We start from the raw sequence: 106,158 nt of genomic DNA on the forward strand, positions 1-106,158 counted from the left end.
GAAGAGGGCGGCGAGGGCCTGGCCGCCACCGATGCACATGGTGACGATGCCGAGTTCGAGGTCGCGGCGCACCATGTCCTTCGCGATCCGCAGACTCAGGATCGCCCCGGTCGCCCCGACCGGGTGACCCAACGCGATCGCCCCACCGTACGGGTTGGTCTTCTCCGGGCTCAGCTTCGCGTCCCGGATCACCGCGACCGCCTGCGACGCGAACGCCTCGTTCAACTCGATCACATCGATATCACCGGGGGTGGTSCCGGTCTGCTCGAACAAATTCTGCAACGCCAGCACGGGGGCGTAYCCCATCAGCGCGGGRTCCATCGCCGCCGTCGCGACCGCCTCCAGCGTCACCAGCCCGGTCAGGCCCYTCTCCCGGGCGGCGGACTCGGTGGCCAGCACCAGCGCCGCGGCGCCGTCGTTGATCCCCGACGCGTTGCCGGCGGTCACCGAMCCGCCCTCCTCGAACGCCGGCCGCAGCTTCGCCARGGTYTCGAGGGTGGTGTCGGGCTTGGGATGCTCGTCGACSTCGACCGTCTTGGGACGCCGGCCCCCGATCTGCACCGGGGTGATCTCCTCCGCGAACGCCGCCCGCGCGGCGTCGGTGGCGGCGCGGCGCTGGGATTCGACGGCGAACTCGTCCTGCTGCTCCCGGCTGACGTCGTACTTGCGGGCCACGGCCTCGGCGGTGCGGCCCATATGCACCCCACCGAACGGGTCGGTCAGAATCGCGACCGTGCCGTCCACCAGTGCGCGGTCACCGAGCTTGTACCCGGAGCGCGCCGAGAAGTCGTAGAACGGCATCCGCGACATGCTCTCGTCGCCGCCGGCGAGGGCGAAGTTCACCCCACCCCACCGCATCTGCTGCGCCGCCGACCACACCGCCTGCAGACCGGACCCGCACAGCCGGTTGACGGTGTACGCCGGCGTCTTCTCGGGAAGTCCGGCGGCCAGGGCGACGCGGCGGGCGTTGTAGGCGTCCGGCCCGACCTGACCGATGCAGCCCATCACCACCTCGTCGATGTCCGCACCCGGCACCCCGGCACGCTCCAGGGCTGCCTTGACGGCGGTGGCACCCAGTTCGTGGGCGGGCACGTCCTTGAACGCGCCCCCGAAGCTGCCGATCGGGGTCCTCGCGCCGTCGACTACGACGATCGGTTCGGGAGAATTCATGACGTGCCCTTCCGTCTCTCTGCCAGTACGGGGAGATAGTAGGACTTCAAAGTACCTGGCGGTTCACGCAGGGCCTCCCGCACGTCACCGGGTCAGCGTCCGCGAATCAGATCGGCGCACTTCTCGGCCATCGTCATGACCGTGATGTTGGGGTTGACGTACGGCAGTTTCGGCATGGCGGACGCATCCACCACCCGCAGATTGCGCACCCCCTTCACCCGCAACTCCGGGTCGAGGACGGCCGCCGGGTCGGTGGCCGCACCCATCCGGGCGGTCCCGGCGGGGTGATACACCGTGTTGTGGGTGCGGTGCGCGTAGTCGATCAGTTCGTCGTCGGTCTCCGCCTCCGGCCCGGGAGCCAGTTCCCTCCTGATCCAGCCCCGGAGCGGTTCCTGCTCGGCGATGCGGCGCGCCAGCCGGAACCCGGCGAGCATCACGGCCTCGTCGTGACCGTCGGGGTCGGTGAAATACCGGGGGTCCACTCGCGGACGATCCCGGAAGTCGCGGGAGCGGAGCCGCACCGTTCCGCGGGAGAGTCCCTGCGTGACGTTCGGGGTGAGGCAGAAACCGTTGTCCGTGGTGGGGTAGCCCCATCGAAGGGTGTTCATGTCGAACGGCACGCTGCCGTAGTGCATCATCAGGTCCGGATGATTGAGCCCCTCCTCGGTGGTGGCGAACAGTCCGATCTCCCACCACTGCGTCGACTCGGTGACCATCGGCCGGGACGCCTCCCAGAACACGAGGCCCTCGACGTGATCGTCGAGGTTCTGCCCCACGCCGGGGGCGTCGACCCGGACGTGCACGCCCATCTCACGCAGGTGCACCGTGGGGCCGATACCCGAGAGCATCAGCAGTTTCGGGGTGTCGATGGCCCCGGCGGTGACGATCACCTCGCGGCGCGCCGAGACGGTGTCGTATCCGGAGAGGTCGGGACGCTGGTAGCGCACCCCGGTCGCCGCCATCTCATCGTCGATGACGATCTCGGCGACCCAGCAGTCGGTGCGCACGTCGAGGTTGGGCCGGGATCCGAGAATCGGGTGCAGGTAGGCGTGCGACGTCGACATGCGGGTGCCGTCCTCGGACGCGTTGATCTGGAACCACCCCGCGCCGTCGAGGACGCTCGTGCCGCGGTTGAACTGCACGGTCGGCAGCCCGACCTTCGCCGCAGCCTCGAGCAGGGCGACGCCGCAGGGGTCCTTCGGGGGGACGTCACGCAACCGCACGGGACCGCTGCGGCCGTGCTGGTCGCCGGGGGCGTCGTTGTTCTCCACCCGCGCGACGAGCGGTAACACGTCCTTTGCGCCCCAGCCCGTCGCACCGGCTTCCGCCCAGTCGTCGAGCGTCTCGGCGGGTGGCCAGAACGCGATACACGAATTGTGCGACGAGCAGCCGCCGAGCACCTTGGCCCTGGCGTGCCGCATGAAGCTGTTGCCCCGCTCCTGCGGCTCGACCGGGTAGTCCCAGTCGTATCCGGAGTCCAGCAGGTGCATCCACTGCGACAACTCGAGGATGTTGCGGTCACCGACGTCGGACGGCCCCGCCTCCACGAGGCACACGGTCACCGACGGGTCCTCGCTGAGCCGGGCGGCGAGCACGCATCCCGCGGTTCCTCCGCCGGCGATCACGTAGTCGAACACGGTGTCCGTCATGGCAGTTCACTCTCCGCCTCGTCCTTCGTCGTCGCCGCGTGCGAGGCGAGGCAGCCGATGTGGTTGCGGCCCTTCACCGCGTACCAGAGGAGGCCGAGCCCGAGGATGATGCCGATGTAGACGAACGCACCCCACGTGTTGTACCAGGGGGTTCCGTAGACCTCGGGGCGTGGCCACGCCAGGTTGAGCGCCATTCCCACGCCCCACAGCACGGCGAAGATGTTCACCGGAAGCCCCCAGCGGCCCATCGTGAAGTAGCCGCTCTCGGCGAGTTCCTTCGGCGGCCACTGCCCCTGCAGTCGTTTCTTCAGCAGCGGACCGGTGACCATGAGGTACGCCAGGTAGATCATGATGATCGCGATCGACGTCAGCACCGTGAAGATCTGCGGCTGACCGATGTTGATGACGAGGATGAACGCCGCGAGCAGACCGATCACGATGGCCGGGACCACCGGCGTCTGATGCTTCGGGTTGACGTGGGCCAGGCGCTCCCCGAAGGGCAGGGCGTTGTCGCGGGCCATCGCGAACGTGAGCCGGATGGCCGCGGCGTGCACGGCGAGCGAACACACGGTTACCGCGACGACGATGCAGACCAGGAAGATCTTGCCGAGCGGTCCCCACATCACCTGCTCGACGATGTACTGCAGACCACCCTCGCTGCTGCCGATCAGCGGATCGTCGAGGTCGGGGGCCGCCATGACGGCGAACACCAGGATCGCCCCGCCGATCACGAAGGACGCGAGGATCGCCCGCAGGATCGCCTTGGGTGCCGTCCGCCGCGGGTCGACGGTTTCCTCGCCGAGCGAACTCGCGGTGTCGAAGCCGTACATCACGTACCCGGACGCGAGGGATGCCACGAGGAAGACGGTCAGATACCCGCCGGCCTCCCCGGCGCCGTACCCGTGGGTGGAGAAGAACACCTCCGGGCCGCGGATGATGTTGGCGGCGAGGATGACGGCAATGAGGACCGCGGCGATCAATTCGACGAACACGCCGGTGCTGTTGATGAGGGCCATCAGCTTGACGCCGAATGCGTTGACCGCCGTGGTGAACGCGATCATGATGGTGCCGAGAATGACGGCGTTGGTCGCGAAGTCGTACTCACCGCTGCCGTCGCCGACGATCTGGAAACCGCTCCACAACCGCGGCAGGTTGAGTTGCAGCGCAAGCACGACCGCGGAGAGGGTCACGATCGACGCGGTGAGCATCAGCCAGCCCGACGACCAGCCCACGATCCTGCTGCCGAGCAGCTTGGCCCAGTTGTAGACCGAGCCGGCGACGGGATACTTGGCCGCGAGTTCCATGAAGCACAGGGCGACGGCCATCTGCCCGACGAACACCATCGGCCACGACCACAGATACGCCGGCCCCGCCGTGCCGAACCCGAAATAGAACAACTGGAACGTGCCGGTGAGAATCGAGATGTAGCTGACTCCCGCCGCGAAACTGGCGAACTTGCCCAGACTGCGGTCCAATTCTTGTTTGTACCCGAGTTCGCCGAGTCCACTGTCCCCCGGCTCATCTCCGTCACCCACTGCTCCGTGCCGAGTAGCCATCGTTCTCTCGCCTCTCCGTGCGCCGGACTAGCCGTTGTCGAACCACCCCGCCGCCGTGGGCGAGGTGTTGTGCCAGATGTGTTTGGTCTCCTGGTATTCCGCCAGACCGGCGGGGCCGAGCTCGCGCCCGTTCCCCGACATCTTGAAGCCGCCCCACTCGGCGGCCGCGGTGTAGTAGCCGAAGTCGTTGAGCCACACCGTTCCGTGGCGCAGGCCCCGCACCATGCGCTCGCCCCGGGCGCTGTCGGCGGTCCGGACGCCCGCGGCGAGGCCGTACTCGGTGTCGTTGCCCAGTCGCAGCGCCTCCTCTTCGGTGGTGAAACGCTCGACGGTGAGGATCGGCCCGAACGTCTCCTCCTGCACGAGGCTCATGGTGCGGTCGCAGTGGTCGAAGATGGTGGGCAGGTAGAAACTCCCGTTCGCCAACGCGGGATCCGACGGCCGGGCTCCCCCGGTCACCAGCCGGGCGCCCTCGGAGCGTCCGAGTTCCACGTACTTTTCGACCTTCTCCCGGTGGGCCTCGGATACCAGCGGACCCGTTCGGCTCGCCGGGTCGAGACCGTTGCCCATCCGGATCTTCTCCGCCCGGGCGGCGAGCGCGGCCACGAACCGGTCGGCGATGGATTCCTCGATGATCAGGCGGGTTCCCGCCGAGCACACCTGACCGGAGTGCAGGAACACTCCTGTGAGCACCTGGTCGACGGAGTCGTCTCCGTCGGCGTCGGCGAAGACGATGTGCGGATTCTTGCCACCGAGTTCCACGGCCACCTTGGTGACGTTCTTCGCCGCGGTCTCGAGGATGACGCGTCCGGTGGCCAGCCCGCCGGTGAAAGAGATGAAGTCGACGTCGGGGGTTCCCGTGAGGGCGGCGCCCAGGACGGCGCCGCTGCCCTGCACGAGGTTCACCACCCCGGCCGGAACACCGGCTTCGGCGATCAGCGCGGTGAACGCGATGGTGCTGAGCGGGGTCACCTCGCTCGGTTTGAGGACCATCGTGCACCCGGCCGCCAGTGCGGGCGCCACCTTCCACGAGATCTGCAGGAGAGGGTAGTTCCACGGTGCGATGAGCACGCACACACCGATCGGCTCGCGCACCACCCGGCTGATCACGTCGGGACGGCCGACGTCCACCAGACGGTCCGCCTCGACCGCGGCGAGTTGCGCGTAGTACCGGAACACCGACACCACGTCGTCGATGTCGATCCTGCTCTCCTCCAATGTCTTTCCGGTATCGAGCGTCTCGATGCGCGCCAAGGTCTCCTTGTCGCGTTCGAGCAGATCGGCGATCCGCGCGACGATGGCGGTGCGCTCGGCGACCGGCGTGTGCGGCCAGGTGCCCTCGTCGAACGCGGCGCGGGCCGCGGCGACAGCGCGGGCGGCGTCGTCCGGGGAGGCTTCGTCGACGGTGGCGACCACCGACCCGTCGGCCGGATTGATGCAGTCCCGGGTCTCGCCGGAGCTGGAGCGGATCCACCGCCCGTCGACGAACAGGCCCGTGTTCAGAAGGTCATCGATCGACTGGTCCCGCATCACTCAACTCCGTGTCTCGCCGGAACGAACGCACCCCCTCCACGGTATGCCGTCGGAGTCGCGGTGGGCGGGGTTCGCCCGACACATGTCCGATTCGCCTGGGAATCCGCGACCGGGAAGGGTGTGTCCGGTAGCCGGACGCGCGTGCGCCTAGCGGCTGCGATAGCGTCGTCAGGCGAACTCTTCGCACATTCCCGGACAGGACACACCTAGAAACGGAGCACCCGTGGTCGCGATCGGCAACTCGGATCTGGACATCTTTCCCCTGGCCCTCGGTGGCAACACCTTCGGCTGGACCAGTGACGAACCGACATCGTTCGACATCCTCGACGCGTTCGCCGCGGGCGGCGGCAACTTCGTCGACACGGCGGACTCGTACTCGGCGTTCGCCGACGGCAACTCCGGCGGCGAGTCCGAGACCGTCCTCGGCAATTGGATGGCGTCCCGCCGCAACCGGGACCACATCGTGATCGCCACCAAGGTCAGCCAGCACCCGGAGTTCAAGGGACTGGCCCCCGCCAACGTGCGGGCAGCGGCGGAGGCGTCCCTGAAGCGGCTGCACACCGACTACATCGACGTGTACTACGCACACTTCGACGACGCCGACACGCCCCTCGTGGACACCCTCGGCGCATTCGACAAACTGGTCCGCGACGGACTCGTCCGGCATGTCGCCATCTCCAACTACTCACCCGAGCGCATCCGCGAGTGGCTGTCGCTGACTGCCGAGCACGGTTTCGCCGCGCCGATCGCGCTGCAGCCGCATTACAACCTGGTGCACCGCCACGACTACGAGCCCGAGGTGGCCGCGATCGCCACCGAGAACGGCCTCGGCGTCTTCCCGTACTACTCGCTCGCGGCGGGTTTCCTCGCGGGCAAGTACCGCACCCAGGCCGACCTGGACGGTCAGCCTCGCCAGCGGATGGCCACCCGCTACTTCTCCGAGTCCGGCCTCGCCGTCGTCGACGCCCTGGCCGAGATCGCCGAAACGCACTCCGCCGAGATCTCCACCATCGCGCTCGCGTGGCTCCTCACCCGGCCCGGCATCACCGCACCGATCGCGAGCGCGAGCCGCCTCGAACAGCTTCCCGCCCTGCTCGACGCCCCGACCGTGACGCTGACCGCGTCCGAGATCAGCCGGCTCACGACCCTCTCGGACGCGATCGGGGCCTGACCTCAGCCCAGCAGCTTGCTCCGGAGCCGGTCGACCGTCGCCGAACTCAGACCCAGCCCGTCGGTGAGGTACCGGTCGACCGTGCCGTACTGCTCCGCGAGCCGGCCGAGCCCGGCCTCGAGGTAGCTGCGGTCCACACCCAGCAGCGGCCGGTAGATCTTCGCCACCGCCTCGCCGCGGCTGGCGGCGATCTGGTCGTACGTGACCTTCATCGACGCCGCGGTGTATTCGTTGGTGAGCAGATAGTCGTCGAAGATCGTGTCCTGCGAAACGCCGGCGATGGAGAGCAGCAGCGCGGACGCCCAGCCGGTGCGATCCTTGCCCGCGGTGCAGTGGAAGATCTGCGGTCCGTCGGTGTCGGCCAGTGACGTCAGGAGTTGCGCGAACCCGGCCCGGGTCGCCGCGTCGTCGACGAAGCTGCGGTTCATCTGCTGCATGAACGCGACGGCGTCGGCGGGCGACTTCAACTGCGCGACAGCGGCACCCAGGTCACCCGACAGGATCGGGATACCCTGATACCGCGGCCCGGCCGGGAGCCGGTCGGGTTTCGCCGCCACCTCTTCGACGGTCCGCACGTCGTACACCGCGGTCAGCCCGAGCCCGGTGAGGACGGCGAGATCCTGATCGCTCGGAACCAGCGCGTTCGAACGGTAGAACAGCCCCCGCGTGACGTGTCCCCCGCGGGGGGTCGCATACCCCCGGCCCGATCCCCCGACGTCGCGGAAGTTGTCGACCGACGCCAGTCGCGGCGTCTCGACGACCGGGCCCGCGCTCCCGAAATCGGACGAACCGAAATCCGGGAGGCTGATTCCGGGCAGCGAGAACGGGTCCGCCGACGCGAGCGCCGGCGCGCCGAGGCCCGCGAACAGGACGCTGCCGGTGATCAGCACCGCGGCGGTGGAAGTGACACGTCGAGACATGGGAAGCCTTTCGATGGTCTGTCGGGGAGATCCGCTCATCCGGCATGTCCGGAACGTCAGCGGGTAATCCACATCACAGTGGTCCGGCGTTTCCCGTGGCTACGAGTTGTTCCGATCACCGGGAGAACCCGTTTCCCGCGGAGGCCGACCACAGCAGACTCGGGCCGTCGGCAGCCGAGGTGCCCGACGAACGTGACTTTTCGACGACGAGGATGTGAGCTGAGATGACCGAGACCGCACAGCAACTGGCGGGGAAGGTTGTGATCGTGACCGGGGCGGCGCGGGGGCTCGGCGCAGCCTTCGCCCAGCGCATCGTCGACGAGGGCGGCAGCGTCGTCGTCGGTGACGTCCTCGACGACGACGGCCGCGCGACGGTCGACAAGCTGGGTGACCGGGCGCGGTACTGCCACCTCGACGTCACCGACCCGCAGCAGTGGCAGGCCGCGGTCGACGTGGCGACGAGCGACTTCGGACGCGTCGACGGCCTCGTCAACAATGCGGGCATCTCCACCGGCCAGTACATCGAGCACGAACCGCTCGAACACTTCCGGACGGTCCTCGACATCAACCTGACCGGCGTGTTCAACGGCCTGCAGGCCGTCATCGGCCCGATGCGCGCCGCCGGCGGCGGATCGATCGTCAACATCTCCTCGGCCGCCGGGCTGATGGGACTCGCCCTGACCGCCGGCTACGGCGCATCCAAGTGGGGCGTGCGCGGGCTCACGAAGATCGCCGCCGTGGAACTGGGCACCGACCGGATCCGCGTCAACTCCGTCCACCCCGGCATGACGTACACCCCGATGACCGCGGGACTCGGAATCCAGCAGGGCGAGGGCAACTACCCGAACACCCCCATGGCAAGGGTCGGGGTACCCGAGGAGATCGCCGGCGCCGTCGGATTCCTGCTGTCCGACGCGGCCACGTACGTCACCGGGGCCGAACTGGCCGTCGACGGCGGCTGGACCGCCGGACCGACCGTGAAATATGTCATGGGCCAATGACATCGAATTCGGAACCACACGAGGAGCACAGACGATGAATCGATTCGACAACCGGCGGATCCTGGTGACCGGCGCTGCGTCGGGTATCGGCCAGGCCACCGCCCTCCGCCTGCTCGAGGAAGGCGGCACCGTCGTGGCAGCCGACGTCTCCGAGGACGGCCTCGCGCGGACTACGGAACTCGCCGAAGCGGCAGRCACGGCGGGGCGCCTCAGCGTCGCCGCCATCGACATCGGCGACGAGACGTCCGTCGTCGACGGTGTGAGCCGCAGCGTCGAGAACCTGGGCGGATTGGACGTGCTCGTGAACGCCGCGGGCATCCTCCGCGCCTCACACACCCACGAGACGCCCTTGGACCTGTGGAATCAGGTGATCGGGATCAACCTCACCGGCACCTTCCTCATGGTTCGCGAATGCTTGCCCGCGCTGCTGCGCAACGAGCGCAGCGTGGTCGTGAACTTCAGTTCCACGTCCGCCGCGTTCGCGCATCCCTACATGGCCGCGTACGCCGCGAGCAAGGGCGGCATCCAGTCGTTCACCCACGCGCTGGCCCTCGAATACGGCAAGCAGGGCCTGCGCGCAGTCGGTGTCGCCCCCGGCAGCATCAAGACCGGAATCACCGATGCCACCTCCGGATACGTGCCGTCCGACGCCGATTGGGGCCTGTTCTCCAAGCTGTCACCGATCCTCCCCACCACCCTGGAATCGGGTGGCGCGGCCATGGGCGGACCCGAGCAGGTCGCCGGAGTCGTCGCCATGCTCGCCTCCGACGACGGCGCGTTCGTCACCGGAACCGAGATCCGCATCGACGGCGGCACCCACGCCTGAGCGGTGAACCCTTGCGCCGGCGACGGCGGCACGTAGGTTGGACGCATGAGCCTCCCCACTCCTGCCGCCGATCGCACCGCGCTCGTCACCGGAGCCTCGTCCGGGATCGGCACGGCCCTCAGCCGTGAACTCAGCCGACGCGGCCATCAGGTGGTGCTCGTCGCCCGCCGGGCCGAGAAGTTGGAGGAACTGGCCACCGAACTGCGGGCCGCGGGAGGCCGGGCGCACGTGCTGGGCGCCGACCTCTCCGACCGCTCGGCCCGGGCGACCCTGCTCGACCGGGTCGGCGAACTCGGACTGACCCTGGACATCCTCGTGAACAACGCCGGCCTGTCCACGCTCGGCCCGGTGGCCGCGTCCGATCCGGACGCCGAGATGAACATGATCGAGGTCGACGTGACGGCCGTCGCCGACCTGTGCAGCCGCGCCCTGCCGGGCATGGTGCACCGGCGCCGGGGAGCGATTCTCAACGTCGCGTCCACCGGGGCGTTCCAGCCGCTGCCCGGCCAGGCGGGGTACGGCGCCTGCAAGGCGTTCGTCCTCTCCTACACCGAAAGTCTGACCGGGGAATTGAAAGGCACCGGGGTCACCGCGACCGCACTCTGCCCCGGACCCGTGGACACCGGATTCGGCGAGACGGCAGGTTTCGCGAAGGAGGACGCGGAGGCCGCGCTGCCCAGCTTCATGTGGGAGAGCCCCGAATCCGTGGCCAAGACCGGTATCGACGGACTCGACAAGGGACAGATGGTCGCCATCCCCGGTTTCGCGAACCGGGCGGCGTCCGTCTTCGCGCGCCTCGCGCCGAACAAGTTCCTCGTTCCCGTCCTCGCCAGCCGTCATCCCGGTTTGCGGCCGTAGGCGCCGCCCGTCGGTTTACTGTGGGCTGGTGGAGATGACTACCGCTACGCGCCGATTCGCCCAGATCACCGCGACCGTGGCTGTCGCCACCGCCGCCGTTCTCGGGTGCGCCGGTGTGGCCGCCGCCGACGAATGGCCGCCGATACCCACCGAGCCCAGTCCACTCGCGCCGTTCGACAACCAGAACTTCCTCACCCCGACCGATCTCGACTACTGGAATCCGTTCGTCAGCGCGAACCGCCTCACGTCGCCGTTCGGGACCGCCAACCGCATCGTCTGCACCGGATTCCACGGCGTGCTGCTCGATTGCTGGCAAGCCGACCAGAACGGGCAACCCCACAAACTCGTCAAACTGTCCCTGGACTTCCCCGGGTCGCTCGGCGCCTCGCTCCCCGGCGGAGGTCCCGGGCACTTCGTCTACCCGGGTTTCATTCCGGGCAGCTGAGACCGACTACAACGGGTCGCCCTCGACCCGTCCGGCCGGAAGCGTCCGGCCACAGATCGTGAGAGCGAGATCCTCTCCCGCTCCGCGCAATTCGGCACCCGACCCGTACGACCAGCCGAGGTCCGTGGCCCGCAGTCGGCGACCCTCGATGTCGACACCGAAATTCGAGTGCCCACCGCCCGCCGTGAGGTCGTTGAGGACGATGCGGATCGTCGCCTCGGGTACGCGTCGCGGCACCCCCAGCGGCACCGTGACGTCGAGGCCGTGGATCACCACATGGTTGAGCGCGCCGTGATAGCCGCCGCCCGGCGGAGTCCACGCGCGCATGGTGTCCGAACGCAGGTCGGCGACAAGATCAGACGTTGCCAATTCGGCGTCACTACGGGCGATCTCGTTGGACAGCCGGGTGAAATCGAACTCGCACTCGCGCAGGCGCGTCATGAACTGCTCCTCGGAGTAGCGCGCCGCCATCGTGACATGTGCGACCACTTCGCGAATCCGCCAGCCCTCGCACAGCGAAGGCGTGTCCCATTCCGCATCCGAGATCCCGTCGAGGACGTCGGCCAGGGCCGAGAACTCGTTCGCGACCGCACGCTGTAGGACGGCATCATCGGTCATCGCAGTCAGCTCCCATCAGATGTGTTCTCCAGGATCACCGTAGACCGAAACCGCCGAGTATTGCGCCAGTCGAACATGATTGATAAAGTCGAACGTATATTCGAATGACCTCGGGGGAGGCTGGTCGTGGGGGATGTGGTGGCACCGGATCTGGAGGAGTTGCGGGCGTTCACGGCGCGGCTTCGTGTGGTTTCTGCGAGTGGTGATCCCGGGTTGGGGATCGAGTGGATCGACGCGGTGGAGTCGTTGAAGTCGGTGGGGTGCGCGGTGCAGGCGGTGGTCACCGACGATGTCGCCACCTGCATGCGGGAGGACCGCAAGGCCCGGCGGTTGCCGCGGGCGGAGTGGGACCGCGGTATCGCCTCGCAGATTGCGTTGGCGCGCAGGGAGTCCCCGAACCGCCGCGGCCGGCATCTGGGGTTCGCTCGGGCGGTGGTGGATCGCCGGTTGTGTTCGGACCCGGACAGTCTCGACGGGGTCGGGGACCGCGGCCTGGTCGCGAAGGCGAAGGCCCTGGCGGTGGAACTCGACGCCGCCTCGGTCGTGGCCCGGTACCGCAAGGCCGTCTCGGAGCGGCGGGTCACGACGCGGCCGGCGCCGGATTCGATGGCGTATCTGAGTGTGCTGATGCCGATGGAACAGGCGGTGTGCCTACACGCCACATTGGGGCGGGATGCGGACAGCCTCATCGCGACCGGGGACAGCGGTGGCCGCACCCGCAACCAGGTGATGGCGGATCTGTTGTTCGACCGCGGCACCGGGGCATCGGTCGCCAATGGTGTGCCGGTGGCGGTGAACCTGGTGATCTCCGACGAAACACTGCTGGCGGGCGAGAACGAGGCGGCGGACCTGGCGGAGTTCGGGCCGGTGCCGGCGGGGATCGCCCGGAAACTGGTCGCCGACGCCCTTGATAGCGATACCGCGGTGACCTTACGAAACGTGTACTCGTGCCCGGTGTCGGGGTCGTTGACGGCGATGGAGTCGCAGGCGCGGACGTTCCCGAAAAGTCTTGCGAAGTTGATCGATCTCCGTGACCGGACGTGCCGCACCCCGTGGTGTGATGCGCCGATCCGCCATCACGATCACATTCTCTCGCGCCGCAAGAAGGGGGCCACCACCGCACATAATTGGGCGGGTTTGTGCGCGGCGTGCAATTACGCGAAGGAGGGCGACGGCTGGACCGCGCGCCCCGTCAGGAGGCATGGCCGAACGCATCTCTTCGACCTCGGCACTCCGACGGGGCACCATTACCGGTCCGCGGCCCCGCGATTGCCGTCCGCGGCGCGGCGGTCGGAGATCGAAGCGATCCTCATCGCACACCTCCGTGCGTCATGCGGTGGTGGAGGTTAGCCCTTCGGTCATCCTCGTCCCCCCGACCACGATGTGAGTTCGGCGATGTCTCCGTGCAGGGCCGACTGGTACGTGAGCATCAGCTCCTCCACGCCGCCGAACTGGTCTCCGACGTTGTGGGTGTTCTCCGCCGACAATTCGCGGTCGCCGGAGCGTGCGATGAGTTCGTCGATGCGGCTGTCGAGGCTCATCGCCCGGTTGACGGCCAGCACGGACCGCAGCTGCACCTCGGCCCGGGACAGCAGGTCGCCGATCCTGGCGAGTGCGGCGACGCGGTCGACCAGTTGATCCCATACCGGCTTCAGCGCGTTGCTCCTGGCCTCGATCTGTTGACGCGCGCCGTCGGAATGGGTGGCGCGCAGCGCGTCGTCGAGTTCGATCCGGATTCCGCGCAGCGCGACGGTGTCGACGGCGATCTGGGTCAGTTCCTCGGCGAGGTCGAGTTGGTACCGCTGGATCGCGAAGTGCTCCGAATGCCAGACCGGGGAGCCGTCAATCCTGTCGAAMAGCATCCCCGCCAGGTAGAGCAGGGTGTCGTACGAGTCGGCGAATCTGTCGTTCTCGAGATCGGCGCCCTTGCCGATGGCGTCGGCGACACGTCGCCCGACCGCGGCCATCGGGGTGTTCTCCGCTGCGTGGACGAGGCGTTCCGCCGCGGTGCCTCGGGCGTAGTTGCCCGCGCGTTCGAGCGCGGTTCCGGCAATCGGCGCCGGTGTGCGTTGCAGCGCCCGGAACAGCGCCTCACGCTGATCGAGATCGAGATGGACCCCCTCGCGCCGATCCCGGCGCATCGCTCGGACACCGTTCCCGTAATGGGCGGGCGACATCACCACCGCAGACCGATAGGACTGCAGTTTGCGGCCGAGTTCGGTCGCACGGTATTTGAACAGCAGCTGCGCAGGTCCGGGACGCAGGCTGTCGGTGCGGCGCCCCATCTGGTGGTATTCGTCCGTGAGCAGACGCAGCGCTCCGAAGCCGCCGATCGACGGAATGGTGCGACCCGCGCGACGCCGGTTGGTGAGCACCTGCCGGGTGGGCGGATCGAGATGTCCGACAGCGATCAGTACGGCGGCGGCGTCCGACAGCGGGGCATGCGTGCCCGCGATCGTGGACCGTTCACACCAGTCGCGGACCTGGAAGGAGATGCGGGCACGACGCTCCTCGTACTGGGCGCTTTCCGACATCGGACCTCCTGGCAGTTCGCTGATCACCACTGTCCCAGAATTTCGTCGGACGCGCCGCGACCGATCGAGACGGGCGCGGTTCTAGGCTCTCCACCATGACCTTCACGGTGCGTGCGGTACTTCTGTTCGCGGCGGTGGCAATGGTGGCAGGGGTAGCCGGTTGCGCCCGCTCCGTCGACGGCTCCCCCGAGACCGGCGCCGTCGCGGGGCCCGCGACCACATCCGCAACCACATCGGCTGTGACGACCGCCCCGAAGACCACCACCACCACCACCACGAGGTCCACAACGGGCACCACCACCGCAAGCGCACCCCCGTCGACGACCAAGACCACGACGAGCACCCCGGCCCCGGCCGACCCGCAGGCTTTCGCCGGCACCGCGGCGGGGAGTTACTACTTCACTACGCCGAGCACCAAGTTCCACTGCGCGATCCTGACGGGCGGCGACCTCCCGACCGCCGGCTGCCACGGCCCGATGCCGGCGTCGGCGCCGAAGGTCCCGGGCGCGGGTGCGTCCGGGACCGCGGTCACGCCCAACGCGATCGAGGTCACCGGCGGTCGCCCCGGTCAGTTCGCCAGTGCCGGCGACCCGCGGTTCTATCCCCTCGACGGATCGGCCGCCCCCGCACTGTCGTATGGACGTGCGTTGCAGGTGAACGACCTGACGTGTCTCGTCGACGAGGCCGCCGGGGTGACGTGCCGCAGCGACGCCGGTCACGGATTCACGCTCTCGGACAGCGCGTTCCGGGTGTGGTGAGCCGGTTCAGCCCAGTTCGTCCGAACGCCGTTCCATCAGTGTGCGCAGCAGCGTGTTCTCCTTCGAGGTGAAGCCGATCGACTCGATGTCTCCGATTCCACGCCCGATGCCCTTGCGGACGCCGTCGAGCATTCTGGTGACGGCGCGTTCGGGAACACCGAGCCTGCCCCCGCATTCGACGAAGTGCCTGCGGTTGAGTTTGTTCGCCTTGCCGTAGAAGTCGAGGGCCATCGGGTCGCGCCACCCGAGGTACGGCTGGGTGCAGAGCAGGTCGTAGGCGGGTGTGACGCTCCACAACCCCGATTCGGCGAGTTGCACCGAGAAGTTCTTGCCGTGCAGGTCGCCGTTGCCGATCGCGTACGAATAGGCCACCAGCCGAAGTAGTTCCAGGGTGGCGACCCGCGCCGAACCGCCGCCGCGCTCACACACGCCTGCGAGTGCGGTGATCACGTTCTCGGTCTTCAGCCGGTACTTGGCTGYGGGGAACATCCCCATCACCTGGCACGCATCCTCCTGCGGGGTGCGGATGACACGGCCGGACGCATCGACTCGCCGGTCGAAACGCGCGACGAGCAGGCCGGCATTGCCCTTGCCGTCGTGCACCAGTTGGTGGTCGGCGACGGGCAACCCGCACTGCGCGGCGAGTCCCATGAAGAAGTGCTCGTTCTCGACCAACTGCGGGTACCCCTGCGGGGGTGAGAGTTTGAGAATGGCCGGACCCTTCTCGGTCGCGATCGGTGTCGAGTACATCTGGGCCGACACCTTCGCCTGCACCCCGGGCAGCGAGGTGGGGTCCAGCTTCACGGCCTCGTGCCCCGACATGTGCTCGAACAGCGCCCGCAGGTCCTGTCGTTCGACCGCGTCGGGGTCGAACACGGGTGCTGTCTCGGGCGGCGGCACCCCGGCGGGCAGGACGCGCACGTCGCCGATCGTGTCGGCTCCGACCGCCATCAGGATCGTGAGGTGATCGTCCTCGGACGTCTTGGTGGCCGCGACCGCGCCCCGCAGCCGGATCCCCTCCGGGAGCAGACCCGCGAAGAACGGCGGGACGCTGCCCCCGCTGGCACGCACCTCGGCCGACGTGGTGGGGATCGTCCACGCGACCTGCGGGGCGCCGGGGTCCTGCAGGTAGGAGGGGTCGTAACGGAAGACGACGTCCCCGCCCTCCCGCACGAGAGTGCCCGCGAGGCGGTCACCCTTGTAGACGTCGGCCCGGTCGACGCCGCTGAGGTTCTCGACCATCAGACTGTCACCTCCACGCCCGCGCGAGTGACGAGCGCCAGGCGGCATCCCATGGCGTCTGCGACGGCGTCGACGAGATCCAGCTGGACTGTCCCGCGGCCCGATTCGATCGACTGCACACTCGACCTCGACACTCCGGCCAGGTCGGCGAGCTCGGCCTGCGTCAACCCGAGCTGGTGTCGCCGTGCCACGAATCCGTCGGAGATCCCGCCGGTCTCGGTTCGCTCGCGGCGGCGTGGGGTAGCCATGGCAGCCTCCTGATCATGTCAATGCTTGTCGTCGGATGCTTAACGCCAGTGTGCGCCGATTCTGCCCCGAAGTCCATGCCTATGACTGCGAACGCAGGCTTAACGCTGGAAGTCGATGAAAACAAGCACACACCTCCCCTTTACGCTTGCGATCGCAAGCACAGGCATTGTCGCGGCACCCACCCCCTACCCTGGTTACATGCGCATAGGAGCACACGTCCGCCAGGACGAAGATCCGATCGGATACGGCGAACGGCTCGGCGCCGACGTCATTCAGATGTTCCTCACGGACCCGCAGAAATGGGAGAAGCCCCCGACGCATCCGCGGACCGACGAGATCCGCGACAGCCCCATCGACGTGGTCGTGCACTCGTCGTACGTGATCAACGTGGCCAGCCTCAACAACCGGCTCCGGATGCCCTCCCGCAACGCCGTCGCGCAGCAAGCCCAGGCCGCCGCCGACATCGGTGCGTTCGGACTTGTGGTCCACGGCGGGCACGTCCGCGACGGCGAGGACGTGAACGCGGGAATCATAAACTGGCGCAAACTGTTCGAACGCCAGGCCGACAAGGGCGGATTCCCCGTCCCCATCCTCATCGAGAACACCGCCGGCGGCGACTTCGCGATGGCGCGGCACTTCGACGCCATCGACCGGCTGTGGCAGGAGGTCGGCGATTTCGGCGCCGGCTTCTGCCTCGACACCTGCCACGCGTGGGCGGGCGGCGAGGATCTGGTGGGAGTCGTCGAACGCATCAAGGCCATCACCGGCCGCATCGACCTGGTGCACCTCAACAACTCCCGTGACGAGTTCGACTCGGCACGCGACCGGCACGCCAACCTCGCCGACGGAACCATCGACCCCGAACTGCTCGCCGAGGTCGTGCGGACCGCCGGCGCACCCGTCGTCCTCGAGACGCCGGAGGAGGGGCTGTCCGAGGACCTCGCGTATCTGCGGGAGACCGTCGGTTAGTCGCCCAGCCGGCCGGTCAGCCTGCGGTACCGCTCCTCGCTGACCGGATTCAGGCCCTCCACGGTGACGTCGGTGCCGCGGCTCGCGTACTTCGTGGTGATGCCATCGAGCGCGGCCACGGTGGAGGCGTCCCAGATGGTGGCGCCCGACAGATCGATGACCACGCGGCCGGGGTCGTCCGCGTAGTCGAACGAGAACACGAGGTCGTTGGACGAGGCGAAGAACAGCTGACCGCTCACCCGGTACGTCTTCACGTCGCCGTCGAGTTCGCCGCGCACGTCCACCATGTGCGCCACCCGGCGCGCGAACAGCACCATCGCGACGAGCACACCGACACCCACGCCGATCGCGAGATTGTCCGTCGCGAGGGTGCCCGCGACGGTGCTGAGCATCACCAGCGTCTCGCTCAGCGGCATCCGCCGGAGTGTGCGGACGCTGTGCCAGTCGAAGGTCGTGGCGGCCACCAGCACCATCACGGCGACGAGCGCCGCCATCGGAATGGTTCCCACCACGTCGCCGAGACCGACCACGAGAATCAGCAGAAACGCACCCGACAGGAACGTCGACAGCCGGGTTCGCGCCCCACCGGTCTTGACGTTGATGATGGTCTGCCCGATCAGCGCGCACCCGCCCATGCCGCCGAAGAGCCCGGTCACGATGTTCGCGACGCCCTGCCCCCACGACTCACGCGTCTTGTCCGAATGCGTGTCGGTGACCGAGTCCACGAGTTTGGCGCTCATCAACGATTCGAGGAGTCCGACGACGGCCATCGCCAGCGCGAACGGCGCGATGATGCGCAGGGTGTCGACCGTGAGCGGAACGTCCGGCAGCCCGATGAGAGTCGGCAGGCCGTCGGGCAGTTCGCCCTGATCCCCGACGGTGGGCACCGCGACACCGGCGAGGACGGTGAACGCGGTGAGTCCGACGATCACGAGCAGCGGCGCGGGCACGGCCGTGGTCAGCCGGGGGATCCACACGAGCAGCGCGAGACCGGCGGCGAGGAGCGCGTACACCGCCCACGGCACGTTCGTCAGATACGGGAACTGGTGCACGAAGATGAGGATTCCCAGCGCATTGCAGAAGCCGACCATCACGCTGCGGGGCAGGAACCGCATGAGCCGCGCCACGCCGAGGACGGCGAGGACGATCTGCATCGCACCGCCGAGGAAGACCGCCGCAATGAGGTACTGCAACCCGTGCGACGCCATCAGCGGGGCGAGCACCAGCGACACCGAACCGGTAGCCGCGGAGATCATCGCGGGACGGCCGCCGGTGAACGCGATGGTCATCGCCATGATCGCGGCGGTGAACAACCCCACCCGCGGATCGACCCCCACGATGATGGAGAACGACAGGGCCTCCGGGATAAGCGCCATCGCCACGACGAGCGCGGACAACGACTCGATACGAAACACTGTCGGATGCAGCCACACCGGCCGTCGGAGAGCGAGAGAGGGCACGGTGAGACAATCCTTCTTCCTGAACGGGACTCGGAAGATCCTATCCGGGCGGCGTTCGACCAGTACGGTTAGCTGATCCGCCGACAGAGGAGGAACACCGTGCGACGCACACTTCCGGCCGCCCTGATCGCCGTCCTGACCGCGCTGTCGCTGGCGGGGTGTGGGAACTCCGATTCGGGGCCGGTCATCGACCAGGTACGCGAATCGGGCGTCCTGAAGGTCGGCACCGAGGGCACGTACACACCGTTCAGCTACCAGGGTCCCGACGGTCAGCTCACCGGGTACGACGTGGATGTCATCCGCGCGGTCGGCGACAAACTCGGCGTGTCCGTCGAGTTCACCCAGACCCCGTGGGACTCGATCTTCGCGGGCCTCGAGGCGAAACGCTACGACCTCGTCGCCAACCAGGTGACCGTCAACGACGAGCGCACCCAGAAGTACGACCTGTCGACGCCGTACACCTACTCCGAGGGTGTGATCGTCACCCGCGCCGACGACAACGCCATCACCTCGCTCGCCGACCTGAACGGCAAGACGACGGCGCAGTCCGCGACGAGCAACTGGGCGCAGGTGGCCAGGGACGCGGGCGCGAACGTCGAATCCGTCGAGGGCTTCGTGCAGGCCATCACGCTGCTCAAGGACGGCCGGGTGGACGCCACCGTCAACGACAATCTGGCCGTCGCCGAATACCAGAAGCAGACCGGCGACACCGGGGTGAAGATCGCCGCCGAGACCGGGGACACGAGCGAGCAGGCGTTCGCGGCCCGCAAGGACAGCGGCCTGATACCCGACATCGACAAGGCCCTGGACGAACTGCGCGCCGACGGAACGCTCGCACAGATCTCGCAGAAGTACTTCGGCACCGACGTGTCGGCACCGACCAACTGAGAGCCTGCCCGTGGACGACGCAACGGTCCAGCTGATCCTGGACAACCTGTGGCCGATGCTGAAGGCCACGATCACCATGACGATTCCCCTGACGATCATCAGCTTCACCATCGGTCTGGTGATCGCGTTGCTGGTGGCGCTCGCCCGGATCTCGTCGATCAGACCGCTGTCGATGCTGGCCCGCTTCTACGTCTCCATCATCCGCGGCACCCCGCTGCTGGTGCAGTTGTTCATCGTGTTCTACGCACTGCCGCAGTTCGGTGTGACGCTCGAACCGTTCCCGGCCGCGGTGATCGCGTTCAGCCTCAACGTCGGCGGCTACGCGGCCGAGGTGATCCGGGCGGCGATCCTGTCGATCCCCAAGGGACAGTGGGAAGCCGCGCAGACCATCGGCATGGGCTACACCACCACGCTGCAGCGGATCGTGCTGCCGCAGGCCACGCGGGTGGCCGTCCCGCCGCTGTCCAACACGCTGATCTCACTGGTGAAGGACACATCGCTGGCGTCGACGATCCTGGTGACCGAACTGCTGCGCGTCGCCCAGCTCGCGGCCGCGCCGACGTTCGACTTCTTCGCCCTCTACGGCATCGCGGCGCTGTACTACTGGGTGATCTGTATCTTCTTGTCGGCCGTCCAGGTCCGGCTCGAAGCCCGACTCGACAGGTATGTGGCCCGATGACCGACACCCCTCCCCTGCTTCAGGTATCCGGCGTCGAGAAGTCGTTCGGCGACCATCACGTTCTGCGCGACATCAGCTTCGACGTCGGGGCGGGCACGGTGACCGTCATCATCGGACCGTCGGGCTCCGGCAAGACGACGGTGTTGCGGACCCTCAATGCCCTGGACGTGGCGGACCGCGGGGTGATCTCCATCGGTGACGAGTCGGTGGACTTCGGCGCCGAGGTGGGCCGGTCGGCGCTGGCCAGGTTCCGCGCGCAGAGCGGCATGGTGTTCCAGGCCCACAATCTGTTTCCGCACAAGACGGCGATCCAGAACGTCACCGAGGGCCCGATCGTGGTGCAGAAGCGGCCCAAGGCCGAGGCGCGTGCGGACGCGATGCGGTTGCTGACGCAGGTCGGTCTCGCGGAGAAGGCGGACCAGTACCCGTACGAGTTGTCGGGCGGTCAGCAGCAGAGGGTCGGTATCGCCCGCGCGCTCGCCCTGAAGCCGAAACTGATGCTGTTCGACGAGCCCACGTCCGCGCTCGACCCGGAACTGGTCGGCGAGGTGTTGCGGGTGATCCGGGATCTCGCGACCGAGGGCTGGACGATGGTGATCGTGACCCACGAGATCCGGTTCGCGCAGCAGGTGGCCGACCAGGTGCTGTTCGTCGACAACGGTGTCGTACTCGAACGCGGCACCCCGAAAGACGTACTCGTCAATCCGACCAGTCCACGACTACGACAGTTCCTTCACCGGATCCTCGACCCGCTGTGAACGGTCAGCGCAGCGATTTCTCCATCAGCACGACGCTCGGCCACTCCACATCGAAGTCCCGGCGACCCACCAGGAAGAATCCCTGCTCCTCGTAGTAGTCGCGGAGCCGGGCGTTGGTTTCGACGCATTCGATCCGCACGACGGACGCGTCCTCGGAGCGGGCGTGCTCGTCGACCCACCGCAGCAACTGGGCGCCCAGTCCGGCGCTGGCGTGCCTGCGGTCGGTCATGACCCGGGCGACGTAGGCGGCCGGAATGTCGTCCTCGAGCCACACGTCCGGATCGGATCGCAGCACCCGGAGCGCCCCCACCACGATCCCCGCGAACAGCGCGACCCGCCATTCCCCGAACTCGATCTGCTCACGCACGTCGGCGAGCGAGACCTCACCGCGGGCGGGCGGATCGATTTCCCTGGCCAGGAGCCAATCCTCTGCGTCCCAGTGCATCTGAACGATGTCTTCAGCCTGCTCGAGTTCTGCCCGCTCCACGGTGACCGCCATGCACACACAGTAACCATCCCGCTGCGAGAACAAACCACCGCTGTAGCCGTGTCTATCTGCGACGATGTGACTGGAGTTACAGTTACATCCTGGGACAGTTACCTCAGGGCGGTGGTAGCGATGAACCTGTTTCGTGCGGTGGTCCTGATGACACTGTCCACCTGCGCGGCCGCGTATGTGTGCACCCACCCTCCGCGCGCGGCCGCCCAGCCCCTCGGGCCCGAATCCATTCTCCCGTCCCCCATCCTGGACGACGACTTCTTCGTGTGGCCGCCGAACGTCGCGGAGTTCGCGGCCGGCGAGATCATCCGCTCACGGGAAGTGACGCTCCGGGCGGTGCCGAACCCGCTGGTGCCGCACCGGGCCCACCAGATCATGGTGCGTTCCAACGATTCCAAGGACCGCCCCGTGCCGGTGACCGCGACGGTGCTGGTGCCGACGGCGGAGTGGACCGCGCCGGGTCCGAGACCGGTGGTCGACTACAACATGCCCATCGACTCGCTGGGCGCCCGGTGCACACCGTCCTACAAGATGGTGCACGACTGGCAGACCCTCGACCTGGACATCCCACCGGTGCTCTCGCTCTTCCTCGCGAAGAACTACGCGGTGCTCGTGCCCGACCACCAGGGACCACGGATGGCGTACAGCGCGGGGCGGATGGCGGGTCATGCCGTGCTCGACAGCATCCGCGGCATGAGGCGGCTTCCCGGCCTCGGGCTCTCGGACAGCCCGGTTCTCGCGACCGGATACAGCGGTGGTGCGATCGCCACCGGCTGGGCGGCGCAACTGCAGCCGACGTATGCACCGGACGTGCAACTCGCCGGCGCCGCCGCGGGCGGAACCCCCGCCGATTTCGGGTTGCTCCGCAGGACGATGAACGGCCAACTCAGTTCGGGTGTGTACCTGTCCGCCGTCCTCGGGCTCGCCCGCGAATACCCGGAGATGCTGATGCTGGCGAATCCGCTCGGTGTGGTGCTGGCGACGTCGCCGCTGAAGGACCAGTGCATCCTGGCCCTCGCACCGGCCGGGGTCGCCTCGCTGCCCGCCGAACTGTTCGCCGCCGTCCCCGACCCGTTCGGCAATCCCACAGCCCGAACGGTGGTCGCCGAGAACAGGATGGGCGCGCTCACCCCGACCGCGCCGGTGCTGCTGTATCACGGGTCGTCGCGAGTGTTCCTCGGCGACGAGTGGATCCCGGAGGACGGGGTGATCACACTGCAGCAGGAGTGGTGCCGCGGCGGTGCCGACGTCACCTATGCCCCGCAGTTCGGCGAGCACCTCACCGCCGCCGTGTTCGCGTTGCCCGAGGTGGTGCGCTGGATCGACGACCGGCTGGCCGGAGTGCCTGCGCCCGCGGGGTGCCGCTGACGGCTACCCGTGCCCGTGCGGCAGCAGCAGATCGGCCTGCCCGACCCCGGCGACGCGTGCCTCGTCGAGCCACGTCGCGGTCTGCTCCCGCGCCCGCGTGATCAGTTCGTCGGCGTCGCCGAAATCGGCGGGACTCGTGTCCAGCGGGCACAGCGGGGGCACCACCCGGATGTCCGCGACGCTCTCGTACCGCTCGATGTCGAGGGCGAGCCGCTGATTGATCGCGAGCGTCACCCCGAGCAACCCCATGCCCAGCGCACTTCCGGGGACCTTCGACAGGGTGCAGGCATATCCGGTGGGCAGTACCCACACGGTCGTCGCCCCCAGTTCGATCGCATGGGAGATGGGGGTGTTGTTGACGACCCCGCCGTCCATCAGCGCCCGGCCGTCGATCACCACGGGTGGGAGGATGCCGGGCAGCGACGCGCTGGCGGTGACGGCGTCGACGGCAGGCCCCGTCGACAGCCGGACGTCCTTGCCGGTGAGCACGTCGACGGCGATGACGTGCAGCGGGATCGGCGCATCCTCCATCCGTTCGAACCGCAGATGCTGCGCCAGCAACTTCCTGATGGCGCGGTTGGAGACCAGGTGGTTGCGGAGCCCGACGAAACCGGTGAACCCGGTGAGCAATCCGGCGGGAAACACCGCGCTGCGGGTGAGACCGCGCCACAGGTCGGCCAGTTCGCGCAGGTCCGCGTCGGAGGAACCGCCGGCGAGCCAGGCGCCGTTGAGCGCACCGACGGACGTGCCGACGATGAGGTCCGGCCGAATTCCCCTGCCGATCAGGGTCTGCAACATTCCGACCTCGATTGCCCCGAGGCTCGCCCCACCCGACAGAACGAAAGCTGTTGTCATGCCGCCACCGTAGCCGGTCAGCCTCGGCGGTACAGGCTCGCGATGTCGTCCGCGAAGCGCTCGGTCACCACGGGCCGCTTGATCTTCAGGGTGGCGGTCAGCTCCCCGCCGGCCTCCGTGAGGTCGCGGTCCAGCACGACGAACCGTTTGATCGACTCCGTGTGCGAGACGGTGGTGTTCGCGTCGTCCACGGCGTCCTGCAGGTCTCCGCGCAGTTCCTCGTCGTCACGCAGGTCCGCCACCRTGGCTTCGGACGGCTTGCCGTGCGCGGCCTTCCACTTGCCGAATTCCGGCGGATCCACGGTCAGCAGGGCCCCGATGAACGGGCGGCCGTCGCCCACCACCACCGCCTGCGAGACGAGGGGATGCGAGCGCAGCCGGTCCTCGAGCGGACCCGGTGACACGTTCTTGCCGCCGGCGGTGATCAGCAGATCCTTCTTGCGACCGGTGATGGTGACGTACCCGCTCTCGTCCAGGTCGCCGAGGTCGCCGGTGCGAAACCAGCCGTCGTCCAGCACTTCCCGGGTGGCGTGTTCGTTGCGCCAGTAGCCGCCGAACACGACGCCGCCGCGCAGTTCGATCTCGCCGTCCTCGGCGATGCGCACACTGTTGCCGCCCAGCGGCTGACCGACCGTCCCGATCCGCTGGGCGCCGGGGACGTTGACGCAGTGCGCGGCCGTCGATTCGGTGAGTCCGTAGCCCTCGTAGACCGGAACCCCGATGCCGCGGAAGAAATGGCCGAGCCTGGGCATGAGCGCCCCGCCACCCGAGATCGCCCACCAGCAGTCGCCGCCCAGGGCGGCACGGAGTTTCGCGTAGACGAGTATGTCGGCGACCGCGTGCTCGAGCCGGAGCCGCAGCGGCGCACCGCCGGTGTCCTGGGCCTCGCTGTACGCCACCGCCGTGGCCTCGGCGAAGTCGAAGATCCGCTTCTGCAGGCCTCCACCCGACGCCGCCTTGCGCGCCGCGCCGTCCCGCACCTTCTCGAACACGCGGGGAACACCGAGGATGGTGTTGGGCCGGAAACGTTCGAATTCACCCGTGACCGTGCCGAAGTCGGACCAGTGCGCCTGCGTCGCCCCGCCTTCGAACATCGCCAGCGACACCGCCCGCGCCAGCACGTGCGCCAGCGGAAGGAACGTCAGCACGCGGTTGCCCGGCCGGGCGACGTCGCCGATCGGCGCCGCGAGCAGCGACCGCACCTCCGACAGGAAGTTCCGGTGGGTGAGGATGCAGCCCTTGGGACGACCCGTGGTACCGGACGTGTACACGAGTGAGGCGAGATCGTTGGCGGTCAGCGCCACCACCCGCTTGAACACCTCGGAATCGTCGATCGACAACCCGTCCGTGATGAGCGTGCCCACCGCGTCCTCGTCGATGGTGAGGATGCGCTTCAGCGTGTAGGGGATGCCGTCACCCTCGAAACTCGACGCGTGGGCGGGGGTCTCCACGAGCGCGGCCACGGCCCCCGAATCCTCGATGATCCACCGGATCTGGTCGTGCGAGGAGGAATCGTAGATCGGGACGGACGCCGCGCCCGCCGCCCAGATCGCGTAGTCGAGCAGCGACCATTCGAATCTGGTCGACGACAGCAGTGCCACCCGGTCGCCGGGGCGTACCCCGTTGGCGATCAGACCCTTCGCGACCCCGGTGACGAGTGCACCGAAGTCCTTGGCCGTCACGTCGACCCACCCGCCGGACTCCGGACGCGTGTACATCACCCGATCCGGGTAGCTCTCGGCGTGCGCGAACACCCGGAGCACGGCGTTCTCGTGATCCGACACGGTGAACGTCGGGGCGCTGGTGTACTCACGCACGGGTGCCGTCTCCGATGCTGTCGTCTGTGTCGCCGCCCTGGCGGAACTTGCGGAGGTGCCGGGCGAACGCGGCGATCTCGGCGTCCGACCACGAGGCCACCCGGTCGCGGACTTCCTCCACCCGGCGGGCGTCGGCGCCGGCCAGCACCGCGACGCCGCCGTCGGTGAGGCTCAACGGGTGACCGCTGCGCAGCGGTCCCGGTTCGGCGTGCACCCAGCCCTCGTCGATGCAGCCCCGGAGTTGACGCGACACGGTGGAGCGGTGCACGCCGAACGCGTCCGAGATCTGGGTGGCCCGGCAACCCGGATTGCGGGCGACGAAGGAGAGCAGCGAATGTTGAGCGAACGTCGGGGATCCGACGGGAGGGCGGTCACCGGCGACCAGTTGACGGACGAGGCGGACGAGTTCGTCATGGACGGCCACCACGCCCGACGCGGGCGTTTCCTCCGGCTCGACCTCGTTGTGTTGCACACCGCAACTGTATCCGACCACCCTGGCGTCGACCACCCGCACCCCCGATTCCCGTTGCCCTTCGCTCGACTCACGTTCTGCCCATACTGCTACCGATGCGCCGGAAATTCATTCGGCCACAAACGTCACACGGTCACAATTGGAGAACGCTTTTCGCGCACCGCTACCGGCCGGACAACGGCCGGCGCCGGAAAAGCCGTTGCGGCCTGCGGCCCGGCCGATGCACTGTGTGCGCATGCTGATCAGACGCGAGAATGCAGGCGACGTCGACGCGGTGGCCGAGGTGCACCGGCAGGCTTTCGACGGCGACGCTCCCGTCGAAGTCGGACTCGTGACCCGGTTGCGGTCGAGCGACGACTGGATTCCGCAACTGGCCCTCGTCGCCGAAATCGACGGAACCGTCGTCGGCCACGTCTGCCTGACCCGCGCAACCGTCGACGCCACGGACGTACTCGCACTCGGCCCGATCGGCGTCCTCCCCGGTCTCCAGCGCGACGGGGTGGGTTCGGCGCTGATGCACGCCGTGCTCGGCGGCGCCGACGCCAGGGACGAACCGCTCGTCGCACTGCTCGGTCACCTCGACTACTACCCGCGGTTCGGCTTCGTCTCCGGAACGTCGGTCGGGATCGAGCCGGACCAGCCGTCGTGGTCGTCCCACTTCCAGGTACGCCGGCTCGCATGCTGGGATCCGTCCATCACCGGCACGTTCCGGTACGCCGCGCCCTTCTACGACCTGTGACGTCGAATCCGCTGGTAGTTTGAGGTGGAACATGTCACGGGGGTGAGCCGGAACCGAGGTAGGGAAACGATGGAGAACGCGGCCGACGGCGCCAGGGCAGGCGAGCCTGTGGATGCGTCCGTCACGACGACCATCGTCCGCCGGGTCCTCCGCGGCTGCGACGAGGAGTTCGCCGACTGGATTCAGACCGGGCTCGGACTCGCCCGCCTGTTCCCCGGGTTCCTCGGCGGGGGGTGGCTCAAGGAGAGCAGCACCTCCGATGTCTGCGTGATCGTCCTGAAGTTCGAAACCCAAGCCGCACTCGACAACTGGTTGACGTCGTCGCTGAGGAACGGGTGGCTCAGGACCGGCGGCAACATCGCGGTCGAGGCGCCGAACGAGCCGGCGTCGAACGTAGAGAGCCTGTTCGAGCGTCCCCGGCTCTGACGAACCGCCGTCAGGCGGACTCCCCCGGGATCGGGGCCCCCGCCGGCATCCCCTCCCCCAGATAGGTCTGATAGAACGGCCGCCAGTCCGCGGACGCATCGCGACGGTGGCCTGGCGTGTCCGCCCCGTCGAGGTGCCGGTCGAGGTCGGCGAGACAGACACTCCACCCGGCGGCGTTCCTGGCCGCCGTGTTGCGGACCTCGAGAACATTCACGAGCGTCAGTGCGCACCCCTCCGCGGTCGGCTCGACCTCGAAGTGGATCTCGTCCCCGCCCCAGGTGAACGCCAGGGTGTACGGCGCGCCGTACACCAGGACCGTCCCCGTCTCGGGGTCGCTGTGCGGGTCCGGGAAGAATTCGATGTCGCCGCCGGCGTAGGTGTCGAGCCGGACCCGAGACGGAAACCAGTGCGCGAGTTCGTCCGGCTCCGACACGGCCTCCCACAGCCTCTGCACGGCGAACGGGTACGTGCACCGGAACCGCACGGCGGGACGACCCTTGAACTCGAAATACCTTCCGTGGATCACCGGCCCACTCCTCGCTGTCGCACCTGACGACAGCTTGACACGCGAGACCGGCGTCCACACCGAAGTTGGCGGACAATTCCGCGCACCCTCCTCCCTTTCTGTCGGACAACTCCCCTACGGTGGCGGAGTGACGTCGCCTTGGTCGGAGGGACAGGTCGCATCGGTGGCGCCCGATGCCGGCTCGCTCGCTGCCGCCGCAAAGCTGTCGGCCGCGTGGACGCAGACGGGCGGCAACGGCGACGCACTGTGGGGACTGTGCCAGGGCAGCGGCAAGAGCCCCTACCGATCGGTCGTCGACCTCACCGGTCCGGCGTACCACTGCTCGTGCCCGAGCCGGAAGTTTCCGTGCAAGCACACGCTCGGGCTGCTGCTGATCTGGTCGCAGGGCCGGGTTCCGGAGCAGTCCGAACCGCCCGAGTTCGTGAACGACTGGCTGAGCCGGCGGGCCGGGCGGGCCGTGCCCGCGGCGGCCACGAGGACGGCCGGTGCGAAGGCCACCGAACGCCGAGCGGAACGAGTGGCGGCGGGCCTCGACGAACTCGACCTGTGGCTTACCGACCAGATCCGGGGCGGGCTCGGTGCGGCCGACATCTCGGCGTCCGCGTTCGACGCCATCGCGGCCCGCATGGTCGACGCACAGGCGCCGGGCGTCGCGTCCGCCCTGCGCCGCCTTCCGAGCGGCGTGGCCACCCGCGCCGACTGGCCGGACCGGTTGCTCCGCGAATACGCCAGGCTGCACCTTCTCGTCGTCGCCCATCGCCGCCTGCGCGAACTACCGGAACCGTTGCAGGCGTCGGTGCGTTCGCACGTCGGCTACCCGGTGGCCACCGACAGCGTGCGAGGCGAGCCGGGAGTCCGCGACCGGTGGATGGTCCTGGGTATGCAGACCACCGAGGAGAAGCGCCTCTTCACCCGCAAGGTGTGGTTGCTCGGCCGCGACCACGGTCGGCGCGCGATCCTCCTGGACTTCGCGCACGGCTCCGCCAACTTCTCGACGGTGATCCCGCCGCTCGGATCGCTCGTCGACGCCACCCTGCACTTCTACCCCGGCGCCGCGCCGCTGCGCGCCCAGTTCGGCGACACCCACGAGCCGCCCGAACCGTTCACGACGGTCGCACCGAGCGACATCGATACCGCACTCGACGACTTCGCCGCCGCGGTCGGAGCCGACCCGTGGATCCGCTCGTGGCCCGCCCTGCTCACCGGAGTCACCCCGGCATACGACGGCGGAAGCTGGTTCGTCGTCGACGGGCAGGGACGCGCGCTGCCGCTGTCCGGCGAGGATCCGGTCCTGTGGCGACTGCTCGGAATGTCCGGCGGCAGTCCCGTCACCGTGTTCGGGGAGTGGACCAGCGACTCCCTCGTTCCCGTGTCGGTGTTCGATCGTGGCGACGTGTACCCGCTCGTGGCCGCCGCGCCGTCGACCGCGGGGAGTCGGCGATGAGCGAACTCCTGTCCGCCGCACTGCTCGGCACGGCACGTTCCACTCCCTCGTTCGAGGGTCTGGCCACCGGCGAACTGGCGCAGTCGGTCGGTGGTGACCCGGCGGAGACCCTGCTGGGCGCCGCCGCGCTCGAGAACGCGTACCGCGACGGCGGAGTCGCCGCCTCCACCCGCGTGCTGCCCGCGCCCGCCGAGGACGATCCGCGGCTGCAGTTGCCGCCCGCGTCCGCCGCGCACCTGATGCAGTTGCTCGCCGCCAAATCGTGGACACTCACCGAGTGGTTTGCGGTGGTCGCCGAGCGGGGATACCGCGCGCCCGATCATCTCGTCGCCGACCTGATGGCGGTGGCACGCACGAACGACATCCACCGCGAGAGCATCCTGCGATTGGCAGGCCCCCGCGGCCAGTGGCTCGCCGCCCAGAACCCGGACTGGTCGATGCTGGTCCGGCGGTCCGATCGCACCGACGTGTGGACGCACGGCGCGCACCTGGAACGGCTGCTCTGGCTCACGACGATGCGGGCGGTGAACCCGGCGATCGCGCTGGCCGAACTGCGTCGCACCTGGGATTCCGAACGGGGCGAGCACCGGGCGGCGTTCATCGCGGTCCTGGGCACGGGGCTCGGCGACGCCGACTCGGACCTGCTCGAGCACGCACTCGACGACCGGCGGAAAGAGGTGCGGCAGCAGGCGGTCCAGTTGCTGCGGCAGCTGCCGAACTCCGCGTACGCCGAGCGGATGGCCGCCCGCGCCCGCGCGTGGGTGCGGGTGGAGAAGAAGCCGTTGCGCACCCGCCTCGTGGTGAACATGCCGGGTTCCCTGGACGATTCGGCCCGTCGCGACGGAATCGAGGACGTCCACTTCAAGAACAAGGGAATCCGCAGCTGGTGGTTGCGGATGGTGGTCACCGCCGCCCCCTTGCCGGTGTGGGAAGGCATGATCGGCTCGGCCTCCGGCGCGTGGGAGATCCGGATCGAAGACCAGTGGCGGGAGGTGATGATGGAGGCGTGGACCAACGCCACCGTGCTCCAGCGCAATCCGCGCTGGGCGTCCGCCCTGCTGCACCGTGAGGGACGGACGACCGAACGTCGCGTGGTGCCGATCGTCCCCGCTCGCGAACGGCTCGCCTACATTCTGTCGGGCCACGCCGACAGCTACCTGCTGGGCGTCGACGGCGCCGCACTGTTCGAGGGGCTCCCCCACCCGTGGCCGCTGGACCTCGCCGAACGGGTGATCGCCCGCCTCGAGGACGTGGCCGGGCGGCACGCCGAGACCGGCAAGGACCTCGGTCAGTTCTCCCGGCACAGCCACTATTCGACCCTCCGCAGCGCGGAGACACACTTCCCGTTCGCTGCGGCGCCGCTGCTCCGGGCGGCCGCCGAACGCACCCGTGACCCGGGCTGGCAGCAGGCGTTCGCCACTGTCGCCGCCAACATCGACCATCGCAGAACAGTCCTGAAGGAGCTCGAGTGACCGAGATCGCGGCCGGCCCGGCCGACCTGCTACGACCCCACGCCGAGCAGGCCTACGCCGACGAACTCGCCGCCCTCGCCGCGCAGGACACCCGGCCCCGGCCACCGTCGTGGAAGTTGTCGCCGTGGGCGGTCGTGACGTACCTGCTCGGCGGCGAACTCGACGACGGCACGGTCATCACCCCCAAGTACGTCGGTCCCCGGCGGCTGATCGAGGTAGCGGTCGCGACGCTCGCCACCGACCGCGCACTGCTTCTGCTCGGCGTGCCCGGAACCGCCAAGACGTGGGTGTCCGAACACCTGTCGGCTGCGGTGTCCGGCGAGTCGACCCTGCTCGTCCAGGGAACGTCGGGCACACCCGAGGAGGCCATCCGGTACGGCTGGAACTACGCGAGGCTCCTCGCCGAGGGTCCGACCGCGGGCGCACTCGTTCCGTCCCCGGTGATGACGGCCATGCAGGGTGGCCGTATCGCGCGCGTCGAGGAACTGACCCGCATTCCCGCCGACGTGCAGGACGCGCTCATCACCGTGCTGTCGGAGAAGACGCTGCCGATCCCCGAACTGGGCACCGAGGTGCAGGCCACCAAGGGTTTCAACCTGATCGCCACCGCCAACGACCGAGACCGCGGCGTCAACGACCTGTCCTCCGCGCTGCGCAGGCGTTTCAACACGGTCGTCCTGCCCCTGCCCGCCGACGAGGAGGACGAGGTCGCCATCGTCGCGCGGCGAGTCGAGCAACTCGGGTCCTCCCTGGAACTGCCGGCAGTCCCGGCGACGGACGACGAGATCCGGCGTGTGGTCACCGTGTTCCGGGAACTGCGGTCCGGCGCCACGAGCGACGGTCGCACCAAGCTGAAGTCGCCGTCCGGAACGCTGTCGACGGCGGAGGCGATCTCCGTGGTCACCAACGGACTCGCCCTCGCCGCGCACTTCGGGGACGGGGTGCTCCGTCCCTCCGACGTCGCCGCAGGCATCCTCGGGTCCGTACTGAAGGACCCGGTGGCCGACCGGGTGGTGTGGACGGAATACCTCGAGGCCGTGGTCCGCGAACGGGAGGGCTGGGCCGACTTCTACCGGGCGTGCCGCGAGGTCACCGGGTGAGCACCAGGGCGATGAGCCCGCCGGCGGGCGACGTCCGAGTCTTCGGCATCCGCCACCACGGGCCCGGTTCCGCACGATCGGTGCGTCGCGCGCTCGACGAGTTCGTCCCCGACGCCGTGCTGATCGAAGGGCCCGCCGACGCCGATCCGCTGGTCGCGCTGACCGCGTCCGGCACCATGGAACCCCCGGTGGCGCTGCTCGCGTATGCCACCGGCGAACCCCGGACGGCGGCGTTCTGGCCGTTCGCCGTGTTCTCCCCGGAGTGGCAGGCGCTGTCGTGGGCGGCCGGACACGGCGTCGACGTGCGCTTCTGCGACCTTCCGGCCGCCAACACCCTCGCCGCCGACCGCGCCGAGTCCCGTTCCGAGGATCCACTGGCGGCGCTGGCCGCGGCGGCCGGCTACGACGACACCGAACGCTGGTGGGACGCCGTCATCGAATCCGGTTCGGGGGCCGACTCGTTCGACGCGATCACCGACGCCATAACCGCGCTGCGCGGCACCGTCGAACTCGACGAACCCACCAGCAGACGCGAGGCGTACATGCGCCAGACCCTGCGGAAGGTGATCAAGGGCGGTGCCGTGCGGATCGCGGTGGTGTGCGGCGCCTGGCACGCCCCGGCACTCGCCGGACCCCTCGGACCGGCCACCGCGGACGCGCGAATCCTCAAGGGAATCCCCAAGATCAAGACCTCGCTGACGTGGGTGCCGTGGACGCATTCGCGGCTGTCCACGGCGTCCGGATACGGCGCCGGCATCACCTCCCCCGGCTGGTATCACCACCTGTTCACCGCCCCAGACCGCACGATCACCCGGTGGCTCACGAAGGTCGCGCGGGTGCTGCGGGACGAGGACCTTCCCGTGTCGAGTGCACACGTCATCGAATCCGTCCGTCTCGCAGACACGTTGGCCGCGTTGCGGGCGCGGCCGCTGGCCGGACTCTCCGAGGTCACCGAAGCCACCCGCGCCGTGATGTGCGACGGGGACGACGTCCTGCTCGACCTGATCACGCGTCGCCTCGTCGTCGGCGAGGCCCTCGGCGCCGTCCCCGACGACACCCCGACCGTTCCGCTCGACGCCGACCTGCGTGCCCGGGCGAAGACCCTGCGCCTGAAGCAGCAGGCCACCGAGAAGACCATCGACCTCGACCTCCGCCGGGACAACGACGTCGCGCGGTCCCGGCTCCTGCACCGCCTGCAGATCCTCGGTGTCGACTGGGGCACCCCGGCCGACAGCGACGTCCGYGGCACCGGCACGTTCCGTGAGACGTGGTCGCTCACCTGGCAACCCGAACTGGCGGTGTCGATCATCGAGGCGTCGCTGTGGGGCACCACCGTCGAGGCCGCGGCGACGGCGAAGGTCCGTGAGGAGGCGGCGGCCGGCGACGTCTCCCTCGCCCGGCTCACCGGGCTGCTCGAGCAGGCGCTGCTGTCGGATCTCGGCGACGCCCTGGCCGAACTGTTGCGCGCGCTGGAGACCGCGGCCACGCTCGACCACGACGTCATGCACCTGATGGACGCGCTGCCCGCGCTGACCCGCACCCTGCGGTACGGCGACGTCCGCGGCACCGACGTCTCGTCCCTCACCCGCGTCACCGACAGCCTCCTCGTCCGTATCTGCGCGGGACTGCCGTCGGCGATGTCCGGTTTGGACGACGACAGTGCCCTCGACCTGCGCCGCGCCGTCGACGACGTCCACGCGGCGGTGATGTTGCGCGACGACGACCGTGCGTCGGCGCGGTGGCTCGGCACGCTCACCGGCCTCGTCGACCGCACCGACGTGAACGGCCTCGTGATCGGGCGCATGGTCCGACTACTCCGCGACGCGGGCGCCGTCAGCGAAACCGAGGCCGCCACCCGGCTGTCGCGGGCGCTGTCCGTGGGCGCCGACCCGTCGGCCAAGGCCGGGTGGGTCGACGGCTTCCTCGGCGGCGGAGGGCTGCTGCTGGTCCACGACCGGCAACTGCTGCGACTGCTCGACGGGTGGGTGTCGGGGCTGCGCGAGCAGGATTTCGTCGACGTGCTGCCGCTGCTGCGGCGCACGTTCGGCAGCTTCGAGACCGGGGAACGCCGGGCCATCGGACAGTCCGTCGAGGGTGGCTCCACGGCCGAGACCCCCGCCGAGGTCGATGCCCGGCGCGGCACCGTCGCGATCCGCACCGTCGCCGACATCCTGGGGGTGACGTCGTGACCGAAGACGCGGAGCGGCTACGTCGGTGGCGACTCCTGCTCGGCAACGCCGCCGAGGAATCCACCGGCGGACTGGCGTCCAGGACGGACGCGGCGATGGACGGCGCACTGGCCGCGCTGTACGACACCAGCAGCGACGGGTCGAAGAGCCGCCGGCGCACTGCGGGTCTCGGCGGATCGGCACCGAAGGTCGCACGCTGGCTCGGCGACATCCGCACCTACTTCCCGAGCAGCGTCGTGCAGGTGATGCAGAAGGACGCCATCGACCGGCTCGGCCTCACCCAACTGCTCCTCGAACCCGAACTGCTCGACGCCGTCGAACCGGACGTCCACCTCGTCGGCACCCTCCTGAGCCTCAACCGGGTGATGCCCGAGACCAGCAAGGCCACCGCCCGGATGGTCGTCGAGAAGGTGGTCCGGGAGGTGGAGGACCGGATCGCGCAGAAGACCAGAACCGCCGTCACCGGTGCCCTCAACCGTTCCGCCCGAATCACCAATCCCCGGCACCGCGACATCGACTGGAATCGCACCATCCGCGCCAACCTCGCGCACTACCTGCCCGAGCACAAGACGGTGGTGCCGGAGCGGTTGCTCGGCTACGGCCGCCGATCGCAGGCCGTGCAGCGCGACGTCGTCCTCGCCATCGACCAGTCCGGCTCGATGGCGTCGAGCGTCGTGTTCGCGTCCGTGTTCGGCGCGGTGCTCGCGTCGATGCGCGCGCTGAAGACGTCGCTGGTCGTGTTCGACACGGCAGTCGTCGACCTCACCGACAAGCTGTCCGATCCCGTCGACGTGCTGTTCGGCACGCAACTCGGCGGCGGCACCGACATCAACCGGGCAATCGCCTACAGCCAGTCACTGATCGACAGGCCGGCGGAATCGTTGTTCGTGCTGATCTCCGACCTGTACGAGGGCGGGATCCGCGCGGAGATGCTCCGCCGGATGGCGGCGATGAAGAACGCGAGTGTCCAGGTGGTGGTGCTGCTCGCTCTGTCCGACGACGGCGCCCCGTCGTTCGATCACGACAACGCGGCGGCCCTCGGTGCGCTCGGCATTCCCGCGTTCGCCTGCACACCGGACACATTCCCGGAACTGCTGGCGCTCGCACTGGAACGCGGCGACATCGGCAGGTGGGCGGACGGGCTCCAGCAGGGGTGACGGCGGGGTCAGCCGGCAGCCATCCGGCGCTCGCTGTGCAGTTCGGGGTGTGCGTCGGCACGGATCCTGAGCAGGACCAGGCCGGACACCGACGCGACGATCAACGACGCGACCGTCCACGGGACGTGCAGTTCGGAGATCCCGACTCCCGCACCGACGAGTCCCACGACGAGCAGGCTCCACATGATCGCTTTGACTGGACCGGACCCCATGACAACGCTCCTTCACCGAGATACGTACATCCCCCGTGAGTTCTGATGTGCGCGCAGAACGTTAGCTGCGTCACACGGGGGTCCTCGTGCGACACGTCGAAAACGCTCTTTCCGATACCAATCCGAGACCTGCCCCCGTGAGTACTTGTTAACCGCCCGCGGTTAACAAGTAYTCACGGGTGGGCTAGATGATGCTGACGGTGCCCTGGGTCGTCGCCGCCGCGAGCACGCGCAGGTGGTCGTCGGAGCCGCCGAGGGTGTGCTCGATGGCGGTCAGCCGGCTCACGTAGTGCCCGACCGGGTACTCGGCTGTCATGCCGATGCCGCCGTGCATCTGGATCGCTTCCTGCCCGATCGTCCGGGCCGACCGGCCGATCTGCAGCTTGGCGCGGGACGCGACCACCGGGTCCACGGTTCCGTCGGCCAGCGACATCGTGGCGTAGAGACTCATGCTGCGGGCCAGTTCCAGCAGCACGTACATGTCTGCCGCACGGTGGGTGAGTGTCTGGAACTTCGCGATCGGGACGCCGAACTGCTTGCGGGTCTTCAGGTACTCGGTCGTCAGCCGCAACGCCTCCTCCATCGCGCCGACGGCCTCCGCGCACAGTGCCGCCTGCGCCCGGATGTGTGCGCCCTCGATCGCCGCAGCCGCGTCGCCGCCCGCACCGAGCGGCTCGGCCGGGGTGCCGGACAGTTCCACCTGCGCGGCCCGCAGTCCGTCGTGGGTCGCGTAGGGGGTGCGGGTCAGGCCGGCGGCGTCGCCGTCGACGAGGAACAGTCCGACCCCGCCGTCCGGGAGTGTCGCGCTGACGACCAGCATGTTCGCGCCGCCACCGTGCGGAACAGGATTCTTCGTACCTGTCAGGGTCCACGCGTCGCCATCCTTCGTCGCGGTCGTGGACACCCGGGCCGACGGCCAGCGCACGCCCGGTTCCCGATCGGCGAAGGCCAGCAGGAGGGTGCCCTCGGACACGTCCGGGAGAATCCGGCGACGCTGCTCCGTACTGCCGGCCGCAGCGATCAGACCGCCCGGCACGAGCACGGCGTCGAGGACCGGTTCGGGGGCGAGGCGGCGGCCTATCTCGGTCATCACCGATGCCACCTCGACGGGTCCGGCGCCCATTCCCCCGTCTTCCTCGTCGAAGCTCAGGCCGAGCAGCCCCACCTCGGCGAGTTGCTTCCAGACCTGCGGGCTCCACCCCTGCTCGGTATCGGTGACAGCGTTGCGCTTCTCCGCGTCGTAGCTGCGCCCCAGCAGTTCGCGGATGGTGTCGCGCAGCAGTTTCTGTTCGTCGGTCAGGTCGAAGTCCATGTCACGCCCTCACAATCCGAGGATCGAGGAGGCGATGATGCTGCGCTGCACTTCGCTCGATCCGCTGTAGATGGAAACCTTGCGGTAGTTCAGATAGGTCGGTGCCGTCCGCTGCGCCCAGAGCGGTGAGGAGATGCCGTCACCGGCGGCGAAGGGTAGGGAGTCGGGGCCCGCGACGTCGGTCAGCAGTTCGAGTGTCGCCTGCTGCAGTTCGGACCCGCGCAGCTTCAGCAGCGACGACGCCGGGTTCGGCTTGCCGTCGGCCGAACTCGCGACGACCCGCAGCTGGGTGAGCTCGAGCGCGATGATCTCGTTCTCCAGTTCCGCGATGCGGGCGGCGAACAGCGGGTCCTCGAGCAGCGTCCCCTCGCCGACCGAGATCTCCGCGGCGCGCTTCTTCGCCTGCGCGAGCCGGACCTTGGAGAATCCCAGGCGGGTGACGCCGGCGCGCTCGTTGCCGAGCAGGAACTTGGCGTAGCTCCAGCCCTGGTTCTCCTCACCCACGAGATTCTCGGCGGGCACGCGCACGTCCTCGAAGAAGACCTCGTTGACCTCGTGGCCTCCGTCGATCAGCTTGATCGGGCGCACTGTGACGCCGGGCGTCTTCAGGTCGACGAGGATGAACGAGATGCCGGCCTGCTTCTTGGGGGCATCCGGGTTGGTGCGGGCGAGGACGAAGATCCAGTCTGCGTGCTGCGCGAGGGTGGTCCACGTCTTCTGGCCGTTGATCACGTAGTCGTCGCCGTCGCGGACGGCGCGGGTCTTCAGCGACGCGAGGTCGGAACCGGCCTCGGGCTCGGAAAATCCCTGGCACCACCAGATGTCGAGGTTGGCGGTCGCGGGAAGGAACTTCTCCTTCTGCTCCTGCGAACCGAACGCCGCGATGACGGGGCCCACCATGCTGGTGTTGAACGCGAGCGGCTCGGGCACCGACGCGAGCTGCAGCTCGTCGAGCCAGATGTGCTTCTGCACCGGCGTCCAGTCGCGGCCGCCCCACTCGACCGGCCAGTGCGGCGTCGCGAGCCCGTTGGCGTTCAGAATCCGCTGAGACTCGATGAAGCCTTCTTTCCCCACTTCTTCGCCCCGCGCATACCGCTCGCGGATCTCCGCCGGAATCTGTGTGGTGAAGAACGTTCGCATCTCGTCGCGGAACGCCAGCTCCTCGTCGGTCAGGGCCAGATTCATCGGAATTCCTTCGCACTCGAGGTCGGATTCATGTTCTGGTCCCGACGGTACCCCCACCTCCCGCGGGACACCACGACATCCCCAGTTGTAGTCACAATGACCACATCAGTGATACCGTTTCGTAGTCACTACGACTACAAGGAGTTCCCGTGATCGCACTACTCGTCGACTGGCTCAATTCGGCCGCGGTGACGTCGTTCGGGACGACGACGAGCTGGGCCGAAGTGCTCGGTTTCGCGTCGGGCGCCGTGTGCGTCTGGCTCGTCGCCCGGCAGTCCACCTGGAACTGGCCGATCGGAATCGCGAACAACCTGGTCTGGATCCTGCTGTTCTACGCAGCCGGACTCTTCGCCGACTCGGCCCTCCAACTGGTCTACATCGCGCTCGCCGTGGCCGGGTGGATCCGGTGGATCCGCGGTCGCGCCGGCAACCCGTTGCCCGTCACCGGGACGTCGCCGGAGGAATGGAGGTGGCTCGCCGGGACCGGCATCGTCGGCACCGCCGCCTTGACCGTGCTCCTGCACACGGCGACGTCGTCCACGGTCCCGTTCTGGGACGCCGTCACCACAGCCCTCTCGCTGCTGGCCACCTGGGGACAGGTGAACAAGCGCTGGGAATCGTGGCTGCTGTGGATTGCGGCCGATCTGGTCTACGTCCCGCTCTACCTGCACAAGGGTCTGACGCTGACGGCCCTGCTGTACGTCGGCTTCCTCGTGCTCTGCGTCCGCGGTCTCCTCGAGTGGCGCAGGTCGTCGGGACTCCCCGCCCTCGCGACGACCGCGAGCAGGTGACCGCAATGCGCGACCACGCGCTCGTGATCGGAAAGTTCTATCCCCCGCACGCCGGGCACCACCTGCTGATCCGGGAGGCGGCGCGGGTAGCCGCCCGGGTGACGGTGGTGGTGATGGCGTCCCGGGTCGAGTCGATTCCCTTGGCGGACAGAGTGTCCTGCCTCGCCGAATCGCATGCGGGCGACCGCACGGTGACCGTGACCGGCATCGCGTGCGACGCCCCGATGGACCTGGCGTCGCGACCGGTGTGGGCCGCCCAGGTGGCGTGCATGCGCGCCGCGGTGCGCCAGGTCACCGGAATCGCCGTCGACGTGGTCGTGTCGAGCGAGAAGTACGGCGACGACCTCGCCCGCTGGTTCGACGCCGTCCACGTCCCCGTCGACCCCGAGCGGGTCCGGTTCCCGATTTCGGGAACCGCCTGTCGAGGCGACCTCGCCGGCAATTGGGAACACCTCGACGCGCCCGCGCAGGCACTGCTCACCACCCGGATCGTGGTGCTCGGCGCGGAATCCACCGGGACCACCACCGTCAGTCATGCGCTGGCGCAGCGCTTCCGCGCCCGCGGCGGGATCTGGCGGCGCACGCACTGGGTTCCCGAATACGGTCGCACGGCAACCGCCGACAAGCTGGCGAGAGCCCGCGTCGCCGACGCGTCCGCCGGCGTCGACGACCTCGTCTGGATCGGGCAGGATTTCGCCGACATCGCCCGCATCCAGAACGAGTGGGAAGAGGCGGCGGCGCGGTCGGGGTCGCCCCTGACGATCTGCGACACCGACGCAGAAGCCACCACCGTGTGGGAGCGGCGCTACCTCGGCCCCGACAGCACCCGGGCGCACGACCACCGGCCGGGCCGCCATGCCCTGTACCTCATTACCGACCACGTCGGTGTCCCCTTCGTGCAGGATGGGTTGCGTGACGGAGAGTCGATCCGGGAGGAGATGACAGAGTGGTTCGTCGATGCACTCACCGCCGCCGGGCGGTCGTGGGTGATGCTGACCGGGAGCCAGGCAGAGCGTCTCGACCTCGCGACGCAGGTCACTGAACAGGCACTCGCCCACCGATCGACGTTCGCCGCACCACTGGGAGGCTGACAGTGTACGACGCAACCGAGTACCCACCGTTCGCCGTGACCGTCGATCTCGCGATGTTCACGCTGCGCGGCCCCTCGCTGTCGGTCCTGCTGGTGCGGCGGGGAGAGGAACCGTTCCAGGGGATGCCCGCGCTGCCCGGCGGTTTCGTTCACGCCGACGAATCGGCGGACGTCGCGGCGCGACGCGAACTGGCGGAGGAGACCGGACTCGACAGCTTTCCCGGTCACCTCGAGCAGTTGGCGACGTACAGCGAGCCGGGCCGCGACCCGCGCATGCGCGTCGTGTCGGTGGTGTTCGTGGCGTTCGCGCCGAACCTGCCGGAGCCGTCCGCCGGTTCCGACGCCGCCGACGCCTACTGGATGCCGGTCGAGGACGCGTCCCGCGAGTCGCTGGCGTTCGACCACGCGCAGATCCTCGCCGACGCCCTCGAGCGGGTGCGGTCGAAACTCGAATACACCACTTTGGCAACCCATTTCGTGGAGTCTCCGTTCTCGATCCGGGACCTCCAGACGGTGTACGAGGCCGTGTGGGACGTGACGTGGGACCGCGCGAACTTCCGCCGCAAGGTCCTGGGAACGCGGGGGTTCGTCGAACCCGTCGAGGGCGTCGCCGACGCCGCATCCACGGGCGGCAGGCGCGCCCAGCTGTACCGCCCGGGCGACGCCACCACCCTGCACCCGCCGATCCCCCGCCCGTGAGTACTTGTTAACCGCAGGCGGTTAAGAAGTACTCACGGGTGGCGGAGCCGCAGAACGAGCAGAAACGCGCCACCGGCCGCGTCGATCTGCGTCTCGACGTCCAGTTCCGGTGCGAGACGGGACAACCGGTCGAGCAACCACTCCGACGCGTCCTCCGCATCCGACTTGCCCGGGCACCGCGCCACGGCCACCCGGCCGCCCTTGCGGCCGAGTTGTTCGACGACGCCGATGATCGGGGCGGGGTCGACGACGAACAACCGGTCGGGCCACGGCACCACCGGTTTGACGGCGCCCTTCTTGGTGTTGCACGCGCGGTGAGCGAGGCGTTCGACGCCGCCCTTCGCCTTGGCCTTCTTCGCGGTGACGACACTGTCGATGCTGGGGCCGCGCGGGTCGTTGACCGACATGTCGGGATCCACCGGTTCGTCACACAACCAACAGCGCCACGACTCGCGGTCGCCGACCTCTCGAAGAGTGCTCATGGGCGCCAACGCTACCCGTGGGCCTGGACGGGATCGAAGCCGGAGATCAGCCAGTCGTCGCCGGATTTGGTCAGCTCGACGGAAATGCTCGTCGCCGTCACCGCCGGTTCCGGTTTCCCGGCGCTGGTGGTGCTCTGGTTGACGAACAGCAGCACCGTCGCCGTGTCGGCCGCCACCTCGACCGGACCGGACGCGGCCACCGTCGCCTGCGTGGCGACCCGGCTCTCCTTCGCCGCCGGGACGACGACGTCCGTCGTGAACTGCGTGTAATAGTCGAGGAACTCCCCCGTCAGGCGCTCCTTCGCGGCGCCGACGTCGTTCTCCACCGTGTCCGGACCGTACGACAGCAGAGCGATCGCGCCCTGCGAAGCGGTGTCGGTGACGGCGGCGCGGACGGTGTCGTCGACGCGCTGGCCGGGCCGGTAGAGCGTGAAGTACAGCACCCCGGCCAGCACGGCCGTGACCACGGTGAGCGCACCCAGGATCAGGAGGAGCCTGCGCGACTTCGGCGATGCGTCGGTACTCACTGCACGAACCCCGCCTTCACGATCTTGTACGTGCCGTCCTCGAGTTGCATCGTGACCCGCATTCTCTGACTACGCGGTTCCTCTGCGGCCCCGCCCGCATTCGACACCTTCTGGGCGACCGCGACGAGCACGTCGGCGGAGTCGCCGTCCTGCCTCTCGATCGCGGCCTGGCGCACCTCCCCGACCGATTTGACCTGGGCCTCCTGCATGACGGCGATGAGATCCTTGGACCGGGCCTCGAATTCGTCGCGGAATTCTCCCGCCGAGCCGTCGAGCACCTTCTGCACGTCTTCGTCGGCCCGCTGGAAGTCCATCGTCGTCAGATTCACGACGCCCTGGCTCGCGGCGTCCACGATCTCGGACCGCTGCTGCGCCGCCCGCTCCGCCTGCCGGTGCGTGTAGCCGAAGTAGCCGCTCACCGCGAGGAACGCGAGCGCGAGAACGGACAGAACCGCCACACCTGCGGTGACGGCCGGCGTCCGGGGCCCGGGGGCAGTGCCCTCACCGGAAGCAGCGTCCTCACTGGAAGCGGCCTCCTCACTGGGGGCAGCGTCCTGGTCGGGGGCCACTTCCGCCATGGGATTCCTTCCGTCGTGCCGTACCTCTGTTACCTGGATCACGCCATGGTACCGGGTAGTCATATCAAATATTTTCCGCACCGGTATCCGGACAGATCCGCGGGCGGAAAGGCGCGTGGGAGACCCCGCGTACCGTCGGTGATCATTACTGTTGAGGAGAAGGCAGGCGACTCGAAGGGGATCCACGATGACCAGCGATTCAGGCGCACGCAGCCGCGTGCAGTTCGGTGCCGGGGCGACTCCGGAACTCGTCAGTTCCCAGGGACGGACCATCATCGCGGACGCCGTCGTCGCCAAGATCGCCGGTATCGCCACCCGTGAGATCAACGGCGTCTACGACGTGGGCGGCGGCACCGCACGCGCCGTCGGCGCCCTCCGGGACCGGATCCCCGGCGCCCGCGTCAACCACGCCCAGGGCGTCGCCGTCGAAGTCGGGGAGAAACAGGCCGCCATCGACATCGGCATCGTCGCCGAATACGGTGTTGCACTGCACGAACTCGCGGTCGGCATCCGACGCAACGTCATCGCGGCCGTCGAGCGCATGACCGGACTCGAAGTGACCGAAGTGAACATCACCGTCTTCGACGTCATGCTCTTCGACGAATCCGAGGCCGCGTCCGAACTCGACGGCAAACCGAGGGTGCAGTGACCGGACCGCTCCCACCGGACACTCACGCGGAGGACATCTCCGAACGCATCGTGGCCGCCGTCCTCGCGACCCCCGGAGTGGCAGCGATGCACGGCGGCGCGTTCGGCGAAGTCGCGACGTACCTGCCCGGACGCCGGGTGACCGGGGTGACCGTCGGCCCCACGTCCTGTGCCGTCCATCTCGCGGCGCGCTACCCCGCCAACGTCGTCGACACCGCCGAAAGGGTGCGGGCCGCAGTGGAATCACTGGTGGACGTCCCCGTCGACGTGATCATCGAAGATCTCCTGACAGAGACAGGACACGCTCAATGAACAGCACAATCACAGGCCTGATCGTTGGATTACTCCTCGCCATCGCCGGCATCCTCGGCGGTTTCAGCGGATTCGTCTTCGCCGTCCTGCTCGGCGCACTGGGCATGGCCGTGGGCGCGCACCGCGACGGGCACCTCGATCTCGGCGCCATCCTCCGAAGCCGCGGCCGTGGCTGAACCGTCCACCGCACCCCCCGCCGGACCCCGGGACGACGCTGCGCTCGACGACACCGCCCAGCGCGGCGAATTGGTCATCAAGGAACGCGCCGTCGTGAAGATCGCCGTCGCCGCAGCGCTCCAAGTACCCGGCGTCGTCAAGCAGTCCGGCGGACTGTCCCGGCTGACGGGCAGAGAACTCCCCCGCGCCGACGTCTCGACGGGTGCGGACGCCGTCGCGATCAACCTGTACATCGCGGTGCAGTGGCCGTGCCGGCTCGATCTCCTCAACCGCAGGCTCCGCGCACAGGTGCACCGCCAGGTCGAGCAGATGACCGGCATGCCGGTCATCGAACTCAACATCGTGGTCGTCGGAACGGAATCCGCGGCACCCGAAGACAGCGGCGCCGACAGCCTCTACTCCGAACAGGGCGATCCGGCGGTGCCGCCCCTCCCGGTGGCGCCGATCCGGCCCCGCACGCCGCGCGCGACACCCGCCGCCGTGCCCGCCGCGATCATCGTCGCCGTCGCCGCCCTCGGCCTCGCGGTCGTCGCCGCGCGTGAACTGCTCATCATGCGCGGCACGTTCGCCAACGCGCCCTGGATCCGCAACACCGCGCAATGGCTGGGCAGGCTGCACTGGTCCGATTGGATCGTCCCCGTCGCCGTCGGCGCGATCGTGCTGGGAATCGTGTTCATCGTCGCCGCCCTCAAACCGCGGCCGCGCACCCATCTGCCCCTCGCGGTGGGCGACACCCCGATCGTCTGGCTGCGCCCCACCGACCTCGCCCGCAATTCCAGTAGTCACGCCAACACGGTCCCCGGGGTGCTGTCGGCGCACACGACAGTCGACCGCAAGCACGTCACCGTCCGCGTGGTGCGCACCGAGTCGACACCCGCCGCAGACGTGGCCATCTCCGTCCGCGAGGCCGTCGAACCGACGCTGTCGCTGCTCGGCACGTCCCCCGAACTCCGAGTGCAGGTGAAGCCGTGACGCATCGGACCGCCGCCGTCAACCGGCTGATCGTCCTGCTCGTCGGGCTCGCGCTCCTCGGATTCGGCGCCTACGCCATCGCCTGGGACCTGCAGGTTCCGATCGTCCGGGAATGGGTGTCGCGGTACGACCGCGCACGCGTCACCGCGCTTCCCGACCAGGGCTGGTGGGGCTGGGCCCTCGCCGCGACGGTCGTCGTGGGACTGGTCTTCGGGATCGTGGTCCTCGCGCTGGACCTCACCCGGCGACGCACGTCCGCCGTCGCAGTCCCGGATCGCGAATCGGGCACCTACGTCACCGTCGACCTGGGCTCCCTCGCCAACGGGGTCGCCAGCGAACTCGCCCAGTACCCCGGAGTCCGGCAGACGCGGGCCCGCGCCGTCGTCGAACGCGGACTCCCCACCCTGTCGATCGTCGTGACCGCCGACCCCACCGTCGACATCCACGACTTCACCCGCAAGTCCGAGGACGTCGCATCATGGGTCGCGTCGACACTCGGCGGTGAGCAGGTCGCCACCCAGGTGCTGCTCCACCTCGACCGCGCCGACCACCCGGTACACGTCGAAAACTGACACGGGACGTCCCGGTCTCGGTAGGTTCTCCGCCATGGAGTACGTCGTGTTCTACACAACCGATCCGTCCGCCGCCGCCCGGATCCCGGAAGTCTATCCACGGCACCGTGAGTACCTCGACGCGTTCGCCGCGGAAGGCGGAATCCTCGGAATCGGACCGTTCGACGACCCGGCGAGCAACGGGTCCATGGCGCTGTTCACCAGCCGTGAGCGGGCGGAACAGTTCATCGCACGCGACCCGTTCGTCCTCGAAGGGATCGCCCATCCCAGCGACATCCGGGAATGGGACGCGCTGAACTACCGCTGACGCAGAACCCCGAAAACGCCGATGGCGCCCACCCCGGAGGGTGAGCGCCATCGGCGTTGGTGAAGCTAGATCACTTGTTGATCTTCGTGACCTTGCCGGCGCCGACCGTACGGCCGCCTTCGCGGATCGCGAAGCGCAGGCCCTCGTCCATGGCGACGGGCTGGATCAGCTTGACGGACATCTCGGTGTTGTCACCGGGCATGACCATCTCGGTGCCCTCGGGCAGCGTCACAACGCCCGTCACGTCCGTCGTACGGAAGTAGAACTGCGGACGGTAGTTGTTGAAGAACGGCGTGTGGCGGCCGCCCTCGTCCTTGGACAGGATGTACGCCTGGCCCTCGAACTCGGTGTGCGGGGTGGTGGTGCCGGGCTTGACGACAACCTGTCCACGCTCGACATCTTCGCGCTTGATACCACGAACCAGCAGACCGACGTTGTCACCGGCCTGGCCCGAGTCGAGGAGCTTGCGGAACATCTCGATACCGGTGACCGTGGTCTTGGTGACCGTCTCCTTGATGCCGACGATCTCGACCTCTTCGTTGACGTTGACCTGGCCACGCTCGATACGACCGGTGACGACGGTGCCACGACCGGTGATCGTGAAGACGTCCTCGACGGGCATGAGGAACGGCTTGTCGGTCTCGCGGACCGGGTCCGGGATCGACTCGTCGACCGCAGCCATGAGCTCGAGGATGTTCTTGGTCCACTCCGGGTCGCCCTCGAGCGCCTTCAGTGCGGAGACCTTGACGACGGGAGCTTCCTCGTCGAACTCCTGCGCAGCGAGGAGCTCACGGACCTCCATCTCGACGAGCTCGATGATCTCGTCGTCGTCCACCATGTCGGCCTTGTTCAGGGCGACGAGGATGTACGGCACGCCGACCTGGCGGGCGAGCAGCACGTGCTCACGCGTCTGGGGCATCGGGCCGTCGGTGGCCGCGACCACGAGGATGGCGCCGTCCATCTGCGCCGCACCGGTGATCATGTTCTTGATGTAGTCGGCGTGACCGGGAGCATCGACGTGCGCGTAGTGGCGCTTCTCGGTCTGGTACTCAACATGCGAGATGTTGATCGTGATACCGCGAGCCTTCTCCTCAGGAGCCTTGTCGATCTCGTCGAAGGCCGAGGCCTCGTTGAGATCCGGGTACGCGTCGTGCAGAACCTTGGTGATGGCCGCGGTCAGCGTGGTCTTGCCGTGGTCGACGTGACCGATGGTGCCGATGTTCACGTGCGGCTTCGTCCGCTCGAACTTCGCCTTCGCCACTGTGTGTCCTCCTGGACTGATTGATGCTTGCGGTATGCAGCAGTGCGGTTGTTATTACTGGGTCGTGCTTCGGCCGGCTGGAACCGAGGTTACTCGCCGGTCGCCTTGGCGATGATTTCCTTCGAGACGTTCGCGGGAACCTCTGCGTAGGAATCGAACACCATGGAGAAGTTCGCCCGGCCCTGGGTCTTCGACCGCAGATCACCGATGTAACCAAACATCTCCGAGAGCGGAACCAGCGCCTTCACGACACGGGCACCACTGCGTTCCTCCATGGCCTGGATCTGGCCACGGCGGGAGTTCAGGTCGCCGATCACGTCACCCATGTACTCCTCGGGTGTGGTGACCTCGACAGCCATGAGCGGCTCGAGAATGACCGGGCCGGCCTTGCGGGCGGCTTCCTTCAGCGCCTGCGAACCGGCGACCTTGAAGGCCATTTCCGACGAGTCGACGTCGTGGTACGCACCGTCGAGCAGCGACAGCTTCAGGTTCACCAGCGGGTAGCCGGCGAGAACGCCGTACTGCATCGCGTCCTGAGCGCCTGCATCCACGGAGGGGATGTACTCGCGAGGGATGCGGCCACCGGAGACCTTGTTCTCGAACTCGTAGGAGGCACCGTCTTCGCCGACGAACGGCTCCAGCGCGATGATCACCTTGGCGAACTGGCCCGATCCACCCGTCTGCTTCTTGTGGGTGTAGTCGTGCTTCTCGACCTTCTTGGTGATGGTCTCGCGGTAGGCGACCTGCGGCTTGCCGACGTTGGCCTCGACCTTGAACTCGCGACGCATACGGTCGACGAGGATGTCGAGGTGGAGCTCGCCCATGCCGCCGATGACGGTCTGGCCGGTCTCCTCGTCGAGTTCGACGGAGAACGTCGGGTCCTCTTCGGCGAGCTTCTGGATCGCGGTGCCCAGCTTCTCCTGGTCGGACTTCGTCTTGGGCTCGATCGAGACCTGGATGACCGGGTCCGGGAAGCTCATCGACTCGAGCACGATCGGGGCGTCCTGTGCACACAGGGTGTCACCGGTCGTGGTGTCCTTCAGGCCGATCATCGCGTAGATGTGGCCGGCCACGGCCTCGTCGACCGGGTTCTCCTTGTTGGCGTGCATCTGGAAGAGCTTTCCGATGCGCTCCTTCTTACCCTTGGTCGCGTTCATGACCTGGGCGCCCGGATCGATCCGGCCGGAGTACACGCGGACGAACGTCAGCTTTCCGAAGAACGGGTGCGAAGCGATCTTGAAGGCCAGAGCCGAGAACGGCTCTTCCTTGCTCGGCTTACGCGTGAGGATCTCTTCCTCGTTGCCGAGGGCGTGACCCTGGACCTCGCCGATGTCCAGCGGGTTCGGCAGGTAGTCGATGACCGCGTCGAGCATGGGCTGAACACCCTTGTTCTTGAACGCGGAACCACACAGCACCGGGTACAGCTCGGAGGCGACCGTCATCTTGCGGATGGCGCCCTTGATCTCCTCGATGGAGAGTTCCTCACCGGCGAAGTACTTCTCCATGAGAGATTCGTCGGACTCGGCAACGGTCTCGAGCAGCTTCTCGCGGTACTCGGCAGCCTTGTCGGCCAGATCGGCCGGGATCTCCTCGATGGTGGGCTCGGCACCCGTCGGCACGACGCCACGCCAGGTGATGGCCTTCATCTCGACCAGGTCGACGACACCGTCGAAGTCGTCCTCCGCGCCGATCGGCAGCTGCAGGACGAGCGGCTTCGCGCCGAGGCGGTCGATGATGGTCTGGACCGTGAAGTAGAAGTCCGCGCCCATCTTGTCCATCTTGTTGACGAAACAGATGCGCGGAACGTCGTACTTGGCGGCCTGACGCCACACCTGCTCCGACTGGGGCTCGACGCCCTCTTTGCCGTCGAACACTGCGACGGCGCCGTCGAGCACGCGGAGCGAACGCTCCACCTCGACGGTGAAGTCGACGTGGCCCGGCGTGTCGATGATGTTGATCTGGTTGTTGTTCCAGAAGCAGGTCACCGCGGCAGAGGTGATCGTGATGCCGCGTTCCTTCTCCTGTTCCATCCAGTCCGTGGTCGAGGCACCGTCGTGCGTCTCACCGATCTTGTAGTTGACACCGGTGTAGAACAGGATGCGCTCGGTGGTCGTGGTCTTGCCGGCATCGATGTGCGCCATGATGCCGATGTTGCGGACCTTGTTCAGGTCGGTCAGCACTTCCTGTGCCACAGGATTCTTCCCCGCTCGTAGCTCGTGTATCGGGTGTCGGCCTCCCCGGTGTTCCACCAGCGGGGCCATTGTCTCGAGTTGTAGATCAGCCGGTCCCCGGTAGGGGCCCGACGTGCGACGACGCCGGAGCAGTCACGGTTGGTGACTGCTCCGACGTGACGTCACCAGCGGTAGTGGGCGAATGCCTTGTTGGCTTCGGCCATCTTGTGAGTGTCCTCACGGCGCTTCACAGCGGCACCCAGGCCGTTGCTGGCATCGAGGAGCTCGTTGGCGAGACGCTCGACCATCGTCTTCTCACGACGCTGCCGGGAGAAGGTCACGAGCCAGCGGAGCGCGAGGGTGGTGGAGCGGCCCGGACGGACCTCGACCGGCACCTGGTAGGTGGCGCCACCGACACGGCGGCTGCGAACCTCGAGGGCAGGCTTGACGTTGTCCAGTGCGCGCTTGAGGGTGACGACCGGATCGGTGCCGGTCTTCTCGCGCGCCTGCTCGAGTGCTTCGTACACGATGCGCTCGGCGGTGGACTTCTTGCCGTCCAGGAGAATCTTGTTGACGAGCTGCGTCACCAGGGGCGAACCGTAGACCGGGTCGTTGATGAGCGGACGCTTCGGAGCGGGGCCCTTACGTGGCATTAGCTCTTCTCCTTCTTGGCGCCGTAGCGGCTGCGGGCCTGCTTGCGGCCCTTGACACCCTGGGTGTCGAGGGAGCCGCGGATGATCTTGTAGCGCACACCGGGGAGGTCCTTCACACGACCACCGCGGACGAGCACCATCGAGTGCTCCTGCAGGTTGTGGCCCTCGCCCGGGATGTAAGCGGTGACCTCGACGGAGCTGGTCAAGCGCACACGCGCGACCTTACGGAGCGCCGAGTTCGGCTTCTTCGGGGTGGTGGTGTACACGCGGGTGCACACGCCACGACGCTGCGGGCTGCCCTTGAGGGCTGCCGTCTTGACCTTCGCGGTCTTGTCGCGGCGGCCCTTGCGGACCAGCTGGTTGATGGTTGGCATTTACCGGCTTTCTTCGTGTTGAACAGACTGCTCTGGACAAGCAACCTTGGCTGTTCTGAAATTAGGGATCTAGCAGTTGGGGCAAGAGAGCTGCTGCCCCTCACCCGCACCTCGAGCTGCACCCGAGGTCGGGTGTGTCGCATACCCCCACACAGGCAGCCGGATGCTCGTTCCATGCAGAAATCTGCACGAACGCGCGCACGGCAATACCTCGCTAGGCACACAGATCGGCCCGGGCATGCCGGACACGACCCACAACGATACCCGGCGGCGCGCCGGAAGGTCAAAGTGGGCGGGCAATGGTAAGGGCTGACCTGCGATGTGGGGTACTGCTTGGAGCTGTCGGTACGGACACGGGCACATCAACTACTCAGATTGAGCGTCAGATCCGCAAGCGTCGATGCCGCCTGGCACGGGTCTGCCGCCCCCGCCTGGAACTGTACCCACCAGCCGACGACCCCCGATGAGGGCGACCCGACCGTCACTCCGCACGCCCCCGGATCGCCGGGCGGACGCATCACGACGGCCCTGCGCCCCTGGATGGTGGACGCCTCCACCGTGTAGCCGAGCTTCTCCGCGGTCGACTTCTCAGTGTCGAGGGAACCCGTCTCGAACCAGTTGAACGTCACCTTCACGGGACCGTTGGCGCCGACCGCGTCCCAGCGGCAGATCGCGCCGAAGAAGCCTCGTTGGATGGCGTCGGCGCCGACGGTCTGCGCGATCTGTTCGTCGGCGACCGCGTTGCACTCCTCGAGCAGGGCCGTGAACTGTTCGGTGTCCCCCGAGGAGGAACTGCCCTCCACCCTCGGTGAGCCCTCGATCGTCGACCCGCACCCCGCGATCAGCCCGATCGCGGTGGCCGCGGTCAGCACCCGCACGGCGCGCCACGTCCGCCCGCCCATCACTCCCCCGCTCACTTCGCCCTCGACACGCTGAGTTCGGCGAGGTCGCGCGCCACCGTGCACGGATCGGCCGCGGGTTGCGCGTCCGCATACATCACCGACCAGTGCACGAAGTCACCGCCGAACTCCACACCGAGTTCACACAGAATTCCTTCGGACGACGCGATGAATCCGGGATGTCCCTGGACGTCGATGTCGGTGGCCGGCCTGCCGATCAGCTCCGAACCCGCCCGCTCGCGGCCGATCGGACTGCCGCGGTACCAGGAGAACGTGACGCTGGGACCGCCTATTCCCGCGGTTTCCCACTCGCAGCCGACGGAATTGCGCGTCACCCCGGTGAAGGGAGGCATGCCGAACGCCTTCGCCACCTCGTCGTCGGTGACCGAACCGCACTGGCCGAAGAACGGGCCCGGATCGGTCACCTGCGGAAGACTCTGTGCGGCGGGTGCGGTACCGGAATCGTCTCCGTCTCCCCCACAGCCGGCCAGACCGGCCGCGACGGTGATCAGGACGAGCGCTCCCCATTTCCGGCCCATGGTCGGTGACTCTACCGATCGCCGCGATCTTTGCCCGGTCAGTCGAGAACGGCCACGTCGAGGCGCCTGGGCTCTACAGATCTGCCGCCCCGCGGTAGTGCCGCGTCCAACTGCGCAGCCCACTGCCGCACGATCTCCGCGCGCCTCTTGGAGTCGTCCGTGAGCACGTCGGCCAGGCCGAGTCCGCGGGCGAGATCGAGGGTGGCCTGGACGAGCCGGTGCGCCACCGGATCGGCGTCGTCGAACCCGAAGTGTTCGACGGCGGTGCGGTGCGCGACCCGCCCGAACCGTTCCTCGAGCGGCACGATCCGGGCCCGCAGTTCCGGGTCGGCGGCGGCCGCCGTCCACACCTGCAGCGCCGCCTTGAACAGGGTGCCGGTGTAGTAGTCGACGAGCCGCGACACCACCGCCTCGGTGCGCCCCTCCCCGGTCGGCAGGTCGGTGGCCTCGCGCCGGGCCTGCTCCATCCGGGCGTCGAACATGACCTCGAGCGCCGCGGTGATGAGGTCTTCGCGGGTGGGGAAATGGTGCTGGGTCGCGCCGCGGGACACGCCGGCGCGCTGGGCGACGAGGCTCACCGTCGTCGCGCCCCAGCCCAGTTCCGCGAGGCAGTCGATGGTGACCTCGAGGAGATGTCCGCGCGTGACCCGGCTACGGTCCTGCTTCGGTTCGCGGGTCATGTGTCACTTCCTCTCGTCGCGCTGCGCGCCCGTGAGTGGTTGACGAGTCCAGAGACTCGTCAACCACGCACAGGGCCGGAGGCCCATCTCGGCGGCCGCTTCTGCAGAAACGCCATCATGCCTTCCCGCGCCTCCTCGGATTCGAACAGCCTCGCCGACTGGGCGGTCAGCTCGTCGGTGTAGCGGTCGAAGTCGGCGAGCACACCGCGGGTGGTCAACGTCTTCGATTCGGCCAGACCCTGCGGCGACGCCTGCCGTAACTGGTCCAGCAATTCCTCGACGGTGTCCTCCGGGTCCTCGGCGGACTCGCTGATCAGCCCGATCGCCTCCGCCTCGTGGGCGCCGAACTTCTCGCCCGTGAGCAGGTAGCGGCTCGCGGCGCGCGAATCGATGCGGGGCAGCACGGTCAGCGAGATGATCGACGCGGCGAGCCCGAGCCGGACCTCGGTGAGCGCGAACGTGCTGCGCGGGCCGGCGACGGCGAGGTCGCACGCCCCGACCAGCCCCATGCCCCCGGCCCGGACGTGACCGTCGATCCGGGCGATCACCGGTTTCGGCAGCTCCACGATGGCGCGCAGCAGTTCGGCCATCTGCCGGGTGCGCGAGCCGACGTCGCCGGACGTCTCGCTCAGATCCGCCCCGGCGCAGAACGTGCCACCGGTGTGGGTGAGGACGACGCCGCGGACGTCGATGTCCGCGGCGGCGTCCCGCAATCCCTGCAGCAGCTCGTCCACGAGCCTGCCGGAGATCGCGTTCCTGTTGTGGGGCGAGTCGAGGGTGAGGGTGGCGAACCCTCGATTCACCTCGTACCGGACGTACCGGTCGGCTTCCACGTCGGTCATGTGCTGTCCGTTCGACATCAGTACGACTTCGGCAGCCCGAGCGAGTGCTGGGCGACGAAGTTGAGGACCATTTCCCTGCTCACCGGCGCGACGCGGCCGATGCGGGCCGCGCCGAGCATCGCCGCGAGACCGTATTCCTTGGTCAGGCCCGCGCCGCCGTGAGTCTGGACGGCCTGGTCGAGCGCCTTGATGCTGGCCTCGGCGGCGGCGTACTTGGCCATGTTGGCGGCCTCGGCGGCGCCGAAGTCGTCGCCGCTGTCGTAGAGGACGGCGGCCTTCTGCATCATCAGCTTGGCGAGTTCGAGTTCGATCTTGATCTGCGCCAGCGGATGCGAGATGCCCTGGTGTGTGCCGATCGGCTCCTTCCACACCGTGCGTTCCTTCGCGAACCGGACCGCGGCGTCCAGCGCGTAGCGGCCCATGCCGATCGCCATCGACGCGCCGAGGATGCGTTCGGGGTTGAGTCCCGCGAACAGCTGCATCAGGGCCGCGTCGGCCTCGCCGACGAGCGCGTCGGCGGGCAACCGGACGTCGTCGAGGAACAGCATGAACTGGTGGTCGGGCTCGACGATGTCCATCTCCATCGGCGTCTTCACGAAGTTCTCGGCGTCGGTGGGGACGATGAACAGCGCAGGCTTCAGCTTGCCGGTCTTCGAGTCCTCGGTCCGCGCGACGATCAGGACGGCGTCCGCCTGGTCGACCCCGGAGATATAGATCTTGTTCCCCGACAGCAGCCAATCCTCGCCGTCACCATCACCCCTCGCTCCGCTCGACCGGTCCCGCCGCGCAGTGGTCGTGATCTGATGCGAGTTCGACCCCGCGTCGGCCTCGGTGATGCCGAACGCCATGATCTTCGAGCCGTCGGCGAGTCCGGGGAGCCACTTCTGCTTCTGGTCCGCCGTGCCGTACTTGCCGATGATCGTGCCGCAGATGGCGGGCGAGACGACCACCAGCAGGAGTCCGGCGCCGTGGGCGGCGAGTTCTTCCTGGACGAGCGCCAATTCGTAGATACCCGCGCCGCCGCCTCCGTACTCCTCGGGGAGGTTGACGCCGAGGAAGCCGAGTTTGCCCGCCTCGTTCCATAATTCGGTGAGCGGTTCGCCGCGCCGCGCCCGCGGAAGCACGTAGTCGACGTAGTTGAAGCGCTCCCCGAGCCTCGACACGGACGCGCGGAGTTCCTTCTGTTCTTCTGTCTCGATGAAGCTCATGATTCTCCTTCAGCGTGCGCTGCTTCGACTACTGCCAGGACTGTTCCCACGTCGACCTGCGTGCCGACGGTCACGGAAAGTTCGGTGAGGACACCGGACGCCGGCGCCTTGATCGTGTGTTCCATCTTCATCGCCTCGAGCCACACGATCGGCTGACCGGCGGTCACCGCATCACCGACCGCCGCGCCGACGCGGATCACGGAACCCGGCATCGGCGCGAGCAGCGACCCCTCGGCGACGACGGCACTCGGATCGGTGAATCGCGGTGCGGCGTGCAGGCTCACCGGGCCCAGCGCGGAATCGACGAAGACGTCGTCCCCGTACCGGGACACCTCGAACGAGCGGCGCAGCCCCGCCGCGTCGAGTGCGACGTGCCGTGCCGTCGCGGACACGAGTGAGACGTCGTCGAAACCCTCCGCCTTCAGCCCGTACCGGGTGAGCAGGTACCGGATCTCGACGTCGCCGCCGGTACCGGTGAACGTCTTTGACTGCGGCGCGGACGCCAGGTTCCGCCACCCACTGGGGAGCGTCGAGTCGACCGTCGCGACGTCACGGTTGTGCGCGGCGTCGGCGAGGGCGGCGGCCAGCGCCGACAGTCGCTCGGTCTCCACCGACGCCAGTGGCTGCGCCAGCACGTCCAGTCCGTGGGTGTCGAAGAAGGCGGTGTCCGTGTCGCCCGCGAGGAACGCCGGGTGGCGGAGCACGTTGACCAGGAGGTCGCGGTTGGTGCGCAGACCGTGGATCTGCGTGCGGCCCAGTGCCGTCGCCAGCCGGGTCGCTGCCTGCGTCCGGGTGGGCGCGAACGAGATGACCTTCGCGAGCATCGGGTCGTAGTGCACGCCGACGGTGGACCCGTCGACCACCCCGGAGTCGAGGCGGATGCCCGGCGTGCGGAGAACGTCGAATTCGACCGCGGTGCCGGGTAGCGCCAGGCGGTGGACCGGCCCGCTCTGCGGCTGCCAGTTCTGCGCGGGGTCCTCGGCGTACAGCCGGACCTCGATGGAATGGCCGGACACGGCGGGCGAATCCGCGTCGAGTGCCAGACCCGACGCCACCTCCAGTTGCAGGTCCACCAGGTCGAGACCGGTGGTGCATTCGGTGACCGGGTGCTCCACCTGCAGGCGGGTGTTCATCTCCAGAAAGAAGAAGTCCCCACCGTCGGTGTCCGCTCGTCCGGTCGCCAGGAACTCGACCGTCCCCGCCCCCTCGTAGTCGATGGCCTTCGCCGCGAGCCGGGCGGCCTCGAACAGCCGCTCACGCATTCCGGGGACGGCCTCGACCAGCGGCGACGGCGCCTCCTCCACCACCTTCTGGTGCCGGCGCTGGATGGAGCACTCACGCTCCCCCACCGCCCACACGGTTCCGTGCCGGTCGGCCATCACCTGGACCTCGATGTGCCTGCCCGTCTCGAGGTAGCGCTCGCAGAACACGGTCGGGTCGCCGAACGCCGATTGCGCTTCGCGCCGCGCGCCTTCCAGCTGTTCCGGAAGGTCCGCGAGTTCACGCACCACGCGCATGCCACGTCCGCCGCCGCCGGCGGACGCCTTGACGAGCACCGGCAGATCGGCTTCGGTGACGGCGTCCGGATCGAGTTCGGCCAGCACCGGGACCCCCGCGGCGGCCATCAACTTCTTGGACTCGACCTTGGAACCCATCATCTCGATGGCGGGCGCGGGCGGTCCGATCCACGTCAGCCCCGCATCGTGGACGGCGCGCGCGAATTCCGCGTTCTCGGACAGGAACCCGTAGCCGGGGTGGATGGCGTCGGCACCGGCGAGGAGCGCTGCCTCGATGACGAGGTCACCGCGCAGGTAGGTGTCGGCTGGACTGTTGCCCGGCAAACGGACCGCGGCGTCGGCCTCGGTGACGTGCGGGCTGAGTGCGTCGGCGTCCGAGAACACGGCGACGGTCCCGATGCCTGAGCGGCGGCAGGTGGCGAAGATGCGGCGGGCGATCTCGCCGCGGTTGGCAACCAGTACGGACTGGATCATGTCGTGCCTCACATCCGGAAGACGCCGAAGTTCTCGGCGCCTTCGATCGGGGCGTTGGCAATGGCCGACAGGCACATTCCCACCACGGTGCGGGTGTCGCGCGGGTCGATGACGCCGTCGTCGTAGAGGCGACCGGACAGGAACATCGGCACGGACTCGGCCTCGATCTGGTTCTCGATCATGGCGCGCATCCCGGCGTCGGCTTCTTCGTCGAACGCCTGCCCCCGCGCCTCGGCGGAGGCCCGGCTGACGATGGAGATGACGCCGGCCAGCTGCGCGCCGCCCATGACGGCGGATTTGGAACTCGGCCAGGCGAACAGGAATCGGGGGTCGAATGCGCGTCCGCACATGCCGTAGTGGCCGGCGCCGTAGGACGCGCCGAGCAGGATCGAGATGTGCGGGACGGTGGAGTTGGAGACGGCGTTGATCATCATCGACCCGTGCTTGATCATCCCGCCTTCCTCGTACTCCTTGCCGACCATGTAGCCGGTCGTGTTGTGCAGGAACAACAGTGGGGTGTTCGAGCGGTTGGCGAGCTGGATGAACTGGGTGGCCTTCTGCGATTCCTCGCTGAACAGCACGCCGCGCGCGTTGGCGAGGATGCCCACCGGATATCCGTGCAGTTCGGCCCAGCCGGTGACGAGGGACGATCCGTACATCGGCTTGAACTCGTCGAAGTCGGAGCCGTCGACGATGCGGGCGATGACCTCGCGGGGGTCGAACGGGATCTTGAGGTCGGCGGGGACGATGCCGAGCAGTTCCTCGGGATCCTCGAGCGGCTCGATCACCTCCGCGCGCGGCGCCGGGCCCTGCTTCTTCCAGTTCAGGCGTTTGACGATGCTGCGGCCGATCCGGATGGCGTCCTGCTCGTCGACGGCGAAGTAGTCGGCGAGACCGGACTTGCGGGCGTGCATCTCGGCGCCGCCGAGGGTTTCGTCGTCGGATTCCTCACCGGTGGCCATCTTGACCAGCGGCGGCCCGGCGAGGAACACCTTGGACCGTTCCTTGATCATGACGACGTGATCAGACATGCCGGGGATGTACGCGCCGCCGGCGGTCGAGTTGCCGAAGACGAGGGCGATGGTCGGGATACCCGCCGCGGACAGCTGGGTGAGGTCGCGGAACATGCGCCCACCGGGTATGAACACTTCCTTCTGCGTGGGAAGGTCGGCGCCGCCGGATTCCACGAGGGAGATGACGGGGAGCCGGTTCTGCCGGGCGATGTCGTTGGCGCGGAATCCCTTCCGCAGCGTCCACGGGTTGCTGGTTCCGCCGCGGACCGTCGGGTCGTTGGCGACGATCAGGCATTCGACGCCTTCCACGACGCCGATGCCCACCACGGTGCTGGCGCCGACCGGGAAGTCGCTGCCCCACGCCGCGAGCGGGCACAGTTCGAGGAACGGCGAGTCCGGGTCGAGGAGCAGTTCGATGCGCTCTCGGGCGAGGAGTTTGCCGCGCTTCTTGTGCCGCTCGGTGTATTTCTCGCCGCCGCCCGCGAGCGCCTTGGCGTGCTCGGTCTCGATCTCGGCGAGTTTTTCCGTCATCGCGTTCGCGGCGGCGGCGTACTCCTCGGAACCGGTGTCCAGGGCGGATTTCAACGTGGTCATGACTGATACCCCAATCGCTTGGCCGCGAGCCCCGTCAGGATCTCGGTGGTGCCGCCACCGATTCCGAGGATGCGCATGTCGCGGTACTGTCGTTCCACTTCGCTCTCCCGCATGTAGCCGAGGCCGCCGAACAGCTGAACGGCCTGGTTGGCCACCCACTCGCCCGCCTCGACGGCGGTGTTCTTCGCGAAGCAGACCTCGGCGATGAAGTCCTCGTTCGACACGAGCGAGCGCTCCACCAGCGCCCGGGTGTAGACGCGGGCGACGTCGGTCCGGCGGGCTATCTCGGTGACTGTGTTCTGCACCGACTGCCTGCTGATCAGGGGACGGCCGAACGTCTCCCGGTCGCGTACCCACGCCAGCGTGAGGTCGAGGCACCGCTGCGCGCTCGCATAGGCCTGCGCGGCGAGGGCGATGCGCTCGGTGAGGAAGGCCTGGGCGATCTGCGCGAACCCGCTGTTCTCCTCGCCGACCAGGTTGGCGGCGGGTACCCGTGCGTCGACGAACGACAATTCGGCCGTGTCCGACGCGCGCCAGCCCATCTTGTCGAGTTTGCGCGCCACCTCGAATCCGGGTGTGCCCTTCTCGATCACGAGAAGGGAGACCCCGGACGCGCCAGGGCCGCCGGTGCGGACGGCGGTGACCACGAAGTCGGCGCGGACGGCGGACGTGATGAACGTCTTGGACCCGTTGACGACGAAGTGGTCGCCGTCGCGGACCGCGGTGGTCCGCAGATGCCCGACGTCGGAACCGCCACCGGGTTCGGTGATGGCGAGCGAGCCGATGAGTTCGCCGCGCAGGGTGGGGCGGACCCACTTCTCGATCTGCTCCGGATCGCCCGCGGTGGCGAGGTGCGGCAGCGCGATTCCCGAGGTGAACAGGGAAGCGAACACACCGCCCGACGCACCCGCCTGGTGGAATTCCTCGCAGATCAGCACCGCGTCGACGAGGTCGCCGCCCTCGCCGCCGACGGATTCGGGGAAGCCGGCGCCGAGCAGTCCCAGTTCGGCGGCCTCCCGGTGGAGGGTACGGGGCAGTTCACCGTCGCGCTCCCACTCGTCCAGGTGCGGCAGTATCTGTCGTTCGACGAAGCTGCGCACCGTCTTGCGCAGTTCCTGCCGCTCGGGTGTGTCCCACACGCTCACAACGGTGTCCCTTCGGGGAGGAGTGCTTTGGGTATGTCGAGGTGCCGGGATCTCAGCCATTCGCCGAGGCCCTTGGCCTGCGGGTCGAACCGGGCCTGGGACGCGACGCCCTGCCCGAGGATTCCCTCGATCACGAAGTTGACGGCGCGCAGTTTCGGCAGCACGTACCTCGTGACGGTGAGATCGGCGGCCTCCGGGAGCAGGCGCTTCACCTCGTCGACGGTCAATGCGTGGACCAGCCACCGCCACTGCTCGTCGGTGCGCACCCACACACCGACGTTCGCGTTGCCGCCCTTGTCGCCGCTACGTGCCCCGGCGATGGTGCCGAGCGCGACCCGGACCGTGGGTTCCGCCGCCCGCGGCTCCGGGAGCGCGGGCTCGTCGACATCCGCGAGTTCCCGGACGTCGGTGGCGGGTTCGATGTCGACGCGGGTGCCGTCCGGCAGCACCGCGACGTGCGGCACCTCCTTGGCGTACACGTAGCCGGGGGTGAACACCCCGTAGGGCTGCCCCTGCCCGGGCGGCGCCGTCAGCGTGAATCCGGGGTAGCTCGCGAGGGCCATTTCGACTGCGACGGAAGAGAATCCGCGACCGACAGCGTTGGCGTCGGGGTCCCGGACCACGCAGCGCAGCAGCGCGCTCGCCGCTTCCTCGGTGTCGGCGTCCGGGTGGTCGGTGCGGGCGAGCGACCAGTCGAGTTCGGCAGGCCGGGTGGGCAGCCACCCTTCGAGTTGCCGCTTCACGAGCGCCGCCTTGGCCTCGATGTCGAGGCCGGTGAGCACGAACACGGCCTCGTTGCGGAAGCCGGCGAGCGTGTTCAGCGACACCTTGAGCTGCGGCGGCGGCGCCTCCCCGCTGACGCCGCTGATCCGGACCCGGTCGGGGCCGTCCTGCGACAGTGCGGCGGTGTCGATCCGCGCGGTCACGTCGGGTCCGGCGTACCGGCCGCCGGTGATCTCGTACAGCAACTGCGCGGTGACGGTGCCGACGGTGACGGCGCCGCCCGTGCCGGGATGCTTGGTGATGACGGACGATCCGTCCGAGTCGATCTCGGCGATCGGGAACCCGGGGCGGTCGAGGTCGTCGATCTCGGTGAAGAACGCGTAGTTGCCGCCCGTCGCCTGAGTGCCGCACTCGATGACGTGTCCCGCGACCACGGCGCCGGCGAGCTGATCGACATCGTCTCGCTGCCAGCCGAAGTGCGCGGCGGCCGGGCCCACGATCACGGACGCGTCGGTGACCCGTCCGGTGACGACCACGTCGGCGCCGGCGTTCAGACATTCGACGATGCCCCACGCCCCGAGGTAGGCGTTGGCGGTCAGCGGGCTACCCAGCCCCAGTTCGGCGGCCCGGCCGATCAGGTCGTCGCCTTCGACGTGGGCGATCTTCGCCTGCAACCCCAGCCTGTCGTTCACCTCCCGCAATGCGTCCGCGAGGCCGGCAGGGTTGAGCCCGCCGGCGTTCGCGACGATGCGAACCCCGCGGTCGAGGGCGAGCCCGAGGCAGTCCTCCGCCTGACGGAGGAACGTCTTGGCGTAGCCACGGTTCGGGTCCTTCATGCGGTCGCGGCCGAGGATCAGCATGGTGAGTTCGGCGAGGTAGTCGCCGGTCAGGTAGTCGAGTTCGCCGCCCTCGAGCATCTCGCGCATCGCCGACAGGCGGTCGCCGTAGAAGCCGGAGCAGTTGCCGATCCGCACGGTCATCGGGTTCCCGCCTGACGGCCGCCGCCCGCCGGGCCCGCGAAGGCCTGAGCGATGTTCAGCCACGCGTCGGCGTCCGCGCCGGTGGCCGCGAGGGCGAGGTCGGCACGGTTCGCGCGCTGGGTGACGAGGAGGCAGAAGTCCTCGGCGGGTCCGGTGACCTTCTGCGCGGCGCCCTCGGGACCCCACGTCCAGACGGACACTCCGTCGGGGGCGGTGAGTTCCACGCGGAACTCCTCCGCGGGCGGGGCGAGTTCGTTGACGGCGTAGGCGAAGTCGCGGGTGCGGACGCCGAGGTGGGCGATGCTCTTCAACCGCTCGGTGGGTTTGCGCGGCACTCTGAGCGCGTCGGCGACGTCCTGGCCGTGCGCCCAGGTTTCCATCAACCGGGCGGTAGCCATCGACGCCGCCTTCATCGGCGGGCCGTACCAGAGGATCTTCTGTCCCGGCGGCACGGCCAGGAGGGCCTCCGCGAGCCGTGTTCGGGCCGAACGCCACGCCGCCAGGAGTTCCGCGGGTGCGCGCCGGGCGTGTTCGGCGGCGCCGGCGTCGACGAATCCACCGGGGTTCGCGGCGGCCACCGTCAGCTGCTCGGTGAAGCCGTCGGGGTCGGTGATCGCCAGCAGCGCGGCCTCGTCGGTCCACAGCAGATGCCCGATCTGGTGGGCGATGGTCCAGCCCTCGGCCGGTGTCGGATCGGCCCAGCGGGTGTCGGGGAGGTCGGCGACGAGCGCGTCCAGCGAGTCGCTCTCGGCGCACAGATCATCGATGAACCTCTGCAGTTCAGCCATGCGACCAGCATCACACCGACCCGATAAAAAAGCAAGCACGATTGATTGTTATTTGGCTGCGCATCGCTCGGCGAGCTGACATCCTGGTCACGTGATCCGACAGATGCTCACCCAGGCCGCGCTCAACCCACTCCCCACCCCGCGCACCCTGGCAGCCCGACTGGTCCCGGGAACCGGCCACACCATCGCCGGGAAGCGGATCCTCGTCACCGGCGGTTCCTCGGGCGTCGGCGAAGCGGCGGCACGCCGGCTCGCGACCCTCGGCGCGGAGGTCGTCCTCGTCGCCCGCGGCTCCGACGCCCTCGAGTCGGTGCGCGACGACATCCTGCGATCGGGTTGCGACGCCCACGCCGTCCCGTGCGACCTCACGGACCCGGAGTCCGTCGACGCCCTCGTCGCGCGGGTGCTCGGGGAGATCGGACCCGTCGACGTTCTCGTCAACAACGCCGGACGGTCGATCCGGCGGACCGTGGAGGACTCGCTGGACCGCTTCCACGACTTCGAACGCACCATGGCCGTCAACTACTTCGGCTCGACGCGGCTGACCCTGAAGTTGCTCCCGTCGATGCTCGAGCGCGGCGAGGGGCACGTCATCAACGTCGCGACGTGGGGTGTGCCGGCCGGGGTCATGCCCAAGTTCTCCGCCTACCACGCGTCCAAGGCGGCCGTCGGCGCGTTCGGCCGCAGCCTCGGCGCCGAACTGCGCGACCGCGGGATCTCGGTGACCACCCTCGACTTCCCCTTGGTCCGCACTCCGATGATCGCGCCCACCGCGGACTACGACGCGATGGCGGCACTGACTCCCGAGCAGGCGGCGGAATGGTTCGTCACGGCGGTGCGCACCCGCCCGATCGAACTGCTCCCCAGTTACGCCGAATTGTTCCGGCTACTCGGCACGTTCGCGCCGTCCGCCACCGACGCACTGGTACGGCGCACCGGCATCTGAGCGCAATGACAGACTGGGACGGTCTCGAATCCGCGCTCACACCCGAGGGAGTCGTCCATGACCGACGCCGTGCTCACCACCCGCGAAGGCGACATCGTCACCTGGACGCTCAACCGCCCGGAGGCCCGCAATCCCATCTCCGAGCCGGACGTGATCGAGGCGCTGGAGAATGCGGTGGCCGACGTCAACGGTGATCCCAGTGTGCGCGCCGCGATCGTCACCGGTGCCGGTTCGGCGTTCTCCTCCGGCGGCAACGTCAAGCACATGCGCGACCGCGCGGGAATGTTCGGCGGCTCCCCCGCCGACCTGCGTCAGGGCTACCGGCACGGCATCCAGCGCATCCCGCTCGCGCTCTACCACTGCGAGGTGCCGACCATCGCCGCCGTCAACGGACCCGCGATCGGCGCCGGCTGCGACCTGTCGCTGATGTGCGACATGCGGATCGCCTCCACGGCCGCCGTGTTCGCCGAGAGCTTCGTCAAGGTCGGACTCGTTCCCGGCGACGGCGGCGCCTGGTTCCTTCCGCAGGCGGTCGGGATGGCGCGGGCCAGCGAGATGGCGTTCACCGGCGACGCGATCGACGCCGCGAAGGCGCTCGAATGGGGACTCGTCTCGCAGGTCGTCGAACCCGGGGAACTCCTCGACGCGGCACGGGCACTCGCCGACCGGGTGGCGGTCAACCCGCCGCAGGTGCTGCGGATGACCAAGAAACTGCTGCGCGAGGGCCGTCACCAGAGCCTCGAGAGCCTCCTCGAACTGTCTGCGGCCATGCAGTCGCTCGCCCACCACACCGCGGACCATCACGAGGCCGTCGGCGCGATGCTCGACCGCCGCACTCCGAACTTCACCGGCCGGTGACCCCGGGCAGCGCACACCCGTGACAGCCGAACCGCGCAGTCAACTTCTCCCCGTCGTCTCGGTCCTCGGATCGGTGCTGTCCGTCCAGTTCGGTGCCGCGTTCGCGAGCACCCTGTTCGATGCGGTCGGCGCAGGCGGCGCCGTGTCGCTGCGCCTGACGATCGCGGCGATCATCCTCGGGGTGATCGTGCGGCCGCGGTGGCGACGGTGGACACGCACGCAGCGGCAGGGTGTTCTCGCACTCGGAGTGGCGCTCGCCGTGATGAACTCGGCGTTCTACGAGGCCCTCGCGCGGCTCCCGCTCGGCACCGCGGTCACCATCGAATTCCTGGGTCCGCTCACCCTCGCCGCCGTGCTGTCGCGGAGACTGCAGGACGGCGTGTGGGTGCTCGCGGCGCTGACCGGCGTGGTCCTGCTCGGTCTGCGCGAGAACTCGGGCGCCGAGCCCCTCGACCTCGTGGGGGTGGGGTTCGCGCTCGTCGCCGGCACGGCCTGGGCCGGCTACATCGTCGCCGGCTCACACCTCGCCGCGAGGGTACCCAGCGCGGACGGCCTGGCCGGGGCGAGCATCGTCGCAGCGGTGCTGACGATTCCGCTCGGCGCTGTTTCGGGCGGCACCGCGCTGTTCGACCCCCGGATCCTGGCCGTCGGCGCGGTGGTGGCCTTGCTGTCCTCGGTAATTCCGTACTCGCTCGAACTGCGGGCGCTGCAGGTGATGAGCAAGAAGGTGTTCGCCGTACTCATCGCGCTGGAACCGGCGGCCGCGACCCTCGCCGGGGTGATCGTGCTCGGGCAGGTCCTCGGACTGCAGTCGCTCGCCGCGATCGCGCTCGTCGTCGCGGCGGGCGTCGGATCCGTGCTGGGCAACCGGTAGCGGCACGGACGACGGGCCCGGCTGGCAGGATCGACCCGTGAGCACCGCGAACCTGACCCGAGCCGAAACCGCCGAACGTTCCCGCGCGATCGAGGTTCTCGGCTATCGGGTGGAACTGGACATACTCGGCGCCGTCGACCCGGAGGTCGGGACGTTCGCGACCACGACCACCGTCGAGTTCACCGCGAGCGCGTCCACGACCTGGCTCGACTTCCTCGGGGCCGGCGTGGAATCGGTGACCGTCAACGGCGCCGGCGTCCCCGTCGACTACGACGGCGCCCGCATCGCGTTGACCGGGCTGCGGGAATCGAACGTCGTGACGGTCGCCGCCCGGGGCGAATACAGCCGTTCCGGTGAGGGACTGCACCGGTACCTCGACCCGGCCGACGACCGGACGTACCTCTACACGCAGTACGAACCGGCGGACGCGCGGCGGGTGTTCGCGTGCTTCGAGCAGCCGGACCTGAAGGCGCCGTTCACGTTCGTCGTCACCGCGCCGCACGGGTGGGAGGTGATCTCCAACCAGCAGGTCGCCGAGCGGGAAGACACGACCGGCGGGCAGGTCGTCACGTTCGCGCCGACCCTGCCGATCTCCACGTACATCACCGCGGTCGTGGCCGGGCCGTACCACCGGGTGGACTCGGCGTGGAGCGGCGGCGATCTCACGATCCCGCTGGGCGTCCTCTGCCGGGCGTCGCTCGCGCAGTACCTCGACGCCGACACGATCTTCGAGATCACCCGGCAGGGGCTGAGCTTCTTCGCGGACGGCTTCGACTACCCGTACCCGTTCGGCAAGTACGACCAGGTGTTCGTTCCCGAGTACAACCTCGGGGCCATGGAGAACCCGGGCTGCGTGACGTTCACCGAGGCGTACGTGTTCCGCGGCGCCGCCACGGATTCCCAGTACGAGGGCCGCGCGAACACGATCCTGCACGAGATGGCCCACATGTGGTTCGGCGACCTCGTGACGATGGTGTGGTGGGACGACCTGTGGCTCAAGGAATCGTTCGCCGACTACATGGGCGCCCTGGCGAACGCGGAAGCCACCCGGTGGACGGACGCGTGGGTGGCCTTCGCCAACCGCCGCAAGGCGTGGGCGTACCTGCAGGACCAGCTGCCGACGACGCATCCGATCGTGGCGGACATCGTCGACCTCGAGGCCGCGAAACTGAACTTCGACGGCATCACGTATGCGAAGGGCGCCAGCGTCCTCAAGCAACTCGTCGCGTACGCCGGGCGGGAGGCGTTCTTCGAGGGGGCGCGCCGCTACTTCCGTGCCCACGCGTTCGGGAACACCACCCTCACGGATCTGCTGACGGAGCTGTCGGCGACGTCGGGCCGGGACCTGACGAGCTGGGCACGCGCCTGGTTGCAGACCACCGGGGTGTCCGCGCTGAGTCTGGAACGGGACCCCGACGGGCGCGCCGCGATCGTGCAGACCGATCCGCGCCCACATCGGCTCGGCGTGGGGCGCTACGACTTCGACGCGGCCGGCGATCTCGTGTGCGCGGCGCGGGTCGAAGTCGACCTCGCGGTCGCCCGCACCCCGATCGACCTCGACGACGCGCCGCTCGTGGTGCTCAACGACGCCGACCTGACGTATGCGAAGGTGCGGTTGGACGATCGATCGCTGAGCACCGTCGAGCAGTCCCTCGACCGGGTGCGGGACCCGCTGGCGCGTGGCCTGATCTGGTCGTCGCTGTGGAACACGACCCGCGACAGCGAACTGGGCGCGAAGCGGTATCAGTCGATGGCCCAGCGGTTCTCCCCGGCGGAATCGCACCTGACCCTGCTCACGTCCGTGCTGGCCAACGCCCCGTACGCGATCGAGCACTATCTGCCCGAGACCGCGCGCGCCGCCGCTCGTCGCGAGTGGCTCGACCACACGTGGCGTGCATTGTGGGATGCCCCGCCTGCGTCGGGGAGCCAACTCGCCTGGGCACGTGCGGTGGCGGCCGCCGCCGAGGTGGACGACAGTCGCGCGGAGGACATCCGGTCGCTGCTCGACACCGACGGGCGGGCACCGGCCGGGTTGTCGCTCGACCCGGACCTGCGGTGGGCGCTGAGGGGCGCGCTCGCCGCCACCGGGCACGCCGACGACGCGGACCTCGACGGTGAACTGCGCCGCGACGACACCGGTTCCGGCCGCACCGCGTACCTGCGGGCGACGTTCTCACGACCGGACCCGGACGTGAAGGCGAAGGCCTGGGACACGATCTTCCACGACCGCACACTGTCCAACGACCACCTCGGCGCGATCATCGCCGGATTCCGCGCAGGCGCCCGGCACGACCTCGTCGCCGGCTACGCCGCCGACTACTTCGCCGCGATCCGCTCGGTGTGGGAGACGCGCAGCATCGAGATCGCCCGGCGGATCGTGGTCGGGCTGTTCCCGGCCGCGCCGGGTCTCGACGCCGCCGACGAATGGCTCGCAAGCAACACCGATGCGCCCGCCGCGCTACGCCGGCTGGTGCTCGAGCAGCGGGATCACCTCGCCCGGGACCTGCGGGCGCAGGCCTTCAACAGCTCGGAGGTCACCGGCTGACCGGCCCGGCCCCGATCGCGGTGCGGGCGGTCCAGCGTTCCAGGGCGCGGCGCCACAGCCCCGACGCACTGTCGCCGGCCCACGCGACGTACCCGTCGGGACGGACGAGCAGTGCGGGCCCGGCATCGGTCCGGGTCACCGCGTGAATGCCGCAGGGAACGGGCGCCCCCGGCTCGGTGACCAGGACGAACCCGCCCGAGCGCAGCACCTCGTAGAGTCGGCCGGCGTCGGTGGGCACGTCCTCGGCCCGTCGGCCCACAAGAGCGCTCTCGCCGGCGTCGTGGCCGTAGCCGATACCGATGCCCGAGAACATCCGCGCCACCGCGTCGCCGATCGGCGGAATGCCGAGAAGCGCTGCCACCGCGCCGTTCCGGAGCTTCCGCAGAATCCACGTCCGCACGGTCATCATGCGCATCGTGGCACCACTCGACCGCAGCACCAGCCGCCCCACCGGGTGCCGTTCGGAGTGATACGTGTCGAGCACCGCGTCGTCCGCGCCGCCGAGAACGGCCGCGAGTTTCCAGCCGAGATTGATCGCGTCCTGAATGCCGGTGTTCATCCCCTGGCCGCCCGCCGGTGAATGCACGTGGGCGGCATCGCCTGCGAGGAACACCCGGCCCGTCCGGTACTGCGGGACCTGCCGTTCGTCGCTGTGGAATCGCGACTGCCACCGCACGTCGCCGAGTCCGTAGTCCGTGCCCATCGCGAGTCGGATGGTGCTACGCAGTTCCTCCCGGTCCACGGGGGCGCTGTCGTCCACCTGGTGGCTGCGATTCCAGGCGATCACGCGAAACAGGTTGTCGCCGTAGGGCGCGATGAAGGCGAATCCGTCGCGGACGGCGTTGACGGTCACGAGGTTGTCCGGCGGGTTCTCGAGTTCGACGTCGGCGAGCATGATCGACCGCAGCACGGCCTTGCCCGGGAACGGCTGCCCGATCAACGTCCGCACCACGCTGTGCGCGCCGTCCGCACCGACCGCATACGCCGCGTGAAACGTGCCGGCGCGTCCCGAACCGTCGTGGCCGTGAACGCAGACGCCGTCCCCGTCCTGCTCCACACCGGTGACGGTGAAACCCCGGACGAAGTCGGCGCCGCGCTCCCGGGCGTGCGCCTCGAGGAGGGCGTCGACGTTCTGCTGCGGGGTGACGAGGACGTACGGGAAGCGGGACCGCAGGCGCCCGAGGTTCAGCGCTGCGCCGCGCCACAGTTTCAGGCCCGGTGAGGCGGCACCGGTGGCCACGAGACGGTCGGCGAGTCCGCGGGCGTCGAGCAGTTCGAGAGTGCGGGCGTGGACGCCGAATGCGCGGCTGAGGGTCGACGGCGCGGCGCGTTTGTCGAGCACCGTCACGGATCGGCCCGCCGTCGCCAACTCGGCCGCGAGCATGCATCCGGTGGGTCCCGCGCCGATCACCACCACGTCGATGTGCTTCATGACGTTGCCTCCGATCGAAAGGTTCCCAGCAAGTCAACAACTGTTGACTTTGACGGTAGACGCATCCCGACGCCAGGTCAACAGTTGTTGACTACACTTCGGGAATGCCTGAACGCCGCGCCCGCTCCGCCGTCGCCACCCGCGCCGCGATCCTCGACGCGGCCCGTGCCCGGTTCGGCACGAACGGCTACGAACGCACGACGATGCGCGCCGTCGCGTCGGACGTCGGCGTCGACCCCGCACTCGTGGTCCGGTACTTCACCAACAAGGAATCGCTGTTCGCCGAGGCCGCCGAATTCGAACTGCACCTCCCCGACCTCCGCGACGTTCCGGTGCGGGAACTCGCGACCGTGCTGATGCCGCGCTTCTTCGCGGTGTGGGAGAACGACGGCGCGTTCCTCCCCCTGCTCCGCGCGGCGGCCAGCAGCCCGCGGGCCGCCGAGGCGATGTTGCAGGTCTTCGCCCGCCAGGTGGCGCCCGCGCTCGCAGCGGTCGCGGCCGATCACGCCGACGAGCGCGCGGCCCTCGTCGGGTCGCAGGTCCTCGGACTCGCCTTCTCCCGCTACGTACTCCGGGTGCCGCCCCTCGCGGATATGACGCACGAACAGCTGATGCGGTGGGTCGGGCCCGTGCTCGAGTACTACCTCACCACGGAACCGCAGTAGCCGCCCTACCGGTGATGTCTGCCGCCGTTCAGCATCCAGCGGGCGTCGATTTCACTCGTGCTGCGGCGGTGCCGCCGGATGGTGAACGACGTGATCGGCAACCGCTCGACGACGCTCGCGTCGGCCCGCGGATCACCCGCAATCCCCTGTTCGAGAACCGAATACGCGGTGTGGTTGACCGAATGGACGGCCAGCCGGAGGGCGTCGAGCGCCGTCGGCCTCGGCCCGAACGCGGCGAGCGTGTGACCGCCGTCCACCGCGGTCTCCACCACTGCGTAGAAATGCCAGTCTGCGCCCGAATCGCCAGTCATGTTGCGCCTCGCTCGATGTGCTTCTGTGAGCTGTGCCATGACCGTATCGCGAGGGTACGACACGTTTTCCGGCGGCGCGCCGGTCAGGCCACGGACCGGCGGCCGATCCCGAAAAGCTTCTGCGGGGCGTCGATTCCCTCGAGCCGGTGACTGCCCGCCGGTTCACCCCAGAACTCGTCGCTGTCCAGTTCGTCGTAGAACTCCCCCGTCACGACCACCTCCTGGGACGGCGCGACCGTGACGACGCGACCGGCCATGGCGACCGGCCTGCCGAACCAGTCGCCGGCGCTCGGTACCGCCGTGCCCCAGGCGATCCCGGCCCGCAACTGCGGAAGCCCCTCGGCGCGCGCGGCTTGCACGAGGTCGAGCGCGACATGCGCCAGCGCGTTGGGATCGGGCGAGACCATCATGACGGCGTCCCCGATCGTCTTCACCAGACGCACCGGCGGCGACACCAGATCCGTGGCCACCAGGTCGAGGCGCTCGGCCACCCGGCCCAGATCGGCGGGCTCCGCCTGCTCCCCGAGCAGCGTGAATCCGACGAGGTCCGCGAAACAGACCCCGACCTCCTGCGCTCCCCGCACCTGGAGGTTCGCGTCGCCCGCGATTCCCACCGCGTCGGACCGGAGTTGATGGCGCAGAGCGGTGGCGATGAGATGAGCCAGGATCTGCGCCTCGAAATCCACGATGCGACGCATCTCCACCGCGTACCGCAGGGCCACCTCGGGATGCTCGCGCGTCGCCTCGAGCCGCTCCTGCAGGAGCGAGTCCGCGGCGCCGGCGACCGTCCAGAGGTTGCGGCCGAGCACCCGGGCGGCCGCGAAGATGGCGCTCTCGTCGAGACCCAGATCCCGGTACTGCTCCAGTCCGCGCGCGAGGTCGAGGTCGCCGTCGTCGTAGAACGTGCCGTCCGCCGACRCACCCCGCCCGATGGCGCGGAACCACCGGCGGGCGTCGTCGACGGTGACGCCCACCTTCCGGGCGATGTCGTCGATGCTGTACCGGCCTTTCGGCGACAGCGCGTGCTCGAGCAGCACGTGTGCGAGGCGATCGCCCCGCGCGGCGCCGCGGAGATCGTCGACCGACGCCCCGTCCTCGATGAGGGTGTTCAGCACCCCCATGCGCGCGGACCGGTCCGGCCCGCTGAGCCCGTCGAGGAGGCCGGCGCGCTCGAACTCGTGGAGCAGCGACGGCGGCGGACCGGGGCGTCGCAGCGGGCGGGTCGGTGGGGACACCAGACGTCCCGTCCGGGGCGTGATCCGTCGGGGCTGTCGCGGAGTGCGCACGTCCCCATCGTCCCAGGAACGACGTCGCCCTTCGCCGTAATCCTCCGAACTCCCTGTCCCCGCGACCGGGACCGAACTATATTCGGTGTGTGCCGATTCAAAGTCTGTTACTGGACGTGGCGGAGGGCCATTTCGCCCGCCGCGGCGTCCTCGGCACCCGGCTGGCCGACATCCGGCAGGAGGCCGGGGTCAGCGTGGGAGCCGTCTACCACCACTTTCCGAACAAGGAAGAGCTGTACCTGCAGGTCTGGTTGCGCGCACTCGCCGACTACCAGGGCGGATTCCGGGCCGCACTCGCGGAATGCGCCGATGCCCGGTCCGGGGTGGAAGGTGCCGTCGTCCGCCACCTGCACTGGGTGTCCGGCAACCCACAGCGGGCCACCATCCTCGCCGCGCCGCGCCCGCCGGGCGTCGACGAGCGGGCCGACACCACCAATGCCGCGTTCTTCCGCGACGTCACCCACTGGTGGCGGGTCCACGAACACTACGGAACGGTCCGCCGATTCGACTTCGACGTGCTCTACGCGTTGTGGCTCGGCCCGGCGCAGGAGTACTCGCGCCAATGGCTCGCGGGCGCCATGACCACCGACCCCACCACGGTCGCGCCCGAACTGGCGCGCGCCGCGTGGGATTCGTTACGAAACCAGGAGTAAAGGGATGACAGTCGACGTCGCGCTCACCGCCGACACCGCGCAGGCCGTGCTGGAGGCCCAGCCGTTCAGCGTGCTCGTCGGCGCACGGATGACGCAGTTCGGCGAGGGCGGCACCACCCTCGAGATCCCGGTCCGGGACGAACTGCGGCAACAGAACGGCTTCGTGCACGGCGGTGTCCTGTCGTACGCCGCCGACAACGCCCTCACGTTCGCCGCGGGCACGGTCCTCGGCGCGAACATCATGACCGCGGGCTTCACGATCACCTACCTCCGGCCCGCGCAGGGCGTACTGCTGCGAGCGGACGCCCGGGCCGACGCGTCCACTCGCCGCCAGGCGCTGTGCCGGTGCGACATCTACGCGGTGCAGGAGGACGGTTCGGAGGTACTGTGCGCCGCCGCCCAGGGCACGGCGACAGTCAAGCAGCCGCGATAGTCGCGGCACACGGGATGGAACGATGAGACCATGGCTGATTCCGTCGATCGCGCATCCGTGGACAGGGCGCGTGAACGTATCACCGGCCTGATCCGCCGGACCCCTACGTTCCGCACCACCGTGCCCACCGTCCACGGCGCCGTGCCGGTGATCTTCAAACTCGAATTCCTGCAGTACGGCGGCTCGTTCAAGGTGCGGGGCAGTCTCAACGCGCTGCTGCACGCCGAGGAGGACGGACGCCTCGACGACGCAGGCGTCGTCATCGCGTCGGGCGGGAACGCCGCCATCGGAGCGGCGTGGGCGTCGCGGCTCCGGGGTGTGAAGTGCACCGTGGTCGTCCCCGTCACGGCACCCGACGTCAAGATCGACAAGCTGATCGCGCTCGGCGCGGACGTGCGCAAGGTCGGCGACCGGTACGCCGAGGCGGCCGAGTACGCGACGGAACTCGCGGCGTCGTCGAGCGCCCTCGCCCTGCACGCCTACGATCTCCCCGACATCGTCGCCGGGGCGGGCACCATCGCGCTCGAGATCCAGGACGACGTCGCCGAGCCGCTGTCCTACGTGATCGCCGTCGGCGGCGGCGGACTGCTGTCCGGCGTCATCGCCGGCAGCGGCGAGGACGACAGCATCTTCGGTGTGGAGCCGAGCGGAGCGGCGACGCTGCACTCCGCGGTCGCCGCCCGGCAACCCGCGGACATCGACATCGACAGCATCGCCGGCGATTCCCTCGGCGCCACCCGGATCGGCTCCATCGCCTGGGAGACGGTCCGCTCGCGGCCCGTCTCCAGCCTGATCGTCGACGACGACGCCCTGATCGACGCGCGAACGCTGCTGTGGGAGGAGTTCCGGATCGTCGTCGAACACGGCACCGCAGCGGCGCTCGCCGCGATCGTCACCGGACAGCTCCGCCCCACCGGCGACAAGCCGCTCTGCGTGGTGCTGTGCGGCGCCAACACGTCGCTGACCAGTTACTGATCCGGCCGCCCGTCAGCTGCGCGGTTTCAGGCGGCTGTTCGGCAGTTCGGGAGCGGGCAGCGGATCGCCGTCGTAGCCCTCGACCGTGCCGAACCGGGGGTCGGCGGGCGCCGCGCCCCGGAGTTCGGACTGCCATTCGCGGCGGTAGCCGACGATGTCCTCGTGGCTGCGGCCGAGGAAATTCCACCACATGATCACCTGCTCGCCGAGCGGCTCGCCGCCGAGCACCAGCAGCCGCGCCCGGGTACCGCCCGTGTTGCGCAGCGCCACCAGCGACTCGCCGGGCGGCTGATAGCCGAGTTCCGCCCAGCGCAGCGTGGTCCCGCGCAGCTGCACCTCACCCTCGTCCACGAGCACCCCCACCTCGAAGCCGCGCTCGATGTCGAGGGTGATGTCGGCACCCGGCTCCAGCAGGATTTCCGCACCGACCAGCGGCGTGAACGTGCGCACCGGCGACGTGGAGCCCACCGTGCTTCCGAGGAACACTCGCACCGTTGCCCCGCCCCGGACGACCGGATCGGGCGCGTACGTCTCGAATGCCGGCTCCGCGTCCTGCGCCGACGCCGGCAACGCCACCCACAGTTGCGCGCCGTGCAGGATCCGCGTCTGCGGTGTCGAGACCTCGGAGTGCGCGATCCCCCGCCCCGCGGTCATCAGGTTGACCTCACCGGGACGCACCATCGCGTGCGAGCCGATGCTGTCGCGGTGTTCGATCTCGCCGGTGAACAGCCAGCTCACCGTCTGCAGTCCCGTGTGCGGGTGCGGTGGCACGTTCATCCCGCCCGTCTTCGCGACGTCGTCCGGACCGTAGTGGTCGGCGAAGCACCAGGCTCCGATCAGCGAACGGTCGCGCTGCGGGAGGGTGCGCCGGACCGGCATCGCGCGGGGGCCGCCGAGCGGGACCTCGCGCGCGCCGAGCACCTGGATGCCGCCGCCGTCGGGGTGCGATTCGCACCGCTCTTCCACCGTGTTCGTCTCCAGATTGCTCACTGCTCCATCGTGCCTTTCGTCAGTCCTGTGCGCCGCGTAGTTTCGCGCAGAGTTCGGTGAGCGTGTCGAGTTCGTCTTCGGACAGTGCCGGGCCGACGTGCCGCCGGATGCTCGCCGCGTGCCTGCGTCCGACGGACTTCTGCACCCGCACACCCTCCTCGGTCAGTGCGACGACGGTCCCGCGGCGGTCGCCGGGATCGCCCTCCCGGGTGACGTACCCGGAGCCGGCCAGCCGCTCGACGAGCCTGCTCAGCGACGGCTGGCTGAGCAGGATCTCCCGATTGAGGTCGTGCAGGCGCAGCCTGCGCCCGGGTGCCCGGCCGAGTGTGAACAGCACGTCGTACTCGCGCATGCTCAGCTCGTCCCACACGTCGTCGGCTGCGAGGTTCCGCATCACCGCGACCTGCGCGCGGAACAGCGCCTCCCACGCCTCGGCCGCCCGTTCGGTCCTACTGGCGGGCGGCATCGACCGGCTCGCGATCGGACTTCATCGACGCGTGCGTCGGCGGGTTGTCCGGCACCCCGGCAGGCCTGCGGGCGTCGAACTCCTTGCGCAGCACGGGCACGACCTCGCCGCCGAGCAGGTCCAGCTGCTCGAGCACCGTCTTCAGGGGAAGTCCCGCGTGATCGACGAGGAACAACTGCCGCTGGTAGTCGCCGAAGAAGTCGGCGAACGTCAGGGTCTTCTCGATCACCTGCTCCGGGGTGCCGACGGTCAACGGGGTCTGGTCGGTGAAGTCCTCGAGGCTCGGCCCGTGGCCGTAGACCGGGGCGTTGTCGAAGTAGGGCCGGAACTCGTCGACGGCGTCCTGGGCGTTGCGGCGCATGAACACCTGCCCGCCCAGGCCGACGATCGCCTGGTCCGCGCGGCCGTGGCCGTAGTGCTCGTACCGCTCGCGATAGAGGTTGATCAGGGCGATGTAGTGCTCCTTGGGCCAGAAGATGTTGTTGGCGAAGAAACCGTCGCCGTGGAATGCCGCGATCTCGGCGATCTCCGGGCTGCGGATCGACCCGTGCCAGACGAACGGCGGGACGCCGTCGAGCGGGCGCGGCGTGGAGGTGAAGCCCTGCAGCGGAGTGCGGAACTGCCCCTGCCAGTCCACGACATCCTCGTCCCACAGTCGGCGCAGCAACCGGTAGTGCTCGAGCGCCAGCGGGATGCCCTGCCGGATGTCCTGGCCGAACCACGGATAGACGGGGGCCGTGTTTCCGCGGCCCATCATCAGATCCACCCGGCCGTCCGCGAGGTGCTGCAACATCGCGTAGTCCTCGGCGATCTTCACCGGGTCGTTGGTGGTGATCAGCGTCGTGGACGTGGACAGGATGATCTTCTCGGTCTGCGCGGCGAGGTAGCCCAGCATGGTGGTGGGTGACGAAGGCACGAACGGCGGGTTGTGGTGCTCGCCGGTGGCGAACACGTCGAGCCCGACGTCCTCGGCGTGCTTGGCGATGGTCGTCATCGCCTTGATGCGCTCGTGCTCGGTGGGTGTGCGGCCGGTAGTGGGATCGGCCGTGACGTCGCCGACGGTGAAGATTCCGAACTGCATAGCTGTTCCTCTCGCGTCAGAACTCCATGCATTTGCATGAACCTATTGCAACATTCAACCACTTCGGCCTATTCCGGAAACGGCCGAGGGCGGCAAGCGCASTGCGCTTGCCGCCCTCGGCGACGTTCGGTCGGGACGAGCCCGATCAGTGCATCATGACCGTCGGGGCACCCTCGGCCTCGAGACGCGGGTTGACCGACTTCTTCCGCGGCAGCAGGAACGCCGGGATGAGCGTCAACGCGATCAGCACGGTGGCGACCAGGAACGTGTTGCCGAACGCGTCGGCGGCCTGGCTCAGGACCTGGTCCACCATTCCGGGAGGCTCCTGTGCGGCGACCTCGGGCACGTGCTGCATCGCGACCGTCTGACTGTCGAGACCGCGATCGAGCAACTGGTTGGTGAGGACCACCGACATGACGGCGGTACCGATCGAACCCGCGGTCTGCTGGACGATGTTCATCAGCGTGGAACCACGCGCGACCTGGTCGTTGGACAGCGTCACGATCGCCGCGGTCATCAGCGGCATCATGGTGCAGCCCATGCCCATACCCATCACGAACAGCGCACCCATCAGCAGCCAGGTCGGCGAATCCGCCGCCACCTGCGTGAAGACGCCCAGCCCGATGAGGATCAGCGGCAGACCCGTCAGCACGATCTTGCCGGGGCCCATCTTGTCGACGAGTCGTCCGGCCACCGGCATCGTCAGCATCGCGCCGATACCCTGCGGAGCCATCAGCAGACCGGCCGCGAGCGTGGTGTGCCCGCCGACCTGGATGAAGTAGCTCGGAAACAGCAGACCGGCACCCATGAACGCGACGATGAACAGCGAAGTCGTGATGACCGCGACCGACAGCTGCCGGTTCTTGAACAGGTGCAGGTCGATCAGCGGGTGGTCCTTGCGCAGCGCGTGGAAGATGAACGCGACGATCAGGACCAGGCCGATCACACCGGGCGCCAGCACGCGGGCCGAGGCGACGGTGCCCACCTCCGGGATGGACGACACACCGAACAGGAACAGCGCCAGACCCGGCGAGAGCAGCAGCATGCCGAGGAAGTCGAAGGACTCGGACGGCGAGGCCTGGTCGGACGGCAGGATGATGAACGCGGCAGCCAGGGCGATGATGCCGATGGGCAGGTTGATCAGGAAGATCCAGTGCCAGCTCGCCGCCTCGATCAGCCAGCCGCCGAGGATCGGGCCACCGATGGGTCCGAGCAGCATGGGGATACCGAGAACCGCCATGACCCGGCCGACGCGGTCGGGGCCTGCAGCCTTCGTCATGATCGTCATGCCGAGCGGCATCAACATGCCGCCGCCGAGCCCCTGCAGGACGCGGAAGCCGATCAGCGACGTGATGTCCCACGCGAAACTACACAGCACCGAGCCGAGCACGAACAGCACGAGGGCCGTCATGTAGAGGCGTTTGGTGCCGAAGCGGTCGGCCGCCCACCCGGTGACGGGGATGACGGTCGCCAGGGCGAGGGTGTACGCGGTCATCGTCCATGCGACGGTGGCGTACGTGGTGTCGAACTCGGTGGCGAACGTCGGCAGCGCAACGCTGACGACGGTCACGTCGAGGATCGACATGATGGCACCGAGCACCACCACGGACGCGATCTTGAGGACCGTGCCGTCGAGCTTGTCGGGCGCCGCGTTCGCGGCGGTCGGCGATGTCATCCGAATATCTCCTGGTTGAGTTCTCGCAGGGACTCCCCCGCGAGGATCGGTTGTAGTGCCTCGATCAGCCGAGTCCGCTCGCTCTCCGGAACCCGCCATGCGAACCGTCGCAACTGATCACGCTTGCAGTCGATGTGCTGGTTGGCGACCTTATGCCCGGCCTCCGACAGGGAGACCCGTTTGACCCGCCGGTCCCGCTCGTCCTCCCGGCGGACCACGAGACCCAGCTTCACGAGTTGATCGACGTTTCGACCCGCCGCGGCAACCGAGAGCCGCAACCGCTCGGCCACTTCGTTGATCGGAAGCGGCTCACCGTGCTGAGCCAGCGCGAAGAGCATGCGCACCTGCGAAAACGTGAGGTCCAGCTCGATGAGGTTGTCCATCGACTCCGACTCCCCCGCACTCAACAGTTGGGTGAAGAAGTCGTTGAGTAGTTCGAAGAGAAGATCAGGAGAATTGTCGGGCACCCTCGAATGCTAGCGCTTATGCAACTATTGCCCAAGAGCAACTAAGGCGCAACCGAATAAATGGTGTCCGGTATCACATTCCCCGGCAGCGCCCACGACCTGCGGGTTCAGTCCTGGACGAGGACCGCCTTGCCCAGCACGAGGCCGGCCTCGAGATCGCGCAGCGCATCCGCGGCCTGCTCGAGCGGGTACCTGGACGTGACCACCGGGCGCAGTCCGCGCTCCACGTGCCGGATCAGCGCGGCGTGCACCTCTTCCAGCGCATTCGGTTCGGTGCGGAGGAACTCGCCCCACGCCGCCCCGACGATGCTGATGTTGCGGAACAGCACGCGGTTCACCTTCACCTCGGGGATCGCACCGCCGGCGAAACCGATCACGACCAGACGCCCTTCCGGGGCCAGCACTCGGACGGCCTCGTCGAATGCGTCGCCGCCGACCGGGTCCACCACGATCTGCGCGCCCCGGCCGCCGGTCAGCTCACGCGCCCGGGCGCCCCAGCCGTCGTCGAGGCGGACGACCTCGTCGGCCCCCAGTTCGCGGAGGAAGTCGTCGGCCCCGTCCCGGCGCACCACCGCGATCACGTGGGCGCCGTGCGCCTTGGCCAGCTGGATGCTGGACGTCCCCACGCCACCCGCAGCGCCGAGGACGACGACGGTTTCGCCGGCCCGCAGTCGTGCCCGGCGCTCCAGCGCGAATTCCATCGTCTGGTAGTTGACGATCAGCGACGCCGCTTCCTCGAAACCCAGCGTCGACGGGATGGGCAGCACCTGCGCGGCAGGCACCGCGGCCCGTTCGGCGTAACCGCCGACCTGCGGTGCCGCCAGCACCCGGCGGCCCGGCTCGAGTCCGCTCCCGTCGGGCGCCGACACCACGACACCCGCGACTTCGGAGCCGGGGACGAACGGCGGTTCGGGCCGGAGCTGATACTTGCCGTAGCTGATCAGCAGGTCGGGAAAGCACACGCCGCTCGCCTTGACGTCGATCAGGACCAGCCCCTCGGCCGCCGGTTCGGGAACGTCCCGCAGCGTCATGCCGCCCGGCCCCGACAGCTCCGTCACCACCACTGCGCGCATGCTCGAAACACTAGACGCGCAGGGGTGGCGGGTGGCGTCAACGAGCGAACAGTCGCTTCCGTCTGCGGGCGACGGTCACCATCTCGACCTTGTCGGTCATCTTCACGCGCGGCCGGGCCGATCCCGCCGCGCGCGATGTCTCCGCCTTGTCGATCGCACGCCAGCCGGCGAAGCCGATCTGTTCCGGCTGGCGCCGCTCGACGAGCTTCTTCACGTCCTTGCGGGTCCCGACCGTGCCGAGGAGTTCGCCGGCCTCGAAATCCGCGAGCAGCGAGGACACGGTCTCCTTGGCACACGCCTTGTTGGTGCCGATGACCCCGCTGGGACCGCGCTTGATCCACCCGGTGACATACACCCGGTCGGTGACCCGGCCGTGCTCGTTGGGGATCACGCCGCGCCTGTCGTCGAAGGCGACGCCGCCGACGGGATTTCCGCGGTACCCGATGGAGCGCAGCACGAGCGAGGTCTCCAGCGAACCCTCCTCGCCGCGGGCCCGGGCGGACAGCGCGCCGGATTCGTCGACCACCAGTTCGTTGCGCCCGTAACGCAGGGCCTCGGCGTTGCCGGTGCCGGTGACCTCGATCGGCGACGTCAGGTAGCGGAACACGATGCGCTTGTGACCGGGTCGGGGCGCGCGCTGCGCGAACTCTCGCGCCAGCCGGACCTTCATCGCGGTGGCCGGATCGTCCAGCAGCGCCGCGCTGGCCGGGTCGAGGTCCAGGTCGGCGTCGTCGATGACGAGGTCCACGTTCTCGAGGTCGCCGAGCGCCAGGAACTCCGGGTTGCTGTATGCGGCCTGAGCCGGTCCACGACGGCCGAGGAGCACGACCTCCTCGATGTTGCTGCGCCGCAGCGCGGCGAGGGCGTGATCGGCGATGTCCGTCCGCTCCAGCTCCTCGACGTTCATCGTGAGGATGCGGGCCACGTCGAGCGCGACGTTGCCGTTGCCGACGATCACCGCGCGCTTCGCGGACAGGTCGAACGTGCACCCCGCGTAGTCCGGGTGGCCGTTGTACCAGGCCACGAACTCCGTGGCGGCGTGCACGCCGGGGAGATCCTCACCCGGGATTCCCAGCCGCCGGTCGCTCGACGCCCCGACGGCGTAGATGACGGCGTGGTGATTCTCCAGCAGCTCGTCGTGGGTGACGTGCTTGCCGACCTCGACGTTGAGGTGGAACTCGAAATTGGGCCGGTCGAGACTCCATTCGAACATCCGGGTCACCTCCTTGGTGCCGGGATGGTCGGGCGCGACGCCGGCGCGGACGAGTCCCCACGGGGTCGGCAGCTTCTCGAACATCTCGACCTCGACGTCCGAACGTTCGAGCAGTTCACCCGCGGCGTAGCAGGCGGCCGGGCCGGCCCCGACGACGGCGACCCGCAGCGTGCCCAGGTCGCGCCGCGGCGGGGTCGCGGGCGTGAGCGGGATCCACCCGGTCGGCATGGGGTTGGTCGTGTAGTACTCGGCGTTGATGTCCTTGTAGCGGGTGAGCGAGCCGAGGAGCTTGTCTTCGGGGAAGATCGCGTCGACCGGACAGGCGTCGACGCAGGCCCCGCAGTCGATGCAGGTTTCCGGGTCGATGTGCAGCATCTCGGTCTGCGCGAATTCCCGTTCCTCCGGCGTCGGATGGATGCAGTTCACGGGGCATGCGGAGACGCAGCTCGCGTCGTTGCAGCACGCCTGGGTGATGACATATGCCATTGCGGTTTCCTCACACCTGTCCGGACCATCGAACTAATTTGTGTTACACGTGGTAACAGTTATATGAACTGTACTGAGAATCGCGTCCGCAAACAAGCACCGGCGCCGGATGAAAGAATCAGGGCCCGTCCACGAGCGAAGGAACCGCATCTTGGCACTCGACCGCCCCCTCGCCGCTCCGCCCTCACGCGGCCGCTTCTTCGAGACGTCCTGGCCGGTTCGCACCGGCGACATCGACGCCGCCAAACGACTCCGCCTCGACGGCATCGCGCGCTACCTGCAGGACGCCGGTCTGGACAACCTCGACGCGGTCGACGCCGCCGACAGCCACCCGCTGTGGATCGTCCGGCGCACCGTCATCGACGTCCTGCGGCCCGCCGTGTGGCCCGAACGCGTACACCTCCGACGCTGGTGCTCGGCACTGTCGACGCGCTGGACGAACATGCGCGTGCAGATCCAGGGTGAGGCGGGCGCGCTGATCGAGACCGAGGGGTTCTGGATCCACATCAGCGGCGAAACGGGCATGCCCACCCGCATCGACGACGGGTTCATCGAACGCCTCGGGGAGTCCGCAGAGGAACACCGGCTGAAGTGGAAACGGTGGCTCGTCGAGAACGCGCCGGCCGCCGACGAGGACGGGATCGAGGACAGCGAGTTCGTTCTGCGCCGCACCGACATCGACCCCTTCGACCACGTCAACAACGCCGTCTACTGGCAGGCGGTCGAGGAACTGCTCGCCGACCACGAGCATCCCGGCGGCGGCCGCCTCGTCGACAACCCACACCGCGCAGTGCTCGAATACCTCGCGCCCATCGTGTCGACCGACAGGATCGTCCTGCGCAGGCGCCGGGACGACACGTCGCTGACGGTGTGGTTCCTGGTCGACGACGCGCTGCGGGCGGTGGCCCACGTCGGGCCGATCACCACCTGATCACACCATCTGCTGGGTGCCGATCACCCGCAACAGGTCGAGCTTGGCGCGCGCATCGGAGCCCGGCTGCGGCATGTACACGAGCAGGTGCTGATAGGCGCCCTGCGCCAGCAACGTCTCGCAGACGAGGTCGATGCGCCCGACCTCGTCGTGGAGAACGCTCTTCGTGTCGGATCGGCGGACGGCCACGTCGTGCCGGTCCCAGAGCGCCGCGAATTCGGTGCTCGTCTCGTACAGCCGGGCGACGAGTTCGGTGACGTCGGCGTCGCCCGCGCGCCGGGCGGCTGTCGCCCGCAGATCCGCGACGTGCTGTCCGGCGAGACGATCGTGATCGTCCGCGGGGAACAGTCCGCGCTCGGCGGGGTGCGCGAACCACCGCCACGTGATGTACCGGTCGAGTCCCGCATACCGGGTCACGTCGCCGAACAGGATCACGTGCATGCGGTTCTGGACCAGCACTTCCCCGAGGTCCGAGATGACGCAGCCCGGGGTGTCGTCGAGTTTGTCGAGCAGATGCAAAAGCCCCGGTCCGACGTGCTTGTTGCCCGCGGCCCGCATCGGCGGCACCTGCCCGGACAGCAGATACAGGTGATCGCGCTGATCGTCGGTGAGCCGCAGAGCCCGCGCCATCGACGCCAGGACCTGCGTCGACGGGTGCGGACCGCGAGCCTGCTCGAGTCGCGTGTAGTAGTCGGTGGACATTCCCGCCAGCAGCGCCACCTCGTCGCGCCGCAGTCCCGGCGTCCGCCGCCGCACTCCCGGCGCCAKGCCGACGTCCGCAGGCACCAGCTGTTCCCGGCGACGGCGGAGGAAGTCGGCCAGCTCGGAACGGTCCATGACCCAACTGTGCCGGACCGGCCGGGGCGCTGCCAGGGATCGCCGGTCCCCCGATGAACGGTCTCTGGTTGCCGGGCCCGCCGACGGCGACGCTGGTGTCGGTCAGGAACACACACCGATCATCGGAGCAGAACATGATCAGCACCACCGCACTCGGAACCACGGGTCCGGCCGTCGGCCGGCTCGGCCTCGGCGCAATGGGAATGTCCGGGACGTACGGCGCTTCGGCCGACGTGGAGTCCGTCGCCACGATCCATGCGGCCCTCGACGCCGGGATCGACCTCGTCGACACCGGAGACTTCTACGGCTCGGGCCACAACGAGTCCCTGATCGGCACGGCCCTGCACGGCCGTCGGCGCGAGGAGGTGGTCCTCAGCGTCAAGTTCGGTGGGCCGCGCGGGCCCGGCGGAACGTGGGCCGGTGTCGACACGAGACCCGACTCGATCCGGAACTTCCTCGCGTACTCGCTGCAGCGGCTCGGCGTCGACTACATCGACATCTACCGCCCCGCCCGCCTCGACCCCGACGTGCCGATCGAGGACACCGTCGGCACGATCGGTGAACTCGTCGACGCCGGCTACGTGCGCCACATCGGACTGTCCGAGGTGGGTCCCGAAACGCTGCGCCGAGCCGCGGCGGTGCACCCGATCACGGACCTGCAGATCGAGTACTCGCTCATCTCCCGGGGCATCGAGGCCGAGATCCTGCCGCTCTGCCGGGAACTCGGGATCGGCATCACGGCCTACGGCGTACTCTCCCGCGGTCTGCTCAGCGATTCGCTGCACACCGGCCAGGCCCTCGCGGCCGACGACTTCCGCGCGCACAGCCCCCGGTTCCAGGGTGAGAACCTCCGGCAGAACCTCACCCTCGTCGACTCGCTCGCCGCCGTCGCCGCGCAGCACGGGGTGAGCGCCGCACAACTGGCGATCGCGTGGGTTCTCGCCCAGGGCGACGACATCGTGCCGGTGATCGGGGCACGCACCGTCGCCCGGCTCGAGGAGACCCTCGGCGCGCTCGACGTCCACCTCGGCGCCGGCGACCTCACGGCGATCGCCGCGGCGGTCCCCGACACCGCTGTCGCCGGGGAGCGCTACGCGCCTGCGCAGATGGCCCAGCTCGACAGTGAACGCGCCGGCGTGGGGCGCTAGCGTCTAGCCATGGCCTCGCACAGCTCGTCGCGGAATCGCACCCTCATACTGATGCGCCACGGCAAGTCGGCGTACCCGGAGGGGGTCGCGGATCACGAGCGGCCGTTGGCGCCGCGCGGACGGAAGCAGGCGGGTCTGGCTGGTGAGTGGCTGCGGTCGACCCAGCCTCCGATCGACGCCGTGCTGTGTTCGACCGCTCGCCGCACCCGGGAAACACTGGAGGCGACCCGGGTCGGCGCTCCCGCCCGGTTCGCCGAGGAACTCTACGGCGCGTACCCGTCCGAGGTGCTCATGGAAATCGTGCGGATCGAACCGTCGGTGCGCACGCTGCTCGTCGTCGGGCATGTTCCCGGCATGCCGTCGACGGCTCTGGATCTCGCAGGCAACCCCGACACCGGGGACGCCGACCTGATGCGGGAGAAGTTCCCGACGTCCGCGCTCGCGGTCCTCACGGTGCCGTGCGAGTGGGACGAACTCACGTCGAGCGCGGCGTCACTGGCCACGTTCCACGTTCCGCGGTAGCGGCCTCAGAACAGCTTCCGGCCGACGACGGCGACGACACCGAGGATCAGGACCAGCACCAGCGCGGACCAGAATCCGAACAGCCACCAGACCACGCCGAAGACGACCAGCGCCGGCGCGACGGTGATGAGCGCGATCGTCGGGCTCTCCCGCACGACTTCGAGTGCCGACTCGGCCTTCACGCGATCGATCTTCTTCTCGGACATCTCGTCTCCGTTCAGCGAACCACGCATATCGGACAGGTGATGTCGAGGATAGTCTTCACGGGGCGAGTGCCGTCGTGCTCGGGCGCCGCTCCTCGGCTAGCTGCCCGGGAACGTCACGACGTCGAGGTACAGCGGCATCTCGTCGGTGCGCGATCCGGTCTGCGTTCCCGTCGCGTCGACCACCGGGGCGCCGGCAGTGGCAGCGGCCTCGAAGCTCTCCCCCGTCACCCGACCGTCGAGGTCGAAGTTCTCGAACTCGAACGGAATGCCGTTCGACGCCAGGAAGTCCGGCCCGTCCATCACATGGAAGTGCAGGTGCGGCGCGTCGGTGTTTCCGCTGTTGCCGAGCAAACCGATCTGCTCGCCCGCCCGCAGGTTCTGGCCGACGCTGATGTTGTCCACGCTGCCGGGCTGCAGGTGCGCGTAGAACGCGAACCGCCCGTCCCCGATCGCCTGCACGACGTGGTTTCCGCCGTACTGGTCGAGCGGCAGTCCCTGCGGAGTGGCCCCCGGAACCTGTTCGGACAGATCGCCCACGACGGCGATGATTTCGCCGTCCGACACGGCGCGGACCGGTGCGCCGTAGTACGCGTAGCTCGACAGCTGCTTTTGGTCGCCGGTGTAGATGCGACCCTGCTCGTCGAGTTGGACGAAATCGATCGCGAAACGCTCGGCCGCCAGCATCCGGCCGTTGATCGGCAGCACGGCGGCGCGGTGGGAGGTGACCGTGCAGCAGCCGGTGCCGTCGAGCCAACGCGGACCGTCGAGCGGCGAGCGGATCCGGACGGCCTCGCGGGTGTCGACGTTCGTGTCCGCCACGTTCTCGGCGAGTTGCTTCGGCACGAGCGACGTCGCCTGCGGGAAGTCGACGTTCACGACGTGGTCGAGGCTGCGCGGCACGTCGTCGGGACTGTCGAGGGTCGCGTCGATCCACACCAGCCCCTGCTGTCCGGGGGCGAGGACGTTGCCGGCCTTCGGACCGCCGCCCAGGGCCTGGAACCACGGTGTCAGCGCATCGCCGCTCAGGTCCACCAGTGTGCGGCCGTCACCTTTCACCTGCAGCGATGTGATCGTCGCCGGCTGCGAACCGGTGTTCGTCAGCCGCAGTTCGTAGGCCAGGTGCACGCGGCCGTCGCTGCCCGTCACCGGGATCGGTGCGGCCACCACGTCCGCGACCACCGGGGTGATCACCGCGGGGGTGCCGGACGAGGCCGGCGCCGCAGACGACGTCGCCTCGCTCTGCTGGGTGTCCGAGGCCGTGCAGGAGGTCGCGACTCCCACGACGGCGGCGAGTGCGAGCGCGACGGCGAACCTCGACCGGGCCATCATTCGACGCTAGCAACGCTGAACATCCTGCGACAAGGCTCGAAACGGCTGGAGGCACCGAAACCAGATGAAGGCCCCACCCCCGAAGAGAGAGGGGTGGGGCCTTCGTCCGTTGGTGAGTGCTCAGCGAGTCCGGGGACTCGTCAACCACTCACAGGCGCGGAGCGCCTACCGGTAATCGTTGCTGAAACCGTAGTCGTCCAGCGGCACCGCGGCACCGGTGTTCTGGCCGAAGCCGTCCGGGCTGTAGTACTGGTCGTCGTAGGACGGAACCGCGTACGCAGCAGCGCGGGCCTCTTCGGTCGGCTGAACCTGGATGTTGCGGTAACGGTTGATACCGGTACCGGCAGGGATCAGCTTTCCGATGATCACGTTTTCCTTCAGACCGATCAGCTTGTCGCTGCGGCAGTTGATCGCCGCATCGGTCAAGACGCGAGTGGTCTCCTGGAACGACGCCGCGGACAGCCACGAGTCGGTCGCCAGCGATGCCTTGGTGATACCCATCAGCACCGGACGTCCGGCCGCCGGCTCGCCACCTTCGGCGACGACACGGCGGTTGGCCGCCTCGAAGTCGGCACGCTCGGTCAGCGAACCGGGCAGGAACTCCGTGGCGCCCGAATCGATGATCGTCACGCGACGCAGCATCTGGCGCACGATGACCTCGATGTGCTTGTCGTGGATCGACACACCCTGGCTCCGGTACACCTCCTGGACCTCGTTGACGAGGTGGATCTGCACCTGACGGGGGCCCATGACACGCAGCACCTCGTGCGGATCGGCAGCACCTTCCATGAGCTGCTGACCGACCTCGACGTGGTCACCGTCGGCCAGAAGGCGTTCGGTGCCGTCGTCGTGCTTGAAGACACGCAGACGCTGACGCTTCGAGAGCTTGTCGTAGACAACCTCTTCGCCACCGTCGTCCGGGACGATGGTGATCTTGTAGAAGCGGTCGCCGTCCTCGAGCTGCACGCGTCCGGTGACGTCGGCGATCGGGGCCTTGCCCTTGGGGACGCGGGCCTCGAACAGCTCCTGGACACGCGGCAGACCACCGGTGATGTCTTCTCCGGCGACACCACCCTGGTGGAAGGTACGCATGGTCAGCTGAGTACCGGGCTCACCGATGGACTGGGCGGCGACGATACCGACGGCCTCACCGATGTCGACCAGCTTGCCGGTGGCCATCGAACGGCCGTAGCAGGTGGCGCAGACGCCGGTGCCCGTGGTGCAGGTGAGCACCGAACGGACCTTGACCTTAGTGATGCCTGCCTCGAGCAGTGCGTCGATTGCCGGGTCGCCCAGGTCGTGTCCGCGCTGGACGATGACGTTGCCGTTCTCGTCCACCGCATCGGCTGACAGGGTACGAGCGTACGTGCTCGTCTCCACGTGAGCGTCGCGGATCATCGAGCCGTCGGCCTGCTTCTCCGCGATCGTGGTGATGATGCCCCGCTCGGTTCCACAATCCTCCTCGCGGACGATGACGTCCTGCGAGACGTCCACCAGACGACGGGTCAGGTAACCCGAGTCGGCGGTGCGGAGCGCGGTGTCGGCCAGACCCTTACGGGCACCGTGCGTGTTGATGAAGTACTCGAGAACGGTCAGGCCTTCCTTGAAGGAAGACTTGATCGGACGCGGGATGAACTCACCCTTCGGGTTGGTCACCAGACCCTTCATACCGGCGAGCGAACGAACCTGAGTCATGTTGCCGGCGGCGCCGGACTTCACGATCATCGGGATCGGGTTGTCGTCGGGGAAGTGGGCCTCCATGGCCTTACCGACCTCGTCGGTGGCCTCGGACCAGATCTTGACCAGAGCGCTGTTGCGCTCGGTCTTGTTCAGAGCACCACGCTGGTACTTCTTCTCGATCTGATCGGCCTGAGCTTCGAAGGACTCCATGATCTGAGCCTTCTCCGGCGGCACCAGGACGTCGGAGATCGAGACCGTGACACCCGAACGCGTGGCCCAGTAGAAGCCGGCGTCCTTCAGCTTGTCGACGGTCTGCGCGACCACGATCATGGGGTAGCGCTCGGCGAGATCGTTGATGATCGTCGCCTGACGCTTCTTCGGCATCTGCTCGTTGACGAACGGGTAGTCCGCCGGCAGCAGCTCGTTGAAGAGCACGCGACCCAGCGTCGTCTCCGCGGTCCAGCCGTCACCGTAGTTCCAGCCTTCGGGGAACAGCTCCGACTCGATGTCGCGGGGCGGGCGCTGCTGCGTGAGCCGCACCTTGATCTTCGCCTGCACGACGAGCGCGCCACGATCGACGGCCATCTGAGCCTCGGCGGGCGAGGAGTACACGCCCTGCTCCGCCTCGTCGTTCGTCGACGCGGCGAGTTCGCCGGTGGCACCCTCGTCCAACCGGGTCAGGTGGTACAGACCGGTGACCATGTCCAGACGGGGCATGGCGAGCGGTCGACCCGACGCGGGCGACAGGATGTTGTTCGACGACAGCATCAGGATGCGTGCCTCGGCCTGCGCCTCCGCGGACAGCGGAAGGTGCACGGCCATCTGGTCACCGTCGAAGTCGGCGTTGAAGGCCTCACACACCAGCGGGTGGAGCTGAATGGCCTTGCCCTCGACCAGCTGCGGCTCGAAGGCCTGGATGCCCAGGCGGTGCAGCGTCGGTGCACGGTTCAGCAGCACGGGGTGCTCGGCGATGACCTCTTCGAGGACGTCCCACACCTGTGCGCGCTGACGTTCCACCATGCGCTTGGCGGACTTGATGTTCTGCGCGTGGTTCAGGTCGACCAGGCGCTTCATCACGAACGGCTTGAACAGCTCGAGAGCCATCAGCTTCGGCAGGCCGCACTGGTGCAGCTTGAGCTGCGGACCGACGACGATGACGGAACGACCCGAGTAGTCGACGCGCTTACCGAGCAGGTTCTGACGGAAACGACCCTGCTTGCCCTTGAGCAGGTCGCTCAGGGACTTCAGCGGGCGGTTACCGGGACCCGTGACGGGGCGGCCGCGACGGCCGTTGTCGAACAGCGCGTCCACGGACTCCTGCAGCATCCGCTTCTCGTTGTTGACGATGATCTCGGGGGCACCGAGGTCGATCAGTCGCTTGAGGCGGTTGTTGCGGTTGATGACGCGGCGGTACAGGTCGTTCAGGTCGGAGGTGGCGAAGCGGCCACCGTCGAGCTGAACCATCGGACGCAGCTCCGGCGGGATCACCGGGACGGCGTTCAGAACCATGCCCATGGGCGAGTTCTGGTTGACCTGGAAGGCTGCGACGACCTTGAGACGCTTCAGTGCGCGGAGCTTCTTCTGCCCCTTGCCGCTGCGGATGGTCTCGCGGAGGTTCTCGGCCTCGGCGTCGATGTCGAAGCTCTCCATGAGCTTCTGGATCGACTCGGCACCCATGGCGCCCGTGAAGTACTCGCCGTAGCGGTCGACGAGTTCGCGGTACAGCAGTTCGTCGACGATGAGCTGCTTGACGCTGAGCTTGGTGAACGTGGTCCAGATCTCGTCGAGACGATCCAGCTCGCGCTGCGCGCGGTCACGGAGCTGACGCATCTCGCGCTCGCCGCCGTCCTTGACCTTGCGGCGGACGTCGGACTTGGCGCCCTCCGCCTCCAGCTCGGCGATGTCGGCTTCGAGCTTCTGAGCGCGGGCCTCGAGGTCGGCGTCGCGCTGATCGGCGACGGTCTTCTTCTCGACCTGCATCTCGGCTTCGAGCGTGGACAGCTCGTTGTGACGCAGTTCCTCGTCGACACCGACGATGACATACGCGGCGAAGTAGATGATCTTCTCGAGATCCTTCGGCGCCAGGTCGAGCAGGTAGCCGAGACGGCTGGGCACGCCCTTGAAGTACCAGATGTGGGTGACCGGGGCAGCCAGTTCGATGTGGCCCATGCGCTCACGACGAACCTTGGCGCGGGTCACCTCGACGCCGCAGCGCTCACAGATGATGCCCTTGAAGCGGACACGCTTGTACTTGCCGCAGTAGCACTCCCAGTCCCGGGTGGGGCCGAAGATCTTCTCGCAGAAGAGGCCGTCCTTCTCGGGCTTGAGCGTGCGGTAGTTGATGGTCTCCGGCTTCTTGACCTCGCCGTAGGACCAATTGCGGATGTCCTCTGCACTGGCGAGGCCAATGCGGAGTTCATCGAAGAAGTTGACGTCGAGCACGTAACTTCCTTTCCCCAGAGGGATTGTGGATCAACGGTCACCCGCCGATTCCTGACTGCCAATTCAAATGTGAACTACGCCCCCGGGGCACGGATTTCCGTGACCCGGGGACCGAAAACTAGTTCGCGAGGTCGTCGACCGTCGCCGCCTCGTTCCGGGACAGGTTGATGCCCAGGTTCGCTGCGGCCCGCTCCAGGTCCTCGTCGTCGCCGTCCGCCATCGCGATGGCCGCGCCGTCCGAGGACAGCACCTCCACGTTGAGGCAGAGCGACTGGAGCTCCTTCAGGAGCACCTTGAACGACTCGGGGATACCCGGCTCGGGGATGTTCTCGCCCTTGACGATGGCCTCGTACACCTTGACTCGACCCACCACGTCGTCGGACTTGATGGTGAGCAGTTCCTGCAGCGTGTATGCCGCGCCGTAGGCCTGCATCGCCCAGCACTCCATCTCACCGAAGCGCTGGCCACCGAACTGGGCCTTACCGCCGAGCGGCTGCTGAGTGATCATCGAGTACGGACCGGTCGACCGAGCGTGGATCTTGTCGTCGACCAGGTGGTGCAGCTTGATGATGTACATGTAGCCGACCGAGACCGGGTACGGGAACGGCTCGCCGGAACGGCCGTCGAACAACGTGGCCTTTCCGTCGGACGCGACCATGACCTCGCCGTCGCGGTTCGGCAGCGTCGAACCGAGGAGACCGGTGAGCTCGTCTTCCTTGGCGCCGTCGAACACGGGGGTGGCGATGTTGGAGTCGGAAGGCGCCGACAGCATCTCCTCCGGCAGCTGCTCCGCCCAATCGGGCCGGGAGCCGTCGCCGGCGATCTGAACGTTCCAGCCGGTCTTGCCGATCCACCCGAGGTGGGTCTCCAAGATCTGACCGATGTTCATACGACGCGGAACACCGTGGGTGTTCAGGATGATGTCGATCGGTGTGCCGTCGGGCAGGAACGGCATGTCCTCCTGCGGGAGGATCTTGCCGATGACGCCCTTGTTGCCGTGGCGGCCGGCGAGCTTGTCGCCGTCCTGGATCTTGCGCTTCTGTGCCACGTAGACGCGGACCAGCTCGTTGACACCGGGGGGCAGATCGTCGTCGTCGTCGCGCGAGAACACGCGGATGCCGATGACCTTGCCGGTCTCACCGTGGGGAACCTTCAGCGACGTGTCGCGAACCTCGCGGGCCTTCTCACCGAAGATGGCGCGCAGCAGGCGCTCCTCCGGGGTCAGCTCGGTCTCGCCCTTCGGCGTGACCTTTCCGACCAGCACGTCGCCGTCACGAACCTCGGCACCGATACGGATGATGCCGCGCTCGTCGAGGTCGGCGAGGACCTCGTCGGAGACGTTCGGGATGTCGCGAGTGATCTCCTCGGCACCGAGCTTGGTGTCGCGGGCATCGATCTCGTGCTCCTCGATGTGGATCGAGGTGAGGACGTCCTCTTCCACGAGGCGCTGCGACAGGATGATCGCGTCCTCGTAGTTGTGGCCTTCCCACGGCATGATCGCGACGAGCAGGTTCTTGCCGAGCGCCATCTCACCGTTCTCGGTGCAGGGGCCGTCGGCGAGGACCTGTCCGGACTCGACACGCTGTCCCTCGTCCACGATCGGACGCTGGTTGGCGCAGGTGCCCTGGTTGGAACGCGCGAACTTGCGCATCCGGTACGTCTTGCGGCTGCCGTCGTCGGCCATGACCGTGACGTAGTCGGCGGAGACCTCTTCGACGACACCGGTCTTCTCGGTGACGATGACGTCGCCCGCGTCGACGGCGGCACGCAACTCCATGCCGGTACCGACCAGCGGGGCCTCGCTGCGAACGAGCGGCACCGCCTGACGCTGCATGTTCGCGCCCATCAGGGCGCGGTTGGCGTCGTCGTGCTCGAGGAACGGGATCATCGCGGTCGCGACGGACACCATCTGCCGCGGCGAGACGTCCATGTAGTCGATCTCGGCGGACGAGACGAACTCGACCTCGCCGCCCTTACGACGGACCAGAATGCGATCGTCGGTGAAGTGACCGTTGGCGTCGACGGCCGAGTTGGCCTGTGCGACGACGTGGCGGTCCTCTTCGTCCGCGGTCAGGTAGTCGACCTGGTCGGTGACCTGGCCACCCTCGACCTTGCGGTACGGCGTCTCGATGAATCCGAACGGGTTGACCCGTGCGTACACCGACAGCGAACCGATCAGACCGATGTTCGGACCTTCGGGGGTCTCGATCGGGCACATGCGGCCGTAGTGCGACGGGTGAACGTCTCGCACCTCGAGGCCGGCACGCTCACGGGACAGACCACCCGGGCCGAGGGCGGACAGACGACGCTTGTGCGTCAGCCCCGACAGCGGGTTGTTCTGGTCCATGAACTGCGACAGCTGGGACGTTCCGAAGAACTCCTTGATCGCAGCCACGACGGGCCGGATGTTGATCAGCGTCTGCGGCGTGATCGCCTCGACGTCCTGGGTGGTCATGCGCTCACGAACCACGCGCTCCATGCGGGACAGGCCCACGCGGATCTGGTTCTGGATGAGCTCACCGACCGTGCGCAGACGACGGTTGCCGAAGTGGTCGATGTCGTCGACCTCGACGGGCACCGCGACGCCGCCGGGGGCGGTCATCTCGGTGTCACCGGCGTGCAGGCGCACCAGGTACTCGATGGTGGCGACGATGTCTTCCTCGGTGAGGGTCGACGCGACGATCGGCTGCCCGGTGTTCAGGCCCAGCTTCTTGTTGATCTTGTAGCGGCCCACGCGAGCCAGGTCGTAGCGCTTGTCCTTGAAGAACAGGTTCTCCAGGAGCGTCTGGGCGCTCTCCTTGGTCGGCGGCTCGCCCGGACGCAGCTTGCGGTAGATGTCGAGCAGCGCCTCGTCGGTGCCTGCGGTGTTGTCCTTCTCGAGGGTCGCCATGAGGATCTCCGAGAAGCCGAAGCGCTCGGCGATCTGCTCGGTGGTCCAGCCGAGGGCCTTCAGCAGCACGGTGACGGGCTGGCGGCGCTTGCGGTCGATGCGGACGCCGACCGTGTCGCGCTTGTCCACGTCGAACTCGAGCCATGCACCACGGCCCGGGATGACCTTGACGCTGTGCAGGTCCTTTTCGGTGCCCTTGTCGACGGAGTGGTCGAAGTAGACGCCGGGGGAACGCACCAGCTGCGAGACCACGACACGCTCGGTGCCGTTGATGATGAACGTGCCCTTGTCGGTCATCATCGGGAAGTCGCCCATGAAGACCGTCTGGCTCTTGATCTCACCGGTGTTGTTGTTGATGAACTCCGCGGTGACGAACAAAGGCGCCGCGTAGGTCATGTCCTTGTCTTTGCACTCGTCCGTCGAGGCCTTCACCTCGTCGAAGCGCGGGTCCGAGAAGGACAGAGACATCGAGCCCGAGAAATCCTCGATCGGGGAAAGCTCCGCGAGAATGTCCTCGAGACCGCCGGAGATTGCGCTGTCGCCACGAGCGGCGGCGCGTTCGCGCCAGCTCTGCGCACCGATCAACCACTCGAACGAATCGGTTTGTAGATCAAGAAGCCCGGGAACTTCGAGGGGTTCGCGAATCTTTGCGAACGAAACCCTCTTCGGGGCTCCGGGGATTCCGGAAACTGCCTTGGTCTGGCTAGAGACTGCCAAGATGCGTCCTTCCAGCACCTCACGCGGGCCGCTCTTGCTGTTGCGACCGCCGCTGTATCTGCTTCGAATTTCGCTGGTCACAACCCGAACGAAACTCGTCACAGTTGCTGAAGAGTGAATCACTTCGCAGCGGTACGGACGAGAGGTGGACAGGAGGCAGCCAGCGCAACGTCCAAAAGTACACCCAAACTCGGTAGATGTCGAGTCGGGCACCCGAAACAGCACCCAGCCGGGCGCTCGGCCACGCGTCACTGCGCATGTTCACGCATCAGAGTGACGCGTGATCATCGCGGCGTCAAGAGTCTGAGGGCGTGTCGTGTCGTTTCGCGAGGCCCGCGGCTCGTCCCGGCACCCCTTTCCAGCTGCGGACGGGCGGTGAACAATATGCCCACGCGATCGCCGTCGATTTCTCGAGGGAAGCAGAGCCGTGACGCGCTGGAGTTCGTTCGTCGTCGCCAGACCGAAGCTGGTTCTCGCCGCCACGGTGCTGCTGGTGCTGCTCGGCGGGGCGTGGGGTTCGGGGGTGTTCGACCGGCTCAGCCTCGGCGGGTACACCGACCCGGGCAGCGAGTCCGCGCGCGTCGAGCGCCTGATCGAGGGGGCTTTCGGCAGACAGACCCCCGATCTGGCGGTGACCTACCACGCGCGTCCGGGTTCGACGATCGACGACCTCGGCCCCGAAGTCGCCGCCCACCTCGCGCGGATCGACCCCGGCGTGCTCGCCGACACTCCCCTGTCGTACTGGTCCGCGCCGCCCCAGGCGAAGGAGTTCCTGCGGTCCACCGACGGCACCGAGGGACTCGTGGTGCTGTCGCTGAGCGGCGACGAGAACACTCGGATCTCCGCGTACCACGACCTCCGGCCGCTGCTGGTCATCGACGGCACGGCCGCGGAGTTCAGCGGTTTCAGCGCCGCCGCCAACGCCTTCAACGAGGTGTCCGAGAGCGACCTGTTGCGGGCCGAGGCGGTGTCGTTCCCGATCCTGCTACTCCTGCTCCTCGTCATCTTCGGCGGCCTCGTCGGCGCGGCCGTACCGCTGTGCGTCGGCGGTCTCGCGATTCTCGGCGCCCTCGGCGCTCTGCGGGTGATCTCGTACTTCACCGAGGTCAGCGCATTCTCGGTGAACATCGCGAGTCTCGTCGGGCTGGGCATGTCGATCGACTACGGACTGTTCGTGGTGACCCGGTTCCGTGAGGAGCTGCGGTCCGGCGCCGGCACCGACGACGCCGTCCGCCGGACGCTCGCCACCGCGGGCCGGACCGTGGGGTTCTCCGCCCTCCTCCTGGTGTGCGGTTTCGTGGGCATGCTCGTGTTTCCCCAGGCCATCGTGCGGTCCTTCGCCTACGGCGGGATGGCGGCCATCGCGATTGCCGCGGTGCTGACGCTGTCGGCACTGCCCGCCGCCCTCGTACTGCTCGGGCCTCGCATCAACTCGCTGACCTGGCGACGGGGAGTGGTCGAACGCGGCGAGGACCGGGCGCACCGGTTCTGGGGCGGCGTCGCCGAACGCGTGATGCGGCGGCCCGTCCCGATTGCGACGGCGATCGTCGCGGCGCTGCTGGTGCTTGCCGCGCCCCTGGCAGGCGCGTCGCTGGGTGATCTCGATCACACCGGACTGCCGGCGGGTCATCCACTCCGGGTCGCCGTCGACGATCTCGCCGCAGATTTCCCGCTCGCCAACAACGGGGCGACACTCGTGCTGCAGGACAGCGACGGCAAGGCGCCGCCGCCGGCCGCCACGGCAGAGTTCTTCGCAGCGACCGCCGCGGTCGCCGGGGTCCAGCGGGTGGTGCCGGTCGGCGCCACCGACACGTTCGTCGCCATCCGGGCCGTCTTCGACGACGCGGACCGGACCGCGGGGGCCATGGCGACGGCCGCCGCCCTGCGCGACCTCCCCACCCCGGACGGAACCGAGAAGATGCTGGGTGGCGTGAACGCCCTGACCGCCGACGGACTGGACGCGATGGGCGCCCGGCTGCCGTGGATGATCGGAATCATGGTGGCCGTCACCTTCGTGCTGATGCTGCTCGCGTTCCGGTCCGTGGTGCTCCCCCTGAAGGCGATCGCCATGGCCACCCTCAGCCTCGCCGCCTCGTTCGGTGTGCTCACGTGGATCTTCGAGGACGGTCACGGCGCAGATTTTCTCGGCGTGACGCCGGGGCCCCTGCCCGCGACGATGGTGGTCCTCATCATCGCGGTGGTCTTCGGGCTCTCCACCGACTACGAGATCTTCCTGTTGTCGCGGATGGTCGAGGCCCACGACGCGGGCGCGTCGACCGAGGAGGCCGTGCGGATCGGCACGGCGCACACCGGACGCATCGTGACGGCGGCGGCCGCGCTGCTGATCGTCGTCACCGGAGCGTTCACGCTCTCGGAACTGACGATGATGCGGTTCATCGGTCTCGGCATGATCATCGCGCTGCTCATCGACGCCACCGTCATCCGCATGATGCTGGTGCCCGCGCTGGTGAAGTTGATGGGCGAGGCCAATTGGTGGGCACCGGGATTCCTGGCACGGAAGCCGGCCACCCCTGGGCCATCCGACCGCCCGAAACCGTCACCACAGCAAGGGATTCCCATTCAATCGTGAAGACGTCCCGATTCCCGGAACCGATTCACTCTGCCCGAGAACTCAATTCGACGCGCGAAATCATCCGGCATACGAATCTCGCTCCGGTTCAGTCTTTTCCGGAAGCCGGTCAGCCCTCGCTGTCGGAGATGTCGGACAGCACCCATTTGCCGTCGATCTTCTCCATCTTGATCGACAGCGGCGTGGCGGCACTGCCCTGAGCAACGGCGTCACCGGTGGCGCTGACGTTCATGTGCGCGAGCAGTTCGGCGCGGTCACCGTCGAGCACCGTGACCGCGATGTCGGTGACGGACGCCTGCGTGGCCGTCTTGGTCTGGATGGCAGCTTGCTTGGTCGTGTCGGCGGTCGAGTCGAACTCTTCCCGCTTGGCGTCATCGAGATAGCCGCGCGCCTTGTCGAAGTCCTGATCGATCGTCTCGTAGCTGTAGGTGTACAGCGTCTCGATCGCCTCGGTGCCCGCCTTGGTCACCTCGGCGGTTGCTCCCGCGTCGACCCACGCGGTGTTCGTGATGTTCGCTCCGGGTTTGAACGCCGCGACGACCGCGAACACGCCGAGCACCACCGCGACCGCTCCGAGGACCCCGACGAGCTTCCACGTGACGCGACCGGTCCCGCTGCCTGCGTCGGTCGCGTTCTCGGCGACGGCGGGAGCCTGTTGCTTGCTGATGCGCGGTTGAAGGTTGGGAACCTTCGCCTTCCCCGCCGACGCAGCCTTCCCCGTCGACGCAGCCTTCACCGTCGACACCGTCTTGGCCATCGATACGGTCGTGTCCGTGTCGGGCTTGTCCGCGACGGGAGCCTTCGTCGTCTCGGGAACCTGTGCCGTGCCGGTGGAGGCCGCGGTCGCCACGGCGGGCGTCTCGGCCTTCTCGACCGGTTCCGGCTTCTTCACCGTGTCCGGCTTTTTCAGCGGTTCCGTCTTGTCGACCGGGGTGTCCGCTCGGGGAGGCTTCGGCGTTGTCTGACGGGTCCCCGCTACGCGCGGACGCCTGCCCTTTGCAGCGCTGTCCGGCACGTTGTTTCGGCGCTTGGGGGGCATAGTTCACCACTTTCTCATTGCACGACGAGCTGTCGTCGACGTGGACACCACGGCAGCACGCCGCCGCGGCACATCAGGACTACTGGCCGCTGCTGTCGCCCTCGGGCACCTGTTCGGCCGGCGCCTGCTCGGCGGGAGCCGGTTCGGTGGGGGCCGGGGCTGGGGCCGCGCCGGCGGCGGGCACCGGACCGCTCTCGAGCGGAATACGTCCGCCCACCGGTTCGACCGACGAAGCCTTCCAGACCCCGTCCACGTCCTGGACGTCCATCCGCATCGTCACCTTGGCCTTGTCGAAGCGGTCCGGCCACGTGGTGGTGACGGCCACGACGACCAGCGCCTTCGCGGTGCCGTCGTCCGTGTTCAGTTCCGTGAGTGTGCCCTGGATCAGCTCGGCCTTGCTCGCCGCTCCCGATTGACGCATCTGGTCGGTGAACCCGTCCACGGTCGCCTGGAGGTCCTGGTTCATCTTGTCGCCCGTGATCGACGACTTCATGTTCTCGAACGATCCGTCGAGGTCCGCGGAATCGACCGAGTTGAGATTGATCGCGGCCTGCTGGGCGCCCGTCAACGCGGAATCGCGTGCGTCGGCGATCGGCTTGTCCACGAAGAGCGCTCGCGCCCACCCGAAGCCGAACCATCCGGCTGCGACAACCGCGATCACCACCAGTGCGGTCACCGCAGCAAACGAGGCCTTCAGAGTTCTGTCCTTCCCCGGAGCCGGTTGTCCCGACTCCGGGGGCGTGGTAATTCGCGTCACACCAATACCCTACTGATTGTTTTCTTCAACTCGCCCTCGGYCGGAACCGAATGCTACTTGGGAGTAACCCCGAGGAGCGGCGCGAGCTGCGTTGCGATGGGATTCAAGTTGAGAGTGTCAGGCATGACCTTCGGCTTGAAATCCCACGGCTGGATCGTGTCCGGATCGGCGAACACGATGCGGTCTGCACTTCGCACACCCGTCACGCTTCCCTGGGGAGCGTCGCAGTTGGCCTTCACGTTGAACGGGAAGTCCTGCTGGGTGTCGTCGAAGTTCGGGTCCTGCCGCTTCATCTCGGCCAGGATCTCCTGCGTCCCTTCGTAACCGAGTGTGCACGACGGCGGATTGTTGGTTTCCAGGACGATGCCCTGATGCACCGTGCCGTCGCCGGGGGCCACGGTCGACGCGGACGCCGCGATGGCAGGCAGGAACATCAGGATTGGCCGCAGCGCGATCGCCTGCGGAGCCAGCTTGTCACCGACCGCGGCGAGATTCGTCAGGTCGGTGGTGAGGCTCGGACCGATCTCGTTGACCAGCTGACCGACCTCGTTGCTCGCCGGAATTCCCTTGTCGATGATCGCGCGGAGATCGGGGTCGCTGGTCCGCAGCTGCGCGGCGACCGCGTCGAGGTCCGAACTGAACTGCACGATCGCGGACGATTGATCGGACTGCGTCGCCAGCACCGTCTGACTGTCCCTGACGAGTGCCAGTGTCTGGGGCAGGACGTCGAGCCCGTCCTTCGTCAGCGTGGAGAGTGAATCCGCGAGCGTCTGCAGATCCTCGCCCTTGCCGTTGAACGCCGTCCCCAGCTGGGTGACGACGGTGCGCAGCGAGTCGACCGGAACCGACCGGACCAGACCGTCGGTGGCCATCAGCACCTGCTCGACCGGAACGGGTGTCGACGTGTCGGCCTCGGTGATCACCGAGCCCTGTTCGAGGTACGGCCCCTGGTCTGTGTCGGGCTGCAGGTCCACGTACTGCTCACCGATCGCGGACCGGTTGGCGACGACGGCCTTGGCCGACGCCGGGATGTCGGGCCCGCCCGAGGAGATCTTCAACTCGACGTTGATGCCGTCCGCGGTCAGCGACAGGTCGCCGACGCGGCCGACGGGAACTCCGCGGTACGTGACCTCGGCGTTGGTGAAGATGCCGCCGGAGTCCTTGAACTGCGCGTTCACGTCGTACTCACCGAATCCGAGCAGATTGTCGAGGCGGACGTACTTGGCGCCGACGTAGACCAGCCCGAGCATCGCCACGATGGCGAATGCGACGAGCTGGATCCTGACCAGTCGTGACCTCACTGTCCACCCCCGATTCCGAACTGCTCCAGCAGTCCCCCGAGCGGGTTCTGCGGCGGCGGTGCTGCGCCGTTCCCTGCGCCACCGTTGCCGGCGGGCGCGGTGCCGGGGAGCCCCGGGATCCGCAGGCCCGTCGGGGCGGGGACGATCGGCGGAATCGGCAGCAGGGACACCGTCGGCCACCCCGGCTTCGGCCCGTTGCCGTTGTAGTACGGGTTCGACGGGTCGACGATCGGCTTGGGCTCACCGAACTTCGGCGGCACGTACACCGGGTCGCCCTGGCCGACGCCGAGTGCGCTCAGCGCATCGCCGATCTGCAGGTCGACCGTGAGGAACAGGTTGACCGACCCGCCGAGCGCGATCTTCTCGACGCCGTCCGGGAACGGCACGGTCGGAATGAACGCGAGCGAATTGGGCAGGTTGTCGCCCGAATCGGCGAGTGCCTTCAGGGTCGGCCGCAGTGCGAGGAGATCCGCGATCAGGTTGTCCTTCGACCTGTTGATCACGTCGGTTCCGACGGTGCCGAGCCGGTCCAGTTGGGTGAGCATCTGGGTGAGCTGTGGACGCTGCTCGTTGAGCACTTCCGCCGCGATCGGCAACTCGTCGAGGATCAGTCCGATCTTCTCGTTCTGTTCGTTCACGCGCGTGGTCAGTGCGTCGAGGCCGTCCAGGGCGCGGGTGATGTCGTCGCGCTGCTGGTTGAGACCGTCGATGAGCGTGTTCGTCTGTTCGAGGAGTCCCCGGACCCGATCCTCGCGCCCGTCGAGTGCGGTGGTCAGTTCGTGCACGATCGGCTGCAACTGGCCGACGCCGCCACCGTTGAGCAGCAGCGACAGCGCGCCGAGAACCTGCTCGATCTCGGTGGCGTGCCGGGTGCGGTCGAGGGGGATCGTGTCGCCGTCCTCGAGGCGCGCGGGATCCTTGTCCTCCGGCGGCTCGGACAGCTGGACGAACTTCTCACCGAGCAGGTTCGTCTGCTCGATGGCGGCGACCGCGTTGGCGGCGAGATCGACCGACGAGTCGAGGACGACCTCCACGTCCGCCGTCCAGCCGTCCGGTGCCACTTTGATCGTTTCGACCCGGCCCACCGGGACACCGTCGACCTTGACCGCGGACTGCGGGACGAGGTCGAGGACGTCGTCGAACTGGATCGTCAGATGCATGGGGTGGTCGCCGACATCGGGACCGCCCGGTAGTGGAACCCCGTAGATCCCCTCCGACGAGCAGGACGTCACTGCGATGGCGACGGCGCACGCACCGGCGCCGAGGATTACCGACCGCTTCATTCGCCCTCACCTCCCGTTGCGCCTTCGAATCGCGGCGACACGACACCCGGCACCGTGCCGGGCGTGACCGTCCGCTGAATGTTGTCCGCACTCATGATTCCGAACGGAAGCACGAGCGACGGAGTCTTCGCCGATTGCGTGATCTGCGACGTGATGTTGGCACAGTTGTCGATCAGGGGCTGCATCTGACGTCCGAGTTGCTCGAAACGCGGATCGCCGGGAACCAGCTTGCCGAGGTCGATCAACTTGCACCCGACGCCGGCCGGATCCTGCAGGTCCGGGAACGCCAGGCGCGAGGCCAGAGTGCCGGACTCCGCGTCGTAGGAGTTGGCCAGGTTGCTGATCGCCAGCGGCAGCAGGGTCAGCGAGTTGACCAGTGACTCCCGGTTGTCGGCGAGGGTCTGCGTCACCGGGACCAGATCGTTCACGTTCTCGGCGAGGATCTCCCGGTTGTCGGCCACGAACTTCGACACGTCGCCCAGGGCGATCGCCAGCTGGTTCAGTGCGGCACCGAGGTTCTCCCGCTCCCCCGCCAGGAATCCGGACAGGTCGGAGAGCTGCGAGTTGAAATCGCGGACCTGCTGATCGTTGGCCGCCAGCGCACCCACGAACACCTGGAGGTTCTTCACGGTGTCGAAGAGGTCGCCGCGACTGTCGTTGAGAGTGCGGGCAGCGTCGGACAGCTGGGTGATGCTCTGCCCCAGCGCTTCACCGTTGCCGTCGAGGTTGGCGGCGCCGGTCTCGACGAACTGCGACAGCGCACCCTCCTTGTTCGCCCCGTCCGGGCCGAGCGCGGTGGAGAGCTCCTCGATGCTCGCGTACAACTGGTCGACCTCGACGGGGGTCGCGGTGCGGTCGCGCGAGATCACCGCGCCGCTGGCCATCTTCTCGCCGCCCGTGTAGGCGGGCGCGAGCTGGATGTAGCGGTCCGACACCACGGACGGCGTGACCTGCGCGGCCTTCGCGTCGGCGGGAATGTCGACGCCGCGATCGACGCGCATGTCGACCTTCACCTGATCGCCCTGTGGCTCGACGCCGTCGACGGATCCGACCTTCACACCGAGGACCCGCACATCCGAGCCCTCGTAGATGCCCACCGACTTGTCGAAGTACGCGGTGATCTTCGTGGTGCCCGCGCGGGTGAACACCCACCACAGGGCGCCGGCGATCACCAGCGCGACGATGACGATTCCCACGATGAGGGCGATCCCGCCGCGTCCTCCGCGGTCGGCTCCGTTGTCGACGTCTGCCATCAGTTACCCCCCAACGTGCGGACGGGTTCGCGCGGACCGGGAATGTCGGGCAGCCCCGGCGGCAGGAGGTTCACCACGACCTGGTCGAACCAGCGACCGTTGCCGACCACGTTCGTGTACAGGCGGACGAACGGCTCGTACAGTTTCATCGCCTTGTCCAGGTTCTCGTTGTTGGCCTTCAGGATCTCGACGACACCGTCGAGTTGTTCGAGCGCGGGACCGATGGCGGCCTCGTTGTCGCGCACGAGTCCGGTCAACTGTTGCGACAGCCGTTGAGTTCCGGTGAGCAGCTGGGAAATGGACTGCTGACGGCTGTTGAGTTCACCGAGCAGCAGCCCGGCGTCGCTGATCAACCGGTTGAATTCGACGTTGCGATCGGCGAGGACCTTGGTGGTCTTGCCGGTCGCAGCGAACAGCTTCTGCAGTTCCTGATCGCGGCTGGCGATGGTCTGCGACAGCCTGCTGACACCGTCCAGCGACGCGCGGATCTCCGTCGGAGTCCCCTCGAACGCCTGCGACAGCGTCACCATGCTCTGCGCGAGCTGATCGGAGTCGATGTCCCCCACCGTCTGCGCGGCGGCCGAGAACGCCTCGATCACGTCGTACGGAGACGTGGTGCGGTCCAACGGGATCGTGTCACTCGGGTTCAGCGTGTCCGAGCCGCGGGGGTCGAGGGCCAGGTACTTCTGCCCCAGGATCGTCTTGATCTGGATGGACGCGGACGTCTCGTCGCCGACCCACGCATCCGACACCTTGAAGGCGACGTCCACATGGTCGCCGTCGAGTTCGACGGAACTGACCTTGCCGACCTTGACGCCCGCGATCCGGACCTCGTTGTCGGGCTTGAGGCCCGCCGCCTCGGTGAATTCGGCGTGATAGGTCGACCCGGCGCCGATGAACGGCAGCGAATCGAGGAAGAAAGCCGACAGGGTTGCCAGCAGCACCACGAGAATGCCGAGGGCACCAGCCACTGCCGGGCTGCGACGTCTGCTCATCGTGTCTGCAACTCCTGTAGGCCGTCCTGCGTGCACCGTTTCGCCGAGTTCGTATAGATCGGCTGGTTGACGGTGGGCAAGCCCGTGGGCAGGTTCAGTTGGGGCGCGGTACCTGGTCCTGCGACGATGTCGACTCCACAGAGGTAGAACTGGAACCAGGACCCGTAACTGGCTGCCCGGCCGAGCTTCTCGAGCTTCACCGGAAGCGTCTGGAGAACGCTGTTGACCGTGTCGGAGTTACGGTTCAACGTCGTCGCCAGCGTGTTCAGCGACGTGATGGATTCCTGGATGGACGGTCGGGTGGGTTCGAGCAGATCTGCCGTCGCGTCGGTGAGTCCCGCGAGGGACGTCACCGCCGATCCGACGGTTCCCCGCTCGTTCGCCAGGCCCGTGACGAGCTGCTGGGTGTTGACGATCAGCGAATCGAGTTGATCGTCACGCTGATTCACCGTGGCGAGCACGTCGTTGAGGTTGTTGATCACCGCACCGATCACCCGATCCTTGTCGGCGACGGTGTTGGTGAGGCTTGCCGTGTTCTTGACGAGTTCCGTGATGGTTCCCGACTCACCCTGGAACACCTGGATGATCTGGTACGACAACTTGTTGACGTCTTCGGCGCTGAGGGTCTGGAACAGCGGGCGGAAGCCGTCGAACAGCGTGGTGAGGTTGACGGCCGGCTTGGTCCGCTCGATCGGGATCGTGTCGCCGCCGCTAATCTTCATGCCCTGCTGGCCCTCCCCCTGTTCGAGCGCGATGTAGCGCTGCCCCACGAGGTTCCGGAAGCGGATGGTCGCGGTGGTGCTGGCCGGCAGCCAGTCCCGTTCCGACACCGTGAACTGGACTTCCGCCTCGCGGTCGTCGTGGATCGCGATCTTCTCGACCTGACCCACGCGCACACCGGCGATGCGGACCTCGTCACCCTCGTTGAGCGAGGTGACGTCCGAGAAGATCGCGTTGAACTTGGTGCCACCGCCCCCGCCGAGGTTGGCGATGGTGGCCGCCAGCAGACCGGTCGCCAGGATGGTGACCACGGCGAACACGATCAGCTTGACCAATGGTGCGGTCAGACCCCTCACTTGAAGCTCACCTCAGTCCCCCTCATGGTCGGCGCGCCGACGAGTGTCGTCCAGCTCGGCACGTCCTCCGGTGCCATTCCCCCGGCCTCGCCGTAGACGACGTCCAACGTGTCCTGCTCCATCTTCGAACCCGCGTAGCTCGCGGGCGTGACCTGAGCTCCGTACCCGGGGACCTGATCGGGGACGCCGGCGGGCGCCGGGAAGAAGTCGATGGTCGACGGTCCGGGGTTCCGCGACGGGACCTGGTAGGCGCCGTCGTTGTAGGACGACCCGCCCGGGTACTGCGGGAACTTCCCACCCGGTGCGGTGACGTTGTCGTAGCAAGCCGGCCCGCGGTTGTCGAGCAGGCGCGGCTCGTCCTGGTTGGGCACGTAGCGGCCCTTCGGGTTGACGAACTGCACGCTGGCACGCACACCGGGGTACGGATCGTCCGGTGCCAGTAGTTCACGGGCAACGGGAGCAGACTTCGCGAAGCCCGCGAACGTGCACTCGAAGCTCGGCGAGTAGCGGCCGAGAATCTGCAGCGCCTCACGCGAATCGGCGGCGATGCTGACGATCGACTCGGCGTTGGTCTGTAGCAGATCCGCGGTGCTCGACGCGGTTGCGGTCAGCGACACGAGCAGCGTGGAGATCTCATTCTGCTTCTCCACCACGGTATTTCCGGTGGTCCGCAGGCTGTCGAGGGCGTTGACCAGATCGGGCGCCGCCTCGGAATACGTCTGCGAGAAGTCCGCCAGACCKCGCAGATCCTCCTSGATGGCGGGAAGTTCGGTGTTCAGCCCACCGAAGATCTCCTCGAGCCGGTCGAGCGTCAGGCCGAGTTCGGCGCCGCGGCCGCYSAGTCCCTGGGACAGCGCGCCGAGCGTGTTCGCCAGGTCCTGCGGCGGAATSGCYTGYAGGAGCGGCAGCAGGCCGTCCAGAACTTCGCCGACCTCGACGGCGTTGCCGCTCTTGTCCTGACGCAGCGTGTCACCGGCCTGGATCGGCGGAGCCGTGTCGCCCTCCGGAACGATCAGCGACACATAACGTTCACCGAACAGTGTCTTGGGCAGCAGCCGCGCCGTCGCGTTGGACGGGATCAGCGGTGCCTTGTCCGGCTGGATCGCGAGAGCGAGAGTGACCTCGCCCTCCTGGGGGGTCGCCGAGCGCACCTCGCCGACGATGAGGCCACGGACCTTCACGTCCGCATTGGGCGGCAGGGCATTTCCGGCGCTGTCGGTGAGGAGGTCGATCTTGACGACCTTGGTGAAGCTCTTGTTGAACATGCCGATGGTGAAGGCCAGGAACAACGCGAGGACGAGGAAGAACACCAGCCCCAGCACCCGTCGTCCCACAACAGATGTCGTGTTGGTCATCCGGCCACCCTCACTGTGGTCGTCGTGCCCCAGATGGCGAGGCTCAGGAAGAAGTCGAGCACGGCGATGGTGACGATCGCGGTGCGGACCGCCCGGCCCACGGCCACACCCACACCGGCGGGACCACCCGACGCGTGATAGCCGTAGTAGCAATGGATCAGGATCAGCACGAACGCGAAGATCAGCACTTTCGCGAACGAGTACAGGACGTCCTGCGGTGGCAGGAACAAGTTGAAGTAGTGGTCGTACGAGCCGGTCGACTGTCCGTTGAACACGGTACTGATGACGCGGGAGGCGAGATAGGCCGCGAGCAGACCGACGATGTACAGCGGGATGACGGCGACGAATCCCGCGATCATGCGGGTGGTGACGAGGAACGGCACACTCGGCACCGCCATGACCTCGAGCGCGTCGATCTCCTCCGAGATCCGCATGGCGCCGAGCTGCGCGGTGAAACCACAGCCGACGGTGGCCGAGAGCGCGAGTGCCGCAACGATCGGCGCGATCTCACGCGTGTTGACGTAGGCGGACAGGAAGCCGGTGAGGACCGAGCTGCCCAGCTGTTCGAGCGCGGCGAAACCCTGCAGTCCGACCACGACGCCGGTGAAGCCGGACATCATCGCGATGACGCCGATGGTGCCGCCGATGACGGCGAGCGCGCCACTGCCGAAGGTGACCTCGGCGAGCAGCCGCAGCACCTCCTTGCGGTAGTGCACGAGAGTGTGGGGTGACCAGGCGATGGCCCTGGCGTAGAACGACATCTGCTCGCCGGCCCGGTCGAGCACGTTGAGCGGCGCACGACCGACTCGGCGCGCCGCCATCAGGGTCCGGTCACCGCGTCCCTTGGCGATTGTCATAGGGTCACGATCCCTTCGCCGGAACGATCTGCAGGTACACCATGGTCAGGATCAGGTTCGCGAAGAACAACAGCAGGAACGTGATCACCACCGACTGGTTCACCGCGTCACCGACGCCCTTGGGTCCACCCTTCGGATGGAGCCCCTTGTACGCGGCGATGACACCGGCGATGACACCGAAGACGGCCGCCTTGAGCTCGCCGACCCAGATGTCGGGAAGCTGCGCGAAGGCCGAGAACGATGCCAGGTACGCACCGGGATTACCCCCTTGGAGAATGACGTTGAAGAAGTAGCCACCCGCGATGCCGACGACCGACACCAGGCCGTTGAGCAGGATCGCGACGAGCACCATGGCGAGCACCCGGGGCACGACGAGTCGCTGAATCGGGTTGATGCCGAGCACTTCCATGGCGTCGATCTCTTCGCGGATCGTCCGCGCGCCGAGATCCGCCGTTACAGCCGAGCCCGCAGCTCCGGCCACCAGTAGTGCCGTCACCAGCGGGGACCCCTGCTGGATGACGGCGAGCACGCTGGCCGCTCCCGTGAACGACTCTGCACCGAGCTGTTTGATGAGCGATCCGGTCTGCAGTGACACCACTGCGCCGAACGGAATCGCGACCATGGCCGTGGGCAGGATCGTCACGCTGGCGATGAACCAGGCCTGTTCGATGAACTCGCGGAACTGGAATGGCCGTTTGAACGTGTTTCGTGCGACGTCGACGAAGAGCTCGACGATGTTTCCGGCCTGCGTCAGCGCACCGTTGACCGGCCGCAAGACCGAGCTGCGGGTAACCCCCATCCGATATGCCTACCCTTGCCCGTGAGTGGTGTTTTCGTATCCTTCGCCCCGGTATGCGGGGATGACCTGTGTGTCTTCCTGGCTGTATGCGTAGTCGTAACCGCCGCCGCCGTTTCCGCCGGAGGTCTCGTCGAGGCTTTCCTGGATCGCGATCTGCGCGTTCTCGGGCAGGGTGTGCATGATGTGCCGGACCCGTTCCTGACGACGGGCCACGGCCTGCCGGAACGGCATCCCCGGCGTCGCCTTCATCTGCGGAACGATCCCCTCGACGTCGTCGACACCACCGGCATGGTGACCGGCATCGACCATCGCCTGCTCCTGCGCCATCTGCGCCTCGTCCTTCTCCTCCGACATCCCGATCGGACCGATCATCGTGCCGTTCAGGAACTGCTTGACCACCGGCTCCTCGCTGGTGAGCAGCACCTCCCGCGGACCGAACATCACCAGATGCCGRCGGAACARCATSCCGATGTTGTCCGGCACCGTCCGMGCSAGATTGATGTTGTGCGASACGATCAGAATCGTCGCRTCGATCTCYGCGTTGATGTCGATCAACGTCTGSGARATGTAGGTGGTRCGCACCGGRTCCAGACCCGAGTCCGGCTCGTCGACGAGAATGATCTGCGGATCCAGCACCAGCGCCCGCGCC

101 protein-coding genes are annotated in these 106,158 nt (G+C 68.1%); 40 read left to right on the forward strand and 61 right to left on the reverse strand.

Features of this window, described 5'->3' with window-relative positions; translation table 11 throughout:
* The 4 genes from AC1DWT_RS11850 to AC1DWT_RS11865 all read right to left on the reverse strand — a co-directional run.
* Positions 1–1,170, reverse strand: a 1,170-nt coding sequence (locus AC1DWT_RS11850; protein WP_477920661.1) for a thiolase family protein, incomplete at its 3' end; no start/stop codon positions are given.
* A gap of 92 nt (positions 1,171–1,262) precedes the next feature.
* Positions 1,263–2,819: a GMC family oxidoreductase gene (locus tag AC1DWT_RS11855; protein WP_206013020.1), complete on the reverse strand. Its 1,557-nt coding sequence runs from the start codon at positions 2,817–2,819 to the stop codon at positions 1,263–1,265.
* Complete coding sequence (locus AC1DWT_RS11860; protein WP_477920663.1) at positions 2,816–4,375, reverse strand: APC family permease; 1,560 nt, start codon at positions 4,373–4,375, stop codon at positions 2,816–2,818. The genes AC1DWT_RS11855 and AC1DWT_RS11860 overlap by 4 nt, the downstream gene beginning before the upstream one ends.
* Before the next feature lie 27 nt (positions 4,376–4,402).
* The gene (locus AC1DWT_RS11865; RefSeq protein WP_477920665.1) at positions 4,403–5,905 is read right to left on the reverse strand and encodes an aldehyde dehydrogenase family protein; all 1,503 of its coding nucleotides are present in this window, start codon (positions 5,903–5,905) and stop codon (positions 4,403–4,405) included.
* A 226-nt stretch (positions 5,906–6,131) separates the two neighbouring features.
* Between AC1DWT_RS11865 and AC1DWT_RS11870 the strand changes: the two genes are divergently transcribed.
* Positions 6,132–7,079: an aldo/keto reductase gene (locus AC1DWT_RS11870; protein ID WP_072940250.1), complete on the forward strand. Its 948-nt coding sequence runs from the start codon at positions 6,132–6,134 to the stop codon at positions 7,077–7,079.
* A gap of 2 nt (positions 7,080–7,081) precedes the next feature.
* Here AC1DWT_RS11870 and AC1DWT_RS11875 read toward each other — a convergent pair whose 3' ends face one another.
* Positions 7,082–7,999: a tyrosine-protein phosphatase gene (locus AC1DWT_RS11875; RefSeq protein ID WP_477920667.1), complete on the reverse strand. Its 918-nt coding sequence runs from the start codon at positions 7,997–7,999 to the stop codon at positions 7,082–7,084.
* A 224-nt stretch (positions 8,000–8,223) separates the two neighbouring features.
* Between AC1DWT_RS11875 and AC1DWT_RS11880 the strand changes: the two genes are divergently transcribed.
* From AC1DWT_RS11880 to AC1DWT_RS11895, 4 genes are read left to right on the forward strand one after another with little or no spacing between them, the layout of a single operon-like run.
* A complete protein-coding gene (locus AC1DWT_RS11880) occupies positions 8,224–9,000 on the forward strand; it encodes an SDR family oxidoreductase (RefSeq protein ID WP_072940244.1) in 777 nt (258 codons plus the stop codon).
* 34 nt (positions 9,001–9,034) lie between these two features.
* The gene (locus AC1DWT_RS11885; protein ID WP_477920669.1) at positions 9,035–9,826 is read left to right on the forward strand and encodes an SDR family NAD(P)-dependent oxidoreductase; all 792 of its coding nucleotides are present in this window, start codon (positions 9,035–9,037) and stop codon (positions 9,824–9,826) included.
* Positions 9,827–9,871: 45 nt separating this feature from the next.
* Positions 9,872–10,684, forward strand: a complete 813-nt coding sequence (locus AC1DWT_RS11890; protein ID WP_378690409.1) for an SDR family NAD(P)-dependent oxidoreductase — start codon at positions 9,872–9,874, stop codon at positions 10,682–10,684.
* Positions 10,685–10,718: 34 nt separating this feature from the next.
* Positions 10,719–11,129 carry a hypothetical protein gene (locus AC1DWT_RS11895; protein WP_072940235.1) on the forward strand — a complete coding sequence of 137 codons (411 nt, stop codon included), beginning with the start codon at positions 10,719–10,721 and terminating at the stop codon, positions 11,127–11,129.
* 6 nt (positions 11,130–11,135) lie between these two features.
* On the opposite strand, the gene AC1DWT_RS11900 is transcribed toward AC1DWT_RS11895, so the two are convergent.
* On the reverse strand, positions 11,136–11,747 hold the full coding sequence (locus AC1DWT_RS11900; protein ID WP_095862605.1) for a maleylpyruvate isomerase family mycothiol-dependent enzyme: 612 nt from the start codon (positions 11,745–11,747) through the stop codon (positions 11,136–11,138).
* Positions 11,748–11,873: 126 nt separating this feature from the next.
* On the opposite strand from AC1DWT_RS11900, the gene AC1DWT_RS11905 reads away from it, so the two are divergent.
* Positions 11,874–13,097, forward strand: coding sequence for an HNH endonuclease signature motif containing protein (locus tag AC1DWT_RS11905; protein ID WP_477920672.1), 1,224 nt, complete (start codon positions 11,874–11,876; stop codon positions 13,095–13,097).
* Positions 13,098–13,105: 8 nt separating this feature from the next.
* Here AC1DWT_RS11905 and AC1DWT_RS11910 read toward each other — a convergent pair whose 3' ends face one another.
* The gene (locus tag AC1DWT_RS11910) at positions 13,106–14,281 is read right to left on the reverse strand and encodes a hypothetical protein (protein WP_072940450.1); all 1,176 of its coding nucleotides are present in this window, start codon (positions 14,279–14,281) and stop codon (positions 13,106–13,108) included.
* Positions 14,282–14,376: 95 nt separating this feature from the next.
* Between AC1DWT_RS11910 and AC1DWT_RS11915 the strand changes: the two genes are divergently transcribed.
* Positions 14,377–15,039: a hypothetical protein gene (locus AC1DWT_RS11915; protein WP_477920674.1), complete on the forward strand. Its 663-nt coding sequence runs from the start codon at positions 14,377–14,379 to the stop codon at positions 15,037–15,039.
* Between the two features lie 6 nt (positions 15,040–15,045).
* Here AC1DWT_RS11915 and AC1DWT_RS11920 read toward each other — a convergent pair whose 3' ends face one another.
* Together AC1DWT_RS11920 and AC1DWT_RS11925 are read right to left on the reverse strand one after the other, a co-directional pair.
* On the reverse strand, positions 15,046–16,281 hold the full coding sequence (locus AC1DWT_RS11920) for a type II toxin-antitoxin system HipA family toxin (RefSeq protein WP_477920676.1): 1,236 nt from the start codon (positions 16,279–16,281) through the stop codon (positions 15,046–15,048).
* Positions 16,281–16,529, reverse strand: coding sequence for a helix-turn-helix transcriptional regulator (locus AC1DWT_RS11925; protein ID WP_072940226.1), 249 nt, complete (start codon positions 16,527–16,529; stop codon positions 16,281–16,283). Before AC1DWT_RS11925 ends, AC1DWT_RS11920 begins: the two co-directional genes overlap by 1 nt.
* A 199-nt stretch (positions 16,530–16,728) precedes the next feature.
* Here AC1DWT_RS11925 and AC1DWT_RS11930 point away from each other — a divergent pair, with 199 nt between their 5' ends.
* Positions 16,729–17,499, forward strand: coding sequence for a deoxyribonuclease IV (locus tag AC1DWT_RS11930; RefSeq protein WP_387490806.1), 771 nt, complete (start codon positions 16,729–16,731; stop codon positions 17,497–17,499).
* Here AC1DWT_RS11930 and AC1DWT_RS11935 read toward each other — a convergent pair.
* A complete protein-coding gene (locus tag AC1DWT_RS11935) occupies positions 17,496–18,959 on the reverse strand; it encodes a SulP family inorganic anion transporter (protein WP_072940220.1) in 1,464 nt (487 codons plus the stop codon). The two genes, AC1DWT_RS11930 and AC1DWT_RS11935, sit on opposite strands and share 4 nt — an antisense overlap.
* A gap of 99 nt (positions 18,960–19,058) precedes the next feature.
* Here AC1DWT_RS11935 and AC1DWT_RS11940 point away from each other — a divergent pair, with 99 nt between their 5' ends.
* From AC1DWT_RS11940 to AC1DWT_RS11950, 3 genes are read left to right on the forward strand one after another with little or no spacing between them, the layout of a single operon-like run.
* Positions 19,059–19,847 carry an amino acid ABC transporter substrate-binding protein gene (locus AC1DWT_RS11940; protein ID WP_072940217.1) on the forward strand — a complete coding sequence of 263 codons (789 nt, stop codon included), beginning with the start codon at positions 19,059–19,061 and terminating at the stop codon, positions 19,845–19,847.
* 10 nt (positions 19,848–19,857) lie between these two features.
* The gene (locus AC1DWT_RS11945; protein WP_072940214.1) at positions 19,858–20,526 is read left to right on the forward strand and encodes an amino acid ABC transporter permease; all 669 of its coding nucleotides are present in this window, start codon (positions 19,858–19,860) and stop codon (positions 20,524–20,526) included.
* Positions 20,523–21,284: an amino acid ABC transporter ATP-binding protein gene (locus AC1DWT_RS11950; protein ID WP_072940212.1), complete on the forward strand. Its 762-nt coding sequence runs from the start codon at positions 20,523–20,525 to the stop codon at positions 21,282–21,284. The genes AC1DWT_RS11945 and AC1DWT_RS11950 overlap by 4 nt, the downstream gene beginning before the upstream one ends.
* Before the next feature lie 4 nt (positions 21,285–21,288).
* Here the strand turns inward: AC1DWT_RS11950 and AC1DWT_RS11955 are convergent, their stop codons facing one another.
* On the reverse strand, positions 21,289–21,783 hold the full coding sequence (locus tag AC1DWT_RS11955) for a GNAT family N-acetyltransferase (RefSeq protein ID WP_072940209.1): 495 nt from the start codon (positions 21,781–21,783) through the stop codon (positions 21,289–21,291).
* 120 nt (positions 21,784–21,903) lie between these two features.
* Between AC1DWT_RS11955 and AC1DWT_RS11960 the strand changes: the two genes are divergently transcribed.
* Positions 21,904–23,151: a lipase family protein gene (locus tag AC1DWT_RS11960; RefSeq protein WP_477920678.1), complete on the forward strand. Its 1,248-nt coding sequence runs from the start codon at positions 21,904–21,906 to the stop codon at positions 23,149–23,151.
* Positions 23,152–23,154: 3 nt separating this feature from the next.
* On the opposite strand, the gene AC1DWT_RS11965 is transcribed toward AC1DWT_RS11960, so the two are convergent.
* From AC1DWT_RS11965 to AC1DWT_RS11975, 3 genes are read right to left on the reverse strand one after another with little or no spacing between them, the layout of a single operon-like run.
* Positions 23,155–24,006 carry a patatin-like phospholipase family protein gene (locus AC1DWT_RS11965; protein ID WP_072940204.1) on the reverse strand — a complete coding sequence of 284 codons (852 nt, stop codon included), beginning with the start codon at positions 24,004–24,006 and terminating at the stop codon, positions 23,155–23,157.
* 17 nt (positions 24,007–24,023) lie between these two features.
* Complete coding sequence (locus AC1DWT_RS11970; RefSeq protein WP_477920681.1) at positions 24,024–25,823, reverse strand: AMP-dependent synthetase/ligase; 1,800 nt, start codon at positions 25,821–25,823, stop codon at positions 24,024–24,026.
* Complete coding sequence (locus AC1DWT_RS11975; protein WP_095862600.1) at positions 25,816–26,337, reverse strand: MarR family winged helix-turn-helix transcriptional regulator; 522 nt, start codon at positions 26,335–26,337, stop codon at positions 25,816–25,818. Before AC1DWT_RS11975 ends, AC1DWT_RS11970 begins: the two co-directional genes overlap by 8 nt.
* A gap of 193 nt (positions 26,338–26,530) precedes the next feature.
* On the opposite strand from AC1DWT_RS11975, the gene AC1DWT_RS11980 reads away from it, so the two are divergent.
* On the forward strand, positions 26,531–27,034 hold the full coding sequence (locus AC1DWT_RS11980; protein ID WP_095862599.1) for a GNAT family N-acetyltransferase: 504 nt from the start codon (positions 26,531–26,533) through the stop codon (positions 27,032–27,034).
* Positions 27,035–27,103: 69 nt separating this feature from the next.
* Positions 27,104–27,460 carry an antibiotic biosynthesis monooxygenase gene (locus AC1DWT_RS11985; RefSeq protein WP_072940196.1) on the forward strand — a complete coding sequence of 119 codons (357 nt, stop codon included), beginning with the start codon at positions 27,104–27,106 and terminating at the stop codon, positions 27,458–27,460.
* A gap of 10 nt (positions 27,461–27,470) precedes the next feature.
* On the opposite strand, the gene AC1DWT_RS11990 is transcribed toward AC1DWT_RS11985, so the two are convergent.
* Positions 27,471–27,986: an SRPBCC family protein gene (locus tag AC1DWT_RS11990; RefSeq protein WP_095862598.1), complete on the reverse strand. Its 516-nt coding sequence runs from the start codon at positions 27,984–27,986 to the stop codon at positions 27,471–27,473.
* A 127-nt stretch (positions 27,987–28,113) separates the two neighbouring features.
* On the opposite strand from AC1DWT_RS11990, the gene AC1DWT_RS11995 reads away from it, so the two are divergent.
* From AC1DWT_RS11995 to AC1DWT_RS12015, 5 genes are read left to right on the forward strand one after another with little or no spacing between them, the layout of a single operon-like run.
* Positions 28,114–29,430: an SWIM zinc finger family protein gene (locus AC1DWT_RS11995; protein WP_477920684.1), complete on the forward strand. Its 1,317-nt coding sequence runs from the start codon at positions 28,114–28,116 to the stop codon at positions 29,428–29,430.
* A complete protein-coding gene (locus tag AC1DWT_RS12000; protein ID WP_477920686.1) occupies positions 29,427–30,902 on the forward strand; it encodes a DUF5691 domain-containing protein in 1,476 nt (491 codons plus the stop codon). The genes AC1DWT_RS11995 and AC1DWT_RS12000 overlap by 4 nt, the downstream gene beginning before the upstream one ends.
* Positions 30,899–32,002: an ATP-binding protein gene (locus AC1DWT_RS12005; RefSeq protein ID WP_072940182.1), complete on the forward strand. Its 1,104-nt coding sequence runs from the start codon at positions 30,899–30,901 to the stop codon at positions 32,000–32,002. Before AC1DWT_RS12000 ends, AC1DWT_RS12005 begins: the two co-directional genes overlap by 4 nt.
* Before the next feature lie 11 nt (positions 32,003–32,013).
* The gene (locus AC1DWT_RS12010; protein WP_477920725.1) at positions 32,014–34,191 is read left to right on the forward strand and encodes a DUF5682 family protein; all 2,178 of its coding nucleotides are present in this window, start codon (positions 32,014–32,016) and stop codon (positions 34,189–34,191) included.
* Positions 34,188–35,348 (forward strand): VWA domain-containing protein, encoded by a 1,161-nt coding sequence (locus tag AC1DWT_RS12015; RefSeq protein ID WP_072940179.1) that lies wholly within the window; start codon positions 34,188–34,190, stop codon positions 35,346–35,348. Before AC1DWT_RS12010 ends, AC1DWT_RS12015 begins: the two co-directional genes overlap by 4 nt.
* 8 nt (positions 35,349–35,356) lie before the next feature.
* Here AC1DWT_RS12015 and AC1DWT_RS12020 read toward each other — a convergent pair whose 3' ends face one another.
* The 3 genes from AC1DWT_RS12020 to AC1DWT_RS12030 form a co-directional block, all read right to left on the reverse strand.
* Positions 35,357–35,560: a hypothetical protein gene (locus tag AC1DWT_RS12020; RefSeq protein WP_012688808.1), complete on the reverse strand. Its 204-nt coding sequence runs from the start codon at positions 35,558–35,560 to the stop codon at positions 35,357–35,359.
* A gap of 184 nt (positions 35,561–35,744) precedes the next feature.
* Positions 35,745–36,872 (reverse strand): acyl-CoA dehydrogenase family protein, encoded by a 1,128-nt coding sequence (locus AC1DWT_RS12025; protein ID WP_095862594.1) that lies wholly within the window; start codon positions 36,870–36,872, stop codon positions 35,745–35,747.
* A gap of 9 nt (positions 36,873–36,881) precedes the next feature.
* Entirely contained in the window at positions 36,882–38,057 is a 1,176-nt protein-coding gene (locus AC1DWT_RS12030) for an acyl-CoA dehydrogenase family protein (RefSeq protein ID WP_095862593.1), read from the reverse strand.
* Positions 38,058–38,206: 149 nt separating this feature from the next.
* On the opposite strand from AC1DWT_RS12030, the gene pnuC reads away from it, so the two are divergent.
* Genes pnuC through AC1DWT_RS12045 form a run of 3 tightly spaced genes read left to right on the forward strand, consistent with a single transcriptional unit; the run spans position 38,207 to position 40,637 of the window.
* Positions 38,207–38,848: a nicotinamide riboside transporter PnuC gene (gene pnuC / locus AC1DWT_RS12035; protein WP_095862592.1), complete on the forward strand. Its 642-nt coding sequence runs from the start codon at positions 38,207–38,209 to the stop codon at positions 38,846–38,848.
* A 5-nt stretch (positions 38,849–38,853) separates the two neighbouring features.
* Positions 38,854–39,939, forward strand: a complete 1,086-nt coding sequence (locus AC1DWT_RS12040) for an AAA family ATPase (protein ID WP_072940442.1) — start codon at positions 38,854–38,856, stop codon at positions 39,937–39,939.
* Positions 39,940–39,941: 2 nt separating this feature from the next.
* The gene (locus AC1DWT_RS12045) at positions 39,942–40,637 is read left to right on the forward strand and encodes an NUDIX hydrolase (protein ID WP_174705474.1); all 696 of its coding nucleotides are present in this window, start codon (positions 39,942–39,944) and stop codon (positions 40,635–40,637) included.
* 32 nt (positions 40,638–40,669) lie between these two features.
* On the opposite strand, the gene AC1DWT_RS12050 is transcribed toward AC1DWT_RS12045, so the two are convergent.
* From AC1DWT_RS12050 to AC1DWT_RS12060, 3 genes are read right to left on the reverse strand one after another with little or no spacing between them, the layout of a single operon-like run.
* Complete coding sequence (locus AC1DWT_RS12050; protein ID WP_072940167.1) at positions 40,670–41,119, reverse strand: hypothetical protein; 450 nt, start codon at positions 41,117–41,119, stop codon at positions 40,670–40,672.
* A gap of 11 nt (positions 41,120–41,130) precedes the next feature.
* Positions 41,131–41,646, reverse strand: coding sequence for a twin-arginine translocation pathway signal (locus AC1DWT_RS12055; RefSeq protein ID WP_072940164.1), 516 nt, complete (start codon positions 41,644–41,646; stop codon positions 41,131–41,133).
* Positions 41,643–42,266 (reverse strand): hypothetical protein, encoded by a 624-nt coding sequence (locus AC1DWT_RS12060; protein WP_306454247.1) that lies wholly within the window; start codon positions 42,264–42,266, stop codon positions 41,643–41,645. Before AC1DWT_RS12060 ends, AC1DWT_RS12055 begins: the two co-directional genes overlap by 4 nt.
* A 145-nt stretch (positions 42,267–42,411) precedes the next feature.
* Here AC1DWT_RS12060 and AC1DWT_RS12065 point away from each other — a divergent pair, with 145 nt between their 5' ends.
* From AC1DWT_RS12065 to AC1DWT_RS12090, 6 genes are read left to right on the forward strand one after another with little or no spacing between them, the layout of a single operon-like run.
* Positions 42,412–42,873 (forward strand): Asp23/Gls24 family envelope stress response protein, encoded by a 462-nt coding sequence (locus tag AC1DWT_RS12065; RefSeq protein WP_072940161.1) that lies wholly within the window; start codon positions 42,412–42,414, stop codon positions 42,871–42,873.
* Positions 42,870–43,184: an Asp23/Gls24 family envelope stress response protein gene (locus AC1DWT_RS12070; protein ID WP_072940158.1), complete on the forward strand. Its 315-nt coding sequence runs from the start codon at positions 42,870–42,872 to the stop codon at positions 43,182–43,184. The genes AC1DWT_RS12065 and AC1DWT_RS12070 overlap by 4 nt, the downstream gene beginning before the upstream one ends.
* Positions 43,181–43,360 (forward strand): hypothetical protein, encoded by a 180-nt coding sequence (locus AC1DWT_RS12075; RefSeq protein WP_005252219.1) that lies wholly within the window; start codon positions 43,181–43,183, stop codon positions 43,358–43,360. The genes AC1DWT_RS12070 and AC1DWT_RS12075 overlap by 4 nt, the downstream gene beginning before the upstream one ends.
* Positions 43,353–44,333, forward strand: a complete 981-nt coding sequence (locus AC1DWT_RS12080) for a DUF6286 domain-containing Asp23/Gls24 family envelope stress response protein (RefSeq protein WP_072940155.1) — start codon at positions 43,353–43,355, stop codon at positions 44,331–44,333. The genes AC1DWT_RS12075 and AC1DWT_RS12080 overlap by 8 nt, the downstream gene beginning before the upstream one ends.
* Positions 44,330–44,905: a hypothetical protein gene (locus AC1DWT_RS12085; RefSeq protein ID WP_072940153.1), complete on the forward strand. Its 576-nt coding sequence runs from the start codon at positions 44,330–44,332 to the stop codon at positions 44,903–44,905. The genes AC1DWT_RS12080 and AC1DWT_RS12085 overlap by 4 nt, the downstream gene beginning before the upstream one ends.
* A gap of 46 nt (positions 44,906–44,951) precedes the next feature.
* Complete coding sequence (locus AC1DWT_RS12090) at positions 44,952–45,212, forward strand: YciI family protein (RefSeq protein ID WP_241031307.1); 261 nt, start codon at positions 44,952–44,954, stop codon at positions 45,210–45,212.
* Between the two features lie 70 nt (positions 45,213–45,282).
* On the opposite strand, the gene tuf is transcribed toward AC1DWT_RS12090, so the two are convergent.
* The 14 genes from tuf to AC1DWT_RS12160 form a co-directional block, all read right to left on the reverse strand.
* The gene (gene tuf, locus AC1DWT_RS12095; RefSeq protein ID WP_072940147.1) at positions 45,283–46,473 is read right to left on the reverse strand and encodes an elongation factor Tu; all 1,191 of its coding nucleotides are present in this window, start codon (positions 46,471–46,473) and stop codon (positions 45,283–45,285) included.
* 89 nt (positions 46,474–46,562) lie between these two features.
* The gene (gene fusA / locus AC1DWT_RS12100; RefSeq protein WP_072940144.1) at positions 46,563–48,665 is read right to left on the reverse strand and encodes an elongation factor G; all 2,103 of its coding nucleotides are present in this window, start codon (positions 48,663–48,665) and stop codon (positions 46,563–46,565) included.
* A 161-nt stretch (positions 48,666–48,826) separates the two neighbouring features.
* A complete protein-coding gene (rpsG, locus tag AC1DWT_RS12105) occupies positions 48,827–49,297 on the reverse strand; it encodes a 30S ribosomal protein S7 (RefSeq protein WP_005252199.1) in 471 nt (156 codons plus the stop codon).
* The gene (gene rpsL, locus AC1DWT_RS12110) at positions 49,297–49,671 is read right to left on the reverse strand and encodes a 30S ribosomal protein S12 (RefSeq protein ID WP_005252198.1); all 375 of its coding nucleotides are present in this window, start codon (positions 49,669–49,671) and stop codon (positions 49,297–49,299) included. Before rpsL ends, rpsG begins: the two co-directional genes overlap by 1 nt.
* A 362-nt stretch (positions 49,672–50,033) precedes the next feature.
* Complete coding sequence (locus AC1DWT_RS12115; protein ID WP_072940141.1) at positions 50,034–50,573, reverse strand: DUF3558 domain-containing protein; 540 nt, start codon at positions 50,571–50,573, stop codon at positions 50,034–50,036.
* An 11-nt stretch (positions 50,574–50,584) separates the two neighbouring features.
* Positions 50,585–51,109, reverse strand: coding sequence for a DUF3558 domain-containing protein (locus tag AC1DWT_RS12120; RefSeq protein ID WP_072940138.1), 525 nt, complete (start codon positions 51,107–51,109; stop codon positions 50,585–50,587).
* 38 nt (positions 51,110–51,147) lie between these two features.
* Positions 51,148–51,789: a TetR/AcrR family transcriptional regulator gene (locus AC1DWT_RS12125; protein ID WP_072940135.1), complete on the reverse strand. Its 642-nt coding sequence runs from the start codon at positions 51,787–51,789 to the stop codon at positions 51,148–51,150.
* A gap of 59 nt (positions 51,790–51,848) precedes the next feature.
* The gene (locus AC1DWT_RS12130; RefSeq protein ID WP_083395796.1) at positions 51,849–52,649 is read right to left on the reverse strand and encodes an enoyl-CoA hydratase family protein; all 801 of its coding nucleotides are present in this window, start codon (positions 52,647–52,649) and stop codon (positions 51,849–51,851) included.
* On the reverse strand, positions 52,649–53,839 hold the full coding sequence (locus AC1DWT_RS12135; protein ID WP_072940133.1) for an acyl-CoA dehydrogenase family protein: 1,191 nt from the start codon (positions 53,837–53,839) through the stop codon (positions 52,649–52,651). Before AC1DWT_RS12135 ends, AC1DWT_RS12130 begins: the two co-directional genes overlap by 1 nt.
* Positions 53,836–55,830, reverse strand: a complete 1,995-nt coding sequence (locus tag AC1DWT_RS12140) for an acetyl/propionyl/methylcrotonyl-CoA carboxylase subunit alpha (RefSeq protein WP_072940437.1) — start codon at positions 55,828–55,830, stop codon at positions 53,836–53,838. Before AC1DWT_RS12140 ends, AC1DWT_RS12135 begins: the two co-directional genes overlap by 4 nt.
* Positions 55,831–55,838: 8 nt before the next feature.
* Positions 55,839–57,437, reverse strand: coding sequence for an acyl-CoA carboxylase subunit beta (locus AC1DWT_RS12145; protein ID WP_072940130.1), 1,599 nt, complete (start codon positions 57,435–57,437; stop codon positions 55,839–55,841).
* The gene (locus tag AC1DWT_RS12150) at positions 57,434–58,582 is read right to left on the reverse strand and encodes an acyl-CoA dehydrogenase family protein (RefSeq protein ID WP_477920698.1); all 1,149 of its coding nucleotides are present in this window, start codon (positions 58,580–58,582) and stop codon (positions 57,434–57,436) included. Before AC1DWT_RS12150 ends, AC1DWT_RS12145 begins: the two co-directional genes overlap by 4 nt.
* Positions 58,579–60,285, reverse strand: coding sequence for an acyclic terpene utilization AtuA family protein (locus AC1DWT_RS12155; RefSeq protein ID WP_072940125.1), 1,707 nt, complete (start codon positions 60,283–60,285; stop codon positions 58,579–58,581). Before AC1DWT_RS12155 ends, AC1DWT_RS12150 begins: the two co-directional genes overlap by 4 nt.
* Positions 60,282–61,073, reverse strand: a complete 792-nt coding sequence (locus AC1DWT_RS12160; protein WP_095862586.1) for a TIGR03084 family metal-binding protein — start codon at positions 61,071–61,073, stop codon at positions 60,282–60,284. The genes AC1DWT_RS12155 and AC1DWT_RS12160 overlap by 4 nt, the downstream gene beginning before the upstream one ends.
* Positions 61,074–61,164: 91 nt before the next feature.
* On the opposite strand from AC1DWT_RS12160, the gene AC1DWT_RS12165 reads away from it, so the two are divergent.
* The 4 genes from AC1DWT_RS12165 to pepN are packed head-to-tail and all read left to right on the forward strand — an operon-like array spanning position 61,165 to position 66,296.
* Positions 61,165–62,019 (forward strand): SDR family oxidoreductase, encoded by an 855-nt coding sequence (locus AC1DWT_RS12165; protein ID WP_255314964.1) that lies wholly within the window; start codon positions 61,165–61,167, stop codon positions 62,017–62,019.
* Positions 62,020–62,076: 57 nt separating this feature from the next.
* A complete protein-coding gene (locus tag AC1DWT_RS12170) occupies positions 62,077–62,877 on the forward strand; it encodes a crotonase/enoyl-CoA hydratase family protein (protein WP_072940117.1) in 801 nt (266 codons plus the stop codon).
* A gap of 19 nt (positions 62,878–62,896) precedes the next feature.
* Positions 62,897–63,751, forward strand: coding sequence for an EamA family transporter (locus AC1DWT_RS12175; protein WP_072940114.1), 855 nt, complete (start codon positions 62,897–62,899; stop codon positions 63,749–63,751).
* A 37-nt stretch (positions 63,752–63,788) separates the two neighbouring features.
* Positions 63,789–66,296: an aminopeptidase N gene (pepN, locus tag AC1DWT_RS12180; RefSeq protein ID WP_477920700.1), complete on the forward strand. Its 2,508-nt coding sequence runs from the start codon at positions 63,789–63,791 to the stop codon at positions 66,294–66,296.
* Here the strand turns inward: pepN and AC1DWT_RS12185 are convergent.
* Entirely contained in the window at positions 66,286–67,728 is a 1,443-nt protein-coding gene (locus AC1DWT_RS12185; protein WP_095862585.1) for an FAD-dependent oxidoreductase, read from the reverse strand. The two genes, pepN and AC1DWT_RS12185, sit on opposite strands and share 11 nt — an antisense overlap.
* Positions 67,729–67,832: 104 nt before the next feature.
* Between AC1DWT_RS12185 and AC1DWT_RS12190 the strand changes: the two genes are divergently transcribed.
* Positions 67,833–68,393 carry a TetR/AcrR family transcriptional regulator gene (locus AC1DWT_RS12190; RefSeq protein WP_072940105.1) on the forward strand — a complete coding sequence of 187 codons (561 nt, stop codon included), beginning with the start codon at positions 67,833–67,835 and terminating at the stop codon, positions 68,391–68,393.
* Positions 68,394–68,398: 5 nt separating this feature from the next.
* Here the strand turns inward: AC1DWT_RS12190 and AC1DWT_RS12195 are convergent, their stop codons facing one another.
* Positions 68,399–68,704 carry a hypothetical protein gene (locus tag AC1DWT_RS12195; protein ID WP_072940103.1) on the reverse strand — a complete coding sequence of 102 codons (306 nt, stop codon included), beginning with the start codon at positions 68,702–68,704 and terminating at the stop codon, positions 68,399–68,401.
* An 83-nt stretch (positions 68,705–68,787) separates the two neighbouring features.
* On the reverse strand, positions 68,788–69,990 hold the full coding sequence (locus tag AC1DWT_RS12200) for an adenylate/guanylate cyclase domain-containing protein (RefSeq protein WP_477920704.1): 1,203 nt from the start codon (positions 69,988–69,990) through the stop codon (positions 68,788–68,790).
* Between the two features lie 89 nt (positions 69,991–70,079).
* On the opposite strand from AC1DWT_RS12200, the gene AC1DWT_RS12205 reads away from it, so the two are divergent.
* The 3 genes from AC1DWT_RS12205 to AC1DWT_RS12215 are packed head-to-tail and all read left to right on the forward strand — an operon-like array spanning position 70,080 to position 72,051.
* Positions 70,080–70,643, forward strand: a complete 564-nt coding sequence (locus AC1DWT_RS12205; RefSeq protein ID WP_072940098.1) for a TetR/AcrR family transcriptional regulator — start codon at positions 70,080–70,082, stop codon at positions 70,641–70,643.
* Positions 70,644–70,647: 4 nt separating this feature from the next.
* Entirely contained in the window at positions 70,648–71,076 is a 429-nt protein-coding gene (locus AC1DWT_RS12210; RefSeq protein WP_072940095.1) for a PaaI family thioesterase, read from the forward strand.
* A gap of 30 nt (positions 71,077–71,106) precedes the next feature.
* The gene (locus AC1DWT_RS12215; RefSeq protein WP_072940092.1) at positions 71,107–72,051 is read left to right on the forward strand and encodes a serine/threonine dehydratase; all 945 of its coding nucleotides are present in this window, start codon (positions 71,107–71,109) and stop codon (positions 72,049–72,051) included.
* A 12-nt stretch (positions 72,052–72,063) separates the two neighbouring features.
* Here the strand turns inward: AC1DWT_RS12215 and AC1DWT_RS12220 are convergent, their stop codons facing one another.
* The 7 genes from AC1DWT_RS12220 to AC1DWT_RS12250 all read right to left on the reverse strand — a co-directional run bounded on the left by AC1DWT_RS12220 (position 72,064) and on the right by AC1DWT_RS12250 (position 79,502).
* A complete protein-coding gene (locus tag AC1DWT_RS12220) occupies positions 72,064–73,041 on the reverse strand; it encodes a pirin family protein (RefSeq protein ID WP_072940089.1) in 978 nt (325 codons plus the stop codon).
* A gap of 19 nt (positions 73,042–73,060) precedes the next feature.
* Positions 73,061–73,507 carry a MarR family winged helix-turn-helix transcriptional regulator gene (locus AC1DWT_RS12225; RefSeq protein ID WP_072940086.1) on the reverse strand — a complete coding sequence of 149 codons (447 nt, stop codon included), beginning with the start codon at positions 73,505–73,507 and terminating at the stop codon, positions 73,061–73,063.
* Positions 73,491–74,588 carry an LLM class flavin-dependent oxidoreductase gene (locus AC1DWT_RS12230; protein WP_072940083.1) on the reverse strand — a complete coding sequence of 366 codons (1,098 nt, stop codon included), beginning with the start codon at positions 74,586–74,588 and terminating at the stop codon, positions 73,491–73,493. The genes AC1DWT_RS12225 and AC1DWT_RS12230 overlap by 17 nt, the downstream gene beginning before the upstream one ends.
* Positions 74,589–74,733: 145 nt before the next feature.
* Positions 74,734–76,263: a DHA2 family efflux MFS transporter permease subunit gene (locus AC1DWT_RS12235; protein ID WP_072940080.1), complete on the reverse strand. Its 1,530-nt coding sequence runs from the start codon at positions 76,261–76,263 to the stop codon at positions 74,734–74,736.
* Entirely contained in the window at positions 76,260–76,730 is a 471-nt protein-coding gene (locus tag AC1DWT_RS12240) for a MarR family winged helix-turn-helix transcriptional regulator (RefSeq protein WP_072940077.1), read from the reverse strand. Before AC1DWT_RS12240 ends, AC1DWT_RS12235 begins: the two co-directional genes overlap by 4 nt.
* Positions 76,731–76,837: 107 nt before the next feature.
* On the reverse strand, positions 76,838–77,803 hold the full coding sequence (locus AC1DWT_RS12245; protein WP_072940075.1) for an NADPH:quinone oxidoreductase family protein: 966 nt from the start codon (positions 77,801–77,803) through the stop codon (positions 76,838–76,840).
* Positions 77,804–77,840: 37 nt separating this feature from the next.
* The gene (locus AC1DWT_RS12250; protein WP_072940072.1) at positions 77,841–79,502 is read right to left on the reverse strand and encodes an FAD-dependent oxidoreductase; all 1,662 of its coding nucleotides are present in this window, start codon (positions 79,500–79,502) and stop codon (positions 77,841–77,843) included.
* Between the two features lie 151 nt (positions 79,503–79,653).
* Between AC1DWT_RS12250 and AC1DWT_RS12255 the strand changes: the two genes are divergently transcribed.
* Entirely contained in the window at positions 79,654–80,433 is a 780-nt protein-coding gene (locus AC1DWT_RS12255; RefSeq protein ID WP_072940069.1) for an acyl-[acyl-carrier-protein] thioesterase, read from the forward strand.
* Here AC1DWT_RS12255 and AC1DWT_RS12260 read toward each other — a convergent pair whose 3' ends face one another.
* Entirely contained in the window at positions 80,434–81,270 is an 837-nt protein-coding gene (locus AC1DWT_RS12260; RefSeq protein ID WP_477920709.1) for a helix-turn-helix transcriptional regulator, read from the reverse strand.
* A gap of 134 nt (positions 81,271–81,404) precedes the next feature.
* Between AC1DWT_RS12260 and AC1DWT_RS12265 the strand changes: the two genes are divergently transcribed.
* Together AC1DWT_RS12265 and AC1DWT_RS12270 are read left to right on the forward strand one after the other, a co-directional pair.
* Entirely contained in the window at positions 81,405–82,418 is a 1,014-nt protein-coding gene (locus tag AC1DWT_RS12265; protein WP_477920711.1) for an aldo/keto reductase, read from the forward strand.
* Between the two features lie 9 nt (positions 82,419–82,427).
* A complete protein-coding gene (locus tag AC1DWT_RS12270; RefSeq protein WP_072940064.1) occupies positions 82,428–82,940 on the forward strand; it encodes a SixA phosphatase family protein in 513 nt (170 codons plus the stop codon).
* Between the two features lie 5 nt (positions 82,941–82,945).
* Here AC1DWT_RS12270 and AC1DWT_RS12275 read toward each other — a convergent pair whose 3' ends face one another.
* The 4 genes from AC1DWT_RS12275 to rpoB form a co-directional block, all read right to left on the reverse strand.
* Entirely contained in the window at positions 82,946–83,146 is a 201-nt protein-coding gene (locus tag AC1DWT_RS12275; RefSeq protein WP_043826362.1) for a hypothetical protein, read from the reverse strand.
* Positions 83,147–83,242: 96 nt separating this feature from the next.
* Positions 83,243–84,475 (reverse strand): M23 family metallopeptidase, encoded by a 1,233-nt coding sequence (locus AC1DWT_RS12280; RefSeq protein ID WP_083395795.1) that lies wholly within the window; start codon positions 84,473–84,475, stop codon positions 83,243–83,245.
* A 165-nt stretch (positions 84,476–84,640) separates the two neighbouring features.
* Complete coding sequence (locus AC1DWT_RS12285; RefSeq protein WP_072940061.1) at positions 84,641–88,597, reverse strand: DNA-directed RNA polymerase subunit beta'; 3,957 nt, start codon at positions 88,595–88,597, stop codon at positions 84,641–84,643.
* A gap of 118 nt (positions 88,598–88,715) precedes the next feature.
* Entirely contained in the window at positions 88,716–92,222 is a 3,507-nt protein-coding gene (gene rpoB, locus AC1DWT_RS12290) for a DNA-directed RNA polymerase subunit beta (RefSeq protein WP_012688855.1), read from the reverse strand.
* Between the two features lie 409 nt (positions 92,223–92,631).
* On the opposite strand from rpoB, the gene AC1DWT_RS12295 reads away from it, so the two are divergent.
* Positions 92,632–94,794 (forward strand): MMPL family transporter, encoded by a 2,163-nt coding sequence (locus tag AC1DWT_RS12295; protein ID WP_072940058.1) that lies wholly within the window; start codon positions 92,632–92,634, stop codon positions 94,792–94,794.
* Positions 94,795–94,903: 109 nt separating this feature from the next.
* On the opposite strand, the gene AC1DWT_RS12300 is transcribed toward AC1DWT_RS12295, so the two are convergent.
* The 11 genes from AC1DWT_RS12300 to AC1DWT_RS12350 form a co-directional block, all read right to left on the reverse strand.
* Entirely contained in the window at positions 94,904–95,833 is a 930-nt protein-coding gene (locus tag AC1DWT_RS12300) for a hypothetical protein (protein WP_477920715.1), read from the reverse strand.
* A 79-nt stretch (positions 95,834–95,912) separates the two neighbouring features.
* A complete protein-coding gene (locus tag AC1DWT_RS12305) occupies positions 95,913–96,509 on the reverse strand; it encodes a hypothetical protein (protein ID WP_072940052.1) in 597 nt (198 codons plus the stop codon).
* Between the two features lie 134 nt (positions 96,510–96,643).
* On the reverse strand, positions 96,644–97,891 hold the full coding sequence (locus AC1DWT_RS12310) for an MCE family protein (RefSeq protein WP_095862577.1): 1,248 nt from the start codon (positions 97,889–97,891) through the stop codon (positions 96,644–96,646).
* Positions 97,888–99,174, reverse strand: coding sequence for an MCE family protein (locus tag AC1DWT_RS12315; RefSeq protein WP_072940048.1), 1,287 nt, complete (start codon positions 99,172–99,174; stop codon positions 97,888–97,890). Before AC1DWT_RS12315 ends, AC1DWT_RS12310 begins: the two co-directional genes overlap by 4 nt.
* On the reverse strand, positions 99,171–100,427 hold the full coding sequence (locus tag AC1DWT_RS12320; RefSeq protein WP_072940045.1) for an MCE family protein: 1,257 nt from the start codon (positions 100,425–100,427) through the stop codon (positions 99,171–99,173). The genes AC1DWT_RS12315 and AC1DWT_RS12320 overlap by 4 nt, the downstream gene beginning before the upstream one ends.
* Positions 100,427–101,422, reverse strand: a complete 996-nt coding sequence (locus tag AC1DWT_RS12325) for an MCE family protein (protein ID WP_072940042.1) — start codon at positions 101,420–101,422, stop codon at positions 100,427–100,429. Before AC1DWT_RS12325 ends, AC1DWT_RS12320 begins: the two co-directional genes overlap by 1 nt.
* A complete protein-coding gene (locus AC1DWT_RS12330) occupies positions 101,419–102,498 on the reverse strand; it encodes an MCE family protein (protein WP_072940039.1) in 1,080 nt (359 codons plus the stop codon). Before AC1DWT_RS12330 ends, AC1DWT_RS12325 begins: the two co-directional genes overlap by 4 nt.
* Positions 102,495–103,853: an MCE family protein gene (locus AC1DWT_RS12335; RefSeq protein ID WP_477920719.1), complete on the reverse strand. Its 1,359-nt coding sequence runs from the start codon at positions 103,851–103,853 to the stop codon at positions 102,495–102,497. The genes AC1DWT_RS12330 and AC1DWT_RS12335 overlap by 4 nt, the downstream gene beginning before the upstream one ends.
* Positions 103,850–104,710 (reverse strand): MlaE family ABC transporter permease, encoded by an 861-nt coding sequence (locus AC1DWT_RS12340; protein WP_005258256.1) that lies wholly within the window; start codon positions 104,708–104,710, stop codon positions 103,850–103,852. Before AC1DWT_RS12340 ends, AC1DWT_RS12335 begins: the two co-directional genes overlap by 4 nt.
* A 4-nt stretch (positions 104,711–104,714) precedes the next feature.
* Positions 104,715–105,509, reverse strand: a complete 795-nt coding sequence (locus tag AC1DWT_RS12345) for an MlaE family ABC transporter permease (protein ID WP_005252107.1) — start codon at positions 105,507–105,509, stop codon at positions 104,715–104,717.
* A 9-nt stretch (positions 105,510–105,518) separates the two neighbouring features.
* A partial coding sequence (locus AC1DWT_RS12350; RefSeq protein WP_477920723.1) for an ATP-binding cassette domain-containing protein occupies positions 105,519–106,158 on the reverse strand: 640 nt, incomplete at its 5' end.

This window comes from Rhodococcus sp. P4_B6, assembly GCF_056402215.1.

Coding starts and splice junctions, on each gene's coding strand:
- AC1DWT_RS12225 (WP_072940086.1), bottom strand. CDS start 73,507: ATGCCGCCCGCCAGTAGGACCGAACGGGCGGCCGAGGCGTGGGAGGCG.
- AC1DWT_RS12115 (WP_072940141.1), bottom strand. CDS start 50,573: ATGGGCGGGCGGACGTGGCGCGCCGTGCGGGTGCTGACCGCGGCCACC.
- AC1DWT_RS12140 (WP_072940437.1), bottom strand. CDS start 55,830: ATGATCCAGTCCGTACTGGTTGCCAACCGCGGCGAGATCGCCCGCCGC.
- AC1DWT_RS12320 (WP_072940045.1), bottom strand. CDS start 100,427: ATGGCAGACGTCGACAACGGAGCCGACCGCGGAGGACGCGGCGGGATC.
- AC1DWT_RS12345 (WP_005252107.1), bottom strand. CDS start 105,509: ATGGGGGTTACCCGCAGCTCGGTCTTGCGGCCGGTCAACGGTGCGCTG.
- AC1DWT_RS12135 (WP_072940133.1), bottom strand. CDS start 53,839: ATGAGCTTCATCGAGACAGAAGAACAGAAGGAACTCCGCGCGTCCGTG.
- AC1DWT_RS12190 (WP_072940105.1), top strand. CDS start 67,833: ATGCCTGAACGCCGCGCCCGCTCCGCCGTCGCCACCCGCGCCGCGATC.
- rpsL (WP_005252198.1), bottom strand. CDS start 49,671: ATGCCAACCATCAACCAGCTGGTCCGCAAGGGCCGCCGCGACAAGACC.
- AC1DWT_RS12195 (WP_072940103.1), bottom strand. CDS start 68,704: ATGACTGGCGATTCGGGCGCAGACTGGCATTTCTACGCAGTGGTGGAG.
- AC1DWT_RS12145 (WP_072940130.1), bottom strand. CDS start 57,437: ATGACCACGTTGAAATCCGCCCTGGACACCGGTTCCGAGGAGTACGCC.
- AC1DWT_RS12040 (WP_072940442.1), top strand. CDS start 38,854: ATGCGCGACCACGCGCTCGTGATCGGAAAGTTCTATCCCCCGCACGCC.
- AC1DWT_RS12125 (WP_072940135.1), bottom strand. CDS start 51,789: ATGACCCGCGAACCGAAGCAGGACCGTAGCCGGGTCACGCGCGGACAT.
- AC1DWT_RS12250 (WP_072940072.1), bottom strand. CDS start 79,502: ATGGCATATGTCATCACCCAGGCGTGCTGCAACGACGCGAGCTGCGTC.
- AC1DWT_RS12050 (WP_072940167.1), bottom strand. CDS start 41,119: ATGAGCACTCTTCGAGAGGTCGGCGACCGCGAGTCGTGGCGCTGTTGG.
- AC1DWT_RS11955 (WP_072940209.1), bottom strand. CDS start 21,783: ATGGCGGTCACCGTGGAGCGGGCAGAACTCGAGCAGGCTGAAGACATC.
- AC1DWT_RS11880 (WP_072940244.1), top strand. CDS start 8,224: ATGACCGAGACCGCACAGCAACTGGCGGGGAAGGTTGTGATCGTGACC.
- AC1DWT_RS11865 (WP_477920665.1), bottom strand. CDS start 5,905: ATGCGGGACCAGTCGATCGATGACCTTCTGAACACGGGCCTGTTCGTC.
- AC1DWT_RS11915 (WP_477920674.1), top strand. CDS start 14,377: ATGACCTTCACGGTGCGTGCGGTACTTCTGTTCGCGGCGGTGGCAATG.
- AC1DWT_RS12170 (WP_072940117.1), top strand. CDS start 62,077: ATGACCGACGCCGTGCTCACCACCCGCGAAGGCGACATCGTCACCTGG.
- AC1DWT_RS11900 (WP_095862605.1), bottom strand. CDS start 11,747: ATGACCGATGATGCCGTCCTACAGCGTGCGGTCGCGAACGAGTTCTCG.
- AC1DWT_RS11950 (WP_072940212.1), top strand. CDS start 20,523: ATGACCGACACCCCTCCCCTGCTTCAGGTATCCGGCGTCGAGAAGTCG.
- AC1DWT_RS12235 (WP_072940080.1), bottom strand. CDS start 76,263: ATGACATCGCCGACCGCCGCGAACGCGGCGCCCGACAAGCTCGACGGC.
- AC1DWT_RS11925 (WP_072940226.1), bottom strand. CDS start 16,529: ATGGCTACCCCACGCCGCCGCGAGCGAACCGAGACCGGCGGGATCTCC.
- AC1DWT_RS11890 (WP_378690409.1), top strand. CDS start 9,872: ATGAGCCTCCCCACTCCTGCCGCCGATCGCACCGCGCTCGTCACCGGA.
- AC1DWT_RS11875 (WP_477920667.1), bottom strand. CDS start 7,999: ATGTCTCGACGTGTCACTTCCACCGCCGCGGTGCTGATCACCGGCAGC.
- AC1DWT_RS12075 (WP_005252219.1), top strand. CDS start 43,181: ATGAACAGCACAATCACAGGCCTGATCGTTGGATTACTCCTCGCCATC.
- AC1DWT_RS12025 (WP_095862594.1), bottom strand. CDS start 36,872: ATGGACTTCGACCTGACCGACGAACAGAAACTGCTGCGCGACACCATC.
- AC1DWT_RS12325 (WP_072940042.1), bottom strand. CDS start 101,422: ATGAGCAGACGTCGCAGCCCGGCAGTGGCTGGTGCCCTCGGCATTCTC.
- AC1DWT_RS12160 (WP_095862586.1), bottom strand. CDS start 61,073: ATGGCTGAACTGCAGAGGTTCATCGATGATCTGTGCGCCGAGAGCGAC.
- AC1DWT_RS12280 (WP_083395795.1), bottom strand. CDS start 84,475: ATGATGGCCCGGTCGAGGTTCGCCGTCGCGCTCGCACTCGCCGCCGTC.
- AC1DWT_RS12130 (WP_083395796.1), bottom strand. CDS start 52,649: ATGTCGAACGGACAGCACATGACCGACGTGGAAGCCGACCGGTACGTC.
- AC1DWT_RS11985 (WP_072940196.1), top strand. CDS start 27,104: ATGGAGAACGCGGCCGACGGCGCCAGGGCAGGCGAGCCTGTGGATGCG.
- AC1DWT_RS11930 (WP_387490806.1), top strand. CDS start 16,729: ATGCGCATAGGAGCACACGTCCGCCAGGACGAAGATCCGATCGGATAC.
- AC1DWT_RS12030 (WP_095862593.1), bottom strand. CDS start 38,057: ATGAATCTGGCCCTGACCGACGAGGAGCTGGCGTTCCGCGACGAGATG.
- AC1DWT_RS11895 (WP_072940235.1), top strand. CDS start 10,719: ATGACTACCGCTACGCGCCGATTCGCCCAGATCACCGCGACCGTGGCT.
- AC1DWT_RS11965 (WP_072940204.1), bottom strand. CDS start 24,006: ATGACAACAGCTTTCGTTCTGTCGGGTGGGGCGAGCCTCGGGGCAATC.
- AC1DWT_RS11960 (WP_477920678.1), top strand. CDS start 21,904: ATGAACCTGTTTCGTGCGGTGGTCCTGATGACACTGTCCACCTGCGCG.
- AC1DWT_RS12120 (WP_072940138.1), bottom strand. CDS start 51,109: ATGGGCCGGAAATGGGGAGCGCTCGTCCTGATCACCGTCGCGGCCGGT.
- AC1DWT_RS12185 (WP_095862585.1), bottom strand. CDS start 67,728: ATGAAGCACATCGACGTGGTGGTGATCGGCGCGGGACCCACCGGATGC.
- AC1DWT_RS12245 (WP_072940075.1), bottom strand. CDS start 77,803: ATGCGCGCAGTGGTGGTGACGGAGCTGTCGGGGCCGGGCGGCATGACG.
- AC1DWT_RS12315 (WP_072940048.1), bottom strand. CDS start 99,174: ATGAAGCGGTCGGTAATCCTCGGCGCCGGTGCGTGCGCCGTCGCCATC.
- AC1DWT_RS12020 (WP_012688808.1), bottom strand. CDS start 35,560: ATGGGGTCCGGTCCAGTCAAAGCGATCATGTGGAGCCTGCTCGTCGTG.
- AC1DWT_RS12230 (WP_072940083.1), bottom strand. CDS start 74,588: ATGCAGTTCGGAATCTTCACCGTCGGCGACGTCACGGCCGATCCCACT.
- AC1DWT_RS12270 (WP_072940064.1), top strand. CDS start 82,428: ATGGCCTCGCACAGCTCGTCGCGGAATCGCACCCTCATACTGATGCGC.
- AC1DWT_RS11855 (WP_206013020.1), bottom strand. CDS start 2,819: ATGACGGACACCGTGTTCGACTACGTGATCGCCGGCGGAGGAACCGCG.
- AC1DWT_RS12210 (WP_072940095.1), top strand. CDS start 70,648: ATGACAGTCGACGTCGCGCTCACCGCCGACACCGCGCAGGCCGTGCTG.
- AC1DWT_RS12065 (WP_072940161.1), top strand. CDS start 42,412: ATGACCAGCGATTCAGGCGCACGCAGCCGCGTGCAGTTCGGTGCCGGG.
- AC1DWT_RS12275 (WP_043826362.1), bottom strand. CDS start 83,146: ATGTCCGAGAAGAAGATCGATCGCGTGAAGGCCGAGTCGGCACTCGAA.
- AC1DWT_RS12215 (WP_072940092.1), top strand. CDS start 71,107: ATGGCTGATTCCGTCGATCGCGCATCCGTGGACAGGGCGCGTGAACGT.
- AC1DWT_RS12340 (WP_005258256.1), bottom strand. CDS start 104,710: ATGACAATCGCCAAGGGACGCGGTGACCGGACCCTGATGGCGGCGCGC.
- AC1DWT_RS11980 (WP_095862599.1), top strand. CDS start 26,531: ATGCTGATCAGACGCGAGAATGCAGGCGACGTCGACGCGGTGGCCGAG.
- AC1DWT_RS12300 (WP_477920715.1), bottom strand. CDS start 95,833: ATGCCCCCCAAGCGCCGAAACAACGTGCCGGACAGCGCTGCAAAGGGC.
- AC1DWT_RS12265 (WP_477920711.1), top strand. CDS start 81,405: ATGATCAGCACCACCGCACTCGGAACCACGGGTCCGGCCGTCGGCCGG.
- AC1DWT_RS12000 (WP_477920686.1), top strand. CDS start 29,427: ATGAGCGAACTCCTGTCCGCCGCACTGCTCGGCACGGCACGTTCCACT.
- rpsG (WP_005252199.1), bottom strand. CDS start 49,297: ATGCCACGTAAGGGCCCCGCTCCGAAGCGTCCGCTCATCAACGACCCG.
- AC1DWT_RS11860 (WP_477920663.1), bottom strand. CDS start 4,375: ATGGCTACTCGGCACGGAGCAGTGGGTGACGGAGATGAGCCGGGGGAC.
- AC1DWT_RS12155 (WP_072940125.1), bottom strand. CDS start 60,285: ATGACCGTGCGGATCGGCAACTGCTCCGGCTTCTACGGCGACCGCCTG.